The organism is Pseudomonas sp. efr-133-TYG-5 (genome assembly GCF_030209175.1).
In the GTDB taxonomy this organism is placed as follows: Bacteria; Pseudomonadota; Gammaproteobacteria; order Pseudomonadales; family Pseudomonadaceae; genus Aquipseudomonas.
The window spans coordinates 115,343-227,352 of sequence record NZ_JARVSM010000001.1 but is presented as its reverse complement, the minus strand read 5'-3'; the positions used below and the strand labels follow the sequence as shown (position 1 = coordinate 227,352).

General features: G+C 60.1%; 110 protein-coding genes and 6 pseudogenes (1 of these 116 cut by a window edge). 46 read left to right on the top strand and 70 right to left on the bottom strand.

What is annotated here, in order from left to right:
• The 4 genes from QRN70_RS01070 to QRN70_RS01055 form a co-directional block, all read right to left on the bottom strand.
• Nucleotides 1-760, bottom strand: the 5' portion of a protein-coding gene (locus QRN70_RS01070; protein WP_285415372.1) for a FecR domain-containing protein. Its footprint begins 221 nt before the window's first position; the window shows 760 of its 981 coding nt (coding positions 1-760); the start codon lies at nt 758-760; its stop codon lies beyond the left edge, outside the window.
• Nucleotides 747-1,262, bottom strand: a complete 516-nt coding sequence (locus QRN70_RS01065) for a sigma-70 family RNA polymerase sigma factor (RefSeq protein ID WP_285417981.1) — start codon at nt 1,260-1,262, stop codon at nt 747-749. Before QRN70_RS01065 ends, QRN70_RS01070 begins: the two co-directional genes overlap by 14 nt.
• Before the next feature lie 148 nt (nt 1,263-1,410).
• Complete coding sequence (locus tag QRN70_RS01060; RefSeq protein ID WP_285418089.1) at nt 1,411-1,785, bottom strand: hypothetical protein; 375 nt, start codon at nt 1,783-1,785, stop codon at nt 1,411-1,413.
• A 591-nt stretch (nt 1,786-2,376) separates the two neighbouring features.
• The gene (locus QRN70_RS01055; protein WP_046488807.1) at nt 2,377-2,799 is read right to left on the bottom strand and encodes a DUF6896 domain-containing protein; all 423 of its coding nucleotides are present in this window, start codon (nt 2,797-2,799) and stop codon (nt 2,377-2,379) included.
• 140 nt (nt 2,800-2,939) lie between these two features.
• Between QRN70_RS01055 and QRN70_RS01050 the strand changes: the two are divergent.
• Nucleotides 2,940-3,560 (top strand): annotated as a pseudogene (locus QRN70_RS01050) (tyrosine-type recombinase/integrase).
• A gap of 162 nt (nt 3,561-3,722) precedes the next feature.
• Here QRN70_RS01050 and QRN70_RS01045 read toward each other — a convergent pair.
• Genes QRN70_RS01045 through QRN70_RS01025 form a run of 5 tightly spaced genes read right to left on the bottom strand, consistent with a single transcriptional unit; the run spans nt 3,723 to nt 9,578 of the window.
• Nucleotides 3,723-4,907, bottom strand: coding sequence for an acetyl-CoA C-acyltransferase (locus QRN70_RS01045; RefSeq protein ID WP_285415371.1), 1,185 nt, complete (start codon nt 4,905-4,907; stop codon nt 3,723-3,725).
• Complete coding sequence (locus tag QRN70_RS01040; protein ID WP_285415370.1) at nt 4,904-5,368, bottom strand: acyl-CoA thioesterase; 465 nt, start codon at nt 5,366-5,368, stop codon at nt 4,904-4,906. Before QRN70_RS01040 ends, QRN70_RS01045 begins: the two co-directional genes overlap by 4 nt.
• On the bottom strand, nt 5,368-6,531 hold the full coding sequence (locus QRN70_RS01035; protein WP_285415369.1) for an iron-containing alcohol dehydrogenase: 1,164 nt from the start codon (nt 6,529-6,531) through the stop codon (nt 5,368-5,370). Before QRN70_RS01035 ends, QRN70_RS01040 begins: the two co-directional genes overlap by 1 nt.
• Nucleotides 6,532-6,567: 36 nt before the next feature.
• Entirely contained in the window at nt 6,568-8,343 is a 1,776-nt protein-coding gene (locus tag QRN70_RS01030; RefSeq protein WP_285415368.1) for an acyl-CoA dehydrogenase C-terminal domain-containing protein, read from the bottom strand.
• On the bottom strand, nt 8,340-9,578 hold the full coding sequence (locus QRN70_RS01025; RefSeq protein ID WP_285415367.1) for a 3-hydroxyacyl-CoA dehydrogenase: 1,239 nt from the start codon (nt 9,576-9,578) through the stop codon (nt 8,340-8,342). The genes QRN70_RS01030 and QRN70_RS01025 overlap by 4 nt, the downstream gene beginning before the upstream one ends.
• Before the next feature lie 80 nt (nt 9,579-9,658).
• Here QRN70_RS01025 and QRN70_RS01020 point away from each other — a divergent pair, with 80 nt between their 5' ends.
• Together QRN70_RS01020 and QRN70_RS01015 are read left to right on the top strand one after the other, a co-directional pair.
• Nucleotides 9,659-10,576, top strand: coding sequence for a LysR family transcriptional regulator (locus QRN70_RS01020; protein ID WP_123419631.1), 918 nt, complete (start codon nt 9,659-9,661; stop codon nt 10,574-10,576).
• 100 nt (nt 10,577-10,676) lie between these two features.
• Complete coding sequence (locus tag QRN70_RS01015; RefSeq protein WP_285417979.1) at nt 10,677-12,638, top strand: alkyl/aryl-sulfatase; 1,962 nt, start codon at nt 10,677-10,679, stop codon at nt 12,636-12,638.
• 13 nt (nt 12,639-12,651) lie between these two features.
• Here QRN70_RS01015 and QRN70_RS01010 read toward each other — a convergent pair whose 3' ends face one another.
• Genes QRN70_RS01010 through QRN70_RS01000 form a run of 3 tightly spaced genes read right to left on the bottom strand, consistent with a single transcriptional unit; the run spans nt 12,652 to nt 14,688 of the window.
• Nucleotides 12,652-12,945 carry a DUF202 domain-containing protein gene (locus QRN70_RS01010; protein WP_285415366.1) on the bottom strand — a complete coding sequence of 98 codons (294 nt, stop codon included), beginning with the start codon at nt 12,943-12,945 and terminating at the stop codon, nt 12,652-12,654.
• The gene (locus QRN70_RS01005; RefSeq protein WP_285415365.1) at nt 12,938-13,324 is read right to left on the bottom strand and encodes a YidH family protein; all 387 of its coding nucleotides are present in this window, start codon (nt 13,322-13,324) and stop codon (nt 12,938-12,940) included. Before QRN70_RS01005 ends, QRN70_RS01010 begins: the two co-directional genes overlap by 8 nt.
• On the bottom strand, nt 13,324-14,688 hold the full coding sequence (locus QRN70_RS01000) for a DUF1329 domain-containing protein (protein WP_285415364.1): 1,365 nt from the start codon (nt 14,686-14,688) through the stop codon (nt 13,324-13,326). The genes QRN70_RS01005 and QRN70_RS01000 overlap by 1 nt, the downstream gene beginning before the upstream one ends.
• A gap of 219 nt (nt 14,689-14,907) precedes the next feature.
• On the opposite strand from QRN70_RS01000, the gene QRN70_RS00995 reads away from it, so the two are divergent.
• A complete protein-coding gene (locus tag QRN70_RS00995; protein WP_285415363.1) occupies nt 14,908-15,861 on the top strand; it encodes a LysR family transcriptional regulator in 954 nt (317 codons plus the stop codon).
• 37 nt (nt 15,862-15,898) lie between these two features.
• Here QRN70_RS00995 and QRN70_RS00990 read toward each other — a convergent pair whose 3' ends face one another.
• The 3 genes from QRN70_RS00990 to QRN70_RS00980 all read right to left on the bottom strand — a co-directional run bounded on the left by QRN70_RS00990 (nt 15,899) and on the right by QRN70_RS00980 (nt 19,990).
• A complete protein-coding gene (locus QRN70_RS00990) occupies nt 15,899-17,155 on the bottom strand; it encodes an MFS transporter (RefSeq protein ID WP_285417978.1) in 1,257 nt (418 codons plus the stop codon).
• A gap of 110 nt (nt 17,156-17,265) precedes the next feature.
• Complete coding sequence (locus tag QRN70_RS00985) at nt 17,266-18,429, bottom strand: acyl-CoA dehydrogenase family protein (protein ID WP_285415362.1); 1,164 nt, start codon at nt 18,427-18,429, stop codon at nt 17,266-17,268.
• A gap of 13 nt (nt 18,430-18,442) precedes the next feature.
• The gene (locus QRN70_RS00980) at nt 18,443-19,990 is read right to left on the bottom strand and encodes an AMP-binding protein (RefSeq protein ID WP_285415361.1); all 1,548 of its coding nucleotides are present in this window, start codon (nt 19,988-19,990) and stop codon (nt 18,443-18,445) included.
• A 335-nt stretch (nt 19,991-20,325) separates the two neighbouring features.
• On the opposite strand from QRN70_RS00980, the gene QRN70_RS00975 reads away from it, so the two are divergent.
• Entirely contained in the window at nt 20,326-22,179 is a 1,854-nt protein-coding gene (locus tag QRN70_RS00975; RefSeq protein WP_502941492.1) for a DUF1302 domain-containing protein, read from the top strand.
• A gap of 18 nt (nt 22,180-22,197) precedes the next feature.
• Nucleotides 22,198-23,523: a serine hydrolase domain-containing protein gene (locus QRN70_RS00970; protein ID WP_285415360.1), complete on the top strand. Its 1,326-nt coding sequence runs from the start codon at nt 22,198-22,200 to the stop codon at nt 23,521-23,523.
• A gap of 220 nt (nt 23,524-23,743) precedes the next feature.
• Here QRN70_RS00970 and QRN70_RS00965 read toward each other — a convergent pair whose 3' ends face one another.
• Together QRN70_RS00965 and QRN70_RS00960 are read right to left on the bottom strand one after the other, a co-directional pair.
• Nucleotides 23,744-24,112: a hypothetical protein gene (locus tag QRN70_RS00965; protein ID WP_285415359.1), complete on the bottom strand. Its 369-nt coding sequence runs from the start codon at nt 24,110-24,112 to the stop codon at nt 23,744-23,746.
• A gap of 197 nt (nt 24,113-24,309) precedes the next feature.
• The gene (locus QRN70_RS00960) at nt 24,310-24,663 is read right to left on the bottom strand and encodes a hypothetical protein (protein WP_285415358.1); all 354 of its coding nucleotides are present in this window, start codon (nt 24,661-24,663) and stop codon (nt 24,310-24,312) included.
• A 330-nt stretch (nt 24,664-24,993) separates the two neighbouring features.
• On the opposite strand from QRN70_RS00960, the gene QRN70_RS00955 reads away from it, so the two are divergent.
• The gene (locus QRN70_RS00955) at nt 24,994-25,251 is read left to right on the top strand and encodes a hypothetical protein (RefSeq protein ID WP_285415357.1); all 258 of its coding nucleotides are present in this window, start codon (nt 24,994-24,996) and stop codon (nt 25,249-25,251) included.
• Nucleotides 25,252-25,398: 147 nt separating this feature from the next.
• Here the strand turns inward: QRN70_RS00955 and QRN70_RS00950 are convergent, their stop codons facing one another.
• Both QRN70_RS00950 and QRN70_RS00945 read right to left on the bottom strand, forming a co-directional pair.
• On the bottom strand, nt 25,399-25,785 hold the full coding sequence (locus QRN70_RS00950) for a hypothetical protein (protein WP_285415356.1): 387 nt from the start codon (nt 25,783-25,785) through the stop codon (nt 25,399-25,401).
• Nucleotides 25,786-25,860: 75 nt separating this feature from the next.
• On the bottom strand, nt 25,861-26,358 hold the full coding sequence (locus QRN70_RS00945; RefSeq protein ID WP_285415355.1) for a DUF7660 family protein: 498 nt from the start codon (nt 26,356-26,358) through the stop codon (nt 25,861-25,863).
• Between the two features lie 46 nt (nt 26,359-26,404).
• On the opposite strand from QRN70_RS00945, the gene QRN70_RS00940 reads away from it, so the two are divergent.
• Together QRN70_RS00940 and QRN70_RS00935 are read left to right on the top strand one after the other, a co-directional pair.
• Nucleotides 26,405-26,641: a hypothetical protein gene (locus QRN70_RS00940; protein ID WP_285415354.1), complete on the top strand. Its 237-nt coding sequence runs from the start codon at nt 26,405-26,407 to the stop codon at nt 26,639-26,641.
• A 102-nt stretch (nt 26,642-26,743) separates the two neighbouring features.
• Nucleotides 26,744-27,089 (top strand): annotated as a pseudogene (locus QRN70_RS00935) (transposase); the annotation flags it as partial.
• Between the two features lie 211 nt (nt 27,090-27,300).
• Here QRN70_RS00935 and QRN70_RS00930 read toward each other — a convergent pair.
• The 4 genes from QRN70_RS00930 to QRN70_RS00915 form a co-directional block, all read right to left on the bottom strand.
• Nucleotides 27,301-27,627 (bottom strand): hypothetical protein, encoded by a 327-nt coding sequence (locus tag QRN70_RS00930; protein ID WP_285415353.1) that lies wholly within the window; start codon nt 27,625-27,627, stop codon nt 27,301-27,303.
• A gap of 111 nt (nt 27,628-27,738) precedes the next feature.
• Nucleotides 27,739-28,362, bottom strand: a complete 624-nt coding sequence (locus tag QRN70_RS00925; protein ID WP_285415352.1) for a hypothetical protein — start codon at nt 28,360-28,362, stop codon at nt 27,739-27,741.
• 381 nt (nt 28,363-28,743) lie between these two features.
• Nucleotides 28,744-29,244, bottom strand: a complete 501-nt coding sequence (locus QRN70_RS00920; protein ID WP_285415351.1) for a CinA family protein — start codon at nt 29,242-29,244, stop codon at nt 28,744-28,746.
• A gap of 55 nt (nt 29,245-29,299) precedes the next feature.
• Nucleotides 29,300-29,551 (bottom strand): hypothetical protein, encoded by a 252-nt coding sequence (locus QRN70_RS00915; protein ID WP_285415350.1) that lies wholly within the window; start codon nt 29,549-29,551, stop codon nt 29,300-29,302.
• 205 nt (nt 29,552-29,756) lie between these two features.
• Between QRN70_RS00915 and QRN70_RS00910 the strand changes: the two genes are divergently transcribed.
• Together QRN70_RS00910 and QRN70_RS00905 are read left to right on the top strand one after the other, a co-directional pair.
• Nucleotides 29,757-30,011: a DUF6555 family protein gene (locus QRN70_RS00910; protein ID WP_285415349.1), complete on the top strand. Its 255-nt coding sequence runs from the start codon at nt 29,757-29,759 to the stop codon at nt 30,009-30,011.
• Nucleotides 30,008-30,256 (top strand): hypothetical protein, encoded by a 249-nt coding sequence (locus QRN70_RS00905; RefSeq protein ID WP_285415348.1) that lies wholly within the window; start codon nt 30,008-30,010, stop codon nt 30,254-30,256. Before QRN70_RS00910 ends, QRN70_RS00905 begins: the two co-directional genes overlap by 4 nt.
• 123 nt (nt 30,257-30,379) lie before the next feature.
• On the opposite strand, the gene QRN70_RS00900 is transcribed toward QRN70_RS00905, so the two are convergent.
• Nucleotides 30,380-31,309 carry a ZIP family metal transporter gene (locus QRN70_RS00900; protein ID WP_502941491.1) on the bottom strand — a complete coding sequence of 310 codons (930 nt, stop codon included), beginning with the start codon at nt 31,307-31,309 and terminating at the stop codon, nt 30,380-30,382.
• A 234-nt stretch (nt 31,310-31,543) separates the two neighbouring features.
• The gene (locus QRN70_RS00895) at nt 31,544-32,428 is read right to left on the bottom strand and encodes a manganese catalase family protein (RefSeq protein ID WP_285415347.1); all 885 of its coding nucleotides are present in this window, start codon (nt 32,426-32,428) and stop codon (nt 31,544-31,546) included.
• 647 nt (nt 32,429-33,075) lie between these two features.
• Here QRN70_RS00895 and QRN70_RS00890 point away from each other — a divergent pair.
• Nucleotides 33,076-34,059 carry an LLM class oxidoreductase gene (locus tag QRN70_RS00890; protein ID WP_285415346.1) on the top strand — a complete coding sequence of 328 codons (984 nt, stop codon included), beginning with the start codon at nt 33,076-33,078 and terminating at the stop codon, nt 34,057-34,059.
• Between the two features lie 54 nt (nt 34,060-34,113).
• On the opposite strand, the gene QRN70_RS00885 is transcribed toward QRN70_RS00890, so the two are convergent.
• Nucleotides 34,114-34,413, bottom strand: coding sequence for a putative quinol monooxygenase (locus QRN70_RS00885; protein WP_502941566.1), 300 nt, complete (start codon nt 34,411-34,413; stop codon nt 34,114-34,116).
• An 85-nt stretch (nt 34,414-34,498) separates the two neighbouring features.
• Nucleotides 34,499-35,506 carry a zinc-binding alcohol dehydrogenase family protein gene (locus tag QRN70_RS00880; protein ID WP_285415344.1) on the bottom strand — a complete coding sequence of 336 codons (1,008 nt, stop codon included), beginning with the start codon at nt 35,504-35,506 and terminating at the stop codon, nt 34,499-34,501.
• A gap of 109 nt (nt 35,507-35,615) precedes the next feature.
• On the opposite strand from QRN70_RS00880, the gene QRN70_RS00875 reads away from it, so the two are divergent.
• The gene (locus tag QRN70_RS00875; RefSeq protein WP_285415343.1) at nt 35,616-36,506 is read left to right on the top strand and encodes a LysR family transcriptional regulator; all 891 of its coding nucleotides are present in this window, start codon (nt 35,616-35,618) and stop codon (nt 36,504-36,506) included.
• A gap of 22 nt (nt 36,507-36,528) precedes the next feature.
• Here the strand turns inward: QRN70_RS00875 and QRN70_RS27745 are convergent.
• Nucleotides 36,529-36,827, bottom strand: a pseudogene (locus QRN70_RS27745) (hypothetical protein); the annotation flags it as partial.
• A gap of 511 nt (nt 36,828-37,338) precedes the next feature.
• Here QRN70_RS27745 and QRN70_RS00865 point away from each other — a divergent pair.
• Both QRN70_RS00865 and QRN70_RS00860 read left to right on the top strand, forming a co-directional pair.
• Nucleotides 37,339-38,067, top strand: a complete 729-nt coding sequence (locus tag QRN70_RS00865; RefSeq protein WP_285415342.1) for an SPOR domain-containing protein — start codon at nt 37,339-37,341, stop codon at nt 38,065-38,067.
• A 69-nt stretch (nt 38,068-38,136) separates the two neighbouring features.
• Nucleotides 38,137-38,427 carry a DUF6388 family protein gene (locus QRN70_RS00860; RefSeq protein WP_285415341.1) on the top strand — a complete coding sequence of 97 codons (291 nt, stop codon included), beginning with the start codon at nt 38,137-38,139 and terminating at the stop codon, nt 38,425-38,427.
• A 103-nt stretch (nt 38,428-38,530) separates the two neighbouring features.
• Here the strand turns inward: QRN70_RS00860 and QRN70_RS00855 are convergent, their stop codons facing one another.
• Together QRN70_RS00855 and QRN70_RS00850 are read right to left on the bottom strand one after the other, a co-directional pair.
• A complete protein-coding gene (locus tag QRN70_RS00855; RefSeq protein WP_285415340.1) occupies nt 38,531-39,385 on the bottom strand; it encodes a helix-turn-helix transcriptional regulator in 855 nt (284 codons plus the stop codon).
• 188 nt (nt 39,386-39,573) lie between these two features.
• Entirely contained in the window at nt 39,574-40,545 is a 972-nt protein-coding gene (locus tag QRN70_RS00850; RefSeq protein ID WP_285415339.1) for an XdhC family protein, read from the bottom strand.
• 90 nt (nt 40,546-40,635) lie between these two features.
• On the opposite strand from QRN70_RS00850, the gene QRN70_RS00845 reads away from it, so the two are divergent.
• Nucleotides 40,636-41,421 (top strand): alpha/beta fold hydrolase, encoded by a 786-nt coding sequence (locus QRN70_RS00845; RefSeq protein WP_285415338.1) that lies wholly within the window; start codon nt 40,636-40,638, stop codon nt 41,419-41,421.
• Here the strand turns inward: QRN70_RS00845 and QRN70_RS00840 are convergent.
• The 9 genes and pseudogenes from QRN70_RS00840 to QRN70_RS00800 all read right to left on the bottom strand — a co-directional run.
• Nucleotides 41,414-42,766 carry an MFS transporter gene (locus QRN70_RS00840; RefSeq protein WP_285415337.1) on the bottom strand — a complete coding sequence of 451 codons (1,353 nt, stop codon included), beginning with the start codon at nt 42,764-42,766 and terminating at the stop codon, nt 41,414-41,416. The two genes, QRN70_RS00845 and QRN70_RS00840, sit on opposite strands and share 8 nt — an antisense overlap.
• A 181-nt stretch (nt 42,767-42,947) precedes the next feature.
• Complete coding sequence (locus QRN70_RS00835) at nt 42,948-43,751, bottom strand: enoyl-CoA hydratase/isomerase family protein (RefSeq protein ID WP_116579521.1); 804 nt, start codon at nt 43,749-43,751, stop codon at nt 42,948-42,950.
• 19 nt (nt 43,752-43,770) lie between these two features.
• A complete protein-coding gene (locus QRN70_RS00830; RefSeq protein ID WP_285415336.1) occupies nt 43,771-45,309 on the bottom strand; it encodes an AMP-binding protein in 1,539 nt (512 codons plus the stop codon).
• 5 nt (nt 45,310-45,314) lie between these two features.
• Nucleotides 45,315-45,815, bottom strand: a complete 501-nt coding sequence (locus QRN70_RS00825) for a (2Fe-2S)-binding protein (RefSeq protein ID WP_064596717.1) — start codon at nt 45,813-45,815, stop codon at nt 45,315-45,317.
• Nucleotides 45,816-45,817: 2 nt separating this feature from the next.
• Nucleotides 45,818-46,624, bottom strand: a complete 807-nt coding sequence (locus tag QRN70_RS00820; protein WP_285415335.1) for an FAD binding domain-containing protein — start codon at nt 46,622-46,624, stop codon at nt 45,818-45,820.
• Nucleotides 46,621-49,620, bottom strand: coding sequence for a xanthine dehydrogenase family protein molybdopterin-binding subunit (locus tag QRN70_RS00815; protein WP_285415334.1), 3,000 nt, complete (start codon nt 49,618-49,620; stop codon nt 46,621-46,623). Before QRN70_RS00815 ends, QRN70_RS00820 begins: the two co-directional genes overlap by 4 nt.
• Nucleotides 49,621-49,753: 133 nt before the next feature.
• The gene (locus tag QRN70_RS00810) at nt 49,754-51,994 is read right to left on the bottom strand and encodes a putative bifunctional diguanylate cyclase/phosphodiesterase (RefSeq protein WP_285417973.1); all 2,241 of its coding nucleotides are present in this window, start codon (nt 51,992-51,994) and stop codon (nt 49,754-49,756) included.
• Between the two features lie 1,109 nt (nt 51,995-53,103).
• Entirely contained in the window at nt 53,104-53,508 is a 405-nt protein-coding gene (locus QRN70_RS00805) for a hypothetical protein (RefSeq protein WP_285415333.1), read from the bottom strand.
• A 200-nt stretch (nt 53,509-53,708) separates the two neighbouring features.
• Nucleotides 53,709-54,602 (bottom strand): annotated as a pseudogene (locus QRN70_RS00800) (acetyl-CoA C-acyltransferase); the annotation flags it as partial.
• Between the two features lie 295 nt (nt 54,603-54,897).
• Between QRN70_RS00800 and QRN70_RS00795 the strand changes: the two are divergent.
• Nucleotides 54,898-56,094, top strand: a complete 1,197-nt coding sequence (locus QRN70_RS00795; protein ID WP_285415332.1) for an MFS transporter — start codon at nt 54,898-54,900, stop codon at nt 56,092-56,094.
• A gap of 14 nt (nt 56,095-56,108) precedes the next feature.
• Here QRN70_RS00795 and QRN70_RS00790 read toward each other — a convergent pair whose 3' ends face one another.
• Both QRN70_RS00790 and QRN70_RS00785 read right to left on the bottom strand, forming a co-directional pair.
• Nucleotides 56,109-57,029, bottom strand: a complete 921-nt coding sequence (locus QRN70_RS00790) for a LysR family transcriptional regulator (protein WP_285415331.1) — start codon at nt 57,027-57,029, stop codon at nt 56,109-56,111.
• A gap of 94 nt (nt 57,030-57,123) precedes the next feature.
• Nucleotides 57,124-58,323, bottom strand: a complete 1,200-nt coding sequence (locus QRN70_RS00785; RefSeq protein ID WP_285415330.1) for an MFS transporter — start codon at nt 58,321-58,323, stop codon at nt 57,124-57,126.
• Between the two features lie 296 nt (nt 58,324-58,619).
• Between QRN70_RS00785 and QRN70_RS00780 the strand changes: the two genes are divergently transcribed.
• The 5 genes from QRN70_RS00780 (at nt 58,620) to QRN70_RS00760 (ending at nt 64,218) form a co-directional block, all read left to right on the top strand.
• Complete coding sequence (locus QRN70_RS00780; protein ID WP_285415329.1) at nt 58,620-59,900, top strand: cytochrome c; 1,281 nt, start codon at nt 58,620-58,622, stop codon at nt 59,898-59,900.
• Complete coding sequence (locus QRN70_RS00775) at nt 59,897-60,370, top strand: (2Fe-2S)-binding protein (RefSeq protein ID WP_285415328.1); 474 nt, start codon at nt 59,897-59,899, stop codon at nt 60,368-60,370. Before QRN70_RS00780 ends, QRN70_RS00775 begins: the two co-directional genes overlap by 4 nt.
• Nucleotides 60,367-62,601, top strand: coding sequence for a xanthine dehydrogenase family protein molybdopterin-binding subunit (locus QRN70_RS00770; RefSeq protein WP_285415326.1), 2,235 nt, complete (start codon nt 60,367-60,369; stop codon nt 62,599-62,601). Before QRN70_RS00775 ends, QRN70_RS00770 begins: the two co-directional genes overlap by 4 nt.
• A 172-nt stretch (nt 62,602-62,773) precedes the next feature.
• Complete coding sequence (locus tag QRN70_RS00765) at nt 62,774-63,886, top strand: alkene reductase (protein ID WP_285415324.1); 1,113 nt, start codon at nt 62,774-62,776, stop codon at nt 63,884-63,886.
• 170 nt (nt 63,887-64,056) lie between these two features.
• Entirely contained in the window at nt 64,057-64,218 is a 162-nt protein-coding gene (locus QRN70_RS00760; protein ID WP_285415322.1) for a hypothetical protein, read from the top strand.
• Nucleotides 64,219-64,358: 140 nt separating this feature from the next.
• Here QRN70_RS00760 and QRN70_RS00755 read toward each other — a convergent pair whose 3' ends face one another.
• The 6 genes from QRN70_RS00755 to QRN70_RS00730 form a co-directional block, all read right to left on the bottom strand.
• A complete protein-coding gene (locus QRN70_RS00755; RefSeq protein ID WP_285415320.1) occupies nt 64,359-64,820 on the bottom strand; it encodes an anti-virulence regulator CigR family protein in 462 nt (153 codons plus the stop codon).
• A gap of 40 nt (nt 64,821-64,860) precedes the next feature.
• The gene (locus tag QRN70_RS00750; RefSeq protein WP_285415317.1) at nt 64,861-65,706 is read right to left on the bottom strand and encodes an amidohydrolase family protein; all 846 of its coding nucleotides are present in this window, start codon (nt 65,704-65,706) and stop codon (nt 64,861-64,863) included.
• A gap of 27 nt (nt 65,707-65,733) precedes the next feature.
• The gene (locus QRN70_RS00745; RefSeq protein ID WP_285415315.1) at nt 65,734-67,023 is read right to left on the bottom strand and encodes an MFS transporter; all 1,290 of its coding nucleotides are present in this window, start codon (nt 67,021-67,023) and stop codon (nt 65,734-65,736) included.
• A gap of 131 nt (nt 67,024-67,154) precedes the next feature.
• Nucleotides 67,155-67,886 (bottom strand): GntR family transcriptional regulator, encoded by a 732-nt coding sequence (locus QRN70_RS00740; protein ID WP_285415313.1) that lies wholly within the window; start codon nt 67,884-67,886, stop codon nt 67,155-67,157.
• Nucleotides 67,887-68,044: 158 nt separating this feature from the next.
• On the bottom strand, nt 68,045-68,470 hold the full coding sequence (locus tag QRN70_RS00735) for a styrene oxide isomerase (RefSeq protein WP_285415311.1): 426 nt from the start codon (nt 68,468-68,470) through the stop codon (nt 68,045-68,047).
• 165 nt (nt 68,471-68,635) lie between these two features.
• Nucleotides 68,636-69,070: a VOC family protein gene (locus QRN70_RS00730; RefSeq protein ID WP_285415309.1), complete on the bottom strand. Its 435-nt coding sequence runs from the start codon at nt 69,068-69,070 to the stop codon at nt 68,636-68,638.
• Between the two features lie 317 nt (nt 69,071-69,387).
• On the opposite strand from QRN70_RS00730, the gene QRN70_RS00725 reads away from it, so the two are divergent.
• Nucleotides 69,388-69,660 (top strand): hypothetical protein, encoded by a 273-nt coding sequence (locus tag QRN70_RS00725; protein WP_285415307.1) that lies wholly within the window; start codon nt 69,388-69,390, stop codon nt 69,658-69,660.
• A 59-nt stretch (nt 69,661-69,719) separates the two neighbouring features.
• Here the strand turns inward: QRN70_RS00725 and QRN70_RS00720 are convergent, their stop codons facing one another.
• Together QRN70_RS00720 and QRN70_RS00715 are read right to left on the bottom strand one after the other, a co-directional pair.
• Entirely contained in the window at nt 69,720-70,139 is a 420-nt protein-coding gene (locus tag QRN70_RS00720) for a cupin domain-containing protein (protein WP_285415305.1), read from the bottom strand.
• 123 nt (nt 70,140-70,262) lie between these two features.
• The gene (locus QRN70_RS00715; RefSeq protein ID WP_285415303.1) at nt 70,263-71,156 is read right to left on the bottom strand and encodes a transcriptional regulator GcvA; all 894 of its coding nucleotides are present in this window, start codon (nt 71,154-71,156) and stop codon (nt 70,263-70,265) included.
• A 109-nt stretch (nt 71,157-71,265) separates the two neighbouring features.
• Between QRN70_RS00715 and gstA the strand changes: the two genes are divergently transcribed.
• Nucleotides 71,266-71,877, top strand: coding sequence for a glutathione transferase GstA (gene gstA, locus QRN70_RS00710; protein ID WP_285415301.1), 612 nt, complete (start codon nt 71,266-71,268; stop codon nt 71,875-71,877).
• Nucleotide 71,878: 1 nt separating this feature from the next.
• Here the strand turns inward: gstA and QRN70_RS00705 are convergent, their stop codons facing one another.
• A complete protein-coding gene (locus tag QRN70_RS00705) occupies nt 71,879-72,628 on the bottom strand; it encodes an SDR family NAD(P)-dependent oxidoreductase (protein ID WP_285415299.1) in 750 nt (249 codons plus the stop codon).
• Nucleotides 72,629-72,794: 166 nt separating this feature from the next.
• Between QRN70_RS00705 and QRN70_RS00700 the strand changes: the two genes are divergently transcribed.
• The 11 genes from QRN70_RS00700 to QRN70_RS00650 all read left to right on the top strand — a co-directional run bounded on the left by QRN70_RS00700 (nt 72,795) and on the right by QRN70_RS00650 (nt 82,765).
• Nucleotides 72,795-73,691, top strand: coding sequence for a LysR family transcriptional regulator (locus tag QRN70_RS00700; RefSeq protein WP_285415297.1), 897 nt, complete (start codon nt 72,795-72,797; stop codon nt 73,689-73,691).
• 131 nt (nt 73,692-73,822) lie between these two features.
• Entirely contained in the window at nt 73,823-74,683 is an 861-nt protein-coding gene (locus QRN70_RS00695; RefSeq protein ID WP_285415295.1) for a putative selenate ABC transporter substrate-binding protein, read from the top strand.
• The gene (locus tag QRN70_RS00690; protein ID WP_285415293.1) at nt 74,680-75,477 is read left to right on the top strand and encodes a phosphonate ABC transporter ATP-binding protein; all 798 of its coding nucleotides are present in this window, start codon (nt 74,680-74,682) and stop codon (nt 75,475-75,477) included. The genes QRN70_RS00695 and QRN70_RS00690 overlap by 4 nt, the downstream gene beginning before the upstream one ends.
• Nucleotides 75,471-76,298: a PhnE/PtxC family ABC transporter permease gene (locus tag QRN70_RS00685; RefSeq protein WP_285415291.1), complete on the top strand. Its 828-nt coding sequence runs from the start codon at nt 75,471-75,473 to the stop codon at nt 76,296-76,298. The genes QRN70_RS00690 and QRN70_RS00685 overlap by 7 nt, the downstream gene beginning before the upstream one ends.
• A complete protein-coding gene (phnE, locus tag QRN70_RS00680) occupies nt 76,295-77,062 on the top strand; it encodes a phosphonate ABC transporter, permease protein PhnE (protein WP_285415289.1) in 768 nt (255 codons plus the stop codon). The genes QRN70_RS00685 and phnE overlap by 4 nt, the downstream gene beginning before the upstream one ends.
• A gap of 278 nt (nt 77,063-77,340) precedes the next feature.
• Nucleotides 77,341-78,192, top strand: coding sequence for an STAS domain-containing protein (locus QRN70_RS00675; protein ID WP_285415287.1), 852 nt, complete (start codon nt 77,341-77,343; stop codon nt 78,190-78,192).
• A 4-nt stretch (nt 78,193-78,196) separates the two neighbouring features.
• Nucleotides 78,197-78,559, top strand: coding sequence for an STAS domain-containing protein (locus QRN70_RS00670; protein ID WP_285415285.1), 363 nt, complete (start codon nt 78,197-78,199; stop codon nt 78,557-78,559).
• Complete coding sequence (locus tag QRN70_RS00665; protein ID WP_003225570.1) at nt 78,556-78,960, top strand: anti-sigma regulatory factor; 405 nt, start codon at nt 78,556-78,558, stop codon at nt 78,958-78,960. The genes QRN70_RS00670 and QRN70_RS00665 overlap by 4 nt, the downstream gene beginning before the upstream one ends.
• Nucleotides 78,957-79,967, top strand: coding sequence for an ATP-binding protein (locus QRN70_RS00660; RefSeq protein ID WP_285415283.1), 1,011 nt, complete (start codon nt 78,957-78,959; stop codon nt 79,965-79,967). Before QRN70_RS00665 ends, QRN70_RS00660 begins: the two co-directional genes overlap by 4 nt.
• Complete coding sequence (locus tag QRN70_RS00655) at nt 79,960-80,835, top strand: sensor histidine kinase (protein WP_285415281.1); 876 nt, start codon at nt 79,960-79,962, stop codon at nt 80,833-80,835. The genes QRN70_RS00660 and QRN70_RS00655 overlap by 8 nt, the downstream gene beginning before the upstream one ends.
• On the top strand, nt 80,825-82,765 hold the full coding sequence (locus tag QRN70_RS00650) for a PAS domain-containing hybrid sensor histidine kinase/response regulator (protein WP_285415279.1): 1,941 nt from the start codon (nt 80,825-80,827) through the stop codon (nt 82,763-82,765). The genes QRN70_RS00655 and QRN70_RS00650 overlap by 11 nt, the downstream gene beginning before the upstream one ends.
• A 159-nt stretch (nt 82,766-82,924) precedes the next feature.
• Here QRN70_RS00650 and QRN70_RS00645 read toward each other — a convergent pair whose 3' ends face one another.
• The 4 genes from QRN70_RS00645 to QRN70_RS00630 all read right to left on the bottom strand — a co-directional run bounded on the left by QRN70_RS00645 (nt 82,925) and on the right by QRN70_RS00630 (nt 86,398).
• Nucleotides 82,925-84,784: an ABC transporter ATP-binding protein gene (locus QRN70_RS00645; protein ID WP_285415278.1), complete on the bottom strand. Its 1,860-nt coding sequence runs from the start codon at nt 84,782-84,784 to the stop codon at nt 82,925-82,927.
• Between the two features lie 145 nt (nt 84,785-84,929).
• Nucleotides 84,930-85,223: a hypothetical protein gene (locus QRN70_RS00640; RefSeq protein ID WP_285415276.1), complete on the bottom strand. Its 294-nt coding sequence runs from the start codon at nt 85,221-85,223 to the stop codon at nt 84,930-84,932.
• Between the two features lie 3 nt (nt 85,224-85,226).
• Entirely contained in the window at nt 85,227-85,364 is a 138-nt protein-coding gene (locus QRN70_RS00635; RefSeq protein WP_285415274.1) for a hypothetical protein, read from the bottom strand.
• Nucleotides 85,365-85,516: 152 nt separating this feature from the next.
• A complete protein-coding gene (locus QRN70_RS00630; protein ID WP_285415273.1) occupies nt 85,517-86,398 on the bottom strand; it encodes a LysR family transcriptional regulator in 882 nt (293 codons plus the stop codon).
• 104 nt (nt 86,399-86,502) lie between these two features.
• On the opposite strand from QRN70_RS00630, the gene QRN70_RS00625 reads away from it, so the two are divergent.
• A complete protein-coding gene (locus tag QRN70_RS00625; protein ID WP_285415271.1) occupies nt 86,503-86,958 on the top strand; it encodes a GFA family protein in 456 nt (151 codons plus the stop codon).
• Nucleotides 86,959-87,085: 127 nt separating this feature from the next.
• Here QRN70_RS00625 and QRN70_RS00620 read toward each other — a convergent pair whose 3' ends face one another.
• From QRN70_RS00620 to QRN70_RS00600, 5 genes are all read right to left on the bottom strand, one after another.
• Nucleotides 87,086-88,135 carry a hypothetical protein gene (locus tag QRN70_RS00620; protein WP_285415269.1) on the bottom strand — a complete coding sequence of 350 codons (1,050 nt, stop codon included), beginning with the start codon at nt 88,133-88,135 and terminating at the stop codon, nt 87,086-87,088.
• Nucleotides 88,136-88,295: 160 nt separating this feature from the next.
• Nucleotides 88,296-89,789 carry a DUF1254 domain-containing protein gene (locus QRN70_RS00615; RefSeq protein ID WP_285415266.1) on the bottom strand — a complete coding sequence of 498 codons (1,494 nt, stop codon included), beginning with the start codon at nt 89,787-89,789 and terminating at the stop codon, nt 88,296-88,298.
• 33 nt (nt 89,790-89,822) lie between these two features.
• Nucleotides 89,823-91,277, bottom strand: coding sequence for a DUF1254 domain-containing protein (locus QRN70_RS00610; protein ID WP_285415264.1), 1,455 nt, complete (start codon nt 91,275-91,277; stop codon nt 89,823-89,825).
• Between the two features lie 341 nt (nt 91,278-91,618).
• Complete coding sequence (locus QRN70_RS00605; protein WP_285415262.1) at nt 91,619-92,248, bottom strand: LysE family translocator; 630 nt, start codon at nt 92,246-92,248, stop codon at nt 91,619-91,621.
• Nucleotides 92,249-92,416: 168 nt separating this feature from the next.
• Nucleotides 92,417-93,334, bottom strand: a complete 918-nt coding sequence (locus QRN70_RS00600; protein WP_285415260.1) for a LysR family transcriptional regulator — start codon at nt 93,332-93,334, stop codon at nt 92,417-92,419.
• 153 nt (nt 93,335-93,487) lie between these two features.
• Here QRN70_RS00600 and QRN70_RS00595 point away from each other — a divergent pair, with 153 nt between their 5' ends.
• Entirely contained in the window at nt 93,488-94,498 is a 1,011-nt protein-coding gene (locus QRN70_RS00595; RefSeq protein WP_285415258.1) for a zinc-dependent alcohol dehydrogenase family protein, read from the top strand.
• A 145-nt stretch (nt 94,499-94,643) separates the two neighbouring features.
• Here QRN70_RS00595 and QRN70_RS00590 read toward each other — a convergent pair whose 3' ends face one another.
• Both QRN70_RS00590 and QRN70_RS00585 read right to left on the bottom strand, forming a co-directional pair.
• Nucleotides 94,644-95,876 carry an NADH:flavin oxidoreductase/NADH oxidase family protein gene (locus QRN70_RS00590; RefSeq protein ID WP_285415257.1) on the bottom strand — a complete coding sequence of 411 codons (1,233 nt, stop codon included), beginning with the start codon at nt 95,874-95,876 and terminating at the stop codon, nt 94,644-94,646.
• A 73-nt stretch (nt 95,877-95,949) separates the two neighbouring features.
• Nucleotides 95,950-97,029, bottom strand: a complete 1,080-nt coding sequence (locus QRN70_RS00585; protein ID WP_285415255.1) for a saccharopine dehydrogenase family protein — start codon at nt 97,027-97,029, stop codon at nt 95,950-95,952.
• Nucleotides 97,030-97,223: 194 nt separating this feature from the next.
• Between QRN70_RS00585 and QRN70_RS00580 the strand changes: the two genes are divergently transcribed.
• Nucleotides 97,224-98,027 (top strand): type 1 glutamine amidotransferase domain-containing protein, encoded by an 804-nt coding sequence (locus tag QRN70_RS00580; protein WP_285415253.1) that lies wholly within the window; start codon nt 97,224-97,226, stop codon nt 98,025-98,027.
• Nucleotides 98,028-98,063: 36 nt separating this feature from the next.
• Nucleotides 98,064-99,068, top strand: coding sequence for an acetoacetate decarboxylase (ADC) (locus QRN70_RS00575; RefSeq protein ID WP_285415251.1), 1,005 nt, complete (start codon nt 98,064-98,066; stop codon nt 99,066-99,068).
• A 15-nt stretch (nt 99,069-99,083) separates the two neighbouring features.
• Here QRN70_RS00575 and QRN70_RS00570 read toward each other — a convergent pair whose 3' ends face one another.
• Together QRN70_RS00570 and QRN70_RS00565 are read right to left on the bottom strand one after the other, a co-directional pair.
• Nucleotides 99,084-99,563, bottom strand: coding sequence for a MerR family transcriptional regulator (locus QRN70_RS00570; protein WP_285415249.1), 480 nt, complete (start codon nt 99,561-99,563; stop codon nt 99,084-99,086).
• A 148-nt stretch (nt 99,564-99,711) separates the two neighbouring features.
• Nucleotides 99,712-100,302, bottom strand: a complete 591-nt coding sequence (locus tag QRN70_RS00565; protein ID WP_285415247.1) for a TetR/AcrR family transcriptional regulator — start codon at nt 100,300-100,302, stop codon at nt 99,712-99,714.
• A 249-nt stretch (nt 100,303-100,551) separates the two neighbouring features.
• Here QRN70_RS00565 and QRN70_RS00560 point away from each other — a divergent pair, with 249 nt between their 5' ends.
• Nucleotides 100,552-101,340 (top strand): SDR family NAD(P)-dependent oxidoreductase, encoded by a 789-nt coding sequence (locus QRN70_RS00560; RefSeq protein WP_285415246.1) that lies wholly within the window; start codon nt 100,552-100,554, stop codon nt 101,338-101,340.
• Between the two features lie 112 nt (nt 101,341-101,452).
• Complete coding sequence (locus QRN70_RS00555; protein WP_285417971.1) at nt 101,453-102,451, top strand: NADP-dependent oxidoreductase; 999 nt, start codon at nt 101,453-101,455, stop codon at nt 102,449-102,451.
• Between the two features lie 17 nt (nt 102,452-102,468).
• Here the strand turns inward: QRN70_RS00555 and QRN70_RS00550 are convergent, their stop codons facing one another.
• The 4 genes from QRN70_RS00550 to QRN70_RS00535 all read right to left on the bottom strand — a co-directional run bounded on the left by QRN70_RS00550 (nt 102,469) and on the right by QRN70_RS00535 (nt 105,826).
• The gene (locus QRN70_RS00550) at nt 102,469-102,903 is read right to left on the bottom strand and encodes a GFA family protein (RefSeq protein WP_285417970.1); all 435 of its coding nucleotides are present in this window, start codon (nt 102,901-102,903) and stop codon (nt 102,469-102,471) included.
• A gap of 96 nt (nt 102,904-102,999) precedes the next feature.
• The gene (locus QRN70_RS00545; RefSeq protein ID WP_285415245.1) at nt 103,000-103,413 is read right to left on the bottom strand and encodes a hypothetical protein; all 414 of its coding nucleotides are present in this window, start codon (nt 103,411-103,413) and stop codon (nt 103,000-103,002) included.
• Between the two features lie 43 nt (nt 103,414-103,456).
• Entirely contained in the window at nt 103,457-104,962 is a 1,506-nt protein-coding gene (locus QRN70_RS00540) for a sensor domain-containing diguanylate cyclase (RefSeq protein ID WP_285415243.1), read from the bottom strand.
• A 207-nt stretch (nt 104,963-105,169) separates the two neighbouring features.
• The gene (locus QRN70_RS00535) at nt 105,170-105,826 is read right to left on the bottom strand and encodes an O-methyltransferase (protein ID WP_285415242.1); all 657 of its coding nucleotides are present in this window, start codon (nt 105,824-105,826) and stop codon (nt 105,170-105,172) included.
• A 112-nt stretch (nt 105,827-105,938) separates the two neighbouring features.
• Here QRN70_RS00535 and QRN70_RS00530 point away from each other — a divergent pair, with 112 nt between their 5' ends.
• Complete coding sequence (locus QRN70_RS00530) at nt 105,939-106,580, top strand: TetR/AcrR family transcriptional regulator (RefSeq protein ID WP_285415240.1); 642 nt, start codon at nt 105,939-105,941, stop codon at nt 106,578-106,580.
• A gap of 148 nt (nt 106,581-106,728) precedes the next feature.
• On the opposite strand, the pseudogene QRN70_RS00525 reads toward QRN70_RS00530, so the two are convergent.
• A pseudogene (locus QRN70_RS00525) lies at nt 106,729-106,884 on the bottom strand (DUF2790 domain-containing protein); the annotation flags it as partial.
• 18 nt (nt 106,885-106,902) lie between these two features.
• Nucleotides 106,903-107,697 carry an SDR family NAD(P)-dependent oxidoreductase gene (locus QRN70_RS00520; RefSeq protein WP_285415238.1) on the bottom strand — a complete coding sequence of 265 codons (795 nt, stop codon included), beginning with the start codon at nt 107,695-107,697 and terminating at the stop codon, nt 106,903-106,905.
• Nucleotides 107,698-107,802: 105 nt separating this feature from the next.
• Here QRN70_RS00520 and QRN70_RS00515 point away from each other — a divergent pair, with 105 nt between their 5' ends.
• From QRN70_RS00515 to QRN70_RS00495, 4 genes and pseudogenes are all read left to right on the top strand, one after another.
• Nucleotides 107,803-108,774 (top strand): GlxA family transcriptional regulator, encoded by a 972-nt coding sequence (locus QRN70_RS00515; RefSeq protein WP_285415236.1) that lies wholly within the window; start codon nt 107,803-107,805, stop codon nt 108,772-108,774.
• Nucleotides 108,775-108,887: 113 nt separating this feature from the next.
• Entirely contained in the window at nt 108,888-109,520 is a 633-nt protein-coding gene (gene yfcF / locus QRN70_RS00510) for a glutathione transferase (protein ID WP_285415234.1), read from the top strand.
• A 128-nt stretch (nt 109,521-109,648) separates the two neighbouring features.
• Nucleotides 109,649-109,780, top strand: a pseudogene (locus QRN70_RS00505) (VOC family protein); the annotation flags it as partial.
• Between the two features lie 713 nt (nt 109,781-110,493).
• Nucleotides 110,494-111,708: an aldose 1-epimerase family protein gene (locus QRN70_RS00495; RefSeq protein WP_285415232.1), complete on the top strand. Its 1,215-nt coding sequence runs from the start codon at nt 110,494-110,496 to the stop codon at nt 111,706-111,708.
• A gap of 112 nt (nt 111,709-111,820) precedes the next feature.
• Here QRN70_RS00495 and QRN70_RS00490 read toward each other — a convergent pair whose 3' ends face one another.
• A complete protein-coding gene (locus QRN70_RS00490) occupies nt 111,821-112,006 on the bottom strand; it encodes a hypothetical protein (RefSeq protein ID WP_285415230.1) in 186 nt (61 codons plus the stop codon).
• Nucleotides 112,007-112,010 lie beyond the last annotated feature (4 nt).

Genomic DNA, 112,010 nt, shown 5'->3' with positions numbered 1-112,010 from the left:
CTCCGTCACCCCAGCTCCACAGATCGAGGCCGTTGTCGCTGAACGCTCGGACGCTACTTGATGTAAACAGCACTTGATTGCCTGCCTGAACGCTGCGGCTCGCAGGACTTTGACTGGAGCCGGGGAACACCGTGACTGATCCTTCCTGAGCCGCGACCAGAGTGCCTTCGTCAAGCTCGCGTGCCAGAAAGCGGGAACTCTGGGCGCGCATGATCCCGTCACGTGATTGCACCCAGAACGGTCGCGCTTGCGGCGAGTGTTGATCCGCGCCGACATTGACGATGATTTCACCCCGTCGCAGGATGATCAGGCGTCGCTGAGCATCGAAATCGCTGTCGACGGCGCTATCGCTATTGAGCTGAATAAGGCTGCCATCATCGAGTTGGAAGCGTCGTTGCTCGCCGGTGCTGCTGCGCTGCTGCGCAAGCATGGCGGGTACGGGTGTGTAGTCCCGTCCGAGCCAGGCTGCCGTGCCAACGGTCGCCAATATGCCCAGTAGCTTCAGGCCGTCCCGCCGCCGCATTCCCTGATGGGTGCCATTAAGGGTTTGTCGCGCCAGTTGAGCGGGGATGTCGGCAAATTCATCCCCAAGCGTCTCTACACGCTGCCACGCCAACACATGCTCCGGGCGCTGCTGCAGCCAGTGCTCAAAAGAGTGCTGTGTTTGTTCGTCCGCTTGATTGAAGCGAAGGCGCACCAGCCATTGGATCGCCTGCTCTACAATGGCCGGATCCAGCGCCTGTGGCTCAGGCCTCGACATAACGCAAGCGATAGCAGTGTTGCAGGGCCGTGGCCAGGTCGCGCTCAATCGTCGCGCGGGAAACACCCAGTTTTTCGGCTATTTGCGCGCACGTCAGACCGTCGAGTCGGGCAAATAAAAACGCCTGACGAACTCTTGGTTTAAGCATATTGAGCATGCGGTCTATGCGCTCCAGCGCATCAAGAATCAGCAGCCGGCTTTCTTCCGAGGGAACCTCGTGCTGAGGCAACATCGTAACGCTTTCGAGGTAGGCACGTTCGAGTTCGCGACGACGATACTGATCAATCATCAGTCCGCGGGCGATACTGCTCAAATAGGCACGTGGTTCGCGTAAGGGGCTGGACTGACGGGATTTGAGCACACGTACGAAAGTGTCCTGCGCCAAATCTGCTGCGCTATCGCGACATCCTGTGCGTCGGATCAGCCAGCCTTGCAACCACGAATGGTGGGTGCAATAGAGCAGCCCTAGATCTGCAGTACCTAGCGTTTCATCGCTGCGCATCAGCATCCCGGAAAGTACATAATTGATAATGACTCGCATTCTACCCATACCACAGGCCTCAGGCAAATACGTGGTTCTCAGCGTCCCCTCTTCCGAAAGCTGCCAGAGGTGAACCTGACAGCCGCATGAATTCCTATGAGCGCATTCGTTAGCACCCGTCCAGTGCAAATCCAAAGTCGTCTCTGAATACTTGAGCCGCTTCGTTGAGGCGCTGACGTAGCGCAGCATTCAGTTGGCGCTCCACCTCCCGCGGATCCGACAGCGCGGCGACCTGCGGTGCCAACTGCGGCGACATACTCATCAGCGACTGGTTGAGCGACCGCGCCGTTTCATACGCGGCCTTCTGCACAAAGCTGATCTCCACGAGCTCTGCCTGCGCTTTGCGAAACTCCATCTCCGCCATCCGCGCCAGGATGTCGCCGAGAACGTCCGCGGCGCATTCTGGACGATCAACAAAAATGAGGAGTTCATCAAGATGACACTGGCGGTATTGAGGGGTGCCCGAGTGACCGCTATCGGCCAAGAGCGGACGTTTGCGCGCTCCGAAACAAGCCGTCGTTCACTACTGTGAGTAAGGCGCGTTAGCTGCCGACTGATGCCAAATAGATCCATGGGCTCGGCAGAGCTCAACGGAATATCTGTCGCACAACATTTCGATGGCGGCTTTATCAAGTGCCTGATCTGAAGAGGAGATTGACCCACCACAAGTCAGGTACAAGTACAACGCAGCCAGGGCCTCCAGCCTCGACGAGTTGGACTGCACGGTAAACCTTGAGACATCTACCTCGCTAGCATGGATTTCGATGTAAGGGTCATCGCTCTCTCTGTCCTTCACATACAGGTATGTCCAAGAGCGGCTGTTCACAGGGTATGAATCACCATCCGTGTCTACGTTTCGCCCAGGGCCATAGAGCAAATCCAGAAAACATCTGAAGTCGGGCCGTTCGCTAACGACGGTCACTGTGTACATAGGTTTTCCGTATTGTCCGCTTTGGGTCGATTTTTGCCTGTCGGAACGGGATTAATCGGCCAAACCTGGCGGTGGTAGGTGGCCGAAAATGGCAGATCCAGGCAGGCGCCCTGTAGTGAGAACTTAATGCACGGATAGAACGGACTATTTCGACAGAAATTGTGAGGTGTCGTCCGCTACGTAGTAGAGAATGTACCCGGAATACACTAGAGAACCGGCAGCAACTTCCGCTTTGAAGCACTCTGTGAGTGCATCCTCATCAGCAAAACCGTATTCCGACAACTTGTCACCTGCGAAACTAGCAAGTCGCCACGCGTCGAAGCCACCGATCTCACCATGAGCCCCAAAGTCAAAGTCTACTGTACCTGTGGGGAGACTAACCGCGCAGCCATAGCCGTGCTTGAAGTAACGAACTCCGCCTTCTAACTCTCCGCGCTGAGGAATGTCAGTGCCCACCCAATCCATATTGGTCAAGGGCCGCGGAATACCAGACCGATGCATCATGTCCACAGCGGTGCCAACACTTGCTTGGTAGTCGCTGATCAAAATGGCGAGTTGGTTATTCATAAAGTCTCACGTTATAAGCAGCACTGAGTCCAGAGACCGCAGAGAGTAGCAGTCGACGCAACTGATGGGCAGCTCTTGGCCGGTTAGCGACCCTTCCTCTGTTCAGCCATCCTTGTCCTTCGACACGAGGAGGACTAGTCATGAACATCTTCGCTACCTGCAGCCGCCAGCCTTGGAACAAAGGAAAGCTGGTCGGGCAGAAAGCTCCACTCAGACTGAGAGATATCTGGGCCATCCGGGTTAGGCTTGCAAATTGCAAAACGGACTCGTGATCTTGCGCTCTTCGATCTGGCCATCGACAGCAAGCTTCGGGCCTGCGACTTAACCAAACTTCGTGTGCGCGACGTCGCCCATGGCGAGCACGTATCACCACGCGCCATGGTGATGCAGCAGAAAACGCTGCGGCCAGTGCAGTTGGAAATCACCGAACAACACGGTTTGCTATTGCGGCCTGGATACACCAAGCCCAACTCCGGAGCGAGGACTGGCTTTTTCCGAGCCAGCTGCATGCCTCAGACCATATATCAACACGTCAATACGTACGGATCGTCAAAGGCTGGGTGGAAGCCGTTGGCCTTGATCCAGCCATGTATGGCACTCACACAATGAGGCGTACGAAGGCATCGCTGATCTATCGCAGGACGAAAAATCTGCGAGCGGTTCAACTGCTGCTCGGCCACACGAAGCTGGAGAGCACAGTTCGATATCTGGGAATTGAAGTCGATGACGCCCTAGAGATGGCGCAACAGACCGAGGTTTGAATATGCATAGCGACGGTCGAGCCCTGACCGTCGCTAACCGGCCAATTGCAAACGTTGGCCGCCTCCCCCTCTTGCTCGATCTCTACATAACGGATTGTGACGCCTGAGCCACTACATATCTCCTGATCAGGGCAATCCTAACAAATATGACGGCGCCTTTTTTTACAACACCTCGAACAACCCCGCCGCGCCCATTCCGCCCCCCACGCACATCGTCACTACGACGAACTTCACCCCGCGTCGTTTTCCTTCCAGCAACGCGTGTCCAACCATTCGAGCTCCGCTCATGCCATAGGGATGCCCGATCGAGATAGCGCCGCCATTGACGTTCAACTTCGCGGGATCGATCCCTAGTCGCGCCGCGCAGTACACAACTTGGCAGGCGAACGCTTCGTTGAGCTCCCACAAGCCGATATCGTCTACGTTCAGGCCGTGCTGACGGAGCAATTTGGGCACCGCCAATACCGGTCCTATACCCATTTCTTCCGGCGCAAGCCCGGCGACAGCAATGCCTCGATAGAGTCCCAACGGCGTGCCCCCCAAACGCGCCGCCAAGCCACCTTCTAGCAATACGCACGCACTGGCGCCGTCAGACAATTGGCTGGCATTGCCAGCGGTGACACTGCCGCCTTCGATCACTGGTTTGAGGCCTTGCAGATCCGCCAAGACGGTAGCGGGCCGATTGCCCTCATCCTGGGTGAGCGTGACTTGCACGTGGCTGACCGCACCGTCCTCCTGGTTTACGATCTTTTTGCGTGCTGTGACCGCAACGATTTCATCGGCAAACAGGCCGGCGGTCTGGGCCGCCGCCGTGCGCTGCTGAGACTGCAACGCATAGGCGTCTTGCGCCTCGCGACTGATACCGTACCGCGCAGCCACTCGCTCGGCGGTTTGCAACATCGGCATGTAGGCATGCTCGTTCATGCGCAGCACAGCGTCGTCGTATGCCTCGCTCGCCAGGCGATTGTGGGTCGATTGCACAAGGCTGATCTGCTCCTGACCGGCGCCGATGGTCACCTGCATGCCGTCCACGATGATTTGCTTGGCGGCGATGGCAATTGCCATGAGGCCTGATGCGCATTGGCGGTCGACGGTCTGCCCACTCACCGACACCGGCAGACCGGCCGCCAGCGCCGACAGACGCGCGGGGTTGATCGCTGCAGTGCCGCTTTGCATCGCCGTGCCCAGCACCAGGTCTTCTATCTGGTCCGGCTCGATGCCGGCACGTTCGACTGCTGCGCGAATGGCGATTGCCGTCATGCTGGGTGACTTGAAATCATTGAATGCGCCGCGCATGGCCTTGGCAATCGGCGTGCGAGCGGTGGAAACAATCACAGCATCTTTCATGGTTCAAGATCCTTGGTCGTGGAAGCGGGCAAGTTGCAGATCAGTTCCCCTAACGCCACGCGCAACCGTTCGGGAATCGGTACCGGGCAGCGTTCGATCCGATCGACAAAAACATGCACGAAACGCCCGGTGGCGCTGGCCAGTGCCTGCCTTTCGGGAAACACCGCAAGTTGATAATGCACGGAGCTGCGGCCCAGTTTGCTTACCGCGAGCGCGACCTCGATGCGCTCTGGAAAAGCGACCGGAGCGTGGTAATCGCAGCTGGAGCTGACCACCAGCCCGATCACCGGACCGTCATGGATATCCAGCCCGCCCTCTCCGATCAATACGTTGTTCACGGCACTGTCAAAAAAACTGTAATAGACGACGTTGTTCACGTGCCCATACACATCGTTGTCGTGCCAACGGGTCGTGAGCGAGGTGAAGTGTGAGTAGTTGGCGCGCTCTCGGATGTCGGTCATCAATAGGCCGCCTCATAGATCGCCAGCGCATCGGCTTCGCTGACGGCGCGCGGGTTGTTCACCAACAGCCGCTGTTGTTGCATCGCGTCTTGGGCCAGTTGGCCCAGGCTTTCTCTGGGCACGCCGGCATCGCGCAGCGTTTCCGGCAATCCGCAACGGCCGCCCAGTTGCGCCAACTCGCAGACAAATTGCTCGCTGCGGCTCTCGCGATCGCCCGCCTGCAGCCTTGCTCCCAGCAAGGGCGAAGCCAGTTCGGCGTAGTCGGTCAGCGCATCTGGAAGGTTGAAGCGCATTACATGCGGCAGCACCAGCGCATTCGCCAGGCCATGGGGAATGTGAAAATGTCCACCCAGCGGATACGCCAGCGCATGCACCGCCGCCACTGGCGCGTTGGCAAATGCCTGGCCGGCGAGGCACGCCCCTAGCAGCATTGCCTGCCGCGCGGGTAGATTGCCGCCGTTGTATACAGCCTGTTCAAGATTGTCAGCCAACAGCCGCAGCGCCTCTCGCGCCAACAGGCTCGACAGTGGATTACGCTTGAGTTTGCTGGTGTAGGCCTCGATCGCATGCACCATGGCATCGATGCCCGTGGCTGCCGTGACGGCCGGCGGCAGACCTAGCGTACAAACCGCGTCGAGGACGGCAAGATCCGGCAGCAGCAATGGCGAGACGATCCCCATTTTGGTGGTCTCACCGGTTGTCACAATCGCGATGGGCGTCACCTCCGAGCCGGTCCCTGCGGTGGTCGGCACCTGGATCAGCGGCAGGCGCGGCCCCTTCGCCTTGTCGATACCGTACAACTCGCTGATCGGCTGGCCGCATGCGGGATGTGCGAGCAGAGCGACCAGCTTGGCCACGTCCATCGAACTGCCACCGCCGAAGCCAACGATCATGTCGGCACCAATATGCCGTGCGCGGTCCACGGCGGCGAGCACACAGTTCTGGCTCGGATCCGCCGTCACGTCACTGAAGATCGCCACACCAACTTTCGCGAGGGTGAAAGCGGGCAAGACGTCATCAAGCATGCCAAGACGGGCGATGCCGGGGTCGGTGATGATCAGGATACGCCGCGCACCACGCTCGCGGCACAGGCTCGCGAGGCGTTGCGCCGCGCCGCTTTCGCAAAGAATCTGCGCAGTAGTGGCAAAGCTGAAAGGCTGCATGTCAGCGACTCCCTGTTCTTGGTAATACGTCTGCGGTCAGCAACTGAAGTCACTCGACGCCATCGCCATCAAGCAGCTCGCACCGCCCAGCAGCGCTTCACGGTGCGCACTTGCACGGGGCAATACGCGGCGCCAGTAAAAGTCAGCGGTATGCAGCTTGGCCTGATAAAAAGCCTCTTCGTCGGTACTTGCGGCCAGCGCTTCATGGGCGCGCACGGCTGCCTGCATCCATAAACCGGCCAGCAGGACGTAGGCCGAGTACGCGAGGAAATCCACGGAAACCGCGCCTATCTCCTGCGGATCGCGCTGGCAGGTCTCGATAACGCTAATGCTCAGCGCTCGCCATTCTTCGAGGCGCTGACTGATCGCTGCGGCCATTTCGTTCAATGATGGGTAAGCGCCGGCGGTGTCTACGTGCGGTACCAATTCGTTGATCAGTGCGTGCAATTCGGCGCCGCCATCGCTGATCAATTTACGCCGGATCAGGTCCAGTGCCTGGATGCCATTGGTGCCTTCATAGAGCTGGGTAATGCGACTGTCACGCATCAGTTGTTCCATGCCCCATTCGCGAATGTAGCCATGCCCGCCAAACAGCTGCACACCGAGGCTGGCGACTTCCTGGCCGACATCAGTGAAGAACCCTTTGACGATAGGGATCAGGAGCGCGGCGCGGCGCATGGCGGCTCGACGAACGTCCGGTTCTGCTGCTGCGTGTTCCAGATCGAGTTGTCGCGCGGTATACGCACCCAACATCCGGCAACCTTCAGTGAGGGCCTTTTGGGTCAGCAACATGCGCCGCACATCGGGATGAACGATGATCGGGTCGGCAGCCTTTTCCGGTGCCACTGCGCCGGCCAGCGAACGCGACTGCAAACGTTCGCGGGCGTAAGCCAGGCCCCCTTGAAAAGCCGCTTCCGCAATGCCCAGTCCCTGCAAACCGACCTGGAATCGCGCGTCGTTCATCATGGTGAACATGCACGCCAACCCTTGATTTGGCTCGCCGACCAACCAGCACTGAGCACCGTCGAAATTCATGACGCAAGTCGAAGCACCCTTGATGCCCATCTTGTGTTCCAGGGCGCCGCAGCTCAGCGTGTTGCGCTGGCCGTCGGGGAGGATTTTGGGCACCAGAAACAGGCTGATACCCTTCACACCCGCCGGCCCATCAGGCAGACGCGCGAGGACCAGATGAATGATGTTGTCGGTCAGATCGTGCTCACCGCCGCTGATGAAAATCTTGCTGCCGTCGATGCGATAGCCACCATCGGCCTGGGGCTGCGCGCGGGTGCGCAATAACGCCAGGTCGGTTCCGGCCTGTGGCTCGGTCAGGCACATGGTGCCGGTCCATTCGCCGCTGACCATTTTGCCCAGCCAGGCGTGTTTGAGTGCGTCACTGCCATGGCAATGCACGGCCAGCACCGCGCCTTCGGTCAGGCCGGAATAAATCCGGAACGACAGCGAGGCCGCCATCAGCATTTCATGCACGCAGGCCGAGACCATTTGCGGCAATCCCTGGCCACCGTACTCTGTCGGCCCGCTCATGCTTGCCCAACCGTTGTCGACGTACTGGCGATAGGCATCGCGGAACCCGTCGGGCGTGCGGACCTCAGTGCCGATCAGTTGACAGCCTTGCTCGTCACTGTTGCGGTTGAGTGGTGCAATGACTTGGCCGGTAAAACGTGCGGCCTCTTCAAGAATGCCGTCAAGCGTGTCGCGCTCGAGCTCCACGCCCAGCTGTTCGCAATGGCCCAATACGTCGAACAACTCGTGCAATACGAAACGCATATCGCGAATAGGGGCTTGATAATTCATACCGCGCCCTCCACGACATCGGCGAAACGTTTGCCGCCGTCCTTCAATCGCTGGAGCAGACCGGCTGGGCGCCAGTGCTCGCCGAACATGCCCTGCAAGTGTTCAAGCCCAGCGACCATCTGGCTTATGCTCTGCTCATCCGCCCAGCGCATTGGCCCTCCGGTGTGCGCAGGAAATCCATAGCCGTTGAGCCAGACCTGATCGATGTCATGGCTGCTGGCAGCAATCCCTTCTTCGAGAATTTTTGCCCCTTCATTGACCAGCGCGAGGAGGCAGCGCTGAAGAATTTCCTGCACGTCGATTTCACGGCGACGATAGCCCAGGCCCTGAGACACCTCGAGCACCAGGTTATCGACTAGCGGATCATGCTCGGCTACACGGCTACCTGCTGCATAGCGGTAATAACCCTGGCCGCTCTTCTGGCCGAGACGGCCGAGATCGCACAAGGCGTTGTCGATTTTGACCAAGGGATCATCCATGCCCTGCCCTGCCAATTGTCGGGCGCGCCATTCCAGATCAATGCCGACCACGTCATACATGCGGAACGGACCCATGGCAAAGCCGAATTGCTGCAACGCGTCGTCCACCTGCTGCGGCATCGCTCCTTCAAGGAGCAGTTTGCGCGCTTCGGCCACATAGCTGCGCAGCATCCGGTTGCCAATGAAACCGGGGCAGTTGCCCGCCACCACCGCCACCTTGCCGGCGCGCTGAGCAAGTAATAGCGCGGCGTCCAGCACTTCGCGGCTCGTGGCGTTGCCGCGGACGATTTCCAACAACTTCATGATGTGGGCCGGGCTGAAAAAATGCAGACCCAGCACCTGTTGTGCACGCTTAGTCACTATGGCGATGGCGTCGATGTCCAGTGCCGAGGTGTTGCTGGCCAGGATCGCCTGCGGTTTGAGATGCGAATCCAGCGCGCGGAAGATTTCCTGCTTCAGCTGCAGGCTTTCATACACCGCTTCGATGACCAGATCCGCCTCAGCGAGGTCAGCGTAACTTTGCACAGGACGTACCCGAGCCAGACGGGCGTCCGCCTCCTCCTGAGTGATGCGCTGTTTGCCAACCTGCTGTGCCCAGGTCTGTTCAATCATGGTCAAGCCAGCATCCAGTGTCGGGGCGTTGCTTTCCAGCCATAGCACTGGGTATCCGGCGCTGGCCAGGCTGATGACAATGCCTCGGCCCATAGTGCCCGCGCCGATCACGGCGACCTGCTGAATATCGAAAGGGGTGCTCACACGCGGCGCTCCTGCATCGGTAGGAAATAACAGCCGCCACCGTAAGCACGCTTCCAGTATTTTTGAAATTTCATTTTCATATGCCATATATTTGCGGCATGAATATTTCAAATTTTGATCTGAACCTGCTGCGTATCTTCGACATGCTGTTGCGTGAGCAGAATGTTTCGCGCGCGGCCGAGCGTCTGGCGCTGACTCAGCCCACCGTCAGCAATGCCCTGGCGCGTTTGCGCGATGCATTGAACGATCCGCTGCTGGTGCGCGTTGGCCGCCGCATGTGTCCGACGCCTAGAGCGTTGGCCCTGGAAGGACCGATTCGCGCGGCGTTGCAACAGATCGAACAAAGCCTGGCCACGGGGGATGCGTTCGACCCGGCACTCAGCCATCGACAGCTGCGGATCGCCCTCACCGACTATGTCGAACAGTTGTGCATGCCGTCATTGCTGGCCCGCTTGCAGACCCAGGCGCCACACTTGCGCATCGATGTCGTCCACTTGGCGGCGAGCCTGCCGGCGGAGGCGCTGGACCGTAGCGAACTGGACATGGTACTGGGCCGTTTTGATCACGTACCGGCACGTTTTACCCGGCTGCGCTGGCGCAGCGAAACGTTGCGGGTGGCGATGCGTCAGGGGCATCCGCAATCAGGCGCCGGCCTGGATCTGCGCAGTTTTCTGCAACTGCGCCACGTCTGGGTGAATGGAGGCCAGACGCGAGGCATGATTGATCAGTGGCTGGCCGAACAGAATCTAGTGCGGCAGATCGTCTATACCACGCCCAATTACTTGCAGGCCGCGCACCTCGTGGCCGCTACAGACCTGTGCACGGTATTGCCGACCCAACTGGCGCAACAGTTCGCCAGGCTACTGCCTTTGGACTTGCTGGAACTGCCATTCGCATTGCCGCTCTTCGAGCTTGATCTGGTCTACCTGACGCATCGCCAACACGATCCTGCATTAGCCTGGCTGGCTGAACAGATCCTAGCGATTGCACCGGACTGAGCCATAAAAAAACACGATGGCCACCATGCCGCTCTGGTATTGGCTGCGGCCAGGCCCTCTCCCTAAAGTGGATCGCCCAAACAATAACAAGGAATTCTCCATGCGTTTTCCACCGATGTTGCTTTCACTTGCCTTGTTGGCACCGCTGATGAGTTCTGCCGCCACACCGGCTAAAGATGCGACGGCGACCACGCTGCAGAGCAATCAACAATGGTTGCAGCGTTTGCCCTTCGCCGACCGCGGGGATTTCGAAGCGGCGCAGCGCGGTCTGATCGAGCGGTACGAGGGTGTGGTCAGCAATGCCAACGGTAAGACCGTCTGGGATCTGAATCAGTACGCATTCCTTAACCAGACCAACGCACCCGGCACCGTCAACCCGAGTCTGTGGCGCATCGCGCAGCTCAATACCATTGCCGGTCTGTTCAAAGTCACTGACGGTATTTATCAGATTCGTGGCCTGGACCTGGCCAACATGACCATCGTCGAAGGCGACAATGGCTTGATCGTGCTCGACCCGCTGCTGTCGGTGGAAACGGCTAAAGCCGGCCTTGAGCTGTACTTCAAGAATCGCCCGCGCAAGCCCGTGACCACGGTCATCTACACGCACCCGCACGTTGACCATTTCGGCGGTGTGCGGGGGATCATCGACGAAGCGGATGTCACCGCGGGCAAGGTCCAGGTGATTGCACCGCAAGGTTTTTTCGAGCACGCCATCGGGGAGAATGTGTTGGCCGGGCCGGCAATGAAACGTCGCGCTCAATACATGTACGGCGCACCGTTGCCGCGTAGCGAGCGCGGCCAGGTTGATGCCGGACTGGGCAAGGGTATTCCGGCCAACGCAACCATCAGCTTGATCGCGCCCACCAGGGAAATCAGCCAGCCGCTGGAGCGCCTGACCCTTGAGGGTATCGAGGTCGAATTCCAACTCACCCCCGGCACCGAGGCGCCGGCGGAAATGAACATTTATTTCCCGCGATTCAAGGCGCTGTGCATGGCCGAAAATGCCACTCACGTGCAGCACAATGTGCTCACCTTGCGCGGCGCGCTGGTGCGCGACCCGAAGATCTGGGCGCATTACCTGGATCAGTCGCTGCTGCGCTACGGCAATCAGGCCGAGGTGGTTTTTGCCCAGCATCACTGGCCTACCTGGGGCGGTGCGCAGATACGCGAATATCTGGCTGACCAGCGCGACATGTATGCATTCATCGACAGCCAGACCCTGCGACTGATCAATCAGGGGCTGACCCCCATGGAGATTGCCGACACCTTAAGTTCGCTGCCGCCACGCTTGGCGAACAAGTGGTACAGCCGTGATTATTACGGCTCGTTGAGCCATAACGTGCGTGCGGTGTATCAGCGCTACATGGGTTTCTACGACGGCAACCCGGCGAACCTCAATCCTTTGCCGCCACAAGCTGCGGGCAAGCGTTACGTAGCGGCGATGGGGGGTGCCGAGCAGCTCTTGAAGCAGGCGCGCAAAGCCTTCGACGAAGGCGATTATCGCTGGGTCGCGCAACTGACCAATCATTTGGTCTTCGCCGAGCCGGACAACGCCGATGCACGCAACCTGCAGGCCGATGCGCTGGAACAGCTGGGCTATCAGAGCGAGAACGCGACTTGGCGCAACGCCTACCTCAGCGGGGCGCAGGAATTGCGCGACGGCGTTGCGGCTGCAACCGGCAGCGGCGGAAATGCCGACGATATGGTGCGGGCGCTGACCCCTGCAATGTTCTTCGATTACCTGAGCGTTCGGGTTGACGCGCTAAAAGACGCCGACAATGACTTGACCATCAACTGGCGCTTCACCGATCTGAACGAGGATTACGCCTTGACCTTGCGCAACGGTGTCCTTACCCACCGCGACTTGACCCGGCATGACCAAGCCGACGTGAATATCAGCATGAACAAGTCGACGCTGGATCGCATCGCGCTGAAACAGACTGGCTTTTTGAAGGAGGCAACGGTGGGCGATATCACGATCACCGGTGAGCGAGTAAAATTTCTACGCTTCATGGGTGGACTTGAGGAAACGGACGGACGCTTCAATATCGTCACGCCCTGAACGTGCGCGGCGCTCAGGCGCCGCTTTGCAGCTCGATCATGGCGATCAACGCCAGCAAACAGACGCTCGCGCCCAACGCCAGTATCGCCACGGGTGCCGGCGATGCCTGCTCCATGCGCAGCATTGCCAATCCCTGGCGGTAGCGGCGCCCTTGCCTGGCGAGCAGCCCAAGGGCGGCGAAAGCGCCTATCCCCAGCGACAGCCACGCACCCACTCGCCCCGCCAGAACCAGCACTACCAGCAACGCGATCAAGGTTCGTCGCCATGCCAATTCAGTCCGCTCCGCCTGCAGCCCCGGATCACCCATGCCAGCGGGGCCACAGCGCACTGCCGATCAACATCACCGCGGTAACGCAAGCCATCGCCAGCAATGGCGCGAGGGCCGGCAATGGCAGCGGCCGACGCTGGCGCAACGCACGCTCCACCCTCAGCCAGCGCACGCAGGCACCGGCGCTGATCAACTGACTCAACATCAGCAGGGTAATGGCTACGGCCATGCGCAAACCGGGCTCGAAGACCTGTGTGGCGAAGGCCTCAATGGCAATGGCGCCGCCTATTAACGCCAGTGACGTGCGAATCCAGGCAAGAAAGGTTCGTTCATTGGCCAACGTGAATCGCGGATCGGGCGCCTCACCGCCGCCCAGCAGGATTTCAGTCCAGGTGCGGCGTTCAGGATGCATCCCCATTAGCGCACACCAAAGCTGCGCAATGCGCCGGGCGAAAAGTACGAGAGACTGGTCGGCACGTTGAAGACGTAGGGGTTGCGTTGCTCGTTTATCAGGCCGGAGACGTGATATCGGCCACTTTTCAGGTCATAGGTCACTTCCATCGCATTCACGGCCACCTCACCGCTGGCGTGGTAAAAACTGTGCGCTTCGGAGGTGCGCCATAACGCGCCTCGCTGGTCATAGACATCGGCCTCGAGAATGGCCCAGGTGTCTTCGTCGATGTAGTAGTGACGTTTGCCGTAGATGTGCTGGGCTCCCGGCTTCAACGTCGCAACCACTTCCCACACACGATGCAGTTCATAGCGGGTGGGGACAGGGTTGACGTGGCCAGGCTTGATCAATTCGCTGTAGCGCAATCGGGGCGAGGCCAGGCGATAGCTGTTATACGGCACGTGAAGCAATTTCTTGCCCACCAGTTGCCAGTCGTATCGATCCGGTGCGCCATTGAACATGTCACGACTGTCCGCCGTGCGCAGGCCTGCCGTCCCCGGCCCGGCGGTGTCATAAGCGATGCCCGGCGCACGCCGCACTCGACGCTGGCTGGAGCTGTAGACCCACGACAATCGCGGTTCGGCGACCTGGTCCAGTGTCTCGTGCACCACCATCGCATCCCCGGCGAGGCGCGATGGCGCGGTCATTCGGTGGGTAAAATAGTAGAGAACATTGTCGGCAGCAGCGCCCGGCAACCCGTCAGGTCGAGCGAATTCCTGGCGCGCGCTCATCAGGGTAAATCGACCGTTGCCCTGCGGCGTGGCGCTGTCGGAGACAACGCTGTAACTGGCATTGCGGTTGCGGGTCAGGTGGTTCCAGATCACTTCCAGACCATTTTTAGGCAGAGGAAAGGCAACCGCTCCGGCGAAATCTCGCAGACCGTTGCCTTGGTCGTCGAGCTGCGCGTGCGTGGCGTTGCGTGCGGCGAATGCGGCGAGGTGCGCGGGTATGGCGACGCTGCGATGGGTGGGGTAGACAGGCAGCTTCATCGTCTCTGGAAAACGCTTGAGCAAAGCGATCTGCCCGGCTGACAGCTGACCCTCGTACTGGCGGTAATTCTGTGCGGTTATCTCGTACAGCGGTCGTTCATCACCGTAAGGATCGACCGGCGTGCCGTTGCTTTCCAGTCGCTGTTGCGCGGTTGTGAGTCCGCCTTGCCATGCAGGGATTCGCCCGTCGGGAGTGGCGTCGCGCTCGGCGCCGATCGGCGTCAGGTTCTGCGGTAATTCACTGGCGGCGAGCGCTCCTGCCGCCCACGGTATTGCCAGCAAGACACAGCATGACAACGGAATCAACCACGACTGAATAAAACCTCTGGTATGTGCTGGCATCACTCTTAACCTCTTATTGTGTTTATCAGAGAGTGAACATGTGCAGTCGTCCCGCCAGACGACATGGCGGCTGGCAGGATGGTGGGCAAAAACAATTTTTAGCGCCGGTCAGATAGCCTCTGGATGAGTATCATTGGATACTAAGTAGCCCTCTGGGCCCCGACAAATAGCGTCTTCAGATACTTGCCATAGCACTTCGGCATAGCCAGAGATTTGCCCATGACTTTGAAACAGCTGCGTTACCTCGTCGCTATTGCAGAAGCTGGAAGCTTCTCCAATGCTGCACGCCGGGCGTTCATCGCTCAGCCTGCCCTGAGCCGTCAGATCGGTTTATTGGAAAGCGAACTGGAAATGCAGTTACTCGCCCGTCAGCACGATGGCATCGAACTGACCGATGCCGGGCGACAGTTATACGAAGTGGCGCGCTCGGTGATTCAGAAGCTCGATTCGGTGAAAGACGAGCTCAAATCCAGTCGGGGCAATCCGATGGGCCATGTCGCGATTTCCATTCCGGCAACCGCTTCGTCGTTGCTGTTACCGACGATCCTCACGCAGGCGCAGGCAAAGTTTCCGGGGATCAAACTGACGATATGGGATGGTCTCAGCCGCGAAGGCGGCCAGGCGATCGAGCTGGGCAAAGTGGATTTTGGCGTTGTGCCGAACGCTGAGGAACTGGAACACGTCATCGCCGAACCGGTCTTCACCGAAGACCTGTATTGGGTAGGCACACCGGTGCATGAGGCTGATCACTCGTCCATCACGCTGGCTGAAGCGGCCGCGACCCGGCTGGTGATGCCGCCGCGCGCCCTGCATCTGCGGCGTCGGATCGAGCAGGCGGCAATGGAAACCGGGGTGACCCTCGATTCAAGCTACGAGCAGCAGTCTGCGCCTGGCATCAGCAGCCTGGTGCGCGCCGGGTTGGCGGCGACCATCAGCAACTGGCCGCCGCTGACGGAATTGCTGGAGCCGATATCGGCCCGGCTGATCGTCGAGCCGCGAATCACCCGCACGATTTCGCTGGCCTATTCGCAGCACAAGCCACTGTCGTTTGCGGCAACCTGCATGCGCGATCTGGTCCGCGGCGTCCTGGTCGAGGCCGTCGTCGACGACCGCTGGAAAGGCAGTTTGATCGAGCGTGTGCCCGAAGAAACCTTGAGCGCGGTCGATCACTAAGGGCGCCGCAACGGTGGGCCGTGCAGCGCCGCACGGTTCAGTTGACCCGAGGCAATGCGATACCTTTCACCTCGTTCAGGCGCTGGCGGGTTTTCTGCGGATCCATCCAGAACAAACCGATCACCCCGGCAATGATCAGCACTGCGCCACAGACCAGAAACCCTTCACCGTAACCTGCCGGATGCTCGGCCCCCGCACCCTGCACGAGGATGCCGGTGACCACCGGCGCCGACAAACCAGCGAGCGAGGCAATGCCGTTGCCGATCGCCAGAATGCCCGCACGTTGGCTGCCGGGTGTGAACTCGGCGAGCATGGCCGGCCCTACCGAATACATCACCAGCGCCAAGCCACCGCTGAACGTTAGGCTGACGATTCGCTCTATGCTCGACAATCCCGGCAGAAACAGCGCCGCGCTGAGCAGGCCACTGGCAATCAGGCAAAACGAAACGAATGCTCCACGCGACCAGCGCGATGCAATCCCGCCGCGAAGCATGCGCTGTGACAGCCAAGCCATGAACAGACTCAGCGGAGTGGTTACCACCACGAACAGCACGAACACCCGGCCCGTCATGATGGGGTCGATGCCCAGCCCGTTTTCCAGATAGCTCGGCACCCAGGTAAGGGTCAGTGCCAACGACCAATTGGCGGCGAAATGGCAAAGGTAATTGCTCAGCACCGTGCTGTCCGTGAGCAAGCGACGATACGGTACGCGTTCCTCGTCCTGCTTCAGCTGGCCGGGACGGATGCGATCAAGCGTACCCTCACGACCCAGCAGCCACCACAACACACACCAGACTGCGCCGATGACGGCCAGAACAATGAAGTTCATTCGCCAGCCGTAATGCACGCTGATCCAGGGGATCATTGCGCCCGCAACCAACAACCCCAAGGCGCTGCCGGTATGCAACAGCGCGACCGGAAGGTTGCGACGGTCATTGGGAAACCATTTGTACAAGGCGTGGGTAGCGACTGGCGAGGCCGGCCCTTCGCCTATTCCCAGCAGCACTCGGCAAGCGATGATGGCCCAGAGAGAAGTGACGAAGAGCATCGGCAGTTGCACGACCGCCCAGAATGCGCCCATGCCCAGCAGCAACGTGCGTGTGGGACGGCGGTTAGCCACGAAGCCGCCGATGACCGCGGAAATCGCAAAGAACCAGTGCAACGCGCCCCCTACGAGGCCGAACTCGGTCGGGGTCAGGCCGAGCTCTTTGGACATCGGCACCGCCACCAGGCCGATGACCACTTTGTCGAGGAAGTTCACCAGCATCAGCAGCGCCAGCAATACAGCAATCATCCAGGCGGTGCCCAGACGTGCGGGTGTGTCATTGTGAGTCATGGTCGTCTCTCGTTATTGTTCTTGTCAGAGCGTCCGGCCCTGCACGACCGGACGTGCGGCACGCGCTGCTAGCTTGGCATCAGGACACCCTTGGCAATGGTGTTGCGCTGAATTTCGCTGGTTCCCGTCAAGATGCGCATCATTCGGGTCGCGCGGAAAATCCACTCCACCGGATGGCCCCGCAGCAACCCCGCGCCACCGTGAATTTGCACCGCGCGGTCAGCAATACGGAAAGCGGTTTCGGAGACGAACAGCTTGCACATCGGCGCCTGGGTGCGAATATCGCCGCCGGCGTCGCTGACCGCTGCGGTGGCGTAAACCATGCTGCGTGCGGCATGCAGCTCGGTGGCCATATCGGCAATCATGTGGCTGATCGACTGGAACATCGCGATGGGCTGGCCGAACTGCTTGCGTGTGCGCGCGTAGTCAATCGACAGGTTCAATGCCAAGCCTGCCATGCCTAACAACGTCGGGCAATGCAGCAAACGGTTGAGCATGATCCGCCCCATCGCCAGTTTGAATCCCTGGCCCTCTTCGCCAATGCGGTTGGCCGCAGGCACCCGAACGTCGTCGAGGAAGATATCGCCGTGCGCGCCACCACCGGACATGACCGCATAGTCGCTCTCGATCCGCACGCCGGGCGCCTTCAGATCGACGAAGAAGGCCGAAATGCCTTGGGCTCCGCCGCCGGTGCCGGTAACCGCAAGCAGCACGGCAATATCCGCATAAGGCGCGCCAGAGATGAAACGCTTGCTGCCGCTCAGCACATAATCATCGCCGTCGCGTCGGGCACTGGTGGTGATCGCCGTCGCATCGGAGCCTGCCTCGCTTTCTGTCAGCGCGAAGCACACGGCTTTTTCGGCACGGCACACCGGCTGCAAGAAAGTCTCGACTTGTTCCAGGCTCGCGACCTTGAATAGATGCCCGATACGCGGCGGTCCGGACAGTTCGCCGAGGATGTGCGGCGCCAGCATGGAACCGCTCAGTACCGTGGCTTCCTTTACCGCGCACAAGTCTGAAACGTTCAGCCCCGCGCCACCGATCGCCTCGGGCAGCATGACGTTGTAAAACCCTAGCTCGCAGGAGCGCTGCCACACTTGCTGAAGAACTTCGCGGGGGTGCGGCTCCGCCCAACTCAGGCCGGCGCTTTGTTCCAGCGGGCGGATCTCATCGCGGATAAAACCGCCGATGGCCTCGATGATTTGGCTGGCCTTTTCACTTGGCTGATACATGGTGATCTCCTCGTCAGATGCGGCGGTCGCTGTTTTGCCAGTAGGCATCGCGAATAAGACGGCGAACGACTTTGCCGTTGGGGTTCTTCGGTAGTTCGCTGACGAAATCCACAGCGCGGGGTTTCTTGAACCCGGCCAGGGTGCGTGCGCAGTGATCGATGACCTCGGCCTCACTCAGTGCAGTGTCCGGCTTGAGTACAACGACGGCTCGCACCGCCTCGCCCCACTGCTCATCCGGCACACCAATGACGGCCGCCTCAAAAACCTCAGGCAAGGTGTAAAGCACCTGCTCGACTTCCGTGGGATAGATGTTGAAGCCGCCGGAGATGATCATTTCCTTTTTGCGATCGACGATGAACACGTAGCCCTGTTCATCGACTGTCGCCAAATCGCCGCTGAGGTAATACCCCTCGCGCATCACCTCGGCAGTAAGCTCCGGCGCGCGCCAATAGCCCTGCATGATGTCCGGGCCCTTGACCACGATTTCGCCGATTTCGCCAGGCTTAACATCCTCGAAGTCTTCGTTGACCACTCGCAGGTCAGTCTCGAAATAGCAGCGTCCGCAGGAAGCCAGGCGCCGATAGTCGCCCTCTTCGCAAAGATGGTCTTGCTCGGTGAGTACCGTGACCAGCGAGCAGGTTTCGCCGGCACCGTAGCCTTGGGCAAGGATCGGCCCGAACACTTCGATGGCGCGTTTGACCAGCGAGGGCGCCATCGGCGCTGCGCCGTACATGACCAAACGCAGGCTGCTCAGGTCATAGCGATCAACGCCGGGGAAATTGACCAGTCGGTTGATCATCGCCGGCACCAGAAACAAGCGCGTTACACGTTCACGCTGAATGCTTTCGAGCAGCAATTGATCGTCGTAGCGTTCCAACAGCAGGTTGCACGCACCCACCGCCAGCAAGGGCATCAACTGCATGCCGCTGGCATGGGTGATCGGCCCGACGTGGGCCATCACATCGTCCGGCGCGGCTCGCCGGGTGGGGCTGGCGATGCTTTTGCGGATCAGCGCCTTGCGATTGCCGACGCTGAGCATGGCGGCTTTCAGCACACCGGAGCTGCCCGAGGTGTAGTGCAAGACCGCCAGTGCATCGTCCGGCAGGTCACAATTGACCGGTGCCTCATTGCCTCGATCCAGCAGTGCCGAATAGGCGATATCACCGCCCTTCTCTCCCAGTGTCACCACCAGCCGCAACCCTGGGACTTCAGCCCGGCGTGCGATCAACGCCTCGGCAAACATGGGTGTGGCGATCAGTCCGACGCTGCAAGAGTCGTTGATGATCTGAATGACTTCTTCGAGCGACAGCCGCGCATTGACCGGCACTTTCACCAGACCGGCCTTGTAGAAGGCCACTTCCGCCTCCACGAGTTCTACGCGGTTTTCCGCAAGGATGGCGACGTGTTCGCCCGTGCTGATGCCTTGGCCCAGTAATGCTGAAGCGAGCTGATTTGTCCGCTGCTCCAGCTGTGCAAAGTTCAGCCTGGTGTGACGATCGATGACGGCCATCCGCTCTGGCCAGTATCTGGCACTTCGACTGATTATTTTTCCGAGGTTCACGTTGTTGTTCTCGTCGACAGTTAAGACCGGGACGATGCTAAACAGCGTGGGCTAAAGGGGCGTAATACCAGTTGTCGATGCCGGCCATAGCGGTTTTAGCTGGCTGAAAAGCTCCCTTCCTTGTGCTGCGCCGCAGCGGTTTTTGCGGCGTCATGCCCATGCCGAAGTGTTATGGCAACGATTCAAAGACGCTATTTGTGAGCCCCGCCGGGGCCTCCCTATTATCGATACCGACCGACAAAAGCCAAACCGCCGCCGGCCAGGCGCTGGGGTGTTCCTGCTGTTGTCGGTGCGCCATCCCCTCACTCTCGAATAAACACAATAAGAGGTTAAGAGTGAATAGACATGTTTGCGACCGGCTACGGTCATCGCTGGTCTTACTGTCGTGCAGTCTGCTCGCCGCCCCGGTGGGGGCAGTCGAATTTGCATTGGGCGACATTGATGGGCAGCTCGATTCGGCGCTGGCACTCGGTGTAGGGGTCAGCACTGCCAATCCGGCCAAGCTGCAACTGGGGGCCGCGAACGGCAATGACGGCCGCCGCAATTATCGATCCGGAGACGTGTTCTCGACGATTTTCAAAGGCACCCATGACCTGGAGCTCAAGCGCGACAACATCGGCATGTTCCTGCGCGGGACCTACTGGTACGACACCGCGCAACGTGATCACAGCCAACGCTTCAAGGACATCGACGACAACGATCGCCAGGCGTCGGCAAAAACCGCAGGCTTCCAGCTGCTCGATGCCTTCGTCTATTACTTCTACGACATCAACGGCGAGCCGGGCTCGGCGCGTGTCGGCAAGCAAGTGGTGAACTGGGGGGAAAGCATTTTCATCCAGGGCGGTTTGAACGTTGTAAATCCTTTCAACCAAGCGGCACTGCGCCGGCCGGGTTCGGAGGTGAAGGACGCACTGGTGCCGGTGAACTTGCTCTATATGACGCAGAACATCAATGAAGCAGTGTCCTTTGACGCCTTCTACCAGTTGGACTGGGAGCAGACCCAGTTGGACAACTGCGGCACCTTTTTTTCGGGAAACGACTTCACACCTGAGGGCTGCACCGGCCTCGATGTCGGCGGACGCCTGGTCAACGCCGCCGCTGCCAATCGAGGGTTGGGCCCGTTCGGCGTGGTCATGGGTGAGGAAGGCGTGCGCATCCCTCGCAGCGGTGATCAGGACGCACGCAACAGCGGCCAATGGGGCCTGTCGTTACGTTGGTACGTCACACAATTGGATGCTGAATTCGGGGTCTATGCCGCCAATTACCACAGCCGTTCGCCGTATCTGGGAACCGTCAGCAGTCGGTATTACAGCAACACCGGTTTTGCTCCGCAATTGTGCAGCAATCTTGGTGTGCCGTCGGCAGGTTGCGGTGCTTTTCTGGCCTCCAGCACCGGCCAGACACTCGCCGGCGCGCTGCGCATGGGAACGTCTCAGTACCTTTCCCAATACCCCGAAGACATCCGTTTATATGGCATGACGTTCTCGACCACCCTACGCAGCGGTACAGCGGTGCAGGGCGAACTCAGCTACCGCCCGAATATGCCCGTGCAACTCAATGGCACGGATGTGCTGCAGTCGCTGCTCAATGCCCACGGGCGCAGTCCACTGTCCGAACCCGGCCTGAGGCCGACCACCGACTCAACTTTTTTCAACGGCTACCGGCGCAAGGAGGTCACTCAGGCGCAGGTCTCTGCAATGCATTCTTTAAGCCAGGTCTTGGGGGCGAATCAGTTGCTACTGGTCGGTGAAGCCGGCGCCACTTACGTCGGTGGCCTGGAGGGCAAAAACGGGCCTCGCTATGGCCGATCCGGCGCTTATGGCAACGGCGAGCTGGCTGACAACAGCATCTGTCGAGCCATTTCAGGCAGCCCGCAATACTGCACCGACGAAGGCTTCGTCACACCGTTCTCCTGGGGTTACCGGATGCGCGCGACCTTGAGCTACTCGGGGGTGATGCCAGGGCTGGACCTGCGTCCCAACCTTTCCTGGGCGCATGACGTCAAAGGTTATTCGCCGGGCGATGGCTCGGCGTTCAATGAAGGTTCGCGCTCCGTCAGCCTGGGTCTGGACGCGACGTTCATGAGCAAGTATTCGCTGAGCCTGTCTTACACCGATTACATCGATGGCACTTACGGCACGCGCGGTGACCGCGACTTTGCCTCCATCGCTATTGGTGCCACCTTCTAACGTAAAAGGAAAACAAACATGCGCAAGTGCCTTGCCCGTTTCGCCTCTGACAAACCCAACACCCCATTTGTATTGGGTGCCGCGTTGCTGCTTTCCAGCGCCATCTGCCCGGCCTTCGCCGCGAGTGGCTCAGCCGATACTGGCGTCATGCGTGGTTTTCCACCCGCACCGGAGTTTCGTGTGAACAAAACCAACGCCTTTCAACCGCCTTTCCTGCGCTGGTCAATCCGGCACGCCCGGGAAGTGTCCGCAACGCGCAACATTGCTCGTGCTGCACAGCCGCTGGCAATCATCGAGGCTGCGCCGCACGATCTCGACTCGGTGACCTTCAAGGTCGGCGAAGAGGACCTGACCCTCGCCCGCTACCTGCAAGATACCGCGACCGATGGCTTCATCGTCCTGCGACGCGGCCACGTGGTGTTTGAACGCTATATGGAAGGATTTGAACCCGACCAACCGCACATCTGGGCTTCGATGACCAAATCCGTCACCGGCTTGCTGGCAGCGCAATTCATTGCAGAAGGCAAACTCGACCCGCAAGCGAAACTTGCCAGTTATGTCCCTGAACTGAGCGGCACACCGTTTGGCGAGGCCACGGTGCAGGCCAATCTGGATATGCAGGTGGCTGTGGCCTACCCCGAAGCAGTTCCGCCGGACCTCGGTTTGTTCGCCGCGACCGGGCTCATCCCGCGGAGCGCAAATATGCCCGGCGATATCTACGCTTTTTTGAAGGTCGCGCAAATCGCTCCCGGGGAAGGCAAGTTTTTTTATCAGAATGGCTCACCCGAGGCGATGGCCTGGGCGCTGCGGCGTATCTCCGGAACGAATTGGGCGCAATTGGTTCAGCAACGGATCTGGTCGCGCTTCGCTAAGGAAGATGGCTATGTCCAAATCGATGAATTGGGCACAGAGATGGCCAGCGGCGGGATCAGCACGAATCTGCGCGACACCGCGCGCTTCGCCGAACTAGTCCGTCGTGAGCTGGCTCGTGAATCAAGCACGGACAGTTTCAATCAAGCCGTGCGCAATACCTTCCAGCCGGGCGATCCGGCGATTTTCGCGCAAGGCAATCTGGCACCTGGCCGGCCTGGTTATGCCTATCGCAATTACTGGTTTCAGCGCAATGACGGCGAAGGATCGGTGGAGGCCAGTGGTCGCTTCGGACAAAAAATCTACATCAACCCGAAGCGTGAGGTGGTGATCGTTAAACTGTCCTCCACTGCCGACCAAGCGAGGCGCGCCACCAGCGCGGCAGGTGGAGCAAAGGTGGCTGCAAGGATGATCGACTCACCCGGCACGTTTAACAACATGATCAATGCGATATTGCGAGATTTAAGAGACTGAACGTCATCGCAGTTTTTTCGACAACAAGCGGCCAAAAACAAACGTACGCGGATGGCTGCTTACGGCCAAGAGCGGACATCGGCAAGCTACCGCTGTCGGCCAGAAGCGGCCACTCGTGACCGGAGCCTTTCGGCGAAAAGCAGTCGTTCACGGGAGGCAGCTATCGACCCACGGCAGTAATCCGAACCGCATTGATCTAAAGCAATGCCTCCTGCCCATCCTAAAATCGTGATGGCAGTTCATTTCCGGCCTGGGCATCCGAAAAGACCTCATCTGGATCTGCCTGACACCAATATCTGAAAAGTAGGCGAGGCTCGATATTTCTGAAATATTGATCCACGATGCTCTCGGGGCGCACGACGAATTTAGGTTCTGGCCATTGCTGGGCTAAAACACCTAATGGTTTGCCAGATGAATAAACAACCCAAGTGGCCTTGCCTCCACTGATACGAGGTAGGTAGTCCATATCTTGTATCACTTCGATCAAGGTGCGCAGTGTTGCTGATTGATCGAGTGTGATCGATATTGCATGACTTTCCAGATCATCTCCCGCATGAACGCTATCTCGATCAATGGCAACTACCAACATGACTGCTCCTTTTAGTGGTGTGCTTTCACCAGATCGATCAGCGTAGAGACATCAGCGGCTAACTGTCGAGTGCGCTTCTAGCCGAAACCTGCCGTACCAGGCTACCGCTTCCGGCCAAAAGCAGCCCATCAGATGTGTCCAGGAAATCATGGAAGATTCATGCGCGCGATGCCATGAATGAACAGCGATAATGCCGCTTATTCGACGCAAACAACAGACGCTTCTGCGCTAGGGAATTTATGCTGTGTTACATACAGCTGTCCGTTTAGAGCCGCGTAATTTGTTTTCTCTTTTAAAAAAGGGCGAACTTCCGTTTCTGCTTTAAGTGGACTGCATAACTCGCCTGCCCGCTTCTTGACAAAACCAACAACTTGTTCCTGTTTGTTGTAACCGTTACCTTCAAAAGTAACTGTATAGGTGTTGACACCTGTTTTTACGTCGCTGTATCCCCCTTCGTACATTGTCGAGCCTTTAGGCGCATATGGAATACCGGAGCAAGCCGAAATAATTAAGCAAGAAGCGACTAATAAGAATTTAGATTTTTTTATCATGTATAAACCTGAAAATTGGCTATGAAACGGTTTTAGTCTTGCTACAAAGGAGCGCGATATGGATAGCGACAGGCTTCGCATCCCCATAAAATTCAGAGCAGCATTCAGAATGCTACTATTTAGCCATCATCGTGTCCAATTCGATTCTGCGCTGAAAACAGACCTTGCCGAACGGCTGCTTCGGGTCGGTTTCAGCCCCTGGTGGCAGGCGCAAAACGGCCAGACGCGGACATCGTCTGAAGGCAGCCTTCAAACCAAAAGAAAGAACCTTGTCTTAAAAAAACGATAGGCTCACGTACTTGTTATCAGTAAAAACCTAGGCGAAGGGACATGGCACTGTCTAAAGGCGATCTCATAAGGCTAATCAGCGTTGATCAAGGAAAAGTAGTTTTAACTGATTGGATTAGCTCTCGTGAAGCGGCACCAGGAGATATCGCTTTGGTGGAAGAAGTCTCTATCGGAGAGGATGGGCAGATCGTTCGCCTTCTGTGCGAATACCGTCCGGGATTTCTAGAGTGGCGAATGTCGTTTTATGAGGCGGAATTGACTTATGAGCTTCTTCAGGACTCCACTGACGTCAGCACTTAAATCTTTGCCTCAGAAAATTATTTCTCCCCACCAAGGGCTGCTTATGGCCGATGGACACTCGTCACGAACGACTGGTTCCGGCCAGAAGCAGCCGTTCGATCAACGCTTTCTCCCAGGCAAAAACGGAAAATTTTTCAATACGGAAAGCTAGTCTGCAAGAGCAGCCATTATTTCCTGGACCGCCGGCTTCGTGTACTTCTCACTGGGGTCAGTCTCCGGTGGATCGTTACTGCGGATCCATTCACCCTGGTCGAACGCCTGGTATAGCGAGAATGCGGGCTGAGGCATTTCATCAGTCATGCCCACGTCAACCACGGCATTTATGATCCCGTTCATAACACCGTCGCAAAAACAATAGATCAAGGAACCTTGTAGATAGCCCTCCGCAACGGTGATAGACAATTCGTTCAGTACATCTCGCGGTGCAACATCGAACTTTTCGCAAGTGGCTGCAAGATCACTCAGCGTTAAACCGTATGAATCGGCTTTCACCGAAAGCTCCATGAGTACGTTATGCGGTAAAACCTTGATCATGAGTTTGTTCCGACCGGGTGCAAAGGCAGTGCATCAGGGGTGTGCATCGATGTTCTCAAAAGGAAGCCCTGACGTTCACTCATAAAATTTGCCAGCCAGCAAAATGGATGCGCACCGCTGCCATACATTTGTAGTCGGAGCAGGCGACGACCTGGCACTAGCGGTCGCCCATGCAGCCGCCGCTTCAAGAAATCCGTCAACAGACTGATTTTCCCACTCCAAGGCGCCGGTCCAATTGGGAGGCGATGGTGTTGCCTGCTCCAATACGCGCTCACTGGCAAAGTCAGAACCAAGGGCCTTGATAAACCCAATGAACGATTGCTCATCGTTTACGCGTTCCAACAATTCATCAAGATCTATAGGCATGGGGAAATATTCGATCGGGAAGTCATGCGCAAATGATGACCCAAATGCTGCTATGTTGAGAGATGGACAGTCAACCTCCATTACGAACGGCCACTCTGGGTCGTAAGCAGACGACGCCGAATGACTGCTTTTTAGCCGACTCTGTTGAAAAAGTCGGTGTTCGGATTCGGTCTCTTCTACGGAGCCGATCCATAACAGCCGTTCCATCAGAGTTTCGGGCACCATAACGATTTTAAAAAACAGAACGTTGAATATGAATCATGAACTTTGGCAGGAACCTGATGGCTGTCAGACCTTTCGTCTGGCCGGTGCTGAGGGTGATGGTGCGCGTGCGCTTATGCATTCGGACGCGAAGCTTGTTTGGGAGGTTGAGGCTGAAAGTCATTTCGAAGCGATGACGAAATATTATGCGCACATGCAGTGGGGCGAGTACCAGACGGAGTTTCTCGAACAAGACAAGACTTCCTACAGGAAACTGGGCTGGGAATGACCAGCCAAGAGTAGGATAAAACTGCGGAACCCTCTCTATCTGATAACCACTTGCCATAGTCTGCTTTGGTTCGGCTTTGCTAAGAATGCGCCCTGTGTCATCTACGGCAAAGCACTCCATCGGCCAGCGAGAGAGTGTGCGAAGGCCCATTTGAACCTGGCGTATCGCTGGTTCTGCCGGTTGAGCCTTGAAGATGAACTTCCCAACCACTCGACCTTTTCCAAAAATCGACACGGCCGTTTTCGCGACAGTGATCTGTTTCACTGGTTGTTCAATGAAGTGCTGCGTCGCTGCATGGACGCCGGCCTGGTCAAAGGCGCTGATCGATATCGAGCACAACGTGATCATGGATGTGGAACTCACACTGGCTCATCGAAGCTCAGGAGTCGAGAGCACCAAGTCGATGATCGATCGGGTCGAAGCGCAGTTCGACATCAAGCCAGAGCGCCCGCCTTCACCGCGATGATCATCGAATCAGCCCGGACAATCTGCGCCAGCAGCCGGTCCGCCTCTCGCTGATCTTCTCGCTCAGCAACACACCTTCCACGTCAGCCACCTATTGTTTTAGCCGATAACTCTCGTGTTCCTCTCAAAAGGTCAGAGGGTTGCACACTTCGCCAACAACGCGACCGCCAACGATCCTATAAAAATCTGCGTATTTACTCCTTGTGGTCGCGCACGGTGAAGGTGAAAAAAAAGAACGAGATTTTTTCGTTCTCAATATCCCTCAGCTCGTAGCGGATTCTATCCAGACCGTCGTCGATGCGAGTCACGATGAGGTCCATGAATTGGGTTAGTCCGCCACCGAAGCCGCTTAGGTTCAGTGCGCTGACGTCGCAAAAAACGGCCGTCACGCCCTCTGTTTCTGGATCTTCGGTGGACGACATAGTCAGCGTGAGGTTGTATTTGAAGTCAACCATCTCAAGCTTCATCGAAGCCACACAATTGTGCTCGAAAAGCAGTTCGTTTAAACGAGAGAGATCCATTACGCCCCCGAGAAGAAATCAGGTGTAACTCTCAGCGCTGCCAACGCTCCTACGATCAATTTCATGCAGGTCATTCCTGTGGGAAAGGGAGAACGATTTCACTCACACCCGTTACTTCGAATACCAGTGTGTAACCCAGCTCTTCAGGGACTTATCCGGCTGGACGCATGCGCCCAGCTGCATTGGAGGAACCTGGTGGGGTGGCAGCGGGCTGACTTTTTGAGCGACTACCCGGCAACCTTTGAATTTGCCCTCTTCCACTATCGCGAGGAAATACGCCTCGTAGTCCACGCCGGCTTCAGGAATGAATGTAAGCGCGGGCGGCATGCACAGCGCGCCACCAATGTTCTTAATGTCTACTACGAAGGGCTTGCCTGCGAGCGCTACCATTTCCGAATATTTTTCATTCGGGGCGGCTCCGTCCACAAGTCGCTCGGAACTGGGCATCCCAATGCTGAGGTTGTAGTAGTACTGCACGCGCTGTAAACGTGCCTTCGGGCCAGGCCGATTTAGCGGTTTTACTGGCAATTCGTTGCTCAATTCTTCGCAAGAATACCCAGTGCTATAACTCGCTTCTAATGATGGAAATCCCGTGTAGATGCGCACTCTCGACATAGTTGCGGGATCGTAATCAACCTCTGCAAATTGGACTTTTGAAGGTGCTGAAACTGGTGTGGGCATATGGGAGCTGCACGCTTGGAGAAACAGCGAGGCACACAAGATCGCTTTCTTCACCTTTCGTCCTTGAATGTACTTAAAGTGTGAATGATATCGCCTGGCCAGCATACTGAACAAGGAAACCACTTGCCCTGTAACCAAAGTTGCTCGCCGCCCCACGCCACGGCGTAGTCCAGCGCGTCCTGCAATCGGGTGGTGCCCAGATCCTCGACCGCATCCATGTAGACCACACTGATTAGGGGGTTTCGTGGATCGACGTGTCGGTACGCGCGGCGCTGTCCGAACGCGTCGCCCGATAACCTGTAACGGGCCGTCCGCCCTTTCGTAATCGAAATGCACGATCACCTTGCGATCGGGACGGCGTACCTCACGAGTGCTGATTGGTCCGCGCGAAAACACACCGAACAACGCCTGCAGGTTCATCCATGAGTGGTTGCCCTATGCTTGCTCGCCGGCGATAAATCGCTGATGGAAATGGGGCAACGCTTGGAGCGCGTGCTCGGCGGCCTGGCGCTGCACGTCGCAACGAGAGCCGAAGAAACGCAGCCGCCGGGTGAATACACTCTGCACTTGACCGCGTTGAAAGGCCCAGGCGAAACAGATGGTGCCCGCAGGAATCCCATCAACGTCCTCCGGACCAAGGATTCCGGTGGTTGCCAATGCAACATTGGCGGGGCTGTCGCGCAACGCGCCCAACGCCATTTCGCGAGCCACCTCACAGCTGGTCAGATTGAACGTCTCGATGGTATCGGGACTGACATTCAACAAACGCTGTTTGGCTTCGGGCGAGTACACCACGTAACCGCTTTCGATAAGCTCGCCACTGCCTTTTACCTCGGACAGTAACGTGATGATCTTGCCTGCCGTACAAGACTCGGCAGTCGTCAATCGCAATGCATGGTCGCGCAGGTAAGCTACAGCGCAGTCTGCGGTGGACATACACCTACCTCCACAAGCGTTGAGATGATCCTGGCGTCTTTCATCCATACGCGACTCACCCGTGATAGTCCGCACCTGCCACAGCGCGCAAGTAGGCCTGATCCGCCTCGATTCGCAGTTCACGCCACTCATGCCATGTCACGACGCCCAGCCGATCCATATCATCGGCCTGGCAAAGAAGCTCGTCATGGTAGGCATCGGGGTTGTCCATTCGCAGTGAGTAATCATCCAACACTCGGTGCCAGCGATCATAGGCGCGAAGCTTGACTTCTAGATCCGGAGGTAAAGGACTTTCATGCGTATTCATAGCGATGAACTCTTTGCGATGTTTGAGAGTTGAGCCCGCGAATTTAGCGACAGTTCAAGTCAGACGACCAGAGGAAAGCGACGGTGCGGCACAGGGAAACGCCCCGTGTCGAAGGCGACGAAAACGAGCCAGACAAGCACCGTAATTTTTTGGAATTTTTTCAGCGTCAGATCGCTCCTTTGCATATGAGCAAAAGGAGGGCCTCATGAATCGCACTGATCTATACGTCATTGAATACCGGCTTCATGGGAAGCCGAAGTCGTTCGTCATTCGTTTGCCAAAAATGCGAAACGCTGATGCCTGGCATTGGGCGTGCTGCGATGCAGATCTTGCCCCTATCCCGAAACCGGGCAAGGCGCCGCTCAAGATGTTCAGCAAACCGATGGCCGAAAGGTTCGGCGTGACCGATGTCAGATGGCGGGAGACCACCAAGATAGAGTGGACCGAGGCAGTTCCATGAATCAGGACACAACGCAGTTTGCGGCCTCATCGGCCGACGACGAGCTGGCTCGCAACGCAGCTCTTTTCTTCGAAGCGGACAGGCTGGAAGCGTGTGCCTACAGTTTGCTCGAGGGCGACGCCAGTAGCGCGGCGTCTTGGCAACGCTTCACTGAAGCCAAAGCGGTGGCCGATGCCAAACGTAGCGAAGCGCAGCAGGACCTGCTGCGCATTCGCGGCCAATTGATAAATTCTCCGGTACCGTGAACAGGACATCGCGCCTGTAGGGGCGGCGGGAAGAGCTTGCTTCGCTCATGGTTGGGGTTGCCCACACAGGACGCGGACGGCGTTCCAGGATTTTTTCGTTTCGCGGATGAAGTGTTCATCCGGCTAACCCAATGCGGTATCGAGAAACATCATCACCCCGAATCCCAACATCAGACCGAGGGTCGCAGGTGTCTCGTGGCCGTTACGGTGGGTTTCAGGAATGACCTCGTGCGACACCACAAAGATCATCGCGCCGGCCGCCAGCCCCAGCGCCACTGGATAGCCCAAGGCGAAACCGCTCGATACCCCCAGGCCCACGATTGAGCCCAAAGGCTCCATCAACCCGGACGCTATGGCGATCAGGGCCGCCCGCCATGCCGATATACCGGTCACGCGCAGCGCCAATGCGACGGCGAGGCCTTCAGGAATGTCTTGAATGGCGATGGCCGTCGTCAGCGGCAGGCCCACTTTCATGTCGCCGTTGGCAAAGCTGACGCCTATCGCCATGCCCTCCGGCAGGTTGTGCAGGGTAATGGCCAGGACGAACAGCCATACGCGATTGATGCGTTGAGAGTCGGGTCCGCGCCTGCCGCTTTCCTGATGCTCATGCGGCACGAACCGGTCTAGACCGATCATCAATGCCACCCCCAGAGCCAGTCCGAATACGACGACACAGGCGGCCAATAGCGGGCTGCCACACAACGCTTGCGCGGCTTCAATACCCGGAAGAATCAACGAGAACGAGCTGGCTGCCAGCATCATGCCGGCGGCGAACCCCAGCATGATGTCCTGGGTGCGCGACGCGATATCGCGAAGGATGATCGCCACCAAAGCGCCCAGGGCGGTCGCCGCGAATCCGGACAATCCTCCCAATGCCGCCAGGCGCAGATTGTCCTTTTCAGCCCCTACCAGCGCAGAGTAACCGCTGATCAACAGCAGGCCGGTAACCAGCAGGAGCGTCGCCCAGAACAGCAACCCAGGCCAGCCGCCACTCGACGCCATACCCCACCAGTTGCGCAGTGGGTTCCTCGCGGACGATGAGGAGAGTGACATGTCGCCTCCTACCGTCCGGTTGATGGTTTTCCAGTGACGCTGACCTTGGATTGGCGCAACGTTCTGGAAATCTGCAGAGCGGTTCTGTCAAAGGATGCAGCGGTTGCGTTGAACCGATCGGACAAGGACTGCGCCAGGTCATCGCTGTAAACACCGGTATGCGTATTCATGTCACGTACCTCGGACTGCATGGATAAAAAAACCGCACGCCGTGGCGACGTGCGGTACTGCTTATCACGCTTCTGATTGACCCTGAACACCCGCACCCAGATCGGCGCCTGTGATGGGGTTACTGTCCGGGTCGGACATGGTTCGTGCCTTCATGTCCATCAGCAGCGCCTCTTCTTCGCCGCTTAGCTGGACACTGGCGGTACCGTCGCCGCCATCCACGGCGGGCTCAGGGTTTTCAACGAACTCCCAGTCGTCACCCTGATTCCATGGGCCGCGGGTACTGCCCTCTCCGTGCGACATGTTGAAGTACACGTTGGTGAACTCCGGCATACCGGGGACCTTGCCCTGCGGGAAGTTCGGTTGGATCGCGTGCAGTGCTTTTTCGAAGGACAGCTGGTGAGCGATTTCACGGGTCATGAGGAAGCCCAATGCTTCCTTGACGCCTGGATCGTCCGTCACATTCATCAGCCGCTCATAGACGATTTTCGCGCGGGCCTCGGCTGCAATATTGGAGCGGAAGTCGGCCGTGGGCTCACCGATCGTATCGACATAGGCCGCCGACCATGGCACTCCCGCCGAGTTGGTCAGCGGCGCACCGGCGCCATACAGCAGGCTGGTGATGTGCGAATCGTTGCCCGCACCATTGATGGCCCGGTACAACTCGCCTTCCTCCTCGACGCCTTCGGCCATTCGGCCTTTGGCCCCCTTGTTCAACATGACGATGATCGAGCCGACGATTTCCAGGTGGCTCAGCTCTTCGGTCGCAATGTCCATCAACAGGTCTTTGCGGCCCGGATCATCCTCGGCCAGCGCTTGGGTGAAGTACCGCGATGCCGCCGCGAGTTCGCCCTGGGCGCCGCCAAATTGCTCCAGTAATAAATTGGCCAGGCCTGGATTGGGCTCGGCGACACGCACGGTGTATTGAAGTCGCTTGTTATGTAGAAACATGACAAATCTCCTCAGGTCAAGCGAGGCTCGATGCTCATTCGAGAAAGCTCGAATGCGAGCCCACAGACATCTGAAGCGAATCCCGGCTAAGGAATTGCAATTTGTTTTCAGTCACGGCGACAAGCGGCACGGAATGATTTTTTCCGAGGCTTTTATCGCCAGTCGTCGGCCTTCACCGAGGCGTTCGTAAACTTTTGCATGATGGGTCAGCTCAACTGCTATCAGCGCTTGCAGCGTTTTCGATCGAAGAAATGGGAGAAGAGAAATACGCTACGTATGTCAAAAAATTCAGAGCGCGAAGATGGTCGAAATGCCATCTTTCGCCACCCAACACCAATCGTCGTGATGAGCGATATAGCGCTTCACTGAAAAACGCCTACGCTCCTTATATGAACCTCCAGGCCGTTGCTGAGGCGGTAGCTCCGGCTGGAGCGATTCGACTTCCTTTGGCCTCCCGGTCAGCCCTACTCCAGCCCTGCCCGCGCGTATCAGCAGCAACAGGCCCATCGATCCTCTCGACTCGACACAGCGTGTACTGGCGCAACCGAGCAAAGGATAGACATATACCTGGCGTTCTCTGGCGAGCGATGCCTCAGTGCTTCCGAAAACAGGCGCACTGTTCATGTTCTCCCGTCGAGGAAGATTGTATGTATCGGCCCAGCACGATTCCTTATCAGCAGCATCGGGGGTTCAGCCGAACCTTCACCCAGGGTCATTTGAGCCTCGGATTGCTCTTTCCCTTGGAGGCCTTCGATGGCGATACGCCGAGCATGCTCAACCAGGTCGAATTGGCCAAACGAGCAGAGGCTCTGGGCTTTTGCGCACTCTGGTTTCGCGATGTGCCTCTGCGGGATCCTGATTTTGGCGACGTCGGCCAAGTCTTCGACCCGTGGGTGTACCTGGGCTATATGGCCGCTCATACGTCAGAGATAGCACTGGGTACCGCTTCCATTGCCATCCCTCTACACCATCCCCTGCACACGGCCAAGGCTTCGGCCAGCGTCGACCAATTAAGTGCAGGTCGCTTGATTCTGGGAGTAGCTTCGGGCGATCGCCCGGTAGAATATTCGGCTTTTGACGTCGATCCCGAAAGACGCGGAGAGATCTTTCGAGAGCACTACGAGGTGATTCGCAGCGCTCACAGCACCAGCTTTGAGCCCATCCAATGGAGCGGTGGTGAAATGCGGGGCGCAGACCTCGTTCCGAAACCCACCACCCAATTCATTCCAATGCTCGTGACCGGGAACAGTCGCCAGTCACTGGATTGGATTGCGCGCGAAAGTACCGGATGGATCAACTATCCACGCATACCGAATATGCAGCGACTGATCGTCGAAGATTGGCGGGAAGAGGTCAGGAAGCAATGTGGCACCGTTTATAAACCCTTTACTCAGTCGCTTTACATCGACCTCGATGAGAACCCGTCGACGCCGCCCACGCGGATTCATTTGGGATTCAGACTCGGACGTTACCATCTCCGCTTTTTGCTGGAATCGCTTGAGGAGATCGGAGTAGACCACGTCATCCTGAACCTCAAATACGGGAATCGCCCTGCTGCGCAAGTCATCGAGGAACTGGGGACTCACCTGGTTCCGGAGTTCGGTGTACAGCCCCATCCTCGAGCGAACTGATACGTCGGCCGCCTCCACGCAGACAGAGACGGCGCGGTTCCACAGGATGAGTCGTCAGGCCGATACCTGTTCAAGGAATATCAGCTGCAACGGCTCTTGAAGCAGGTCATCTGCCGTGACGGCAAAACGCTGAAAGTAAGGCATTGAAAAATGCGCATCCAGCGCCGCCTGGTCCCTGAAAGCCTCGCGCATGTAAAACGTGCCCTGTTCGTCACGCTGCTGGAACAATACATAATCGAGATTGCCCTGCTCTGCCCGGGTTGGCTCTACCAGCGCCAGCAATTCCTGTTTCAATGCCAGCTCTTTGCCTGGCTTGGCCTTGAGCACGGCAATCGAGACCAACGCGCTACTCAACGTATTCACCGTCAATGCTCCAACACTAAAAAATGAAAAGTGATGCGGCGGCGGGCCCTTGAGCGAGCCCGCCAGGGGCGTGAAATCAGAAACCTTCGAGGACCACTTTGCCCCGGGCCTTGCCGATCTCGACGAGAGCGTGGGCCCGGCGCAGGTTTGCCGCATTGATCGCACCGAAGTGCGCGCCTACGGTGGTTTGCAGAACCCCCTGATCAATCAGATTACTGACCCGATTGAGCAAGTGATGCTGGTTGATCATGTCTGCGGTTTCGTACAGCGAGCGGGTGAACATCAGCTCCCAATGCAATGACAGCGACTTGTGCTTTAGCGGCATCACGTCAAGGCTTTCGGGATCGTCAATCACCCCCAGACGTCCCTGCGGTTTGAGCACGCTGATCAATTGTGCAAAGTGCTGTTCGGTGTGAGTCAAACTGGCGACGTAGTCGACCTCCGGCAGGTCCTGTGCCTGCAACTGCGGCAGCAGTGGCTGGCTGTGATCGATGACGTGATGCGCGCCCAAGTGCCGCACCCAATCGGCAGTTTCGGGGCGTGAGGCGGTGCCGATGACAGTCAGGCGGGTCAACTGTCGGGCCAGTTGCACCAGCATCGAACCGACACCTCCCGCCGCTCCAGTGATCAACAGGCACTTGCCTTCGCCTGAACCCTCGGCGACACCAAGCCGGTCAAACAACAGCTCCCAGGCAGTGATCGAGGTCAACGGTAACGCGGCCGAATCGGCTGCACTCAATGAACGAGGCTTGTGCCCGACGATCCGCTCATCGACCAGATGGAATTCGCTGTAGCTGCCCGTGCGGGCAATCGAACCGGCATAGAACACTTCGTCGCCCGGTTGGAACAGCGTCACTTCAGAGCCGATCTCGCGAACAACGCCGGCGGCATCCCAGCCGAGAATTTTCGGTTCCTTTGTGAAAGTTCCGGCGCGTACCTTGGTATCGACTGGATTGACCGACACCGCGCGAACTTCGACCAGCAGATCCCGTGGACCAGGCGTGGGCATCGGAAGACTGATGTCAATCAATGCTTCTGGATCGTCGATGGGCAAAGCGTGTTGGATAAAGGTAATAGCTTTCATGGACACTCGCTGTCTGAAGATGGACGCACTCACTTGCCGCTATCTTCGACTTCCCATGTGAAAAGAAAAACAAGCAGAATGCGCCAACACTTTCACTGCAGGAGTGAAAATGATTCGAATCGATGACCTGGGTTTATTTATCCGCAGCGCCGCGCTAGGCAGTTTCACCGCAGCGGCGCTGGAGGCGGATCTACTGCCTGGGCAGGTTGCCGCCGCCATCAAACGTCTGGAGCGCGAGCTGGATGTACGCCTGTTCGCCCGAACCACTCGCAGCCTGCGTTTGACTGCCGAGGGCGAGCAATATCTGCCCACCGCCCACGCAGTGCTGGAAACCCTGAAGCAAGGCAAGGAAGACCTGCGTGGTGAGAACGCCACGCTGCGAGGCGTGCTGCAAGTGACCGCGCCGTCCGATCTGGGGCGCAACATACTGCTGCCATGGCTGACGCTGTTCCGCCGTCAGCATCCTGAATTGACGCTGCGTTTTTTCCTCTCGGATCAGATGGCCAATCTGTTTCGCGACCCGGTCGACGTGGCGATTCGATACGGCACCCACGAAGACGCCAACTATGTGGCACTGCCGCTCGCCCCATGGAATCGGCGGGTGCTGGTTGCCTCGCCGGAATATGTGCAACGCTGCGGTTCTCCCCAGACGCCAGATGACTTGAGCAGGCATGCTTGCCTGCTCTATCTGCAAAATGGTCGGGTCTACGACAAATGGAACCTGGGAGGACAAACCGTGCAGGTTTCAGGGCCCATGTTCAGCGACGACGCCGATGTCGTGCGCCGCTGGTCATTGGAGGGTGAAGGTATCGCCAACAAATCCTGGTTGGATGTCAGTGCCGATATCGCCGCAAAGCGGCTATTGGTGCTGCTGCCTGACTATCCTGGTGAAGTGTCACCATTGAACCTGGTCTGCCCACATCGCAAACAGATCAGTCCGGCGGTTTCGCAGCTTTATGCCTGGTTGAGAGGCCAGTTTTCTGCGCTGCAGCACAGTTGAACCGAGTGACCGCAATGCATGCTCATTGAGCCTCCTGCCCCCCACGGTTCGGCGGATCTATGCGCTCGATATCTCCCAGTACCAGCGCTCGCCCGGCAAACAGGCCGCCGGATGTTTCCAGGGCGAAACGTTCGGCATCGCGTTTGCGCACTTCGTCGATCACCGCATCGGCTTCGCGCTCCGACGTTCCCAGAGTCACCACGGCCGGCAGATCCAGTGACATGCCGACGCCGAGCAAAATCAGTCCCAACAGCAGGCCGCGGAACGGCTCTGTGTCAGCTCCAACTGGTGACGAAAGGTGGATTCCGATAGCAGCACACCAGTAGCGCAGCGGCAGTCATGATTTCGCGCGCTTGGTATGGGCCAATACCCGAAACAAGGGATCGAGCAGCCACAATCCGAGGTCACCAATGCCGTTTGAAGGAGTGACACGAAGTCCACTGGCATCTTCATCTTCGGATCGTCAATGACCAACTGATTATCCTTTCATTCATGCAGAGCGCTCGGATATGGCTGGAATTTTTGACCCGGCACTTCAATCATGACATTCACCTTGAAAAAAGTGTTTTAAAGAAGTGTTCTCACATTCATCTGACACGGTGTTTTTTTGAACACCTGAGCCTTTTTCCTCAACCCACAGTCTATAAAGTGCAAGCCCGATGTTCTATTAAAACAATAAAAAGCAGCCAACTTCTTTTGGCTCTTGGGCACACTGACGCGCTCAAGAATTCAGACCATCTCAGGATCAGCAATAGAACCCCGCGCTAGCAGAAAGAGACGGGACAACCACCTATTCACTTGATTTGGAGATGCCGCTTTGCGAAAGCTTGGCTTGGGCTTGCTGATAACTGGCGTTTTCGGACAACTGTCCGCACTGCTATGGACTTACACGTTCACAGGATCAATTTGTGAAAACAACGGCGACAACTCCTACATTCAGCAAAAGGCAACAAAGTTCGAACGAGTGCTTGAGGAAGCCGCTAATAAATTTGCGACAGAGCTCAGCGCAATACGTTCTGTCGGGCTCGCACCCCTTATAGAAAAACAGTCTCGCGTACCCGACTCAGCGGAGGCTGCTGCCGTACAGGATTTGCTGGAACAGCCCAACCAAATACCCGCACTTGAGCTGGCTTTCTCGTCCCCCCAGTTAAACAGATGGACCATTATTCTAAGCGGTCTGGTCGCCTTTGGCGGTCTGCTCCTGACAGTCTTCGCCCGCAAACAAACCACTCATCCGCAATGGCATGTCTTCCGCACCTTGCGAGGGTCGCTGATCACGCTGGAACGCCCATGCTTGACATGCGGCGGCTGTGTTTTTCACGGTAAAAAAGTCGGCTCAAGCAAGCCATCGGCCTGCCTGTGGGTAGTCGAAATTGCATTGAACACACCTAGCCGCCACCGCGCAACAAAAGCCATTGAACAATTGAAGTTGCCAGTAGCGCGTAGAGAAAACAACTTTGCAGTCATCGGCCCATATAAACAGAAACGGGATGCGGCTCGAGTTGTAAAAGAGTTGAGTGAAGGTCATGGCGTCAGAGGATGGCTGATGGCGGGGAATTGAGATATTTCTGTCGACAGCGTCGCATAGCACAACACATGACTACTTATTTTATAAAATTTGTGAGCACTCATGATCGCAAAAGAATTTAGAACCGCATTTGCCTTAAAGAAATTCCTCAGCGCCAATCTATGCATCCAACTTGAACTCGCAAAACTCAACTATAACCTTGCTGAAAACTGCGGACTCTCGCCAGACAAATATCGTCTTATCGTTCTGAAAGAAGCATTCGAAGCAGCAGCAGAAGCTCACGGCTGCGACTGCTGGGATTTCATTCTGCAATGGGTAGCGGAAACAAGCGAACAACTTGAGATGATGCGTGAAGAACGCATGCAAGAAATTTATGACTTCCTGGACGAATAGTTCAACCTGCAACTTTCGCAGCCTTTAAAGCCGCCAGTTGAAAGATGACAGTCTGATTATTCATCAGCGGGAGTATTACTCGATACCCCGCCCTCCTCTCGATTCAAACCGCCGCGTAACTATCCACTACACGCCGATACTGGCTGGGCGAAGCTCCGATGTGCTGACGGAAAAACCGTGTGAAATGACCTTGCTCGGAGAACCCGAGGTTCTCCGACAAAAGACCCAGCGTTCCACTGCGCTCACGCTCAAGCCAGGCAAAAGCGCGGCGCATGCGCGCGTCGTTCAGCAAAAGGGTCGGCGTCATGCCGGTGTCTTTCTTGAACAGCGCAAAGAAGTGTGCCCGAGACAGACCACAAGCCCGCGCGGCGTTGTCGATCGGGTTCGGATCATCGAGGTGCTCAAGCAACCAGGCGGTGCCACGGCGCACGCGCGCGTCCCGAAACTCATTTGAGTTCGGCGCACCCAGCAGCGACAAATGCCGCCAGCTGGAAAAGTCCTCGATCAGTTCGATCAGGAAGTCGAACAGCATGAACTCCAAGCGCTCTTTCGGCACGATCCCACAACCATGCGCTTCGGCGACCAGGATGTCAGCCAGGGTGCGATTTCGACTCGACAGCTCGATGCATGATTGGGCAAAAAAGTCCGGCCGACCGCTGAGCGCCAGCGACTGCTGGGCAGTGGCCAGCCAGGCGGGCTCGATGTAGAGCGCCAGGATGACGGTGGCACCCGCACCCGGCTGCGGGTCGTAGAAATGCGGCTCCCAGGCGTTGACCAGCACCGCCGTGCGATCACTGAGCGGAACCCGCCGACCGTTAACGCTGAAGTAAGTGTCCTCGCCGGACACTTTGACCAGCACATGGCATTCGGAATGGGTATGGGTGACCAGCGAATGATCCATATTCAGCAAGGCGACCCGGCCAAACCTGCCGTGGAAAACCCGTTGGGCAATCGACATCAGATTCCTCCGCTCGCTTGAAGCGATATCGTTATCGGCCTCAATGCATATCATCGGGGCGCTTATCTATTTCACAAGCGCGTCGATCGGTCCATGGTTCAGCAACACTTGGCTGGCCACTATCGCGCGCGAATGACCGAGCGTCTACCTCGACTTTCGCAGCCCCCACGTTCGTCGGAAAAACCGCCTTACAAGGCATGGCGTTCTTTGCCGTGATAAACGCGCAGGATATCGGCCACCACCGCCAGAGCGATTTCCGCCGGGGCCTTGCTGCCCAGATCGAGGCCGATGGGCATGTGTAAACGGGCGATCTGTTCATCCGTCAGACCACCGATGCGTTTCAGCCGCTCAGCGCGCTTGGCCGACGTTGCCTGAGATCCCATGGCGCCGATGTAAAACGCCGGCGTGTGCACCGCTTCCATCAGCGCCAGGTCATCGATTCGCGGATCGTGAGTCAGCGCCACCACCGCGGTCGCCGCGTGGCAACCTCCGGCGGCAATGAACATCGAGGGCAGCACGCGTTGCGTCTCCACACCTTCTAGTTGTACTTGCAGCATCTCTTCCCGGGGATCGCAGGCGATGACTTCGCAGCCGATGGCGCGGGCAAAACTGGCGCAGAATTCGGCGACCGGCGAGAGCCCCGCCAGAATCAGTCGTAACGCCGGGCCGACGCTGATGCGCACGCTTTCGTCGACGACTTGCACCCGCTCGCAGCCGTGTCCGGTGTCCGGGTCCAGGCGCAAGGCACCACTGCTCAGCTCGACGTGACGCAGCAGACGACGCTGACCCAGCAACGCTGCTTGCAGACTCTCCAGGTGGGCGATCCATTCGAGACTGGCAGCGCGGTGCTCGACCAGCACGATCAGCACGCCGCCACAGGGCAATCGCAGGCGGTGGCGTTGCTCGACGCTGTCGCCGTAACTGACGATCTGCGCCGGTTCGCGTAACTCACCGCGCGTCAGGCTTTCGAGAAACTCCTCTTCGACGCAGCCACCCGACAGCGAGCCGACGTGTTCGCCTGTGCCATTGGTCACCAGCATCGCACCCGGCGCACGCGGTGCCGAGCCATAGGTGGAGAGCACCGTACATAGCCACTGGGCCTGACCGGTGCGAGCCCATTGCAGTGCCTGGTCGATCACCTGAACATCGAGATGACGCATATTTTCTGTACCTCAAGCAAAGCGTGGTGCTGCATGCAGGGTTACGTTTACGGTAACCTGCGAGCAATCCTGTTCAATCGTTGATTCAACATGTCGCCACAACAGTATTTGCAACTCGGGGCGCTGCGCCTGGAACATCGCCAACTGCCTCCGGCTGACCCATCGCGACCGACACTGGTGCTGTTGCACGAAGGCCTCGGCAGCGCCGACCAATGGAAAGACTTCCCCCTGCGCCTGGCCCAGGCCAGCGGTTACGGTGTGGTCACTTACAGCCGTCAGGGTTATGGGCAATCGAGCCCGGTAACCCTGCCGCGTCCGCTGAACTACCTGAGCAGCGACGGCCCTCGGGAACTGCGGCAATTGCTCGATGCCTTGCAACTGCCGCAGGTGGTCTTGCTCGGTCACAGTGACGGCGCATCCATCGTCCTTGCCTATGCCGCCACCAACGATCCACGCGTGTTGGGCAGCATCGCACTGGCGCCTCACGTGATTGTCGAGGCCGAGAGCCTCGATGGCATTCGCCACACCACCGAGGCCTGGCATCAGGGCGAGTTGCGCGAGCGCCTGGCACGCCACCATGGGACAAATGTCGATGGCGCTTTTCACGGTTGGAGCGACAGTTGGTTGCACCCTGACTTTTCCTTGGATGATCTCGAAGCGCAGTTGGCTTATATCGAAAAGCCGTTGCTGGTCATTCAGGGTCGCGAAGACCACTACGCCACGCCCGAGCAACTGGTGGTCATCCAGCGACAGGTCGCTGGACCGTGCCGCTGTGTGTTGCTGGATAACTGTCGGCACTTTCCCCAGACCGAAGCGACCGAGCAGACCTTGCAGCTGATCTGCGAATTCCTGAAGCGCCTCCCCGCCTTTACTTGAAATTGCCTTGGGTTTCTGGAATCACCACGCTGCCGATCAGGTAGATCACCGACAGACCGACGGCGAACATCGCCAACACCATGGGGATCTGCGCCGGGCTGCCGCTGACCAGGGACACAAAGGTCGGCATGGTTCCGCCGAGGGCGAAACCGTTGTTCCAGGACAATCCGGTGCCGCTGGCTCGCAGCTCGGTGGCAAAGCGTTCGTTGAGGAAGATCAGAATCGGCGCGATGATCGCCCCACCTATGAAGCCTATACCCACGCAATACAGCGCAGTACGGGTCAGCGAACCCGATTCGGCGACACCCAGAAACATCATCGGCAGGCTCACCAGGTTGATCACACCCAGCAGCATGAAGGTCTTCTTGCGACCGATCAGGTCGCTCAGGTAACCGAAGGCCAGTGCTCCGACAATGGTTGCCACCGACCCGTACATGAGCATCTGCGAAGTCTGCGCATGAGGCACTTTGGCGACCACGTTGAGCAACGTCGGCAGATAACCGCAGGCCAGGTAATACGTGGCACCGCCTCCGAACGTAATCAGCAGGTTGACCAGCATCACGCCGCGGTACTCGCGACCGAACAGACGCTTGAGCGGCGACACGACAACTACCGCCGGCCCCTTGGTTTTGCGCGCTTGTTGCAGTTGCTGCCAGACCGGGGTCTCTTCCAGGTAACGGAACATCACCAGACCGAAAAACGTGCTTAGCAGGCCGCAGAAGAACATGAAGCGCCAGCCCCAGACGTCAAATTCTTCCCCGGGAAAGATCTCCGACAACACCAGATAAGTGAATGACGCCAACAGCGCGCCCATACCGGCGCCGGCACCACCGATCAACCCGGACATCAAGCCGCGATAGCGCGGCGAGATGGATTCGGTGCCGATGGTGTGAGTGGAGGCAACGATGCCGCCCACGAAAATGCCCTGTATCACCCGCAAGACCAAAAACAGTATCGGGGCCAATATGCCGACCTGATGAATGGTCGGCAACGCGCCAAACAGTGCCGTGAAAATACCGACGCCGACCATCGACACCATCAACGCACGCTTGCGGCCGTGTTTATCGGCATACGCGCCGAAGATCGCCGAGCCCAGCGGACGCACCAGCAAGGCCACGGCGAACGAGGCATATACCGCGGCCAGCGACAGGGTCGGGGTGTCCGAGGGGAAGAACAGGCGGCCGATGATGGGCGCCACGTAGAGCAGAATGAACAGGTCGAACAAATCCAGCGCCCAGCCGAATGTCGAGGCAAATGCCGCGAGCAAGGCCTTGCCCGGTGGAATCTGTGGTGTATCGCAAGCGGCGCTGGAGGGTGATGCAGTTATTGTTGTTGTCGTAGTCATGGTTGCCTCACACAAACGGTGATCGAACGTTCTGCATCCCGGTGCACGGGTTGCGAGTAATCAGCAGGTCAGCGGTGAAACCTTGATGTGCCCTTTCAGTTGCATTGAAGGGGCGGCAGGCCCTGCTCCGTAAGGCGTACGCCGTTACCAACATACTCCCGGGCCTGTTCGCCGGTACGATTTACTCGCCGATAAACACGGCTTCACGCTTGCTGTGAAACGCTTCGACGCCTTCCTTGAAGTCCTTGGAGCTACGCAGACGGCTATAGCAGTGACCTTCCATTTCGATCGCGACGGTCAGCGGCGCATCTTCGTTGTCGTTGATCAGTTTTTTCGCCGTGCGCTGAGCCAACGGCGAGAAGCGCCGCAGTTCATCGACCAACGCGTCGACGGTGCTTTCCAGTTCGGTATCCGGCACGACCTCGGTCGCGATACCCCAGGCGTAGGCCTGGTCGCCGGTAATGCGTTTGGCGCGCATCACCATGTGCTTGGTGCGGGTGATGCCGATGATTTTCTGCAGGCGTGCGGAGCCACCCGAGCCCGGTATCTGCCCCAGGTTCTGCTCAGGCAAGGCGTAGCGAGTGGTTTGTGAAGCAATGCGGAAATCGCAGGCCAGGGACAGTTCGAAACCGACGCCGAAGGTGTAGCCACGGTTGGCAACGATCACCGGTTTTTCGCAACGTGCCGGTGCCGCGACATTCCAGGCCAGCTTCGAAACGTGCTCCGGCGATGCTTCGAGAAAGCCCTTGATGTCGCCGCCGCTGGAGAAGTGTTCACCCACCGAGCGCAGCACGATGACGCGCACGTCTTTGTGTGCATCGAGGGCTTCGAAGACCAGGCGCAATTGATCGCGCTGCCCCATGGAAATGACGTTCAACGGTGCCCTGTTGAGGATGATGTCGGCGCGCTCGCGGGACACATCGACTTCAACCTGGAAGCCATCGAACTGAGTGTCGAGAAATTGCTGGATCGCTTGTTGTTGCATGAGAGTGTCCTCTGGATGATTAGCTGATGGCCTTCAAGGCCTGTTCCTGGAATTGGGCCAGCAGCACACGCCGCAGAACCTTGCCGACTGGAGATTTTGGAATCTGATCGATGAACTGGTAACGCCGTGGCCGCTTGAATTTGGCCAGGCCCGAAGCGATGCAATGGGCATCGAGGTCGTCTTCCGAGACCTCGGCGCGCAGCTTGATAAACGCGGCAATGATCTTGCCCCACTGCTCGTCAGGCAGACCGACCACCACCACTTCTTCCACTGCCGGGTGCAGAGAGAGCATGTTTTCGATTTCCGCCGGGCTGACGTTTTCGCCGCCGGTGATGATCAAGTCATCGACACGCCCCGTGACGAACAGATCACCCTCCAGATCGAAGTAGCCGATGTCACCGGTGAAATACCATCCATCACGCAAGGCCTTGGCGGTCGCTTCGGGGCGGTTCAGGTAGCCTTCGAACGCCTCGTCACTCGCCAGGTCGGCGATGATCTGGCCCTCCTCCATTGGGTTGACCTGCACGTCCGGCGTTTCAGCATCGATCGGCACCACGCGCACGCGCTGGTTCATTGCACTGCGCCCTGACGAACCGGGTTTGCGGCTGGCTTGCTGGTCGATGGTGAAGGTGTAGATCTCCGAGCTGCCGTAATGATTGACGAATAACTGCGGCTGGAACGCCTGCTCGACGCGACGCATCAAGCCGTCGCTCATCGGCGCACCCGCAAAGCCGATTTTCTCCACACTGGCGACTCGCTCGCGGGCAAAGGCCGGGTGCTCGATAAGCATGTGGTAGAGCGTCGGCACCAGGTACAGGTTGCTGACCTTTTCCCGTTCGATGGCCTGCAGCGTGGCTTCCACGTCGAACTTCGGCACACAGACGAAATGTCCGTCGATCAGCGCCATGGAGAGCAGCGAACGCACGCCCATGGTGTGGTAAAGCGGCATGACACCCAGCGTACATTCGCTCTGGCGGTAGAGGTTTTGCGCGACGTGGGCCACCGCCGCGGCACGTTCGCAACGGTGCCGACGGGGCACGCCCTTGGGCTTGCTGGTGGTTCCGGAGGTGTACAGCAGCAGTGAAAAATCTTCGGCGTCGGCCTGCAAAATGATGCCGGAGGGGGTCTGCGAACACAGTTCCTCGAAACTCAGGTCGGTGTTGGCAGCACGCAGACCGGTGGCGATCCGTGGCAGCCTTGTGGCGGCACTGCAACCGGCCACGGCGGTCACGGTAGCATCGTCGTAAGCCACTGCACGGATTTGCGCATCTTCGATGCAGTAGTCCAGTTCATCGGCGGTCGAACGCCAGTTCAACGGGGTCATGACGATGCCCGTAAACTGACAGGCCCAATGCAGGGTTGCCATCTGCCAGCGGTTTTGCATCGCTACCAGCAGTCGATCACCGCGTTGCAGCCCAAGGCATTGCAAGCCCCAAGCGGCACTCTGGATATCGACGAACCAGTCTTCATAGGTTTTCTTCAACGCACCGTCACTGACCGCCACGGCGTGCGGCCGGCGTTCAACGGCAGCGAGGAAACTGCGTCCGAGATCGAACATTGTTGTTATACCCCTTCGTTCGTTTGGCGCTGGGCAGCGACTTCGAGCACGGCTTGGACGATGCCGGTGTAGCCCGTGCAGCGACATAGATGCCCCGAAAGCATGTCGCGTACCTGGGTCTCGTCCGGGTTGGGTACCCGTTCCAGGAAATCCACGCAGGACATGAGAATGCCCGCAGTGCAAAAGCCGCACTGCAAGGCGTGATGACGGCGAAAGGCTTGTTGCAGGTCGCTCAGTGTGTCGTCGTCGGCCAAGGACTCGACGGTCTCGATACGCCGCTCGTGCCCCTGTACCGCGAGCATCAGGCAGGAACGCATCGCGACTCCGTCCACCAGCACCGTGCAGGCACCGCAGACACCGTGTTCGCATCCGACATGGACACCGGTGGCACCGAGGTCGTGGCGCAGGAAGTCGCAGAGTTGGGTTCGCGGTTCAGCCAGGGCTTCGCGGGAGCGGCCATTGAGTTCCAGGCGAATCGGAAAGGTTTGGTCGGCAGTTACACGCATGTTCAGACTCCTTCGATCAGCTGATGACCCAGCTCGCGAATTAGTTGGCGGCGATAGGCAGCGCTGGCCTGCACGTCGTCTTGTGCATCGAGCGACCAGGCGGTTTGATTGAGCGCGTCCGGCAGCGCCGCACCACGAGGCAGACTGCGACGTTGCGGACGGTCAGCGACCCCGCCGATGCCGAGTTCGACCTGGTCCGCGCCGATGGCCGCGGCCAGGGAGACAATTGCAAAGTCGCCGTGGCGCATGGCGATTTCGCGGAAGCGATAGGTGATGCCCTCGCGCTTGAGTGGAAAACGCACCTCGACGACCAGTTCATCTGGACGCTTGTCGGTGGTGAGAATGCCTTGGAAGAAGTCGGCAGCCTTGACGATGCGCTTGCCTTTTTTCGACTCCAGAACGATGTCGCCACCCAGCGTCACCAGGCACAGCGGCAACTCGGCGCTGGGGTCGGCGTGAGCCACCGAACCGCAGACTGTGCCGCGATTACGCGTCTGGAAGTGACCGATCCAGGGCATCGCCAGTGCCAATAAAGGCACCTCGTCCATCAGGGTCGAACGCGCCAGCAACTGCGCCTGTCGTACCCCGGCACCTACCGCCAGGCAATCCTTGCGCAGTTCGATATAGGCCAGTTCAGCCACATGATTGATGTCGATCAGCAACTTGGGTTGAGCCAGGCGCATGTTCAGCACCGCCATCAGCGATTGGCCACCGGCGATGATGCGAGCGTCCTGGCCGTACTCGGCGAGCAACTCAACCACCTGACGACGGGTGTCAGCCCGAACGTAATCGAAAGCAGCCGGTTTCATTGCGCACCTCCCTTGCCAAACAGCGCGCCAAGCGAGGCCCGCAGTCGCGCCCACCAGCCGGTGGAGATGGCTTGGCCGCTGACCCGTTGCGACAGGCGAGTAAAGATTTGTCCGATGATCACTTTCGAGGCCCCTTGCAACATTCGGCCGCCGACCGCAGCGACTTTGCCGCTGACCGCCACCTGGTATTGGTATTCCAGACGTGTGTGGCCATTTTCCAGTTGGACGAAACGCACCTTGGCCTGACCCTGGGCCGAACCCATCGAGCTGCTGCCGGAACCGGATAGACGCAATGAATGCGGCGGGTCCAGATCACTCAGGGCAACCTTGGCCTCGAAGCGCGCACGGATCATGCCGACGCCGACGGTGACGTCTGCGCGGTAACGGTTTTCGCCTTCAAGCACGAGGTCGTGGCAACCGGGAATGATTGCCGCCAGCGTCTGCGGGTCGAGCAAGGTCTCGAAGACCTGTTGCGGCGCAGCAGGAATCACCACCGAGTCGTTGGCCCGCAGTGCCGGTCCACCGGCAGCGGCCGTGTCCAGGTTTTCATCGGGCTCCATACCGGCGGGCCGTGGCGGCTCGTCGATCCCGATGAGCGTGCGTACTCTCGATGGCGTCAGTGGCAGACGGATGTCCGAGCGGCCAAGGGCGTCGGCCACCGCGTTGGCGATGCACACCGGCGTGCTCATATTGTTGCCCTCGCCCACACCCTTGGCGCCCAGTGGGGTGAATGGCGATGGCGTTTCCATGTGCAAAATCACAGGTTCGATCACTTCCGGTGCGGTCGGCACCAGATAATCGGCGAAGGTCCCGGAGAGGAAGCTGCCGTCCTCGCCATAGGCGAACTCTTCCATCAGCGCCGCGCCCAGGCCCTGGGTGAAGCCACCACGAATCTGGCCATCGACCAGCGCCGGGTTGAGCAGGCGGCCGGCGTCATGGCAGGTGATGTAGCGATCGATGTGGATCTCGCCGGTCATGCGGTCGATTTCCAGACCACAGATGTCGAAGACAAAGCCGTAGCACAGCGAGCTGTTGACCTGATCCTGGTCGTCCGGGGCCACCAATTGCGGCGGGCTCCAGAAGGCGGTTTCGCGCAGTCCGCCACTTTCACCTTCCGGCAGCAGGCCCGGCGACCAGTGGGTCGCACCAGCAATCCGATGGAATGGCGCCACCGCCCCGCCATTGACCACAAAAATCTTGCCACCGGCGAAACCAATATCTTCGGGACTGGCCTGCAATTGCTCGGCGGCAATCGCGGCGAGGCGATCGCGGATCTTCAGCGCCGCCTTGTAGACGGCACCGGCCACAGCGCCGGCGAAGCGGCTGGAATAGTTGCCCGAGGCAATCGACCAGGCGTCCTTCTGGGTGTCCAGCTCGACGTTGACCACGATGGATTCCAGCGCAACCCCAAGCACTTCCGCGACGACCTGAGCGACGGTGGTTTGATGGCCCTGCCCTTGCGGTGCCGAGGACACGTGCACACTGACGTCACCCAACGGGCCGACGTTGATGGTGGCGGTTGCGACAGCGCCGTTTTTCGGACCGGCCTTGCGCCGCTCTTCGGGTGTCATCGCGGTGGTGATGTATCCCATGTTGGAAATCGAAGGCTCGATGACGGCGGCATAACCGATGCCGTAGATCCGGCCTTCGGCACGCGCCTGATCACGACGTTTTAGCAACTCGTCGAGTCCACCGTCAGCCGCCGCCAAGGCAATGCCTGCCTGGTAATTGCCGGAATCGAGCAACGCACCGGCGGCCGCGCGATAAGGGAAGGCATCGGCCGGCACCAGGTTGCGGCGGATCACGTCCAACGGATCAAGCTTCAACTGCACGGCGATGTGTTGCAGCAGACGCTCCAGGGCGAAATACACCTGTGGGCCACCAAAACCACGGTTCAGGCCGGAAGGGGTTTTGTTGGTCAGCACCACTCGGTTGCGCACTTGCAAATTGCGGATCGCGTAGGCGCCCGTCAGGTTGCCGTGCATGCGGTAGAACGTCGCCGGTTCAGGCGCTCTCAGGTAGGCACCACAATCGTCGATCTGGTCATAACGCAAAGCGGTGATGCGGCCATCCGCTTCCACCGCCGCTTCAATTTCGGTCACCCGATTGGTCGCCGAGGAAGCCCCCTGCAAATGTTCCAGACGGTCCTCGACCCACTTCACCGGTGCGCCGACCTTGCGTGACGCCAGACCCATCATCACCACGTAAGGGAAAACCCCTTGCTTGATGCCAAAGCTGCCGCCGGAATCTTTCGGTGTGCGCAAACGCAAGCGGTTGCCGGGCACATTCAGTGCCCGGGCCATGACCGTGTGCAACGCATAGGGGCCCTGAAAATTGGCTAGCACGTCATAAATGCCGGTGGCGCGCTCGTACTGAGCGAGCACTACATAGCATTCGATGGGTGTGCAGGAACTGCGCGGAAACTTCACTTTGAGCGAGACTTTGTGCGGCGCCTGCTCGAACGCCTGCTCCGGCTCGCCATAACGAAAGCGCCGTTCGTTGACCACGTTGCTGCCGACGGCTTCGTGCAGGATCGGCGCCTGCTCGGCAGTGGCCAGTTCAGGATCGATGACCGGGGGCAGCGGCTCGTACTCAACGCGCACCCCCTCGATGGCGTCCTCCGCCAGATAGCGGTTGTCAGCGATCACCACGGCCACCGGCTCTCCGACATAGCGCACCTTGTCCACGGCGACGCACCAGTGCTCCATCGGCTGACGCACACCCACCGGAAACGGCAGCGCCCAGCGTTTGACGTCTTCGCCGACCAGTACGCCGTGCACGCCTTTCATCAGCAGCGCTTTGGAAAAGTCCACCGAGGTGATCCGCGCATGAGCGTGGGGTGAACGGATGATCGCCGCGTGCAGCGTTCCCGGAGGGATCGCAGCGTCATCGGCATAGCAGCCGAGACCGCGCAACAATGCGGCGTCCTCGACACGGGCCTGACGGGCGCCGATGTGGCCGGTCTGATTTTCGGTAGCAGGTTGGAAACTAGTCATTTTTTCGCGGCTCTTGTTGTTATGCAGCGCGATAGCGTTAGAGCCGAGTGTGTGAGAAAGGCGCAGGAAGCGCCTTGCCTGGGGAGAGGGAGTTCTGCGTTGGAGTCTGAAAATTTACCTTAACGTCTGATTTTCAGCAGTGGATCCCGACAGTCTTGCCGGTCAGCGATGCAGAAGCCTGATGGCTCAAGAAAGCTTCGAGCTCGGCAAAGGGCATCGGTTTGGCAAAGTAATACCCCTGAAAAATATCGCAGCCAATGCCCTTGAGAAAATCCACTTGCGAGGTGGTTTCCACACCTTCGGCGACCACCGTCAGGCCAAGGTGATGGGCCATCGAAATAATGCCTTGGGTGATTGCTGCATCGTGACGGTCGGTGGCAATTTCCTGGATGAAGGAGCGGTCGATCTTGATCTTGTCGATGGGCAAACGCTTGAGGTAACTGAGGCTGGAAAAACCGGTGCCGAAATCATCCAGCGCAATGCACACTCCGAGTGCCTTGAGCCGGTGTAACGTGTCGATCGCCTGTTCAACGTTATGCAGCAAAAGCGACTCGGTAATCTCCAGTTCCAACTGGCCGGCGCTTAGGCCGTGCTTGCTCAGCACTGTCTGGATAGACTCGACGAACCGTCCACGCTGAAAATGCATCGGCGAAATATTCACCGCCATCGAAATACCCCTCATACCCTGCTCGCCCAGCAGGCGCAATTGAGCGCAGGCCGTATCGAGCACCCAAAGGCTCAGCGGGATGATCTGCCCACTGTCCTCTGCCACCGGCACAAACACTGCGGGCGAGATAAATCCTTTTTCAGGATGCTCCCAGCGCAGCAGCGCTTCGATCCCGACCACCCGCCCCGTGCGCGCGTCCATCTGCGGTTGATAATGCAGCTGGAACGCCTGGGTTTCGATCGCCTTTTGCAGGTCGTTACGCAGGCTCGCGTGCTCGCAGACACGCTGATTGAGGTCGCGGGTGTACCACTGAAAGTTGTTGCGCCCTTGTTGCTTGGCTTTGTACATGGCCATGTCAGCTTGCTGGATCAGTTGCATCGGCTGCTCGATATGACCATCGCTCAGTGTGATGCCGATACTTGCACTCACATGCAGGTCAATGCCCTGGATGCAGTAGGGTCTGGCAATGCTGGCCATCAGGCGCTCGGCCACCGGTACAACGTCCTCATCACGCAGCAGGTCCGGCAGCAACACGATGAATTCGTCACCGCCCATGCGCACAATGGTGTCCCCGGGGCGCACCTGCTGGGTCATACGTTGCGCCACTTCGATCAGCACCTGATCGCCGAAGTAATGCCCGATCGAATCGTTGATGGATTTGAATCCATCCAGATCAATGCACATTACCGCCAGACGACGCTTGCGCCGACGACTGATGTGGCAATCCAGAATCAGCCGCTCTTCAAGCGAAACACGGTTAAGCAACCCGGTCAGCCGGTCATGACTGGCATTGAAGCTCAACTGGCGCTCGAAATGTTTCTGCTCGCTGATGTCCCGGGCAATGCCAAATACACCGACGATCTCTCCGTTGACCATGATGGGCAGGTTGGAAATATCCATGGTCAACAGTTGCCCACTTTCGTCGCGCAGCTGTGCCTCGAAACGCTGAGGCGCTCCGGCGCGGGCTGCGCAAAAATGCTGACTGACCCGTTGCAGGTCTTCAGCGAGCACCAGATGGGAAAAGTGATGACCAATGAAATTGGTCGCCGTGTGCGGCTTGAGCTTCAGGCCTGCAGGATTCACGCTCTGGATGTTGCCGGCCAGATCGAGGGCGAACACCGGGTTGGGATTATAGGTGAACAATGAGCGGAAACGTTGTTCGCTTTCCTCCAGTCGCCGGCCGTCACGTTCATGGCGGATCGCAATGACCGCCAGTTGGGCGGCAATGGCCAGTTGGTGGATCTGCGTCTCGTCCGGCACGTGGGCGCGATTCTTATACAGGGCAAATGTACCCAACACGGTTCCTTGATGGGAGAGCAAAGGCACTGACCAACAGGAACGCAGGTTATGTCCCAGCGCCAGGCTGCGGAAATGCTCCCAATTCGGGTCCTGGGCGATGTCTTCGGTGACCACAAGCTCACGTCGGAACGCTGCGGTGCCGCAGGTTCCTGCTTGCGGGCCAATGGCCATGCCATCGATCGCGTCGCTGTATTCGAGCGGCAGGCCAGGTGCTGCGCCATTGAGCAAGTGTTTACCCTCGGCATCCGTGAGCAGGATAGAGCAGAGGGTTTCGGGGGATTGTGTGTCGAGCATCCGGCAGATGGCACAGAGTACGTCGCCCAGATGCTGGTCGGTCGCGATCATGCCGAGAATGTCACGTTGCGACTCGGGGACAGTCTTGCTGGCAAAGCTCGGACGGGTATTCATGGTGATTCCTGAAGACTCTCGAGTCGTCCGGTCTTCAGAGAGCCAGAAATAATGGCGGTCGATCACTGTCCACTAGTGCCTCGGACAAGCACTCTATAGAGCGTTGAGTCGGTAAAAACAGCCTCAGATCCAATAAAAAAAACAGGATCACATTGCGGCCATCTGGCTGACTTTCACCTTCTCGCAATTTTTCGACCACCGGCTCTGCGGTGCGTATCGAGCCAATCGCCCAAGTAGAAAAAATGAATTAGCGACCTGCCTCCTCGGTCAAGAATGATGAACGCAGTAAATCTGACGAGGTGACAGCAATGACTATCCAGGCAGAGACACTCGTACAACTGACCGAAGCGCTCCAGGAGCGAGGCATGAATCTGGTGGCAGATGTGCATTTCACTCGCGCGCCCTACAGGCACAACCACCGCTGGATCTGCATCGTAGAATGACCACGCTCATTGCCGGCGGCTCGGAATAACATTCCACCGCCGGCCCCTGATGCCTGCATTCCAACTAGACGGGGCATGCGCTTACCGGGCCCGGCGTGTATCTCCCTGCGGAGCCTGTCCTAGACCTCACGAGTCGGCTGAACATAAACGGCCACCGACAAATCCAATGGCGCAATTGATCGGGACATCCCTAGTCCGACCCCGTAACAGGGTCAGATTGAGCCCAAAAGATTTTTCTCTCATGGCTCACTGGTTACTCCACCTTATCTGGAGCAAACCATGAAGCGGATCATCGTTCTCACATTATTGATTGCAGCGCTCGGCTATCTTGTCGGGCCTGAGTGTTACGACGGCAGAGGCGTGATTGCCTGTTGGCTTGGGAACCCTGAGAGTAGTACTGGGCTACACGGCCAATTCCCGCCGTCGCCGTCAATGCGTCCATGGGCGATGAGTAAAGTGCATGGGTTGAGTGGAACGGTTCTTATCGATCCAGATAATGGGTATCGAGTTCTCCCCACTACAGGAAATCGATAATGAACCGCCCACTTCACGCAATCATCTTCATCACGCTGCTACTGTTGCCAAACTCGACTCAGCATGATGCTCAGCGAAAGCTGACCAGTGAAGTCACGCCACGCTTTGGCGAGTCCAGGACATGTGGTGTGGTTACGCTTTGCGAAAGTACCTCGCAAGCACACCGCCTGTAGTCGATCCGACAATTACTGCGGCTATTGAGGCCATATGTACCCAACCGATAGCGGCGCCAAGAATGATGGAGCTCGGTACCGCCCAGAGCAAAATGATGATGCCGCCCAGGTAGGCCGATGCTCGCAAGCATCGGCCACCAGCGAGAAGACCAGCGACCAACCCGCCGCAGAGCGAAGACACGAACCAACCCGCTACTGTAAGCAGCTTGACCGTGGAAATTGCGATCAGTTGGTCATGCTGTTCTCGCCATCCCGGCTCGCCAACAGCCATAGCTCCAGCTGGGGTGTGGCTGCCTATCACAATCGCGAACAGCGCCAAAATCACGAAAAACGCAAGCAGTCCGAAAAAAACCGGCTTCACCATTGGGCATGTATCTCCTTGAATGCAGAAAGAGCGTCTGTCTGTCCTGGCTGCCAAGGCTACCCTGGCTGGGCAATTCCATCAGCCGTCCCCAGCGCTTTCGCCATCTCATGTACGAAAAAGCCCTGATCACTCAGGGCTTTGTCTTATCTGGCGGTCGGAAAGCGGCGCAATCAATTGAAGATTTTTCCGTCAGCGGCATTCTATTGAATGACTTCGAACAACCCCGCGGCGCCCATCCCTCCTCCCACACACATTGAGACCACGACGTATTTGACCCCGCGCCTTCTGCCTTCCAGCAAGGCGTGGCCGACCATGCGCGCCCCGCTCATCCCGTAAGGATGGCCGATGGCAATTGCACCGCCGTTGACGTTCAACCGTGCGGGGTCGATTCCCAATCGTTCGGCGCAATACAAGACCTGGCAGGCAAACGCCTCGTTTATCTCCCACAAGCCGATGTCATCGACACTCAAACCCTGCTGACGCAACAGCTTTGGAACCGCCAAAAGCGGTCCCAGGCCCATTTCCTCGGGTGCCACGCCGGCAACTACGATGCCGCGATAGAGTCCCAGCGGCGCACTTGCCAAACGCGCCGCCAGGCTGTCCTCGACCAATACGCACGCACTGGCGCCGTCCGATAGCTGGCTGGCATTGCCGGCGGTGACACTACCGCCGTCGATGACGGGCTGGAGCCGTTGCAGGTCCGCGATTACCGTCGCGGGTCGATTGCCTTCATCCTGAGTCAGCGTGACCTCCTCATAGCTGACCGCCCCGCTCGCCTTGTCGACCACCCGCTTGCGCGTGGTCACCGGCACGACTTTATCGGCGAACAGGCCAGCCGCCTGAGCGGCCGCTGTGCGCTGCTGAGACTGCAGCGCGTACGCATCCTGCGCGCACCGACTGATCTCATAACGCCGCGCTACCCATTCCGCGGTTTGCAGCATCGGCATGTAGGCATGCTCGCTCATCCGCGTGACGGCGCTGTCGTAGGCCTGACTCGCCAGATGATTGTGAGCGTTTTGCACCAGACTGTTCTATTCCTGCCCCGCGCCAGTCGTCACGAGCATGCCGTCGACCATGATCTGTTTGGCGGCAACGCGACAATAACAAGCAGTGGCTGCAACGCCTGCCTTTTGCCGACCGCAGTGATCGGCGGCAGGCGCGCCTGCTGCTCGCGTTGTGCAGGCGTTGACTGCTGATAGCCGTGCATCCTCGGAGGATCAGGCAATCATTCAGGAGGATTGAACTAGGGCAAAAGCCGATCGTTCGCGAGAATAGATCGACTGCTTTGCCAGCGCCGGAGGCAAAACCTTCGGCGCCGTCTGCCCCGCGACAAACGCTTCACCCCCTGCGCACCACACCCACTCGCTATTCGCCTCACAGGTAGTTGCCATGACTGTTCTTTCTGCAGAAAAACGCGGCTGGAGCGCCGTGCTGGCCATGTCGTTGGCCGCATTCGCCCTGGTTGCATCGGAGTTCATGCCCGTCAGCCTGCTCACCCCCATCGCGGCCGAGCTGCATATCAGCGAAGGCCAGGCAGGTCAGGGCATTTCGGTCTCCGGGGCATTTGCCTTGATCACTAGCCTGCTGATTGCGGCGCTCGCTGCGCGCATCGAACGCAAGAAACTGCTGCTGTCGCTGACGCTGCTGATGGTGGTCTCCGGCACCCTCGTCGCGTTCGCGCCTGGCTACCCTTCATTCATGTTCGGACGCGCGCTGATCGGCATCGCCATCGGCGGTTTCTGGTCATTGTCGGCGGCGACCGCCATGCGCCTGGTCGCACCGCAGCAAGTCTCCCGGGCACTGGCCATCGTCAATGGCGGCAACGCACTGGCGACGGTGATCGCGGCGCCGGCAGGCAGCTTTCTCGGCGCGCTGATCGGCTGGCGCGGGGCCTTTTTCTGTGTTGTGCCGGTGGCCGCGCTTGCCGCCCTGTGGCTGTTGATCAGTCTGCCGTCCTTCAAGGCCGAACCCAAGCCGAAGAGCGGCAACGTGCTGCGCTTGATGAAGCAGTTGCCCGTCGCGCTGGGCATGATCGCCGTCAGCGTGTTTTTCATGGGGCAGTTCATGCTGTTCACCTATTTGCGGCCCTTTCTGGAGGGCGTGACGGGTGTCAGCGTTTCAACACTGTCGTTGATGCTGCTGGGGCTGGGAGTGGCAGGTTTTATCGGGACCTTTCTGATTGAGCGGTTCATCGGCAGCGGCCTCTACCGCACTCTGACGGTGATCCCCCTGCTGATGGCGGCTATCGCGTTGGCGCTGGTGAACTTCGGCGCTTCGCCCCTGCTCACCGCGGTACTGCTCGGCCTCTGGGGGCTGGTCGCGACGGCAGCTCCGGTCGGCTGGTGGACATGGCTGGCACAAACACTGCCGGAGGATGCCGAAGCCGGCGGCGGCCTGCTGGTGGCCATCGTCCAGCTCGCCATCGCTGGCGGCGCAATCGTCGGCGGCCTGATGTTTGACCTGAGCGGTTACCAGGCCACCTTCGAACTCAGCGCCGTGGTACTGGTGGCCGCGTCTGTGCTGGCGTGGCTGGCGGGACGCAGTGCCCGTGAAGTTCATCTGCCGGCGGCCAATGTCACGGCCTGACCCGACGACGCGGCTTACGCCGCAGGCGTGGCCGCGGCAGGATTGAGGATTTCCACGAGGAAATCGATAAACACATTGATCCGGCTGGAACCGCGGTGATTGGGCAAGTACAGCGCATTGATGCAACTGCTGGCACTGCCGGGATTGACCTGGTAATGCTCGAGCAAGCGCGTCAACCGGCCGCTGGCCACATCGTCGCGCACCAGCCAGTCGGCCAGCAGCGTTACCCCGCCGCCGCCGATGGCCGCTTCGCGCAGGATGTCGGCGTTATTGCTTTGCAGGCGCCCCTGGACGTTGAGCTGAATGGGCTCGGCGTCACTCTGGAAGGTCCAGTGCTGGTGCGTGCCGCCATAGTCGAATCGCAGGCATTGGTGCTCGAGCAAATCCCGTGGATGGTCCAGCGCCGCGCTGCGGGCCAGATAATCCGGACTGGCTACCACCCAGCGCTGGAACTCGCCGACCCGCTTGCTGACGATATCCTCGCTGACCACCGTCGAGCCGAGACGGACCGACACATCGATCTGCTCGCTGAGCAGGTCACTGACCTGATCACTCAGCGAAAGACTGATCTCCAGCCCCGGGTGGCGCGCGAGCAAACGGCTCAGGTGCGGTGCAATCAGTCGGCGACCGAACTCCACCGGCACGCTGATGCGCAGCCGCCCTTGCGCGTCACTGCCACGGTCGGCGACCACGGCATCGGCTTCGTCGATGGCGTCGAGAATCGCCACGGCCTTCTCGAAATAGGTCTGGCCGGCGACGGTCACGCTGGTATTGCGCGTTGTACGATTGAGCAGGCTCGCGCCCAGCTCGTGTTCCAGACCCGCCACTTGCCGTGTCACCGAAGACGTCGAAATCCCGAGCTTGCGTGCCGCCGAGGAGTAGCCCCCGCAGCGCACGGTTTCAACAAACATTTTCAGTGCCAGCAACTTATCCATAAGTGGGGTCCGGTCGAAGGGAAACGCTGACGATTGTGCATCACTGTTTCCCCGCCGTCTTGTACTGACGTGCTTGCCGGTGCTGGAGCCGTGCTCATTCATCGGCCTTGCGACTCAGAAACAGGGCCAGGGCGAGCGCCGGCAGCAACGCCACCGCGACAGCCGACAGGTTCCAGCCAAACTGCTCGTACAGCGGGCTGGCCAGCAGCGAACCGGCGGCACCGCCGACGAAGATGCTGGTCATGTACACCGCATTCAGGCGTGCGCGACTGTGTGGATCGAGGGCGTACACCTCACGCTGGCCCAGCACCATGTTCAGTTGCACGGCGAAATCCAGCAGCACCGCACACACCACCAGCCAGACGTAACCACTGCCCGGCAACGCGGCGATCAACAGCGACAGCGGCGCCAACAGCAACGCGACCAGAGTGCCACGCCGGCCATGCCCGGCATCCGCGAGGCGCCCGGCAATCGGCGCCGCGATGGCACCCACCGCCCCCACCAGCGCGAAGATCGCCACCTGCGCCTGGGTGAACCCGTGATGACGCATCAGCTCGATCGGCGCGAGGGTCCAGAACAGGCTGAAACTGGCGAACAACAAGCCTTGGTACAGCGAGCGCTGCCGCAGTACCGGATAGCGCCGGGCCAGGGCGAACACGGAAGCGATCAACGCGACATACGTGGCGTTATGCGTCGGCACCCGACGCGGCAGCGCCATCGCGGTGACCAGGGCGATGACCGCCATCAATGCCGCCGCGCTGAAAAACACCCCGCGCCAGCCAAACACGTCCACCAGCAGGCTCGACAATGGACGCGACAGCAGAATCCCCAGCAGCAGGCCGCTCATGATGTTGCCGACAACACGGCCACGGCTGGCTTCCGGCGCCAGGTGCGCCGCCAGCGGCACGAGGATCTGCACCGCCACCGACGTCAGGCCGATCAGCAGGGACAACACCAGGAACAGCGACGGTGAGTGCGTCAGGCCGGCGCCCAGCAGCGTGACACTCGCCGCCAGCGTGAAGCCCACCACCAGCCGCCGGTTTTCCATCAGGTCAGCCAGCGGCACCAGCAATAACAGGCCCAGGGCGTAACCGAACTGCGTCAGCGACACGATCAGGCTGGCGTTGCTGCTCGACAGGCCGACCTGTGGCGCAATCAATTCGACGATGGGCTGCGCGTAGTAGAGATTGGCCACAACCGCGCCACAGCAAAACGCCAGGAACGCGACCATCAGGGCGGAAAGTGATGCAGGCTGCTCGGCCTTGGCCGTCGTTGCAGGATTGCCCGTGAGCATGATGACACCTCGTTGAGTTGGAAAAACCTGGGCCAAGGCTAAGGGCGCCGCTCCCCGCAGAGAATCCGTGCCACGGGCAACGCAGTGATGCGTGCCGCGCAACGTCGCGGCTGTTGCTTGCGACGCAACGCGCTGTTGCGTGGGCCGGTGATTCTCCGCAGCGGGCGTCTTCTCTACGCTGGGGACACCTGGCGCTGCAGTCCGAATGGGCGCTTGTCCCCGAGTGTCTCAAGGAGCTTTCTCATGCCTCGCATCCCATCAATCACGCCATCGTCTGCCGCGCGTTGCCCACACTCATGAACGGCCACTGGCTGAAATCCTCAACGTTATGGCGCAGCGTGGCGCTGCTTGGCGTTATCGGCCTGATCGGCGCCGTGCTGCTGATGTGGCGAGCGCCGATTGCCCCGATCGAGCGCCCGAGCGGCTTCACGACCGCCCAGCTGCAACGCGGCGCGCGAGTGGTCGAGGCCGGCGATTGCGCGGTCTGTCACACGCGCCCCGGCGGCCACTACCTGGCCGGCGGACTGCCGCTGGTAACGCCCTTCGGCACCCTGTTCAGTACCAACATCACGCCGGACGCCCAGACCGGTATCGGCCAATGGTCTTTGCCGGCGTTCGAACGGGCGATGCGTCAGGGCATCGCCCGCGATGGACACTTCCTCTACCCGGCGTTCCCCTACGTGCACTATCGGCGCATGAGTGATGCAGACATCGCCGACGCCTACGCCTACCTGATGAGCGGCCCTGCCGTGCAGGCGCCGCCCGAGCAGAACCGGATGAATTTCCCGATGAACATTCGCCCGTTGGTAGCGTTCTGGAATCTGCTGTTTCTGCACGGTGAGCCAATGCAACCCGACACGCAGCGCAGCGAGGCATGGAATCGCGGGCGCTATCTGGTCGATGGGCCGGGGCACTGCGCAGGCTGTCATTCGCCGCTGAACCTGATTGGCGCGGAAAAGTCCGCGCACTACCTGCAGGGCGGCAGCGTCGATGGTTGGCAGGCCCCTTCGCTGGTCGGCATGGGACAGCGCGCCAACCCATGGAGCCGCGAGCAATTGCTGGGCTACCTGCGTGCCGAGGTGGTCGATGGCCATGGCACGCCGGCGGGCCCGATGCGCCCGGTCAGCCTGAGTCTGGCGCGATTGCCGGTCAGCGACGCCGCGGCCATCAGCGAATACCTGCTGAGCCTCGAAGGCCCGCAGGCGGTGACCGAGACGATGCCGAACACGGCAACGCTCGATGCCGCGACGCAAACCAGTGGCGCCCTGCTCTTCGCCAGCGCCTGCGCCGGCTGTCATGGTCCCGCTGCGCCGATGCGGCAGATCGACGGGCGGCCACCGCTGGAGCGGACCTCGGCGCTGCACGCCGCCAGCTCGCGCAATTTCCTCAAGACCGTGCTTGAAGGTCTGCCGGCAACACCCGGTTCACCCGGCCCGGTCATGCCGGCGTTTGCCGCCAGTCTCGACCACGCGCAACTCGCCGCGCTCGCCGCCTATCTGCGCCATCAGGCCCGGCCCGACCAGCCATGGACCGACCTTTCCTCCACGCTTGAAGCACTACGCCAGGACAGCCAATGAGCCAGATCACCCTCAACGTCAACGGATCAGCGCAACCGCTGGACCTGGAACCGGACATGCCGCTGCTGTATGCCCTGCGCAATCATCTGGGCCTGAACGGTGCGAAGTACGGCTGTGGCCTGGGCCAATGCGGCGCCTGCACGGTCATTGTCGATGACCAACCGGTATTCGCCTGCCTGACGCCCTGCGCCGGACTCGAAGGCAAACGCATTCGCACGGTCGAAGGCCTGGGCAGCGCGGCAAACCCCGGCCCGCTGCAAACGGCCTTCATCGACAAACAGGCGGCGCAATGCGGCTACTGCATCGCCGGCATGCTGATGCGCGCGCAATCGCTGCTCGAACGCAACCCGCACCCGGATGAGCAAACCATTCGCGAGTACATGGCCGGCAATCTGTGCCGCTGTGGCACGCACCTGCGCATCATCGAAGCGATCAAGCAGGTCGCCGACCGCAAAGGGAGCCTGACATGAGCAACGATCTTGACTTCAATCCCGGCCGCCGGGCGTTCCTGCGTGGTGGCGCGTTACTGATGGCGTTCACCTTGTTGCCGGTGGCGCGCCAGGCGCTGGCCGACAGCGAGGTCGACACGCTCGGCACCCTGGTGCTGGCTCCCGACCTTCCCGGCAGCCTGCGCACCAATCCCTATCTGGATGCCTGGATTCGCATCGACGCGCAGGGGATCACCGTGTACACCGGCAAGGTCGAACTGGGCACCGGGGTGAAAACCGCGCTGCTGCAGATTGCCGCCGAGCGCCTGCAAGTGCCGGCGACGGCGATCAACCTGCTCAGCGCCGACACGGCGCTGACTCCCAACGAAGGCTACACCGCCGGCAGCCACAGCATCTTCGACAGCGGTACCGCGCTGTTCAACGCCGCCGCACAAGTGCGCGAGATGTTGATCGACGGCGCAGCGCGCAGCTGGCAGGTCGCTCCGGCGCTGCTGAGCACGCGTGACGGTGTGATCGAAGGCCCGGCCGGGCAACGCATGAGCTACGCCGACGCGGTGCAGAGCGTCGATGTGCATCAATACGCCAAGGCCCGCTCGCCCGTGATGGCCGCCAACGACTTCAAACTCATCGGGCATTCGCTGCCGCGCCTGGACATTCCGGCGAAAGTCAGCGGCGGCGCGGCGTTCGTCCAGGACATGCGCCTGCCGGGCATGTTGCATGCGCGGGTGATCCGCCCGCCACGTCCGGGCTGCACGCTGGAGGCATTCGATGGCGCGACCATTGAGGCGCTTGCCGGTGTGGTCAAGGTGATCCGCGACGGCAACTACCTGGCCGTGGTCGCCCGCGATGAGTGGCAAGCGATCAAGGCCATGCGCAGCGCCAGCGACAGCGCAAAATGGAGCGGCGGCGCGGCGATCCCGGAAGCCGCCGACATCCACGCCTTGCTCAAGCGCCTGCCCTCGCGAACGTACCCGATCAGCAACAACGGCAACCCGGGCAATGGCGCAGACACGCGTTTTCGCGGGCGGGCGACCAAGCAGTATCTGATGCATGGCTCCATTGGCCCGTCGTGTGCGGTGGCGTGGTTCCAGGACGGCGTACTTACCGTGTGGACCCACACGCAGGGCGTCTACCCACTGCGCGCCGGTATCGCCGAAATGCTCCACCTGCCACCGGAGCGCGTGCGCTGTATTCACACCGAAGGTTCAGGTTGTTACGGGCACAACGGCGCCGATGATGCTGCCGCCGATGCGGCATTGATTGCGATGCGCCTGCCCGGCACGCCGATTCGCCTGCAGTGGATGCGCGAACAGGAAAATCTGTGGGAGCCCTACAGTTCGGCCATGGTCAGTGAAGTGGACGCGGGCCTCACGCAGGGCCGCTTGCAGGATTGGACCTACGAGTTATGGACGACCCCGCACAACGAGCGAATCGTCAACGCCGGTCGCCTGCTGCCGGCGCGTCTGCTGGCACGGCCCTTCGCCTCGGCACCCTCGGTGCCCATCGCCCAGCCCGAAGGCGACGGCGATCGCAATGCAGTGCCGCTGTATGACCTGGCCTCGACGCGGATCAACATGAATTTCGTCACCCAGATGCCCTTCCGCACATCGGCCATGCGTTCGCTCGGCGCGCACATCAACATCTTCGCCATCGAAGCGAGTATCGATGAGTTGGCGATCAGGGCCGGCATCGACCCGGTGGCGTTGCGCCTGCAGCATCTGCGCGATCCGCGTGCGCGGGCGGTCATCGAGCGCGTGCGTGATGCCAGCGGCTGGCCGCAGAAAAGCAGCGAGCCCGGCGCGGGCCTCGGTTTCGCCTTCGCCCGCTATAAAAACATCATGGGTTACTGCGCCATCGCGGTCAGGCTGCAGGTGCATCCGCAAACCGGCGAGATACGCATCGATCATGTGGTGACGGCGGTGGACGTCGGCCAGATCGTCAGTCCCGATGGGCTGCGCAACCAGGTCGAAGGCGGCATCGTGCAGTCCGCGAGCTGGACGCTGTTCGAAAAAGTCGCCTACGACGCCGGGGGCATTCGCAGCTACGACTGGAGCGGCTACCCGATCCTGCGCTTCACGCAATTGCCTGGAAAAGTCGATGTGCATTTGCTCGACCAACCCGGCCAGCCCTTCCTCGGCGCGGCCGAAATCGTCCAGGGCCCGATGGCCGCCGCCCTCGGCAACGCGGTCGCCAATGCCACCGGCCAGCGCTGGATGAACCTGCCGTTGACTCGCTCCCTGCAACCCGCCTGAGCCACGCCGGTGTTCATCGCAGATGGGCACCGGCGCCCATTGCGTGGCGCGCAAAACAGCGTAGCGCCCGTCACGGATTATCACCCCGACCGAGCCCGGTTAAGTTACCTCCACGACGTGCGGCGCACTGCTGCCGCACTTGAACCTGATGATTCGACCTCTGGAGTTACCTATGACCCGTCGCCTGTTCCAACCCATTGCACTGGGCCCTTACACACTGGCACATCGCGTGGCGATGGCGCCGTTGACCCGTTCGCGCGCCGGCCAGCCGGGCGATGTCCCGACCGCCATGAATGCCGAGTATTACCGTCAACGCGCCAGCGCCGCGCTGATCATCAGCGAAGCCACGCAGATTTCCCGCCAGGGCCAGGGTTACGCATGGACACCAGGCATCTACAGCGAGCAGCAAGTGCAGGCCTGGCGCGAGGTCAGCACGGCGGTGCACGACGCTGGCGGCCTGATCTTCCTGCAGCTGTGGCATGTCGGTCGGGTGTCGCACCCAAGCTTTCAACCCGACGCGGGTCTGCCGGTCGCCCCCAGCGCCCTGCCGGTGCCCGGCAAGACTTTTATCGTCGATGAAAACGGCAACGGCGTGTGGGGCGATGTGCCCGTACCGCGCGCCCTCGAAACGGCGGAAATCGCCGCCATTGTCGAGGATTACCGCAAGGCTGCGCGCAATGCGCTGAAGGCCGGCATGGACGGTGTGGAGATTCATGCCGGCAACGGTTACCTGCTTGATCAGTTTCTCAACAGCAACAGCAACCAGCGCGACGACCGCTACGGCGGCAGCGTCGAGAATCGCGCGCGCTTTCTGCTGGAAGTGGTGGCGGCGGTCGCTGACGAAGTCGGCGCCGAGCGCGTCGGCGTGCGCCTGACGCCGATGGGACGCTTCATGGGCATGGGCGATGACACACCGCAAGCCACGTTCGGCTACCTGGTGGCCGCGCTCAATCAGTGGAACCTGGCGTACCTGCACCTGGTCGAGCCGGCGATGGTCGGCACGGTCAAGGACGAGGACTTCGACCCGCGCTGGGACGCGATCATCGCCCAGTTGCGCGACACCTGGAACGGCGTGCTGATCCTCGCTGGCGGCTATGACGCCGAGTCCGCCGAACAGGCACTGAACGCGGGTCGCGCAGACATCATTGCCTTTGGCCGGCCGTTCCTGGCCAACCCTGACCTGCCACGCAGGCTGCACGATGGCCTGGCGCTCAACACCCCGGATCCGACCAGCTTTTTCGGCGGTGATCAGCGCGGTTACGTCGACTACCCGTTTCACACCTGAGCGGGACACCCCCGTGGGATTTGCTGAAATCGTCCGGGCGCGACGCCATGCCGGCGCGCTCGGCATTAGCACATTTCAGCCATTGCCTGATGAACATACGTTCATCGAAAACCTGATTCCAAGCGTCTAGGCTGCGGGTTCCGACATAGTGACTACAGGAGTACCCCACCATGTTCTCGCACGAAAGCTTCCCGCTGATTACCCTCTTCATCATCCTGCTGCTGGGCGGGCTGGTCGCCTTCCTGCATCCCGTGCATGCACTGATCAGTTGGTTGCGGCGGCGCAAGGAAAGGTCGTCGGCACACCCGGCGAAAGAGATGAACTCGCGCTGAAACGCTCCCTGTACGTCAGGCCGGTGCCCGGCTTTTCATTGCTGCATCACCTAGAGCGAAGACAATAAAGATCGAGCCCGGCACACTGCCGGGCTCAGTCTTTTTCACACACAAGGAAGGCCAGCCCCGACTGCAACCTGTCAATCAAAGGCACCGTCGAGAATCTCGTAGATCAAGCCTGTAGCGATGGCGACCAGTATCAAGTCGGTACCCGCTTGCTGCCATTCGTAACCGTCATAGTGCGGGAGCCTGCCGACCAGGCGACCATCCAGCTTCTTGGCGATGCCGGGCGGCAACGGTTTTCCCCGGGCCAGGTTTTTCTGAATGCCGGGAGGAAGCGCAGGCGCAGGACTCCAGTAGTTTCTATAACCGTCGAGAACGCCCAGGACGCCGCCTCGGTCAATCACCGGAGCGCGATCCGAGTTGTCCGAACCGGAGCCGTGGCCCTTGCCGTTCTGGTTCCCGTGCACGTGATTGTTCGACGGGCCACCCTTGCCGTTGCCCTGCCCTTTGCCGTTGCCCGGATCGGCCAGTGCGGCAGTTGAACCCACAGCCAACGTCAGGCAGGTAAACGATGCCAGGAGAAAGCGAATATTGAACATGACGTCCTCTCGCAAATGGATGCTTCTGGCACTGTAGACGCTATTGCGCGCTTGGGTTGATTCCGAACAGCGCTTGCGGCGACTCGATCAGCAACGAGCGCATCAGCTGAGGCGAACACTCCAGCGCTTGCAACTGCTCCATCACCGTCGCGAAGCCCACGCGATCTTCGTGCTGGGTGTGCGGCCAGTCGCTGCCCCAGACCAGACGCTGTGCGCCCAGGCTGCGCTCCAGCAGGGGCAATGCCGTGCGAGCGAATTGCAGGTTCTGTTGCGCAGTCCCCGCCAGGCGGTAGATACCGGACACCTTCATCCAGACCTGGCCGCTCGCCGCCAGCTCGAGCATCGGTAAGAACCCTGGCTGGTCGACGCCAAGGCGCGCATCCGCACGGCCGAAATGGTCGATGACGATTCTGATCCCGAATGGCAGCAACTGGCGCAGCAGACCCGGCAAATCCTCGACCTGGCGATGCAGTTCCACATGCCAGTCCAGCTCGGCGATGTGCCTGAAAAACGCTTGCCAGGTGCCATCGCCAAAGTCAGGCAAGGCTTTGCCCATGAGATTCAGACGAACACCCACGACCCCCAACCGGGCCATGTCGTTGAGCTGCAGGCGGCTGATGTCGCGGTCCACCACCACTACGCCGCGCAACCGCGCCGGCGCCTGCCGCAAAGCAGCCAGCAGGTAGCCGTTGTCGGTGCCGAGAAAACTCGGCTGCACCAACACTCCGTGGCTTAAACCGTGGACTTGCAACTGGTCCAGATACTGCGCAAGTGTGGCGTCATAGCCAGGGGTATAACGCCGCGCAGCGGCCAGGTTCAGCTCACGGCTGAACACGTGCGCATGGCAATCGATGCCGGTAATCGGCGTTGAACAGGTATCAGGCATGGCTTTCATCTTTCGAAGGTAAGGTCATCAGGCCCGCGCGCGCTCGTTCCCGCCCACCGCGGCGGGCGTCGAAGCCGGTGTGGCTTCGAGAACACGCCCACGGGTTTCCGGCAGACACAGTGCAGCGACCACGGCAACGCCATAGGCGATCCCGGCGTCGATGCCGATGGCCGAACCCAGTGACATGGAGTCGCTCATATGGCCGACCAGGAAAGGGAACACCGCCGAGAGCACGCGGCCGAAGTTGTAGCAGAAACCGACACCGGCGCCGCGCACGTCCGCCGGGTACAGCTCGTTGAACAGTGCGCCGAGACTCGCCGGAATACCCGCCGCGAAGAAACCCAGCGGGAAGCCGAGGAACAGCATCTGCGTATTGCTCAGCGGCAGGAACACATAGCACTGCACGGTGACGACGCAGCACAGGGCAAACAGTACGATGTTTTTGCGCCGGCCGATGCGGTCGATCAACAGGCCGCTGACGACACAACCACACCAGAAGGCGAAGATGATCACCGCCAGATAGCCGCCCGAGTTCAGCACCGACAGGTTGCGCTCGGTTTTCAGGAACGTCGGCAGCCAGGTCATCACGGCGTGGTAACCACCGTGCGCGCCCAGCCCCAGCAAGCCGCCGAACAGCGTCACGCGGATCAGCTCGGGGCGGAAGATGCCGGCCAGGGATTTGAAGAAGCTTTTCGGGATAACGTGGTCTTTCTGCAGGCGCTGGAAGCTGTCCGGCTCTTCAACATTGCGTCGCACCCAGATGATCAGGAAGGACGGCAGCAGACCAACGATGAACATCACGCGCCAGGCCATGTCTTGCGGAACGAAGGAATAAATCAGCGCAAACACGCCAACCGCCAGGCCCCAACCCACAGCCCAGGCGCTCTGCACCGTGCCCATCACCTTGCCACGGTATTTCGGATTGATGGTCTCAGCCATCAACACCGCGCCGGCTGCCCACTCCCCGCCAATGCCGAAGCCCTGCAGTGCCTTGACGATCAGCAGTTGATGAAACCCGCTGACAAACGCAGACAAAAAGGTGAAGAAGGAAAACCACACGATCATCCATTGCAGCGTGCGGACCCGGCCATAGCGGTCGGACAACGTCCCGCCGACCCAGCCGCCAATGGCCGAAGTGACCAGTGTGACACCGCTGATCAACCCGGCATCACCCTTGGTCAAGGCGAACGCGGCGATCAATGCCGGAATCGCCAGGCCAAACATCTGTACTTCCAGTGCGTCGAGGGACCAGCCACCAAAGCAGGCCCAAAACGTTTTGCGCTCGCGAGGAGTGACTTGGCGATACCAGCTGAACATGATTCTTATCCTTATAAGTCGAACGTAAGGCAGCCGAGAGCGAACCGCACCGCTACAGGGCCAGTTTTGGCAAGCCATCAGAAAACCGGCGGCGATCGGATCGCCACCAAACCGTGGTTAAGGCGGCTGGGTCAGCGAATTTCCACGCTGTAGCGGAAATGCTCCGCATGCCCGCGCGAGCGCCGCCATTCCAAAGGCGTACCGGCGTAGTCGCGCGCCAGTCGCTCGATCACCACCACCGGGCTATTGACCGGCACCTGCAGCAATCGCGCATGCACGTCATTCACCGATTCGGCCGTGAGCGTTTCTTGCGCATAGGCAACCACCTGGCCACAGACTTCTTCGTAGATCGGATACAGCAGCGGCCCCTTTTCCGCGAGATCGATATCCAGCAGCGCCTGGAAACGCTCGCGCGGCAGCCAGATTTCTTCGGCGAGCACCGGCGCGACGTCGAGCAGTCGCACGCGGACCATGCGGATGACCGGCGCTTCGGCAGGCAAGCCCAGCGCATGGGCGACTGCCGAGGGGGCATTCACAGGCTCGATCGAGAGGATGCGACTCTCCGGCACCTGGCGCTCGCCGGCAGCGGTTTGAAAGCGAAAGAAGCGAAACAGCGATGACTGGAATTGTGGCCGGCGGATGAACGTGCCACGGCCTTGTTGACGTTCGAGAATGCCCTCGCTGACCAGCGCATCCACCGCCTTGCGCACGGTGCCGGTGGACAATTGGTATTCGGCGCAAAGCGCAGCCTCGGTGGGAATGGCCTCGCCGGGACGCCAGCGATTGTTGGCGATCTGCTCGACGAGGTGATCGCGCAGACGTTGGTAGAGCGGCAGACGTTCGTCACTGGAGAGCGTATTCATCGACTTTATTCACATTGTTATCTAGTCATATATATGAATATGGTCGGCAGTATTTCCCCGCACGATGGAGCTGTCAAGGAGGGTTGCCCGAACGGGCTGACGAATGGCCACTGACAGCCAGGAAGGATCAGCCGTCGTTGACGCAGGCAGACTGACGTTCAAATATCAGGGTTTTCGCGCAACCCCCAGAGCATCAGCAGCGCGGCAACCAGGATGGCAACCCCGACGCTGACGAAGCCCAGCGTCACCAGACGCTCCTGCCAAGGCGCAGCAGCATGACCCGCGCCGGTCACCGGTGACATCGCCGAGGTCGCGAACAGCGCCGCCAGAAGGGTCACCGCCCAGTTCGCATAAGCACCGTACAGAGTGGCCCAGTAGGCAATTGCCTTGGTGCGCAAGGACAGTGGCACGTCCGCCCATATCGCGCCGATCACCAGCAGCAGGATGCCATTCATCACGCCTTCGAGATGCGCCGCGAGCCCCATCCGCGGGTTGCTGAATTGTTGCTCGAGCAGTCCCGTGCAGAGGCCGAGGAAGAACAGCAGCATGCCGTGCCAAAGCAAGTTGCGCCGGGTCTGGGACATCGCCACGAACCTCTCTGAATTCGCTGCAGGACAATCCTGCGACCTTCCCTTCAACTGTAGAGGGTTGTGCAAGGAGTGCTGCAGCCTGAGCCTTTGCCCCGGGCATCTGCCGATTGCCGGCGATATTCTGCGCGCAGTTTTGCCCGCGCCCACTGCTGCTTACGGCTAGCCGAGCTGCTCGGCCAGGCCGACGATGATGCCCTCGGGCCCGCGGATGTAGGCGAGTCGGTAGGCTTCCTGGTATTGCATGCGGCCGATCAGTTGTGCGCCGTACGCCTGCATCCGCGCCACCAGCGCATCGAGATCATCGACGGAAAACATGACGCGGCGCAGGCCGAGGGCGTTTACAGGCGTGTCTACAGGGCCGTACCTGACGGCATCGGGGCGTTGGAACTTGTCCAGTTCAACACCCTGCCCGTCTGGCGTGCGCAACATGGCCAGGGTGGCCTTGACGTCGCCCAGTCCAATCAGACTTCCGATGGCGGAGCCTTCCACCGTGGTCTGCCCCTCGAGTTCGAGGCCCAACTCAATGAAGAACGCCTTCACCGCTTCGAGATCGTCGACAACGATCAGCACGTTGTCCATTCGTTTTACGCTCATGTCCTGCTGCTCCGACCTTCAGAAAACTTGAGGAAAATCCGCCCTGGCCATCCGCTCCCGACCGCGGACATCGCGGCCGGCGAAGGCGTCGATGCCGACCAGGTCGTCGATATCGCTGGGAACAGCCTGCCTCGTTTACCGAGTCATGAACGCCCTGTGGGCCGGTTCGTAGATCAGACAGTGTAGAAGCTCAAGCGCAACCGTCGTGCCGGCAAATATCTCGCAACACTCTGAAATGGCCACTCGTCTCCCGCCAGGCACCTTTACCGCCAGCGTTCTTCCAACGCTGTACATCCCTCGCACGGAAGACTCAAACAATGAACAAGACATTTGCCTCCCTTACCCTCGCGAGCCTTCTGGCGGTCTGTTCGCTGTCGACCCTGGCCGCTGACAAATCATCCGCCGTCCCGCCTACCGCCATTCCGGGTGTCAATCAGGCCGGCACGGAAACCAAAGAGGAAAAAGCCGACAAGAAAGGTGAAGAAGCCTCCGGTGGCAACGCCGGCGCCGACGCCAGCGCGACGGAGAAGGATGACGCGACGTCCAGCGGCTCGGACAGCGACAAGAAAAAGCACCCGATCAACAATTAGATCGGCACAAAAAAAGGCCTGCCGCAGTGGCAGGCCTATGGCTATTTTGCACAGGGCAATTACGGCTTGAGGATCAACACAGGTTCACCCTTCTTGACGATGTACGTCGCCAGCTCCGAGCCCTTCTCCTGACCGACATTCTTGGCGATATGCGCCACGCCTTCAGGGATGAACAGCGAATCCCCGACCTTCAACGTGACCGGCGCGCGACCTTCGAGTTGATATTCGAACGTGCCACTGATGACGTAGGCCACTTCCACGCCGGGATGCGCGTGCCGTGGCGAGGTCACGCCCGGCTCGAAGTCGACGCGGGCCTGGATCACCTCGCGCTCCGCTGCACCGAGGTCCTGGCGCACCAGGTCGGTACGGCTGAGGCCTTGTTGCCAGTTTTTCGCGGCCGGTTGCGGTTCAGCCGCGTGAACGAGGCTGGTCATCGAAACGAGAACCGCCGCAGCGGTGAGGATCAGTTGGCGTCGCATGTGTTTGCCCTCTCGAAGTAGTGGTGTCTGAGGGCCTACTCTGAACCCGGCGTGTACAGCGGATGTGTCGGGCTGGCGCAGTTACTGAGCGGTTTTGTATCTGCCAGCGGCCTGGATACACGCTCATACAAACACTTGATCGGACAGCCAGTTCCTGAACGCGACGATTTTCTTCGAGTCAGCGCTTTCATGGGGCGTGACCAGATAAAACCCTGCATCGGCTTTCAGCCGCAGAGCAAACGGCGCCACCAGCCGGCCCGCACGGATATCGTCATCGACGTAGGTCGAGCGGCCGATGCACACGCCCTGCCCGTCGATGGCCGCTTGCACCGCCATCATCGCCAGATCGAAGGTCAGGCGCGGTGCCTTGGCCGACGGTTGCGACTGGCCTGCTGCGTCCAGCCAGATGCGCCAGTCATTGGCGGTCAGACCACTGACGTGCAACAGGGTGTGATTGCGCAGATCGGCAGGCGACTGCAAGGCGTGCGGTCCGCTGAGCAATCGCGGACTGCATACCGGAAAGATCTCGTCGGACATCAACCAGTCGGCGCGCAGCCCCGGCCAGTCGCCGTTGCCGTAGCGAATCGCGGCGTCGATGCCGCCCTGGCGAAAGTCCACCAGCTCGGTGCTGGCGCTGATGCGCACGTCGATATCCGCAAAGGCCTGACGGAACGACGGCAGGCGCGGCAACAGCCATTTCGACGCGAGCGAAACCAGCGTGCTGACGGTCAGGACGCTGTTGTTGCTCGATGCCTGCAGGCTTTCGGTGGCATTGCGCAACTCGAGGAACGCCAGGCGCACGCCGGGCCAGTACGCCTGCCCTTCCGCGCTCAACGCCAAGCCATCTTTCAGACGCAGGAACAGACGCACACCCAGTTCCTCCTCCAGTCGGCGGATCTGGTGACTGACGGCGGTCTGGGTGACGTTCAGCTCTTCGGCTGCCTTGGTGAAACTCATGTGCCTGGCGGCACTTTCAAAGGCACGCAAGCCATTGAGCGAGGGTAAGCGGGTCAGCATGCGGCCTCTTTTGCACATGAGATTTTGTCATACGCTAGCACTGCAGATGTCCTTTGCGAAGGACCACGGCGGCGATGGATCCTGACAGCCCCTCGTGAAAGGAAATCCCATGAAACTGTATTTCGCACCGATGACCTGCTCGCTGTCACCGCACATCGTGCTGCGTGAACTGGCGCTGCCGTTCGAACTGATCCGGGTCGACAACCAGAGCAAACGCACCGCCGACGGCAAGGACTTTCGCCAGATCAACCCCAAGGGTTATGTCGCCGCGTTGCAACTGGACAATGGCCAGGTACTGACGGAAGGGCCGGCGATTGTGCAGTACCTAGCCGATCAGGTGCCCGGCCACACGCTGGCGCCGGCCAACGGCAGCTGGCAGCGCACGCGCCTGCAAGAGCAGTTGAACTTCATCAGTTCGGAGATTCATGGCGGCAGCGCGCCGCTGTTCAATCGCGACATCGATCCGGCGACCCGGGCGCTGTTCCAGCACAAGCTGAGCCAGCGCCTGGACTACCTGAATCGCCTCCTCGCCACCCAGCCGTATCTGCTGGAGCACTTCAGCGTGGCGGATGCCTACCTGTTCACGGTGTTGCAGTGGCTGCCGCAGTTCGACATCGAGATCAGCGACTGGCCGGCCCTGGCCGCCTATACAGCCAGGATCGCCGAGCGGCCGAGCGTGCAGGCGGCACTGGCTGCGGAGCAAGCCGCGCCGCCAGTCTGACTCAGATCTGCGCCGTACCACCGTCGACGAACAGCTCGATGCCGTTGACGAAGCTGCTGTCGTCGGAGGCCAGGAACAGTGCGGCCTTGGCAATCTCACTCGGCTCGCCCAGACGCCCCATCGGCACCACGGAGGCAAGGTGATCGAGCAGGCCCTGGGCGTGTTCGGCAGGCACCAGTTCGACCAGGCCCGGCGTGCGCACCGGCCCAGGGCTGATGGCGTTGACGCGGATGCGCCGTGGCTTGAGGTCGAGCAGCCATGAGCGGGCGAAGTTGCGCACGGCGGCCTTGCTGGCGCTGTAGACACTGAAGTTTTCCGTACCCTGCACCGAGGTGGTCGAGGACGTCAGCAGGATCGAACCGCCGTCACGCAACAGGGGCAAGGCCTTCTGCACGGTGAACAACAAGCCCTTCACGTTGGCGCCGAAGATGCGGTCGAACTGTTCTTCGGTGATCGCCCCCAGCGGCAGCATGTCGCCACCGCCGGCGTTGGCGAACACGATGTCCAGATGCCCGGCCTTCGCGGCGATCTCGGCATAGATGCGGTCGAGATCGTCGAGGCTGGCCACGTCGCCCTGAATACCGATGGCACGTGGGCCGATGGCGGCGACGGCTTTATCCAGTTCGGCCTGACGGCGGCCAGTGATGAACACCGTGGCGCCCTGGGCCACGAACTCCTGCGCCGACGCCAGGCCGATACCGGTGGTGCCGCCAGTGATCAGGGCGATTTTGCCTTCAAGTCTGTTGCTCATGATGAATCTCCAGTAACCGTGTTGAGGAAGGTGACGGCGGGTTGGGTGAGCCGTTGGAAGCGACTCTATGCCTGAAGATTGATCTGAAAAATCCGCAAAATAGGTTTTGTTTGTGCATACACATGCACAATACTCAACCTCTGATTACCGCCGTGAGTACAGCCTCATGAATCAATTACTGGCGATTCGCGTGTTTGCCCGTGTCGTGGAGAGCGGCTCGTTCACCAAGGCAGCCGACTCGTTGAACCTGCCGAAGACCACCGTCAGCAAACTGATCGGGCAACTGGAGGGCCACCTCGGTGTGCGTTTGCTGCAGCGCACCACTCGGCGTCTGACGGTGACCGCGGACGGCGCCTCTTACTATCAGTTGACCCATCAACTGCTCAATCAACTGGACGACATCGATCAGGGTTTCAGTCAGGCTCAGGGCCTGCCTCGGGGCAAGATCAAAGTCGACATCGGCGGTTCCACCGCGACGTTGCTGGTGATTCCGCACCTGCCGCAGTTCTTTGCGCGCTATCCGGATATCAAGATTGACCTGGGCGTCAGCGACCGCCCGGTGGACTTGATCAGTGAACGCGTCGACTGCGTGATCCGTGGCGGCCCGCTGACCGAGCAAAGCCTGGCTGTACGGCGCCTGGGTGAAGTGTCGTGGACCACCTGCGCCGCGCCGCAATACCTCGCGCGATTCGGCACCCCCACGCACCCGGAGGAGTTGAGCCAGCATCAACTGGTCACCTACCACTCTGCCTCCACCGGGCGCATCATGCCCGCGCATTTCCAGCGTGGTGGCGAACGCCATCAGATTGAAGGCAAGGGTTTGATCAGCGTCAATGAGAGCAACGCCCATCTCGCCGCCGGACTGGCCGGCCTGGGGATCATCCATACCTTCAGTTACACCGTCAGGGCAGCCATCGCACGCGGTGAATTGGTGCCGATCCTCACCGACTGGCGTCCGCCCGCGTACCCGTTCCATGTGCTCTATCCGCCCAACCGCCATCTGAGCAATCGCGTACGCGTGTTCATTGACTGGCTGGTCGAGCGTTTTGCCCAGATTGACTGACCCGCATGGCGCTCTGGCCTTTGCCGCCGTGAGTACGTATAACTGCGCCGATTCGTCTACCCTGACGTTGCGCCCCGCCCCGATTCGACCCGCGGCGCATCGATCCTGACGCTCATGAAACGGAGAATTCTATGCTCAAGCGTACCCTGGCACTGACCGCAGGCCTGGCCCTGTCCTGTAGCGCGCTGTTCGCGCAAGCGGCGGACGTATTGAAGGTCAGCGCGATTCCCGACGAGGCTCCCACCGAGTTGCTGCGCAAGTTCGAACCGCTGGGCGCCTACCTCGAGCAGCAATTGGGCATGAAGGTGCAGTTCGTGCCGGTGGCCGACTACCCGGCGGTGGTCGAGGCGCTGGCCACCGATCGGCTCGACATGGCCTGGCTCGGCGGTTTCACCTTCGTTCAGGCGCAGCTGAAAACCAGGGACAAGACCCCGGTGATCCCGCTGGTGCAGCGTGAACAGGACGCGCAGTTCACCAGCAAATTCATCACTGCCGACCCGAATGTGAAAAGCCTCGCCGACCTCAAGGGCAAGACCTTCGCCTTCGGTTCCGTATCGTCCACTTCGGGCAGCCTGATGCCGCGCTATTTCATGCAGAAGGACGGCATCAAGCCGGAAACCTATTTCAGCCGCGTCGGTTACTCCGGCGCCCACGACGCCACCGTCGCCTGGGTCCAGGCCGGCAAGGTCGATGCGGGCGTGCTCAACGCCAGCGTCTGGCAGAAACTGGTGGACGCCGGCAAGGTCGACACCAACAAGGTCAAGGTCTTCGCCACGACGCCGGCGTACTTCGATTACAACTGGACCGTGCGCGGCACCCTCGACCCGGCGCTGGCGGCGAAAATCAAAAAAGCCTTCCTCGCCCTCGACCCGGCCAACCCGGAGCAGAAGAAGATTCTTGATCTGCAGGCAGCCAGCCGCTTCATCGAAACCAACCCGGACAACTACAAGGGCATCGAGGAAGCCGCCCGCGCTGCCGAATTGCTGAAATGACGCTACGCCTCAAGCACGCCAGCCTGCGCCACGCCAACGGGGTCGAAGCCCTGCGCGCGGTGGATCTGCAGATCGCTGTCGGCGAGCACGTGGCGATCATCGGCCCATCGGGGGCCGGCAAGTCGAGTCTGCTCAATCTGCTGGCCACCGCCATTCGGCCGAGCAGCGGTGAAGTCGAGGTGCTGGGCGAGCGCGCCTGGCACTTGTCCGCCCGCCAGAGACAACGCTTGCGCGCGCGAATCGGCCTGGTGCATCAGGCACCGCCACTGCCGCCGCGCCAGCGCGTAGTGACGGCCGTGCTGGCCGGCAAACTCGGCCAATGGGGCCTGGGCAAAAGCCTGCTCAATCTGCTGCACCCGCTCGACGTGCCGGGTGCGCGTGCAGCCTTGGCGCGGCTGGACCTGGGCGACAAACTGTTCGCCCAGTGTCAGCAACTGTCCGGCGGCCAATTGCAGCGGGTCGGCATTGCCCGAGTGTTGTACCAGGCGCCGCAAGTGTTGCTGGCCGATGAGCCGGTCTCGGCAATGGACCCGGTCCTGGCCGGGCATACCTTGTCGGTGCTGGCGCGCCACGCCCGCGAACATCAGGTCACCCTGGTGGCCAGCCTGCACGCGGTGGACCTGGCGCTGTCGCACTTCCCGCGCATCATTGGCCTGCGTGACGGCCAGATCCTGTTTGACTGCCCTGCCGAACAGGTCAGCCAGGACATGCTCGACGCCCTCTATGCCAACGAACAATTGCAATCCCCGGCGCCGACCGTGGCGCCCCTGATCGTGCAGATTCCTCGATGCTGAACGCCGCGTCACGCGATCCCGCCGCCGGGCCGCGCCTGTTGTTGAGCCTGTTGGCGATTGCCTTGCTGTGGCCGGGCCTGCATCTCAGCGAGCTGGACATTGGTGTGCTGTTGCGCGCCGACAACCAGAGCGAGATGGGCCGTTTCGTGTCCACTTTCTGGCCGCCGGCGCACGACGAGGCGTTTGTGCAACTGCTGCTCAAGGCCACCCTGCAGACTTTGGCCATCGCTACCGCCGGCATGGCGTTGGCGCTGCTGCTGGCAGTGCCGGCCGGGCTGCTCGCCAGTCGTGCACTGTCGCTGTCCGCCGCCTCACGCGGGGGCCGTCCGGGACCTTGGGGCATGCTGCTGCGCTGGCCGGTACGCGGGCTGCTGATCTTCTTGCGCAGCGTGCCGGAAATCGTCTGGGCACTGTTGTTCGTGCGCGCAGTTGGCCTGGGCCCGGCCGCCGGTGTGCTGGCCATCGCGATCACCTACAGCGGCATGCTCGGCAAGGTCTACGCGGAGATTTTCGAATCCACCGACCAACGTCCGGCGCATGCCCTGTTGCAGGCCGGTAGCGGGCGCCTGGCGAGTTTTGTCTACGGCATCCTGCCCAACGTCGCCTCGGAACTGGTCTCGTACACGGTGTACCGCTGGGAATGCGCGATCCGTGCGTCGGTGGTGATGGGTTTTGTCGGTGCGGGCGGGCTCGGGCAGCAGATCGACCTGTCGATCCGCATGTTTGCCGGTGGCGAAGTCGCCAGCATGTTGCTGACCTTCCTGCTGCTGGTGCTCGGCGCCGATCAACTCAGCCGCCTGCTGCGCTGGAGGCTGACATGAAGCGCCTGATCAACCTGCTGCTGGTTGCCGGCATCGTCCTGGCGGTGCTCGCCTCGTTCGCCTACCTCGGGCTCGATCTTGCAGAGCTGGGCAGCGCCACCAGCCTGCAACAGATGGGCGCCTACGTGCAGCGCTTTCTCAGCCCGGACCTGAGCGCCGGTTACTTGCAGGCAGTGTGGCGCGGCTCGCTGGAAACCCTGGCGATGTCTGCTGTCGGCACGTTACTGGCGGCGCTGCTGGGTATCGTCCTCGCGCTGCCTGCCGCCGGGCGCTTCGGCTGGCCGCTGCAAAGTGCCGCGCGCCTGCTGCTCAACGCCTTGCGAGCGATTCCGGAACTGGTCTGGGCGGCGCTGATGGTCCTCGCCGCCGGTCTCGGCCCGAACGCCGGGACCCTTGCCCTCGCCCTGCACACCACCGGGGTGCTTGGCCGCCTGTTCGCCGAAGCCCTGGAAAACACCCCGCCGCAACCCGCCGAAGCCATTCGCCTGCAAGGCGGCAATCCGGTTACCGCATTCTGCTACGGCACCCTGCCCAACCTCGCCCCGCAACTACTCGCCTATTGCCTGTACCGCTGGGAAAACAACATCCGCATGGCCAGCGTGCTCGGCTTCGTCGGCGCTGGTGGATTGGGGCAGATGCTTTACGTGAGTCTGAGCCTGTTCCAGGAAGCGCAGGCGAGTACGGTGATTGTGGCGATGCTGGTGCTGGTGCTGGGCGTCGATTCGTTGAGTGCATGGAGTCGGCAGCGCTGGATCAAGGCCTAGGTTCTGGCCGCCGGGGCTGGTGCCTGAGTCTGCGGTTGCTCGGGCATCAAATACGCGTTTTGCCAAGCCGCTGTCGGCCAAAAGCGATCCGTGATTCAGCGCGCAATTTACGGCTACAGGTCGTGCACAGGCGGCGTCCAGAGAAATCACAAGCATTGATGGCTCAGGCGCTGTAAATTCAGCGAATCTCAGCAAACTATTTCCGATGGCCAGGGTCATTCTATTCGCGCCGGTCGCAGTCGTTTACCGGCTCCCCATACGTATGGAGCAACAAGCACATGGCAGCACTGCAAAACACCACCCTCGATGCGATCAAGAACAGCCAGGCACAACTACAAGGCGAATGGATCAAAGGACTGGAAGCCACCGGCGCCACCCGCAACCTCAAAGATCATGACCTGCAACAGCAGGCCAGCGAATTCCTGCAACTGGTGATCAGCGGCCTGCAGGACGACAACGGCACCAACATCAACGCACCTGGCTGGGAATCGACTCGCCAGTTCCTCGAGAAACTCTCCCACAGCCGCGCCCAGCTCGGTCAGGACTCGCATCAGACTGCCAGTTTCATCTTCGCGCTCAAGGGCCCGCTGTTCGCCCTTCTGCAAAATCACTACCGCGAACAGCCAGCGCTGCTTGCCGAACAACTCTGGGAAATCTCCGAGCTGTTCGACGCCTTCGGCATGCACACCATCCGGGTCTTCCAGAAGTCCCGCGAAGCGGTGATCAAGCGTCAGCAGGAAGAACTGCTGGAACTGTCCACTCCGGTGGTCAAGCTGTGGGATGGCGTGCTGGCGCTGCCGATGATCGGCACCCTCGATTCGCAACGCACCCAGGTAGTCATGGAATCGTTGCTGCAACGCATCGTCGATACCGGCTCGGAAATCGCCATCATCGACATCACTGGCGTGCCGACCGTCGACACCCTCGTCGCTCAGCACCTGCTGAAAACCGTGACCGCGATTCGCCTGATGGGCGCCGACTGCATCATCAGCGGCGTGCGTCCGCAGATCGCCCAGACCATCGTCCACCTGGGTCTCGACCTGCAGGGTGTGGTAACCAAGGCCAACCTGGCCGATGCGCTGAAACTCGCCCTCACCCGCCTGGGCATCAGCCTCGGCCAAGCGGTCTGAGCCGATGGAACGTATCCCGATTCTCCAAATGGGCAAGTTCCTGCTGGTCACCATTCAGGTCGACATGCATGACCAGCTCGCCCTCACGTTGCAGGACGACTTGTCCGAGCGCATCAGCAAGACCTCGGCGCGTGGCGTGCTGATCGACATCTCGGCGCTGGACATGGTCGACTCGTTCATTGGCCGGATGATCAGCACGATTTCCGCCCTGTCGAAAATCATGGACGCCGAAACCATGCTGGTCGGCATGCAGCCGGCAGTGGCGATCACTCTGGTCGAACTCGGCCTGACGCTGCCGGGTGTCAGCACCGCACTGAACGTCGAGCGCGGGATGAAACTGCTGCAGGAACGAGTAAACCGGCAATGACCGTACGCAGCAGCGGTACTCAACCCATCCATATCGAGCAGGATGTCGTGCTCGCACGCCAGACCGCCCGCAAACTGGCCACCGAATGCGGGATGCGCCTTATCGACCTGACCAAAATGGTCACGGCGGTCAGCGAACTGGCCCGCAACACCATGGTGTACGGTGGTGGCGGCGACATGGACTGGCAAATTCTAGATGAAGATCACAAGGTCGGTCTGCGCTTGACGTTCCGCGACGAAGGCCCCGGTATTGCCGATATCAAACTGGCGATGACCGACGGCTGGACCTCCGGCAGCGGTATGGGCCTGGGCCTGACCGGGGCAAAACGCCTGGTCGAGGAGTTCGAACTGGACACCGAGCCGGGCAAGGGCACGCGAATAACGATCACCCGATGGACATGAATATCACTGGGTCGCTGACCCAGGTGCTGTTGCTCGAAGACAGCAGCCAGATCGGCCATGCGCGGCGCACGGCGCAACGGCTCGCCGAGCAACATGGTTTTGATGAGACCGATGCCGGGCGAGTAGCGCTGGTCGCCACCGAACTGGCCAGCAACGTACTCAAGCACGCCAGTCGCGGCGAGTTTCACCTGCGCCTGTTGCCGCGCCCCGGCGGCTTCGGCATCGAGATGCTCGCGGTGGATCGCGCCCAGGGCTTTGATCTGCACGCTTGCCTGACCGATGGATTCTCCACCGGCGGCACCCAGGGCATCGGCCTCGGCGCAGTGGAGCGACAGACCGACGTATTCGATGTATACGCCGACTCGCGTGGCTCGGTGTTGTTGGCGCGCCTGTATCCGCGCGGCGACCGGCAACCGGACCGCCGCTATGGCGTCAGCCAGCACTCGTTGCACAACGATCCGGCGTGCGGCGACAGCTGGCACTTGGCGTACAACGACGCCAACGTCAGCGCACTGGTGATCGACGGCCTCGGCCACGGTGAGGACGCCGAACGCGCGGCCAAGGCCGGCGAGCGGGTGTTCGCGCAGGCCCCGTTCGCCAGTCCGGTGCTGCTGATGGAGGATATGCACCGCGAAATGATCGGCAGCCGTGGCGGCGCCGCAGCGTTCGCCCAGTTCAATGCTGCCCGCGACGGCCTGACGTTTACCGGTGTCGGCAATATTGGTGCCTGCCTGATCGGCGCCGACAAGTCGCGCGGCCTGGCCTCGCACCCGGGCATCGTCGGTGGCCAATACCGGAAAGCCCAGCCCTTTGACTATGCTCACGTGAACGGACATCTATTGATCATGTACAGCGACGGTTTGCAGTCCCGTTGGAATCTTCAAGACTACCCCGGCCTGGTGCACCGCCACCCCGCCGTGATAGCCAGCGTCCTGCACCGTGACTTCTGTCGCGGCCGTGACGATGTAACGGTGCTGGTCGTTGCCCTGGAGGCCACCCATGGCTGAGTCGCCCCCTCTGAACGCTGCCGAGCAGGCTGCGCTGATCGCCCGATTGCAGAGCGAGAGCGCTGCCCTGCGCGAGGAACTCGACGAAACCAATCAGGGCGTGTTGGCGCTGTACGCCGAACTCGACACCCAGGCCGAACAACTGCGCCAGGCGTCGGACCTGAAAAGCCGCTTTCTTTCGTACATGAGCCATGAGTTTCGCACCCCGCTGGGGTCGATCCTGAGTATCAACAGCCTGCTCGCCGACGAACTCGATGGCCCGCTCAGCCCCGAACAGCACAAGCAAGTGGCGTTCGTCAGCAGTGCCGCCCGCGAACTCAGCGACATGGTCGATGATTTGCTCGACCTGGCGAAGATCGAGGCCGGGCGGATCAGTATTTCCCCGGCGTGGTTCGACATGTTCGACCTGTTCTCGGCCCTGCGCGGGATGTTCCGGCCGATCGTCGATGCGTCGGCGGTGGACCTGATCTTCGAAGAACCGGTCGGCCTGCCACGCCTGTACACCGACGACAAGAAACTCGCGCAGATCCTGCGCAACTTCATTTCCAATTCGCTGAAGTTCACCACCCGCGGTGAAGTCCGGGTCTCGGCACGCCTCGAAGGCGTGGACCAGGTGCGTTTCGCCGTCAGCGATACCGGGATCGGTATCGCGCCGGAGCTGCATGGGGCCTTGTTCGAGGACTTCTCCCAGATCGACTCGCCGCTGCAGAAACGCCTGCGCGGTACCGGCCTTGGCTTGTCACTGTGCAAGCGCTTCGCCGCCCTGCTTGGCGGTGAAGTCGGAATGGACAGCACACCCGGCGTCGGCTCGACCTTTTTCGTGATCATTCCACTGGCGCTCGCCCAGGAGAACGTCGATGAAACGTGACATGCGTCTGTTGATCGTCGACGACAATGTCGCCACGCGCTACGCCTTGCGCCGGCGCCTGGAGCGCCACAGCTATGAAATCCTCGAGGCGGGCACCGGCACCGAGGGCCTGGCGCTGATCGAGGGCGAGCCAATCGATGCACTGATACTCGACGTCAACCTGCCGGACATGAGCGGCTTCGACGTCGTGCGCACCCTGCGCGCCGATCCGCGCACCGCATTGCTGCCGGTGATCCACGTGTCTGCTGCCTCGATCCAGAGCGGCGACATCATCACCGGCCTCGATGCCGGGGCCGACGCCTACCTGATTCACCCGGTGGACCCAGATGTGCTGCTGGCGACCCTGCGTACCCTGCTGCGGGTGCGCGACACGGAAAACGCGCTGCGGGAAAGCGAGGCACGGTTTCGCGAGATTTTCATCAACGTCTCGGCGCCGCTTGCAGTGCTCGATGCCAACCTGAAAGTGCATGAGTGCAACCATGCCTTCACGCAGATGATCCAGGACAACCGCGACCTGGAAAGCCTCAGTGAGTGTTTCGCCGAAGACCAGGGCGCGATCCTGGATGAGCTGCGCCTGCGACTGGTCGATGGCGAGCGCTGGAAAGGCACGCTGAACATGCGGGTGAACGGCGAGATCCGCGAAACCCAATGGCAGATCTCGCCGTACCGCACGCCGCAGTTGAGCCTGGTGTTTGTCGAGGATGTGACCGAACATCGCCACCGCGAGCGCTCGCACCTGGCGCAGCTGGACGACACCACCACGCAACTGGCACGGGAAGTCGCCGAACGGGCACGCGCCGAATCCCAGCTGCTGCAAGTGCAGAAGATGGACGCACTGGGCAAGCTCACCGGCGGCATCGCCCATGACTTCAACAACCTGCTGACCGGCATCATCACCAGCCTCGAACTGATCCAGAAACGCACGGCCGATGCCCGTCCGGACAAGGTACAGCTTTACGCGGACGCGGCGCTGAACTCGGCGCGCAGTGCCGCGGCGCTCACCCATCGCCTGCTCGCCTTCGCCCGCCAGCAGCCGCTCGACACGCGGCCGGTGGATATCAACGAGCATGTGCGCTCGCTCGAAGAGCTGTTGATGCGCACCATCGGCGAGCGCATCACCCTGCGACTGGAACTGACCAGCAAACCGGCGATTGCGCTGGTCGATCCGGTGCAGCTGGAAAGCGCCGTGCTCAATCTGGTGATCAATGCCCGCGATGCGCTGCCCCAGGGCGGCAATATCTGGGTCAACACCTACGCGGCCTATTCTCACGGCGATCCGAATCTGGTCGATGGCGCCTATGTCGCACTGTCGGTGCGCGACGATGGCACCGGGATCGAGCACAGTGTCATCAACAAGGTCTTCGATCCGTTCTTCACCACCAAGCCACTGGGCCAGGGCACCGGGCTGGGGCTGTCGACGATCTATGGTTTTGCCCGTCAGTCTGGAGGGGATGCGCACATACGCAGCGTGGCAAGGAGCGGCACCGAGGTGACGATCATGCTGCCGGCGACCAGCGACTCGGCGCGGGTCGAGACTGCGCCTCCCGTCGTCGATCCGCAGGGTGCCGGCGAGCACGTGCTGATTGTCGAGGACATGCCGTCAGTGCGCATGTTCGTCACCGAAGTACTGGAAGACGCCGGTTATCGCTGCACCCAGGCGGCGGATATCGAAACAGCGCTGGATCACTTGCAGAATGACCTGTCGATCAATCTCCTGCTGACCGACGTCGGTCTGCCCCGCATGAGCGGCCGCGAGCTGGCGGATGTGGCGCGCGGCTGGCGTGACGCACTGCCGATCCTGTTCATGACCGGCTACGCCGAAACCGCACTCAACCGGCAGGTCTTTCTCGGCACCGGCATGGACATGCTGGTCAAGCCGTTCCAGATCAGCGAACTGCTGGAGAAGGTCCGCCACACCCTGGACTTGTAGCCAAAGGCTCGTAAGCGTTGCTGCTGAGACACTTCGAGCAAAATGTGACGTGAATAAGCACTTCCGGCCCTCGGCAGTCGCCCACGGTCGACGCCCAAGGGCCAGAAGCCGCCACGGCCACAGACTGAAGACAGGCTGCCCTGCCCTCGCCCCGTCCCGTCACTCTTGATCCAGTACCTCCATCACACCCTTGTCCTCTCCCAGAAACCCGCCGCTCTGATGCTGCCACAGCCGTGCATAGACGCCGTTCTTGGCCAGCAGCTCGGTGTGCGTGCCCTGTTCGATGATGCGTCCGTCGTCCATGACGATGAGGCGGTCCATCGCGGCAATCGTCGACAGCCGGTGGGCGATGGCGATCACGGTCTTGCCTTGCATCATTTCATCGAGGCTCTCCTGAATCGCCACTTCGACTTCCGAGTCGAGCGCACTGGTGGCCTCGTCGAGCAGCAGGATCGGCGCGTTCTTGAGCATGACCCGGGCAATCGCCACGCGTTGGCGCTGGCCGCCCGACAGTTTGATCCCGCGCTCCCCGACCAGGGTGTCGTAACCGGTGTGGCCCTGGCGGTCACTCAACTGGCTGATGAACTCGTCGGCCTGCGCATTGACCGCGGCGCGGCGGACTTGTGCATCGGTCGCATCGGGACGGCCGTAGGCAATGTTGTCGCGAATCGAGCGATGCAGCAGCGAGGTGTCCTGGGTGACCATGCCGATGGCGGCACGCAAGCTGTCTTGCGTCACGTGGGCGATGTTCTGGCCGTCGATGCGAATCTCGCCGCTGTCGACGTCATAAAAGCGCAGCAACAGGTTGATCAGCGTTGACTTGCCCGCCCCGGAGCGGCCGACCAGGCCGATTTTTTCCCCGGCGCGGATGTTCAGGCTGAGGCCATCGAGCACCTGGCGCTCGCCGTTGTAGTTGAAACGCACCTTGTCGAACGTGACCGCGCCGCCGCGGGGCACCAGCACGCCAGCATCCGGCGCGTCCTGCACCTTGGCGCCCTGGGTCAGCGTCGCCATGCCATCCTGCACGGTGCCGATGCTTTCGAACAACGACGTCATTTGCCACATGATCCAGTTCGACATGCCGTTGATCCGCAACGCCATGGCCGTGATCGCCGCCACGGCACCGGCACCGACATCCCCCTGGTGCCATAGCCACAACGCATAGCCACCGGCCGACATGATCAACGCCACCACCAGGGCCTGGTTGACGATCTCGAACTGACTGACCAGACGCATCTGGCGAAAACCGGTCTGCTTGAAATCCTCCATCGCCGCGCGGGCAAAGTGCGCTTCCCGATTGGAGTGGGAGAACAGCTTCACCGTGGTGATGTTGGTGTAGGCGTCGGAGATCCGCCCGGTCATCATCGAACGGGCATTGGCCTGCTCCTGCCCGACTTTGCCCAGACGCGGCACGAAGTACCACATGGCCAGGCCGAACAGCACGACCCAGGCCAGGAACGGCAGCATGAGTTTCAGGGCAAAACCGCCGGCCAGGGCGATGATCGCAATGAAGTACACGCCGATCCCGGGGACGATCTCGATCAGGGTGAACAGCACGTCGCGCACGGCCAGCGCCGTCTGCATCACCTTGGTGGTGACCCGGCCGGAAAACTCATCGGAGAAAAACGAAAGGCTCTGGCGCAGCATCAACCGATGAAAATCCCAGCGCAGCCGCAACGGCAGATTGATCGCCAGGATCTGGTGCTGGACCATGGTGCGCAGCGCCACCAGGCCGACACTGCACACCATGACAATGCCCATGCCCCACAGCACGCGGCTCTCCTGCGCGGCCGCTTCGCCGCCGGCCTGCCAGGTCGAAAGCAGATCAACCACCTGACCAAGGAAAGAAAACAGCCAGGCTTCATAAATCGACACCCCGGCCCCCAAGAGCGCCAGCGCCAGAATGTAACCGCGAGCGCCACGGGTGCAGGCCCACAAGAAACGCGCCAGGCCGTTGGGGGGTGGTGGGACCTCGTCGGGAGGAAAAGGGTCGAGTCTTCGTTCAAACGCACGAAGCATGGTGTTCTCCAAAACGATCAGTAGCGCAGATTCTGCCATCGAACGGCGGCCAGAAGGTCTTTGTGAAAAAGTGTGTGCACATCGGGGTGGCTACTGGTCGCAGGCAGAACCGCATGTGTGCGTCGAGCGGCGCAAGCCGTTGCGCTCAGGATTGAGCTGTCTGCGCGCTGCGCCCGGCTCTTTTGCGCAGCAGATTGATCACCAGCAAGACGCCAGCGGCAATGCCTTGCGTACCGCACATCAGCCAGATGAGCCAAAGGTGAAACATGATCCAGGCGCTGAGGCCCCACACCACCGTCAAGATCACCCCGAGCCACAGCAAAAGCAGGTGCCGCACAAGCGGAATATCCTCGAGCGCGTCGGCAAAAATGCTCCAGCAGGCCCATTGCGAAAACAGCAACAGCACCAGCCACAGCCCAAACCAATGCCAGTGCGCCAAGGACTACGAGGTCAGCAGGCCGATCGGCAGCGCCAAGACACACCAGACAGCAAAAGCGAACGTCATACTTGCCGGCACCGCATAGGCTGGCAACGCGATGGCTATCTGCAGCAACTTGAGGGTTTGCAATCGAGTGAGCAAGACACGCACTCCTGGCGGGTCGACATTGGCCAACTCCGATGGCCGGTGCAGTGACTATAGATCAGGGCAATCGGCCTGGGGATCGCCGCGATACATGGCCTATGCTGCGCTCGCAGCGCAGTGCAACCACCTCGCCGCCGTCGAATGCGGCGTTAGTCCAGATACAAGGTCAACGCCTCGGCCAAAGCTTCGAACGCTTTGGCGATTCGCCTGACTTTGCGCAGGTCGTTGTGCATGGCAATCCATACATCAACATCGAAGCCAAAGCTGTCAGCCAGGACCGGGATCAGTCCGTAGGTCGCCGCGACGGTGGCCGGGCATAAACCAAACCCAAGGCCGTGCCTCAGCGCAGCCAGTTGAGCAAGATGATCGTCGGTGGCGATAGAGAATGTCTGGTCGGGCTCGCACAGCCCCACTTCGACCAGACGCCGCAGATCGGCGCTGCGTCGATCCGGCCCGATCATCGGCGCGCGTCGCAAGGCCTCCAGACTTGCAGGTTCGCCATAACGCTCAAGGCATTGAGCACTGGCGTACAGGCCCACTCGCAACGCGCCAGTACGGCGCACGAGCACTTCGGCCTCTCTTGGACGAACGAGGCGGACAGCGATGTCCGATTCCTGTCGAGCGATGTCTTCCAGCGAATCGGTGATGCTGATTTGCAACTTCAATGCCGGGTGCTGGTAATGGAAATCGCGCATCAACCCTGGCAATACCTCAACACCCAGGAAGGCGCTGCTGGTGAGTCTGACCGTGCCGCGCGACACGTCCGTTTCTGCGCTTGCCATACGATTGAACGCATCGGCAGCCAAGGCCATGGACTCGACGTGCTGAACTAGCCCACGTGCTGTTTCAGTCGGCACGAGACCGGTAGAAGTCCGGGTGAACAGCTTCAAACCTAGGCCTGCTTCAAGGCTGTCGAGACGTCGGCGAGCCGTGGCCTGCGCAATTCCCAGCAATTTCGCTGCGCCCGATAGGCTGCCGCTGCGCAATACGGCCAGAAATACCCGCTGGCTTTCCCATTCGAGGCCGCTCATCTGTTTCGTACCACCGGTTGCTCCGTTTATTGTCTTCAGGTGGACGAGAAGAGCATGGATGATGCGCCTCTCATTCGTAGTGCAGCAGTATAAGGAGCAACACCATGGGATTCACCGGACAATGCCGTTGCGGACAGGTCCATCTTCAATTGCAGTGCGATGCGCCTGGGCCGTTGTACGCCTGCCATTGCCTGAACTGTCAGCGCTGGAGCGGCAGTGCCTTCGCCTTGCACATGCTCTGCCCCGCCGAGGCCATCACGGTGTCGGGGAGCATGCTCACGTATAGCCACGCAACGGACGGGCGTACGTCGACCCAGTACGCCTGCGGTACATGCTTCACCCGATTGTTCAACGAGACCGACGCGGCGCCAGGCATGCGAGTGTTGCGCGCCAGCGTACTCCACGGCGCAGATCGTTTACCGCCCCTGGCGCACATCTGGGTCAAGCGTAAACAGCCCTGGATTACGCTGCCCGAGACTGTCCCGCAGTGGCCGGAAAGCCCCACGCCCGAAGACTTCGCCATCGCCATCAGCCAACAGCTGCGCACGACGTCACTTTAAGCTCGGTGGTCAGTCGTCACATTCTGAATAGTGATCCATCTAAGTGCCGACAGCCGTCCATCCCCTGTCCACAATGGATCAGTGTGAGGGAAGCTGTCGGCAGTGGATTGCAGCTCGGGGGTAATACTCAAAACATAAAGGTAGGTATGACTGGAATGAACGACAGCCGGAAATTCCAGCGGCTGCTGATCAGGTCATCGGGATGAATCGCCGAATACTGAATTTCCCCGGAAATCCGCACCGGCAACTTGCCGAAATTGAAGATTCGCCCAGCGCCGATACCGATGGGAAATGTGACTTTGTTGCCGCCCTCGGCCTTCCAGTTGACAGTGATATTGGGGGTCATGCCGATGCGCCATTGTTCTGGCCCCGGGATGGCGCGCTGAATGAAGTACTGCACATTGGTCAGGCTGACATCCTTGCGCTTGCTGTCACCGCCAACTGACCACCAGTGCTGCGGGAACACGCCGAGGGTCCAGTCCGGGCCGAGATACGCGGCGACGAACGCCGGGCCCAGCGAATATTTTCCAGTGCCAAGCACGTCTTCTTCGGCAGTGGGAAACATCGCGGTCGGGCCGAAACCCCAGACCATTTTGCCACCCCCGGCAAAGCGAATCGGTTCCTTAGGCGAGAACACACCGACGTAGGCCAGGTCGCCAAGACCGCTGGTGCGATCGAACGGATCCTGCACAACCGAGGCGAAGTCGCCGCGATCATGTAGCAACTCGTTGGGGCCCATACCGATCAGGTTACCGGCCCTGTGGTTAACCGGGGCACTGACATAGCTGATGGGCAAGCGGTTGATCAGGTTCCAGTCCTCGCCAAGAGAGATCGGAAAGGTCGGCATGAAACTGTATTTGCCGAGCATCCGTGTACCGTTGCTGTGCGGACCTTTGAGGGCGGTGTAGTCGTACTGGTTGAACAGCAGGACCAGGTTGCCCACCGGGTTGTCCATCAGTTTGGATATCTGTTCGGTGGACGGCTCGCAGCCGGCCTTGACCACCTCTTTCAGGTCAATGTCGAAGTCCTGTTGCAGCTGATGGCATTTTTCCGGATCAACCTCAGCCGTTCCTGCGGAATGGCTGCTCAATTGCGGCAGAGGGCTGGCGGCACTGGCCAGACCGCTGAGTACCGCACCGCAGAGTGTCAAGCTTGACCGAATCCTTGTTGATTGCATCGATTTGCACTCCACTTCACCCGGCGGACTGAGACGTAGGACCCAGGCTCTCCCGTTCGGAGAGCTGGTGTGCCACGCTAGAAAACTAATCGAAGGGTCACGGTTCAGATCACCCCGCTGCTCGCGTTAAAACGCCTGACTGGCGGGGCAACGAATTCGCCTACTGCTTGATCAGGTCACTCGGCTTCCAGCTCTGGTCAAAGAAGGCCTGCTTCGGCCCATACAGCCGCACGATCACTAGGAAACCCTTCTCCGGTACGGTCTTGATCCAGTTCTTGCCCTCGCCCGGCGAGGTCGGGCTGAAGTAGATGTCGGTGGAGCCGTCGCTGTTCTGCGCCGGTTTATCCATCTGGTTGAGGGACGGAAACGGCTGGCCGTTGTCCAGACCGGACGCGGTCAGGTTGTCGTAGGCGGTGACCGACCAGAACAAAGCTGCCGGGACGTTGGCCGGGAGGTTGAGCTTGTAGGTCTGGGCGCCGTCGAGGAACTTACCCTCGGCGTCACGGGTGGTGGCGGGATACTTGGCGCCGGCACCGACCATGTTCATGACCATACCCGGGCTGTCCGAGTAGGCCGAGGTGAAGAACGCCACGCGTTGTTCAAGATTGGTGAAGCTGCCGCTGGACTGGAACTCGGTGTTCTCCCCGGCGAAGGTGTTCACGTACTGGCGATCCGTGTAGTAGAGACCGCCCGGCTCTTTGTACAGCAGGTGACTGGTCACCACCTTGCTCATCTTGAACGCGGTGCGTGCCGCTTCATCCAGCAGCTTGCGTCGTTCGGCATCCGGGGCAAAGGGCTTGCCCTTCTCGATGCCCAGAGTGTGCAGGAACCCGCGCATGTCCATGTCCGCCGGGTCGACGGCTTCGGCGTCGATGAAGCGCGTGAGCATGTCGAAGTAACGACCGTCCTCGGGAAACAGCATGTTGATCGGTGCGCCGCTGGCGTCGGGGAATTGCATCGGCAGGGCCGAATCCTTCTTGCCCAGTGGATAGATCTTCGTGCGCTCGACCTCTGCCACCGGCACACTGAGGTCTTTTGGGTCCTTGAAGAAGGTGCGCCAGAACAGGAACACGTTGTTGGTGCGCGAACGGTAGACGAATCCCTCTGTCGGTTCCGGCCCCTTGTAATCAGGCGGGAGCAGCACATAGGTGCCGCCCTTGCCTTTGTCGGGGCCGGCCAGGCCCACGTCGCCACGCCAGGTCCTGCCGTCGATGGTCGGCCCGACAACCGGTCGCTGGAAGAAGTCATCGAACATGCCCTGCACGCCAGGCGGAGCTTCGACCACCAGTGGGCCGTACTTCTGCAAATCCAGATAACTCATGGCGTAGACCAGATCGGAGTTCGGCGTCGTCACCAGGGTCTTGGCATTGATGCGTTTCTTCCAGGTCGGCAGGATGTTGTAACCGGCACCGAACTGCTTCTCTGAGGCTTCCTTCATTGACCAGATGTTGATCGCCGGCAAGGCCCACAGATACGACTGCACCGCGCGCTGAAACACCAGTTCATCAATCAGACTGCGCGCCGTTGCTTCGGTCGGGAAGCCCTTTTCAAAGGGCAGATCGGCCAGCTCTTCATAGCGTGACGCGGCATCCGCCAGGCCGCTTAGAGCGATGCTTGCGGCCAGGGCCGTCAGTGTGGTGCGCAAACGGTCCATGGACTGTCCTTATCAACGCAGTTGGAAATCGGTTCAGTTGACCTTGACGACTGCCGGTGGCGTCCACTGGCCATTCAACGCGGCCGCTTCCGGCCAGTAGGCACGAACGTAGAGCGAGAAGTCAGCGCCCTTGGGCGCCGGTAGCCAGTTGCTTTCCTTGTCCGTCCCTGGTGAGTCACTCTGCACGTAGAGCGTCAGCGAGCCATCGGCATTGGTCTTGAGCGACTTGTTCTTGGTGCCCAGCGAATAGCGGCCCAACGAGTTTTCGGCGAAGAAATGCTGCTGGTTGTACAGCGTCAGCGACCAGAAGCCCTTGACCGGTGGCAGCGCGCCTTTGGGGAAGGTCACGCTGTAGCGCTGGGCGCCGTTGAGCCGGGTGCCGGACTCATCCAGGTCCTGGTAGAAGTACTTGGTCTCGATCTGTTTGTTGACGAAGATGTTTGATCGGGCGACCGCCGTGCGCAGGAAGTAATCGGTGCCAAACGCTGCACCGTTGTCGATGGTGCTCCAGTGATTGGGCAATTGCTTGCCGTAGTTGCGGAACTGCAACAGTGGCTTGACCACTTCTGCATCAGACTTCTGCGCCTCGTCGATCATGGCTTTTTTCAGCTCAGGATCGCGCTGGGCAATTTGTGCCAACACAGACAGTTGTGCATAGCGCGCCTCCTCGCCCGGCAACGGTTTGGCGTCCTTGAGAATCGCCGGCAGCTCCTCGAAAAACTTTTCCGGAAGCACCCAACGGGTTTCTTCGGCCCCTGCCGCTTCTGCCGGGAATTTCGGCGATTGGCTCCAGTCGCGCTGTTTGAGTTTGCCGTCGTATTTGGACAGCGGGTACATGTCGATGCCCGCTAGATCGTGCTGGATGGCCTTGCGATCTTCGGCGGTATCATCCTGGAATACCCGCGGAATCACGAAACCGGTATTGGTTTTTGCGCGAAATACCTGGGTGATGCCTTCAGGTACCTTGCCGTTCCAGTCCGGCCCGACCAGCAGGTAGAAACCGGGTTTAGTGGCGTACATCTTTCCCAGCTCGGCGAAGCTGTCGGAGCGCAGATCCACCACCTGATAAACCCAGAACCGCTCGCCAAAGTCCGGAACCTGCAAGACCACCGGTTCCAGATCCAGCGCAATACTGCCAGCGCCGTAGACCACATCCTGGTTCGGGCAGGCTACCAGGCGTTCTCCCGGCGAGATGTAGTCGGTAAGCATCGACAGATGATTGATCGGTGCCACAGGCACGATGCCACCCATCAAGCCGGCCTGCGGCAGGTCCTTGAACTTCAGTCGGCGGTTGTAAATGTTGGCCATCGGCCAACCCCAGAAATACGCCTCCCGCGCCATCATTCTTACGTAGGTTTCAGTGACCTTCACGTCGGTTTCAGGACCAGGTACCTGCGCTACCGGCAAGGTCTGCGCTTCCGCGGCCACTGTGCCGAGCAATACTGCAGCAGCGAGCAGACCGCTGACGAATACAGGCGTTTTGTTCATACGGTAGTTTCCCTGCTGGGCGGTTTCTCGGGGTGCAAAATCTTCTTTAGAAAACCTAGCAGAGGAAACGTGATCAGCCAGAAAAGGCATGAAAAAATACGATCATATTTCCATTTCTGATAACCCATTCTCAGCCTGCGATGCCAATTGCCAAATGAAGCCAGTAATCCTTGGAAGTCTGGCTGGTGATCTTCAGGCTGAATAGGTAGAAGAGAACGTCTTTTACAGAGCTGGAAGCTGCGTGATTTGATCAAGCAGTAATGATCAAGGACGTTGCACCGTTATCAGACGGTGCAACGTACAAGCGACTGCGAGGCAGGCGAAGCCATTCTGGTGGATCTTTAACTCGGTCGGCCGAGCAGTAACAACCGCGCTGCCAGTGAAGCCATCACCGCAGCGAAGCAGTAGGCCCCGAGGCGTCTATCGATCAGGCCTTCACGGAGTCGACCATGCAGTCGTCCGGCGCACAGTCCGAGCAGGGAATGGAAGATCAAGGCGATTAATGCGAGCAGCAATCCTAAGAACATCAATTGCGTGGTTACGTGACTGCCGCCTGTGGTTACGAACTGCGGCAGAAAGACCATGAAGAACAGCAGCGCCTTGGGATTCAACAGGCTATTGAATGTCGCCTGGACAAATATCTTCCCTTCTGACGCCTGGGTGGCGTGAGAACCCGTGTCTGTCGGGCGCGACTTCAAGGCCTGCCACGCCAACCACATCAGATAACAAGCCCCTGCCCAGCGCACCAAGTCAAACGCGGGAGCCCAACTCATTACCAACGCACCGAGCCCTGTGCTCACGGTAACCGTCATCAGTACATCGGCCAGGGTTATGCCCAAGGCAGCGGCGAGACCGGCGCGCCAGCCGTGTGCAACTGCATGGCTGGTAACGATGGCCATATTAGGGCCAGGCACTATCAGTAACAGCAATACTGCACCGATGAACAGGTACAGGTTTGTGACGTCCGGCATAGGGCAATCCTTCCTCGAAGGAGACGGATCATGCTAACCGGCGCTGGATCGGCAGAAGCAGATACAGTGAGCATTGATTTCGCCCCTACAGTCAGGGCGTAGAAACAAACCAACCTTTTGCCCTCGCGAGGATGAGAGGTGTCCAGGTAGAGCGCGAAATTACCGCGCTCAACGGCCTTCCAGCCAGTGCCCATAAATGCTCGGAAACTGTTCGCGCAGCCAGTCGACAAACACGTCGACCTGCGGTGCCAGGTGCGAACGGCTCGGGTAGATCACCGATACGGGCCGCGGATGCGGTCGATAAGGGCGTAGCACCTCGACCAGCGATCCGCTGGCCAGGAAACGATCCAGGGTGATGCCCGGGGCCTGCAGAATGCCGAAGCCTGCGACGCCGCACTCGACATAGGCGTTGGACTCGTTGACGGTGATACCGTGGCGGCAGATGTGCGACTGCTCGCGACCACCATCGATAAACTGCCAGGCGAGCGGACGCTGATTCTGTCCGGAGAGAAAGGTAACGCCGCGGTGTGCGCTCAGTTCCGCCAGCGTTTTTGGCTCGCCATGTTCCTCCAGATAGCGCGGCGCCGCGCAGGTAATCATGGTCGCCATGCCAATGCGCCGAGCGACCAGGCTGGAATTGGGCAGCTCGCCGATACGCAGCGCACAGTCCACGCCCTCCGCCACCAGATCGACCGTTCTGTCAGTGACCCCCAGCACCAGTTCAATGGCCGGATAACGACTGTTGAACGCGCGCAGGCTTTCGATCAGCCCGGGCTGTGCGAACGCAGTCGGGATGTCGACGCGCAAGCGGCCACGCAGTGTTGACCCTGGGGACGCAAACATGGTCGTCGCCTCGGCAACCTCGCCGAGGATGGCTTTCACGCGCTCGTAGAATTGTTCGCCTTCCGAGGTCAACCGTACCGTGCGGGTGGTCCGCTGAAACAGCCGAACGCCGAGGGACGCTTCCAGCTCCTGAATGGCGCGGGTCACCTGCGGGCGACTGATCTGGATGGCGTCCGCTGCGCGAGTGAAACTGCCCAGCTCGGCCAATCGGGCAAATACCTGCATCGACTGCAGCAACTCCATGACGTCCTCTCACTCTCGTTTGTTGCGGCTAACACACCTGCGATCAGTCTGATTGTTGTTTTATGAAATAACAATGCTGTGCCGTTACCGGCATTTATTGCCCCGCCTCGCTTCGCAACAATGGCGTCACTCACATCCACTGGAGATAGGCACATGAAAGCGTGGCTTCTGAACGACTTCGGGCTCGATAATCTGGCCCTCAGCAACACCCCTACCCCTGAACCCAAGGCCGGCGAGTTGCTGGTCAAGATCGGCGCGGTGTCGCTCAACTTCCGCGACAAGGCGATCGTCGATGGTTTCTATGAACCGCACCTGGTGCCCAAGCCACTGATTCCGGTCAGCGATGCCGCCGGTACGGTGGTCGCCGCGGGTACGGGCGTCAGCCGCTTCAAAGTGGGCGACCGCGTCAACTCGCACCTTTACTCACGCTGGATCGATGGCGAGCCAGGACCGGATGAGCCGGCCTACTGCTTCGGCATGCCGCTGCCAGGTGGCCTGGCCGAGTACATGATCATTCATGAAGAAAGCGCGGTTCGTGCGCCGGACAACATGTCCGATGAGGAAGCCTCGACCCTGCCCATTGCAGCGCTCACGGCGTGGTATTCGCTGGTCGACTACGGCCAGATTCAGCCGGGCCAGACGGTGCTGGTTCAAGGCACCGGCGGCGTATCGATTTTCGCCGTGCAACTGGCCACCGCGCTTGGTGCCAAGGTGATCGTGACCTCCAGCAGCGACGCCAATCTCGACGCGGTGAAAAAACTGGGTGCCGTGGCCGGGGTGAACTACCGAACCTTCCCGCGCTGGGAAGAGGAAGTCTTGAAGCTCACCGATGGCAAAGGCGTCGACCTGCTTCTGGATGTCGCCGGTGGCGAGGGTCTGAACCAATCCATCCTGGCCACCAAGGCCGCCGGGAAGATTGCACAGATTGGTTTTCTCACCGGGCAAACCACCACGTTGAGCCTGATGCCACTGATCTTCCGCCAGACCACTGTGCGTGGCATTGCGGTGGCGCCGCGCTCGTCATTTGATCGCATGAACGAATTCCTTAACGAGCATGCGATTCGCCCGGTGATCGATCAGACCTATGCATTCGACGACGCCCACAAGGCATTCGAGCACCTGGCTCGCGGCGCCTTTGGCAAAGTGGTGATCAAGGTTGCTTGATTAACCCAGAGGACATGCCGGCCAAGCGGCATGTCCTCTGCGAGGCCGTTACTTCGGCGTTGCGGTAGCAATCGGCGCTCTAGAAGCAGGCCAGAACCTGAACCCAATGCAATGCCCGCGTCATGCTGGTGCCAACGCGCTGATCTCACATCGAACGCCCGGCCACCCAGCGCCGATATTGCCGGGTACGCAATGCCATCGCGAGTTGCTGCATCACCAACGCACGCAACGGCGACACGTTCGGATCGGGCTGTTTGGCTCGACTGAGTTTGCGCAGCTGAAACTTCACCACCGCCATGTTGGCCAAGGCAGCCATGGCTTTGTTCTTCCAGGTGATCGCTGGCAATTGTGGGGCGGTGTCTTTGCCCAGCCGCCATTCGCGCGGCAAGTGTGGATCGATGGCCAGCGCCGTGCCGATGCCGACCATGTCGACACCGCTCTGCACGACGCTCTCGGCAACCGGCAGGCGCCGTATGCCGCCAGTGACCATCACCGGCATATGGGCAACAGTGCGAATGTCGCGGGCAAATTCGACGAAGTACGCCTCCCGCGCCAGGGTCCGACCATCGCGGGCCTCACCTTGCATGGCGGGGACTTCGTAACTGCCTCCCGAGAGTTCGACCAGGTCTACGCCATGGTTATTGAGTAATTCGACGACTCTCTTCGCGTCAGCGGCAGTGAAGCCGCCGCGCTGAAAATCAGCCGAATTGAGTTTGACCGCGACGGCGAAATCCACGGAAACCACAGCCTTCACTGCCTTGACGATTTCCAGCAGCAGGCGTGCGCGATTTTCCAGTGAACCGCCCCACTCGTCCGTTCGCTGGTTGGTCAGCGGCGAGAGGAACTGACTGAGCAGATAGCCATGGGCGGCGTGGATTTCCACACCGGTGAAACCCGCCTGTTCACCCAGGCGGGCAGTCGTTGCGAAGCGCTGAATGACGTCGGCAATCACGCTTGCCGTCATGGCGTGCGGCATGGCGAAACGCTTGGACATGTTGCCCAGCTCCAGCGGCACGGCTGACGGCGCCCAGGTTTTCTGCGCAAGGTTGGCCTGCATCTGCCGGCCCGGGTGATTGATCTGCAGCCAGAATTGCGCGCCGCCGGAGCGACCGATGCGCGCCCAACGCTTGAATTTTTCCAGTTGCTGATCATCCTGCAACACCACTCCACCCGGGCCGGTCATGGCCCGGCCATCGACCATCACATTGCCGGTGATGATCAGCCCGGCGCCACCCTCAGCCCAGGCATGATAAAGCCGCATCAGCGCTTCGGAAGGTGCCTGGTCGGCATCGGCCATGTTCTCTTCCATGGCGGCTTTGGCGATGCGGTTGTTGATGATCGAACCGTTGGGCAGCGTCAGCGGTGCAAATACATTCATGGGGCAGTCCTCATCTGGTGATGAAGCGAGCTTAAGTTTGAAGTCAACTTTAAGGTCAACGCTTTTCTCCAGATCATTCAACAGTGATTGCACCTGACCCTGGCAAGCGGCTGACCATCTCGGCGCCCAGCAACCGCGCAGGCGTGTAGGCACCGCCGGGCGGACGTGTCTGCAACAGATGATCGACCACCGCCAACGCAGCATCGATCGTCAGGCTGTAGACGTTCGCGGTGTGCACGCGCGCGACTTTGCATTCGCCCCGGGCGTTACGGGCCTCGCCCCACACAAAGGTGCCTTGATCGGCACGTTTTGCCTGATCCGGGCCGACCACTGTCTTGCCGATACGCGCCTTGAGCCAGCGCTGCACGAATGACACCGCCAGCACCGGGCGAACCCAGTTGGCAAGCCGCGCGCTGCGAATCATCCCGACAGAGCCCGGTATGAACACCTCGATATTGCCGATGCCGGTGGTGTGCCAGGCCGTCGACACGTCGCCCCAGGGAATCGTCATGGCGAGCTTCTCGCCGGCGCCGAAATCGATGCGCCGGACCCGATAGGCCAGCGGTACAGAAACGATTTTACCGTTGCGACGAACCTTGCCGCCCTGCGCCATGCCCTCGACCGACGTCTTGGCAGTGCCGGGCGAAAAGCTCGAACGCGAATCGAAGCCCAATGCCAGGTGCGTGGCATCCGGCAGCGCGTCTTTCAGGGCGGCGGCGACACAGTCGGTGGGCACCACATCGAAGCCGACGCCGGGGCAAATGACTACACCCGCCGCGCGCGCCCGCTCGTGCAGAGTCTGGGCGTGCTCGAACACGGCAATCTCGCCGGTGATGTCCAGATAGTGCGCACCGGCCTGCAGACACGCCTCGATCATCGGCGCGGCGGTCGCCGAGAACGGTCCTGCACAGTGCAGCACCAGGTCATGCCCCTTGATCTGCGCCAACAACCGCAGGTCATCCTCCAGGCCGAAAACCCGCGCTTCGAGCCCCAGTTCGCGAGCGAGCGCTTCGACCTTATCGCGATTGCGCCCCGCCAGTACCGGCCTGAGTCCGCGCTGTCTGGCAGCACGGGCGATCAACTCGCCGGTATAGCCATTGGCGCCATAAATCATCCATTTGCTCGGCGGATCCAGATTGTCTTGCTGACTCATGCAGTGCTCCTGAGCGAGTGGCAAAAGTGCGTGATTGCCTTGCCTGATCGGTGCGCCACGCTAGCGTTAAAGTCAGGTTGAGGGTCAAGCGCAAAGGTACGACGACCGGCGCAAATTATTTGCACTAGCAGGGATTGACCTTAAAGCAAGGTTTAAGGTGAGCATGCGCCGACCTGCTCGATTGACGGAACCGGATGATGCTCAAGAGTCTTTGTTCTTATGCCCTGGTATTGATAGGTGGTGCGCTCATGACGTTCGCAAATGCTCAGACGATCCCTTCCACGGCCGCAGCCAAGGATCGCCAGATTCTGGTGATCATGACCAATCACGCCAGCTACCCCTCCCGAAGCGATACCACCGGTCTGTGGCTGACGGAGCTGACCCATTTCACCGATGTGGTGGAAGCGGCCGGCTACACCACTGTGTTTGCCAGCCCCAAGGGGGGCGCCGTGCCGCTGGATGAGCGCAGCCTCGGCTGGCTGTATATGGACAAGGCGGCCCGCGAGCATTTGCAGTCCCCTGCATTCCGCGTGCGGCTGGCCAACACACTGCCGATCGCCGAGGTCGATCCGTCCCGCTTCAGCGTCATCTATTTCACCGGTGGCCACGGGGTCATGTGGGACTTTCCCGGCAACCCCGATCTGCGCCGCGTCGCCGAAACGATCTACAACCGCGGCGGCATCGTCTCGGCCGTCTGCCATGGCGTGGCGGGTCTGCTGGATCTCAAGGACGAACACGGCCAGTTGATCATCAAGGACCGCCACATCACCGGTTTCTCTGATCGCGAAGAGCTGTTTTCAGGCATGAAGAGCCAGGTGCCGTTTTTCCTGGAAGACCGGCTGGTGAGCCAGGGAGCGCGCTACCGCAAGGCGTGGCTGCCGTTCACCTCCTTTGCCATCACCGATGGCCGACTGGTCACCGGGCAAAACCCGCAATCGCCCAGGGCCGTGGCTGAGGCCGTACTGGTCGTGCTCCAGGCCGGCGAAGTCACGCGCTGAATCCCCTCGTAGATCCACCACCCGGAGAAACACCGATTGAAACTCGCAAGCGTCGTTTTAACAGGACTGCTGTTCAACTCATTGGCCAACGCTGCGTTGGCGGAGACACCTGACATGCCCGCCCCGACCGACACCACCACCATCGACATCGCCGGCCAGCAAGTGCCCGTGGTCAAGGGCGGCCTGTATGACCGTTTTCGCTCCAACCCGCCGCTGTCGGTCATTGCCGCCGAAGTACCGGGAGTCGATCTGAGCTGGTTCAAGGGCCTGGCGAAGAACAGGGTCGACATTGGCTTCGAGTCGTTTTCGCCGAATTTCTACTACCAGAACAGCCGCGTCACCGCGATTTATACGGCCGACCTGGAGCGCCTGCGGGCGTTGATGCCGGCCGAGGTGCTGGCCACCGTGCAGCCGCTGCAAATCTGGCCCGGGCGAGGCCTGATCGCGTTCACCGCCTACACCTACGAGCATTGCGACAACGACGCCTATAACGAGGTAGCCGTATCGATCATCACCAACAAACCCGGCAAAGCCAACCTAGGCCCGTTTACCCTGATTGGCCAGTCGATGTCGGCAGACTTCTGGGGATATGTGCTCAAGTTGCCGGTCAATACAGAGTTGGCACGAGTACGCGGTGTCGTCGGTTACAACCTGCCGAAGTGGCTGACGGGCATTGATCGCCAGGAAGATGCGCAGTCGGTGGTCTACGCCATCACCGACAGCCAGACCGGCAAGCTGGACGTTTCGTTCAAAGGGAAAAAGCTTGCCGATCTGTCGCGTGACGTCGATCTCGTCACCAGCAGCTTCACCAATCTCGATCACCAGGGTCACCTGGCTTATGGCTACGCCGTCTCTCGCCAGCTCAGTCACGGTTCAAGCCGGGACGCCGATGCGGCCACACTCACGCTGGGCGACGGCAGCCTGTCGGATTACCTGCGCTCGCTGAAGCTGGGGAAAATGCTCAAGTACGAATACGTACCCGAGTTCCAGAGCGCGCTCTATGCGCCCAAGCCGCTCGCCACACTGGTGGGCGAACGCTGAAAGCAAAAACGCCCGTCAGGTTCGGCTGGCCTGACGGGCGTTCTTTGTCCGCGCAGCCCCTGCCGCACGCTTGCCTGACGCAGGAACCACAGCGTCTTCCCGCAGGCGATTGATCAGCATTTGCGCATTGTCCGCGCACGCCATGCCTTCGGGCTTACCCTCGATGCCCTCGATCACCAGCAGCAGTTGCGCCTTGTTCTGCGCCAGGCGCTGTTGCAACACTTCGATTTCCTCGACCTTTTGCTTGAGGCCACCGAGCAACTCATCGTGCTGCCAGCCATTGGCGTTCATCGGCATCAACTGACGAATCTCTTCCAACGAAAAACCCGCCGCCTGGGCCCCGGTGATGATCTCCAGCACCCACTCGGTGTCAGGGGCATAGTCGCGGTATCCGTTCGCCTTGCGCGCGACGGATTTGATCAGGCCGCTCGCTTCATAAAAACGGATGCGTGACGGCGCCAATCCGCTGATTTTCGCCAATTCGCCAATTCTCATGTTGCACTCCGCTAGCCCTGGACCTTGAAGTCGACTTTAACCCTAAAGCTGTTGACTGGCCAATTGTCGGGCGGGGAAAAATTCCGTTCCCGCCCGACAAGCGCGAGACGCCGAAGATAAGCTCCAGCGGCGAAAACCCGCGTCGGCGTTACGCCTGCGGCGCGTCTTCACCGCCCGGCAACGAAGCGAACATCTGCGCGCGGCACACTTCGAGGATCTCGTCCGCCAGCGCGGAATCATCCGGACAGGCTCGCGACAGCACCAGCGCGCCGACCGCGCGCGACAGCAGGTCGAGCATTTTCCTTCTGCCCTCGCCCGGCGCGGCGTCCGGCCCGGTCGGATATTTGTCGCCGAGGGTTTGCAGGGTGTGTTCGATGCCTGCGGCGAACGTCGCTTTCACATCGTCCGACTGTCGCGCCGCGTCGCCGCATAACGCGGCCATGGTGCAACCGCTGCCTCGGCCGTCGCGATGGTCTCTGTTCACATACACGTCGATGAAGCCCGGCACATCGAGCGCCTCGGCGGCGGCCAGTGACTTGGCCAGGCTGCAGGCAGAGGCCTCGGCCATCAGGTCGGCCTTGGAGCCGAAATGCTTGTAGAAACCGCCATGGGTGAAGCCGGCAGCGGCCATCAGATCCGACACGCCGACGCCGTCAAAGCCACGCTCGCGAAACAGCTCGGATGCCGTCTCGACGATGTGTTCTCGGTTGGCCTGCGCCTGGGCCTTGGTCACTCGCACGTGCAATACCTCGTGTTCAGTGGGAAATCATGGGCTGATGATACATAGATGTTGCTCATAATCAAAACCGTTGACAGTTTAGATTTCGATCATCATCCTAATTGCAGACACCGGCGATTTCCTTCAACGGAAGACAGCACATGAACAACCAGACCCTGTTCACTCCTGACCCACTCGGCAGCCGCACGCTGTCGAAGCGCGCCGTGATCGCACTGTCTGTTTCTCCCACCCTGAACGAGAGATAAACCCATGAGCACCCGCCCCACTGTTCTGATCACCGGCGCCTCCACCGGCATTGGTGCCGTCTATGCCGAGCGCTTTGCGCAACGCGGCCACGGCCTGGTCCTGGTCGCTCGCGATCAGGCACGCCTGGATGCGTTGGCCGCGCGCCTGCGCAGCGAACACGCGGTCGCCGTCGAGGTCATTGCCGCCGACCTCACGCAACTCAGCGATCTGACGACCGTTGAAGCGCGTCTGCGCGACGACGCCCGAATCGGCATCCTGGTCAATAACGCCGGCGCCGCGCTGTCCGGCCGCTTCATCGACCAGAGCACCGACAAGGTCGCGCAACTGGTCGCGCTGAACACCACGGCGCTGGTGCGTCTGGCCAGCGCCATCGCGCCCCGCCTGGCCAAGGCAGGCGACGGCGCGATCATCAATATCGGTTCGGTGGTAGGCCTGGCGCCGGAATTCGGCATGTCGGTCTACGGTGCGACCAAGGCCTTTGTGCTGTTCCTGTCCCAGGGCCTGAGCCTGGAACTCTCGCCTCTGGGCGTGTACGTGCAAGCCGTGCTGCCGGCCGCGACGCGCACGGAGATCTGGGATCGCTCCGGCGTCGACATCAATACCCTGAACGAAATCATGGAGGTCGGCGATCTGGTGGATGCCGCGCTGGTCGGTTTCGATCGTCGCGAACCGGTGACTATCCCGCCGCTGCACGAAGCGCAACGCTGGGATGAGCTGCAGAGCGCACGTCAGGGCCTGCTCGGAGAAATTCGCCAGTCCGCGGTTGCCCAGCGCTACCAGGCTCAGCCGTGATCACGGGCTAGCGCACGCTCGTCGGATGCGCGGCAGTTGCCCCTGGCTCTGCAGCGCATCCGCCCGGCTGTTCGCAGCGTCCCTTTCTCCAACCGACAAGAGCAGCAACCCGATGAAGGCATTTCTGATTGATCGCTATGGCCACAATAGTGGGCGCCTGGGCGACATTCCCGCCCCTGCCGTGGGCGCTCACGACGTTTTGATCGACGTCCATGCCAGCAGCGTCAACCTGCTGGATTCGAAGATCCGCAAAGGCGAATTCAAACTGATCCTGCCCTATGCATTGCCCTTGGTGCTGGGCAATGACCTGGCGGGAGTCGTGGTCGAGGTGGGTTCACAAGTCACACGATTCGCCCCGGGCGATGAGGTGTATGCGCGCCCGCCCGAAACGCGGATTGGCACGTTCGCCGAACTGATCGCCGTGGACGAACAAGCGCTGGCACGCAAACCCGGCAATATCGGCATGGCCCAGGCCGCGTCCCTGCCCTTGGTTGCGTTGACCGCCTGGCAAGTGCTGGTCGATACCGCCCAACTGAAAAAGGGTGAGAAAGTGCTGATTCACGCCGGTTCCGGCGGCGTCGGCAGCGTTGCCATTCAGCTCGCCAAACACCTCGGTGCCTTTGTCGCGACCACCACCAGCACGGCGAATGTCGAATGGGTGAAGGCGCTGGGCGCCGATGTGGTGATCGACTACACACAACAGCACTTCGAACGTGAGTTGCGCGACTACGACGTGGTGGTGAACAGTCTCGGCGCCGACGTGCTGGCGAAGTCGGTCGAGGTGCTCAAGCCCGGTGGCCGGCTCATTTCCATCTCGGGGCCACCGACGGTGCAGTTTGCGCGAGAGCAAGGGCTTTCCTGGCCATTGCAGCAAGTCATGCGCATGCTGAGCCTGCGCATCCGGCGCAAGGCACGCCAGCATGGCGTCAGTTATGCGTTTGTGTTCATGCGCGCCAATGGCGCGCAACTGCAACAGATCAGTGCGCTGGTGGAAGCTGGGACGATCAAACCCGTGATTGACCGTTCTTTCACTTTTGATTCGACGGCAGAGGCACTGCACTACGTCGAACAGGGACGCGCCAAGGGCAAGGTCGTTATCACGCTCAAATGACGGTGGCGTAGAACGGGTCAGCTCGCGTTGACCCGCAGTTCACGCACCAGAAACGCCAGCGACTCCGGCGATGCGTGGTGACTGTTGGCCGAGCGCTGGGTATCCCACGCCATCGCGTCGTCAACGCAGAAATCGCCAGCGCACTCGATAGGCAGATTGGCATCGAGCAGACCGAGCGGAACCCAGACGTAAGGCGATTCACGCAGTGGATTGGGCACGGTCGAGCCGCACTGTGAGCAGAAATCGTTGCGGTAACCGCTGGGTTTGAGCCAACAGGTGATCGCGTCCTGCCCTGCTTGCCAACGAAAATCGCCCGCGTTGACCAGCGTGGCGAGGTTGTGGCCGACACCGGTCTGTTTACGGCAAAGGCTGCAATGGCAGCGGTAAAAAAACCGCGGTTGTACGGCGAGGGAAAAGCGTACTGCGCTGCAAAGACACTGCCCTTCTGTCATGAATATCTCCTTGGAAAATCTGGTTATCCGATTCATTCGCCACAGCGAGTTCGGTTGTTTCACCAGCGGCGCCGAGGCCTCAATGGCCCCCACTTGCTATCCAACCCCGTCCTGATTGGGTTCGGCAGGCCCATCCGGACATTCATCGGTCCAACGCGTGACGGTCATGTCATCGAGTTGCTCGCCGAGGGTATCGACGCGCAGGCAAGCGCCGTGCCTGGCGTAAAACAAGATGCACCGCGCGCTATCGAACGAGCAGACATCGACCTCGAAGAACTCGCGCGCCGCCAGTTGTCGCTCCACGCCACTGTATTCGTAGCCATCCGTCGCATGCATGCGCGTCGGCTGCCAGCCTTGCTCGATGAGCCTGGATCTGGCCACAAGCAGATGCTCACCCACGGCGATGCCTGCTGGTCCGCGCTCTGCGTTTGCCGGCGGCGCACCTCCGGCGAATACTGCGCTGATCCCCGCAAAATACAGGACCAGGTGAGCGAGGATCGAAGCCTTCATTTGAGTATTCCTCGACCGCTGCCTTTCACAGGCGCCGACACGATCAGCAAGCGCTCAGCACAAACTGATTTCGCCCACCTGCCTTGGCGTTATACAGCGCCTGATCCGCCGCCTCGATGACCCTGTGCAGGTCATCCAGTTGCGCGCCCGAGGCCGTGGCAATGCCGATGCTGACACTGACCCGCCCGAACGGGCTGGCCTTGTGCGCAATGTTGGCGTGTTGCAGGCGGTCGAGGATCAGTTGCGCCACGACGGCGGCACCCTCGCCGTTCGTATCAGGCATGATCACGCCCATCTCTTCCCCGCCGTACCTGGCCACCAGGTCGGACGGACGCCGCACGCACGCTTCGAAAATTCTGCCGACCGTCTGCAGACAGGCGTCGCCAGCCACATGCCCGAGCGAGTCGTTGAACAGTTTGAAGTGGTCGATATCAATCATCAGCAATGCCAACGTCGTACCATCGCGTTTGGCTCGCCGGGCTTCCATGGCCAGGCTCTCGTCGAAGCAGCGGCGATTGGCCAGACCGGTCAGGGCATCCTTCATCGCCAGCAACTCGAGTTGGCGATTGGAGGAAAGCAATTGCTGCTGGGTGCCGCGCAGTTGGCCTTCGACCTCGGTCCTGCGGCGAATATCGAGGATCAGAAACCAGCCGATCAGACCGGTCAGGCCCAGCAGCCCGGTGACCACCACAGCCGACAGCAAGGCCTCCATGCGCCATGCCGCCAGCGCCTCGCGCTTGCCCAGGGCCACCGTGGTAATCAATGGCAGCCGGTCACTCTTGCGGAAGGCGTAGAGGCGCTCCACGCCATCGAGGCTGGAGGTAAACGACGCGGTGCCGACGGAGCGATCGACCAGGTACTTGGCGTAGATCGGCGACTTGGAAAAGTTGCGCCCCATGTCCTGCTCGCGGAACGGGTAGCGCACCAGCAACGTGCCGTCGGTATAGGACAAGCCGATCGCGCCCTCCTGCCCGACGTCGATCTTGCCGAACAGGCGCAGGAAGTTTTCGATGCCCAAAGTGACGGCCACCACGCCGGCGAATTCGCCCTGCGCATCATTGAAACGGCGACTGACGGTGATCACCCACTCCTGATTGGAGCGGCTCTGGATCGGCGGACCAATGAAGGTCTCGCGGGAGGGATCGTCGCGATGATGAATGAAATAGGCGCGGTCACTGCTGTTCGCCCCGACCGGAATCGGCCGGTTGGACGACATCAGCCAGTGTCCCTGGTTATCGTAGATGGTGATGCCGCTGAGCTGCGGCATCAGCGGCTCCTGGCGATCGACCAGCGCCCTGAGTCGCTCGATCTGCGCGGGGCCACTGCCTTCCGTTTCCAGACGCTCGACGAGCCCGAGCAACAACAGCGAGCTCTGCCGCACGATGCCTTCTGAATAGGTAGCCAGTGCCTGGGTCAGGTTCAACCCATGCACATTGACTTCTTCCAGTGCCCGATCTCGAGAGGCCAATACTTTCCAGACCGTCAGCGACGCCAGGGAACAACCGATGACCGACAGCAAAAGCACAACCAGGCGAATATCACGCTTCACGTTACTACCTTATGGAAAGTCCGGTTTTCCGTTCCAGCGACGGTTGGGCCCAGGCAATAGCAGCTGCCTTTTGTCCTTGTCGGACAAGAATACAAGTAGTGGCAGATCGCTGCAGCAACAGAAATGGCTGACTTTTCAAATGCTCCCGGTGACTCGCCCGCATTACTTGGAGCCACCGCCACCGGCGGCCCCAAAATCCGGCGAGCCTCAACCCAGGCGCATTGACAGCTCAATGTCATCGGCAAACGGCACGGACAGATAGCCGTTCTGCGGTGCGCGCACATAAGCCAGGTATTCAGGGCAGTAATCGGTGTTGTCGGCAATCACCAGCGCACCCGGTCTCAGATGGGCTTCCACGAGGTTCAACACGTCGCGATACAAGGCCTTGGCACCGTCGAGCAGGAGCAGGTCGACGGCGTGCGGAAGATCCGCTGCCAAGCTCTGCAGCGCATCGCCTTCGCGAATCTGCACCAGATCGCTGACGCCACCTTCGACGAAATGCCGGCGTGCCAGGGCGACCTTCGACGGTTCGAACTCGCTGCCAATCAGCACCCCGCCACCGTTGTCGCGCAGGGCCGCTGCCAAGTGCAAAGTGGACAGGCCGAACGAAGTGCCGAACTCGACAATGGCTTTGGCGTTGCAATTGCGCGCCAGCATGTACAGGAGCTTGCCGGTGTCACGCGAGACAGGCAGCCACAGGTCCTTGAGCAAGCCGTAGAGCTCCAGGTATTCCGTGCGGCTGTGCATCAGGCGTTCGCGTTCTTCGGCGGACACCGCATCGAGTGCCGGGCTGGTGGCTGCGCTGGCCTGGGTGTACAGGCGTTCGATCAGGCTGGCCAAGGGTTCAGTCGTCAGAGTGGTCATGATTGCTTTCCATCAGTAGAGGGCTAAGATGCGAGTGATTCGTCGCATTTAAATGATGCGAGCGATTCGCCCTCTTCGCTATTCGCGTTCCCGGCCAACACCCGAGCTACCCATGACCGATCGCCAGACCGCCCGTATTTCCTCGCGCAAACAGCCGCAGCAGGCGCGCTCCACCGAGCTGGTGGCGGCCATTCTGCAAGCGGCTGTTCAGGTTTTGGCCAAGGAAGGTGCGGCGCGTTTCACCACTGCGCGGGTCGCGGAAAAGGCTGGCGTGAGCATCGGCTCGCTGTACCAGTACTTTCCCAACAAGGCGGCGATCCTGTTCCGCTTGCAGAGCGATGAGTGGCTGCAAACCACGCAGATGCTGCGCACGATTCTGGAAAATCTTCAGCAACCGCCACTCGAACGCCTGCACACCCTGGTGCATGCGTTCATCCGCTCGGAATGCGCAGAAGCTCAGATGCGCGGTGCCCTGCACGACGCCGCGCCGCTCTATCGCGATGCACCGCAAGCGCATGAGGTGCGCGCGACCGGCCGGCAGATCTTTGCCACGTTCATGCTCGAGCTGTTGCCCGAAGTCAGCGCGCCGACTCGTACTGCGGCGTGTGAGCTGATCCTCAGCACGCTCAGTTCAGTGGGCAAAGACTTCTCCGGCAGCCCGCGTACGGATGCAGAAATCACTGTTTGTGCGGATGGAATGGCGGCGATGTTTACGGCTTATGTGGTTGCACTCAATCAGCCGAGCCGCCTCTAACCCCGGACAGGCGTTGCAGCTGTCGATGCGCCGTCACCAAAAAACGCGGAACGCCGAGTTCCCCCGCGGCTCTGGCGGATCCCGAGTGGCGGCGCATCGTCGACACGGTGATGCATGAAGTGTCGACCCTGCAGCGCTTGCACCGGACTCAACTGGAGCAGCCGGTTCCCATCACTTGATACTGCAGGACATGGCGCCCGCCGTAGACGTCCTCATAAGTCATCTGAACCGCCCCCGGTGCACATTCGTTGGCGGGTTCGCTGATGGAGATGACGTGTTCGATATCGAGTTTGGCGGCGTAGCTGCAGGCCTGACTAGCGCATCACTTGCGATAGCGTGCAGCGGGTGCACTCAACGACAAATTGGGCATTAGCTTCTGGCGTGCCGCCTCGTAAGCATTCAAGTCGGCGATCTCCGGCAATGCCGGGATCGTGACGAATTCGCCTTGATCGAGCCCGGACAATGCTGCGTCCACCATATCGCTCGCGCTCATCACAATGCTGTCCGGCAGATGCTCCAGTGGGGTTCCGGCCACGCTCCAGAACTCAGTGGCCGTCGCGCCAGGCAGCACCACCTGGACGCTGACACCTTTGTCCGCCAGTTCATGACGCAAGGATTGGCTGAACGCCAGGACGAACGCCTTGGAGCCCCCGTAAACGCCGTTCAATACTTCGGGGGCAATGGCAACGATCGAGGCGATGTTGATCAGCGTGCCGCCACCGCGGGCGACGAAGCCTGGAACCACCGCGTAAGCCAGTCGCATCAGCACGTTAACGTTGAGCGTGAGCAATTCTTCGAGTTTGTCGACGTTCGACTCCAGCAGAGGCTGAGTCGCTCCAACCCCGGCATTGTTCAGCAGCAGTGAAATGTTCGCGTCTGTTCGGAGCCGCTCTTCGACCCGTGCCAGGTCTGCCTTGTTGGACAGGTCGGCCACCAGGACCTCGATGTGACGCTCGGTTTCTTCACTCAGCTGTGTGGCCAAGGCTTCGAGACGGTCACGATTTCGCGCCACCAGGATCAGATCATAGCCACGGCGCGCCAGGCGCTCGGCATAAATGGCACCGATTCCGGAAGAAGCACCAGTGATCAGGGCGGTACCTGGACGGGATTGAGTCATGTCGAATCTCCAGCGTTATGGGAAGAACTGGAGAGCAGAATGCGCCGGCTTGGCGCTATCTCAAATGACGTATAAGGTAGTGATTCAGGACATCAGGAAAAATCCATGCACCGTATCGGCTACTTGCTCACCGACGGCTTCCAGGTACTGTCTCTGGCGACCCAAACCGTTTTCGAATTCGCCAACCAAGTTGCCGAAGAACCCTTCTACAGCGTCGAGAATTTCTCACCGGACGGCGGCATGGTGCGCTCCTCGTTGGGACTGGCACTGGAAACCCGGCCGTTGCAGGCGCCCCGGCTGGCCGATACGTGGATCGTTGTCGGCGTCAACGACCCCGTAAAGGAAGACACGAGCGGCACAGTGCTCGACTTCGTACGACACGCCGGCAGACAGGCACGCCGCACTGTTGGCATCTGTACCGGGGGGTTCATCCTCGCTGAGGCTGGCCTGTTGGCCGGGCGGCGTGCCACGACCCATTGGGCCTACGCGCAGATTCTGCAGAAGCGACATCCCGATATCACCGTGGAGGTCGACCGCATCTATATCGTCGATGGCCCCATCTGGACCTCCGCGGGCATGACCGCAGGACTGGATCTGGCTGTCGGCATGGTGGAAAAGGATCTGGGTGCCGATATTGCGCGCTCAGTGGCGCACAAACTGGTGATGCACCAGCACCGTTCCGGCGGCCAGTCGCAGCATTCGGAGATGCTCGGCATCGCGCCCAAGTCCGACCGTATCCAGAGCGCGCTGAACTATGCGCGGCAGAACCTGAACCGACCGCTCAGCGTCGAGGAGCTGGCCGAAGTGGCGCACCTGAGTTCCCGCCAGTTCACCCGTGTATTCACCGCGGAAACCGGGCACTCCCCGGCCAAGGCCGTTGAGGGGCTGCGCCTGGAAGCCGCCCGCTTGATGATTGAACAGAGCCGACACTCCCTGGATGTCATCGCCAGCGAATCCGGCTTTCGTGACCGCCGCCACATGCGCGAGGCCTTCATCCGAGGTTTCGGCGTCCCTCCGCAGGCGGTACGCCGCGACGCGCGCCGGGTTTTCGCCGACTGGACCGGGCATCGTGGCTAAAGGTGCTGTCTCCAACCGGGTATTCCGGGTCGGAATACGCCCATGAAAATCATGAATTTTATTTATCGTTTTCGATCTCGTAGCGTGTCTTCTTCTGCCTAAGGAGATAACCCGTGAATAGTTCCCGCCTGCGCTTGTATGTTGACGCTGAATTTTGCAGCCCCTATGCCATGTCGGCTTACGTGGTACTCCGCGAAAAGGGCATCGAATTTGAAATGAGCCCGCTGGATCTGGCAGCGTCTGAAAACCAGTCAGAGGGCTATGCCAGCCTCTCTCAAACCCAGCGGGTACCGACGCTTGTGCACGGGGACTTCGCCTTGTCTGAATCGTCGGCGATCACTGAGTACCTGGAAGATGTTTTCCCCCAGGCGCCGGTGTACCCAAAAGATCTTTGGCAGCGTGCAAAGGCACGACAAGTGCAAGCATGGGTACGCAGTGATCTGTTGCCCATCCGGCAGGAACGATCCACATTGGTTGTGTTTTATGGACGCAAATCCAAGCCCTTGTCGCCAGATGCCGAGTCGGCAGCACGCAAGCTGTTCGGCGCCGCACAATCATTGCTGGCCGACCATCGCGAATACCTGTTCGGACAATGGTCGATCGCCGATGTGGATCTGGCCTTGATGCTCAACCGGTTGATACTCAATGGTGACTCCGTACCACCCGAACTGGTGGAGTACGCTCAGCGCCAATGGCAACGGCCATCCGTACAGGAGTGGGTCAAATTGCAACGTCCTGCGATTTAGTTGGCACGCGTATTGTTGTGTGGCGAGTGGCTTGTTTCAGACAGGGTGTCAGGCTCGTTTCAGAAATCAGCCAGGGACCCTTTCTCGATGGCCGGATAGGGTAGATCGTACGCGACGCCCATGCTTTGGCGTCGGTACTGGATGGAACATGCGAAGGCGCTCCTCGCCTACGACCCGAATACCATGCAGATTTCTATGGGGCGTATGTTCGAGACCCTGAAGGAAACAAGCTTTGCGTCTGTTGTCACGATCGCGAGTAACTTACGAGTAAAGTCTATTTTTGGCTGAGCTCACTGGTCAGAAACCTTCGGATCAAAACCATACTATTGCGATCACCTTCATCATGAAATCGTTACTTATTATATTAGCCATTACAATTACCCTGAATCTTTACATTGGCTTTTATGAAAAGATGGAAGACGCCTATCCGGAAAACATATTCTTCATAAAGAAAAGTCCGACATTTCAGATCAAATTTGAAAATATCTTCACCTACGAGTCAGATGATAAAAGCTTGAGTGAATTAAGCGAGACGGAGCGACGACGGGTTATCCAGTACTGCAAATATCGGCTAGGTATTACGACAAGCTTGAAAAGCCAGAAAGAGCTTGATGAATGCAAAAGGAGGTAATGACTACCTCCTCAGCAGCCGTTGAGAAGCTGGTTAAGGATAGGTCTCGATACTCAGATGACTGACTACGCTCATGACTGCGTTTGGGCAGAAGTGGACACTTGTTAATTCCAAACACCATCGATAGTGCGCTATCGGCTCACAGCATGCGAAGGAGCCGCTGGCAGCCAATGCCAGAGAGCTGGAAAAGCTTGCGGCGGATCTGCCATATCGCCTCGCCTGGACTTTCGGCGTGTACAAAATCTTCCTTGGCATAAACCAGTGCTGTATCGCCTTTTAAGCTTGCTGAAACGTTTCATCACGTTTATAAAAAGCGCACAACTCCAAGAAAGGTATGCCGCCATGACCCCGCTCAAACTCTTTGTTGCCCTCGGCGCATTGTCCGCTGCCTCCCACGCCATGGCCTGGGATTACGTGCTGCTCGACACCGATAAAGCTGCCCAGAACTGGCAGATCACCAGCCAGCAACTCGGCGTAAAAACCGACAAACCCTTCAGCGTTACCCTGCGCACCTTGCATGGCGGTCGTCAGGAAGGCGTCAGCATCGTTGATATCGATAACGGCACGATGAAACTCTCGGTCGTGCCGACACGGGGCATGAACGTCTTGCAGGCCTCGGTCGGCAATGTGCGCATGGGCTGGGATTCGCCGGTCAAGGAGGTGGTCAATCCGTCCTTCATCGAGCTCACTGGCCGCGGTGGCCTGGGCTGGCTGGAGGGTTTCAATGAGCTGGTCACCCGCTGCGGCTATGAATGGGTCGGCCACCCTGGCATCGACAATGGCGAATTGCTGACCTTGCACGGTCGCGCCGCCAACATCCCAGCCAACAGAGTCACGCTGCACATCGACGAAAAACCGCCATATGCCATCAGCCTGCGCGGCGAACTGAAAGAGCAGGCGTTCAAGAAGGTCGACTTCTCCGTCGCGACCGAATTGGTGACCGAACCCGGCAGCGTGGTGTTCGCCCTCAACGACACCCTGACCAACAACGGCGACTATCCGAAGGAATACCAGGCGCTGTACCACAGTAACTTCAGCACCCCGTTCCTCGAACAGGGGGCTCGTTTCGCCGCGCCGGTGAAGCAGGTGTCGCCGTTCAACGACAAGGCCAAGGGCGATCTGCCGGACTGGCAAACCTACCGCGCACCGACCAAGGACTACGACGAGACGGTTTACAACGTGGTGCCGTATGCCGACGCCAAGGGCGATACCTTGACCGTGTTGCATAACAAGGCCGGTAGCCTGGGCGTTTCGGTCGGCTTCAATACCCAGACGCTGCCGGTGTTTTCCCTGTGGAAAAACACCGATACCCAAGGCCAGGGTTATGTCACCGGGTTGGAGCCGGGGACCAGTTTTTCCTATAACCGCCGATATCAGCGGTCACTGAACCTGGTACCGACAATCGGGCCGAAGGAACATAAGCAGTTCCGCATCAGCTACAGCTTGTTGGCCGACAAGGCTGCCGTGGATAAAGCCTTGAAGCAGGTCAGCGAGATTCAGGCTGGGCGAGAGACTGAGGTACGGCAGACGCCATTGGTTGACCTGAACAAGGGGTAACACCGACTAGAGCATTGTCGGGGGATGCGCTACTCGCAACGGCAGAGACTCTCCGCTCCTGGCCGATTGTTGCCGTCACAAGCGGCTGCAATCGGCTAGAGCAGACATCATTTCACGAGCCACTGATATAGATGAGCAAGGCTATGAAAGCTGCGAATGGAGAGAGCAGAATCAGCCCCCCGACGACAACTGCCCAGCCCCAGGCAAAACCACTCGCGCCCTTGAAACGGCCGCCACTCAGCAAGCCCAGTAGACAAACGCCGATGCGATGGGCGAGCACATCGATTATGAAGTCCATTGCC

Excerpts from the sequence above, each read along its gene's own strand:
- QRN70_RS01065 (WP_285417981.1), bottom strand. The coding sequence starts at position 1,262 with ATGCGCAGCGATGAAACGCTAGGTACTGCAGATCTAGGGCTGCTCTAT.
- QRN70_RS01055 (WP_046488807.1), bottom strand. The coding sequence starts at position 2,799 with ATGAATAACCAACTCGCCATTTTGATCAGCGACTACCAAGCAAGTGTT.
- QRN70_RS01045 (WP_285415371.1), bottom strand. The coding sequence starts at position 4,907 with ATGAAAGATGCTGTGATTGTTTCCACCGCTCGCACGCCGATTGCCAAG.
- QRN70_RS01040 (WP_285415370.1), bottom strand. The coding sequence starts at position 5,368 with ATGACCGACATCCGAGAGCGCGCCAACTACTCACACTTCACCTCGCTC.
- QRN70_RS01035 (WP_285415369.1), bottom strand. The coding sequence starts at position 6,531 with ATGCAGCCTTTCAGCTTTGCCACTACTGCGCAGATTCTTTGCGAAAGC.
- QRN70_RS01030 (WP_285415368.1), bottom strand. The coding sequence starts at position 8,343 with ATGAATTATCAAGCCCCTATTCGCGATATGCGTTTCGTATTGCACGAG.
- QRN70_RS01020 (WP_123419631.1), top strand. The coding sequence starts at position 9,659 with ATGCCATATATTTGCGGCATGAATATTTCAAATTTTGATCTGAACCTG.
- QRN70_RS01015 (WP_285417979.1), top strand. The coding sequence starts at position 10,677 with ATGCGTTTTCCACCGATGTTGCTTTCACTTGCCTTGTTGGCACCGCTG.
- QRN70_RS01010 (WP_285415366.1), bottom strand. The coding sequence starts at position 12,945 with ATGGGTGATCCGGGGCTGCAGGCGGAGCGGACTGAATTGGCATGGCGA.
- QRN70_RS01005 (WP_285415365.1), bottom strand. The coding sequence starts at position 13,324 with ATGGGGATGCATCCTGAACGCCGCACCTGGACTGAAATCCTGCTGGGC.
- QRN70_RS01000 (WP_285415364.1), bottom strand. The coding sequence starts at position 14,688 with ATGCCAGCACATACCAGAGGTTTTATTCAGTCGTGGTTGATTCCGTTG.
- QRN70_RS00995 (WP_285415363.1), top strand. The coding sequence starts at position 14,908 with ATGACTTTGAAACAGCTGCGTTACCTCGTCGCTATTGCAGAAGCTGGA.
- QRN70_RS00990 (WP_285417978.1), bottom strand. The coding sequence starts at position 17,155 with ATGATTGCTGTATTGCTGGCGCTGCTGATGCTGGTGAACTTCCTCGAC.
- QRN70_RS00985 (WP_285415362.1), bottom strand. The coding sequence starts at position 18,429 with ATGTATCAGCCAAGTGAAAAGGCCAGCCAAATCATCGAGGCCATCGGC.
- QRN70_RS00970 (WP_285415360.1), top strand. The coding sequence starts at position 22,198 with ATGCGCAAGTGCCTTGCCCGTTTCGCCTCTGACAAACCCAACACCCCA.
- QRN70_RS00965 (WP_285415359.1), bottom strand. The coding sequence starts at position 24,112 with ATGTTGGTAGTTGCCATTGATCGAGATAGCGTTCATGCGGGAGATGAT.
- QRN70_RS00960 (WP_285415358.1), bottom strand. The coding sequence starts at position 24,663 with ATGATAAAAAAATCTAAATTCTTATTAGTCGCTTCTTGCTTAATTATT.
- QRN70_RS00955 (WP_285415357.1), top strand. The coding sequence starts at position 24,994 with ATGGCACTGTCTAAAGGCGATCTCATAAGGCTAATCAGCGTTGATCAA.
- QRN70_RS00950 (WP_285415356.1), bottom strand. The coding sequence starts at position 25,785 with ATGATCAAGGTTTTACCGCATAACGTACTCATGGAGCTTTCGGTGAAA.
- QRN70_RS00945 (WP_285415355.1), bottom strand. The coding sequence starts at position 26,358 with ATGGAACGGCTGTTATGGATCGGCTCCGTAGAAGAGACCGAATCCGAA.
- QRN70_RS00940 (WP_285415354.1), top strand. The coding sequence starts at position 26,405 with ATGAATCATGAACTTTGGCAGGAACCTGATGGCTGTCAGACCTTTCGT.
- QRN70_RS00930 (WP_285415353.1), bottom strand. The coding sequence starts at position 27,627 with ATGGATCTCTCTCGTTTAAACGAACTGCTTTTCGAGCACAATTGTGTG.
- QRN70_RS00920 (WP_285415351.1), bottom strand. The coding sequence starts at position 29,244 with ATGTCCACCGCAGACTGCGCTGTAGCTTACCTGCGCGACCATGCATTG.
- QRN70_RS00915 (WP_285415350.1), bottom strand. The coding sequence starts at position 29,551 with ATGAATACGCATGAAAGTCCTTTACCTCCGGATCTAGAAGTCAAGCTT.
- QRN70_RS00910 (WP_285415349.1), top strand. The coding sequence starts at position 29,757 with ATGAATCGCACTGATCTATACGTCATTGAATACCGGCTTCATGGGAAG.
- QRN70_RS00905 (WP_285415348.1), top strand. The coding sequence starts at position 30,008 with ATGAATCAGGACACAACGCAGTTTGCGGCCTCATCGGCCGACGACGAG.
- QRN70_RS00900 (WP_502941491.1), bottom strand. The coding sequence starts at position 31,309 with ATGTCACTCTCCTCATCGTCCGCGAGGAACCCACTGCGCAACTGGTGG.
- QRN70_RS00895 (WP_285415347.1), bottom strand. The coding sequence starts at position 32,428 with ATGTTTCTACATAACAAGCGACTTCAATACACCGTGCGTGTCGCCGAG.
- QRN70_RS00890 (WP_285415346.1), top strand. The coding sequence starts at position 33,076 with ATGTATCGGCCCAGCACGATTCCTTATCAGCAGCATCGGGGGTTCAGC.
- QRN70_RS00880 (WP_285415344.1), bottom strand. The coding sequence starts at position 35,506 with ATGAAAGCTATTACCTTTATCCAACACGCTTTGCCCATCGACGATCCA.
- QRN70_RS00875 (WP_285415343.1), top strand. The coding sequence starts at position 35,616 with ATGATTCGAATCGATGACCTGGGTTTATTTATCCGCAGCGCCGCGCTA.
- QRN70_RS00860 (WP_285415341.1), top strand. The coding sequence starts at position 38,137 with ATGATCGCAAAAGAATTTAGAACCGCATTTGCCTTAAAGAAATTCCTC.
- QRN70_RS00855 (WP_285415340.1), bottom strand. The coding sequence starts at position 39,385 with ATGTCGATTGCCCAACGGGTTTTCCACGGCAGGTTTGGCCGGGTCGCC.
- QRN70_RS00850 (WP_285415339.1), bottom strand. The coding sequence starts at position 40,545 with ATGCGTCATCTCGATGTTCAGGTGATCGACCAGGCACTGCAATGGGCT.
- QRN70_RS00845 (WP_285415338.1), top strand. The coding sequence starts at position 40,636 with ATGTCGCCACAACAGTATTTGCAACTCGGGGCGCTGCGCCTGGAACAT.
- QRN70_RS00840 (WP_285415337.1), bottom strand. The coding sequence starts at position 42,766 with ATGACTACGACAACAACAATAACTGCATCACCCTCCAGCGCCGCTTGC.
- QRN70_RS00835 (WP_116579521.1), bottom strand. The coding sequence starts at position 43,751 with ATGCAACAACAAGCGATCCAGCAATTTCTCGACACTCAGTTCGATGGC.
- QRN70_RS00830 (WP_285415336.1), bottom strand. The coding sequence starts at position 45,309 with ATGTTCGATCTCGGACGCAGTTTCCTCGCTGCCGTTGAACGCCGGCCG.
- QRN70_RS00825 (WP_064596717.1), bottom strand. The coding sequence starts at position 45,815 with ATGCGTGTAACTGCCGACCAAACCTTTCCGATTCGCCTGGAACTCAAT.
- QRN70_RS00820 (WP_285415335.1), bottom strand. The coding sequence starts at position 46,624 with ATGAAACCGGCTGCTTTCGATTACGTTCGGGCTGACACCCGTCGTCAG.
- QRN70_RS00815 (WP_285415334.1), bottom strand. The coding sequence starts at position 49,620 with ATGACTAGTTTCCAACCTGCTACCGAAAATCAGACCGGCCACATCGGC.
- QRN70_RS00810 (WP_285417973.1), bottom strand. The coding sequence starts at position 51,994 with ATGAATACCCGTCCGAGCTTTGCCAGCAAGACTGTCCCCGAGTCGCAA.
- QRN70_RS00805 (WP_285415333.1), bottom strand. The coding sequence starts at position 53,508 with ATGGTGAAGCCGGTTTTTTTCGGACTGCTTGCGTTTTTCGTGATTTTG.
- QRN70_RS00795 (WP_285415332.1), top strand. The coding sequence starts at position 54,898 with ATGACTGTTCTTTCTGCAGAAAAACGCGGCTGGAGCGCCGTGCTGGCC.
- QRN70_RS00790 (WP_285415331.1), bottom strand. The coding sequence starts at position 57,029 with ATGGATAAGTTGCTGGCACTGAAAATGTTTGTTGAAACCGTGCGCTGC.
- QRN70_RS00785 (WP_285415330.1), bottom strand. The coding sequence starts at position 58,323 with ATGCTCACGGGCAATCCTGCAACGACGGCCAAGGCCGAGCAGCCTGCA.
- QRN70_RS00780 (WP_285415329.1), top strand. The coding sequence starts at position 58,620 with ATGAACGGCCACTGGCTGAAATCCTCAACGTTATGGCGCAGCGTGGCG.
- QRN70_RS00775 (WP_285415328.1), top strand. The coding sequence starts at position 59,897 with ATGAGCCAGATCACCCTCAACGTCAACGGATCAGCGCAACCGCTGGAC.
- QRN70_RS00770 (WP_285415326.1), top strand. The coding sequence starts at position 60,367 with ATGAGCAACGATCTTGACTTCAATCCCGGCCGCCGGGCGTTCCTGCGT.
- QRN70_RS00765 (WP_285415324.1), top strand. The coding sequence starts at position 62,774 with ATGACCCGTCGCCTGTTCCAACCCATTGCACTGGGCCCTTACACACTG.
- QRN70_RS00760 (WP_285415322.1), top strand. The coding sequence starts at position 64,057 with ATGTTCTCGCACGAAAGCTTCCCGCTGATTACCCTCTTCATCATCCTG.
- QRN70_RS00755 (WP_285415320.1), bottom strand. The coding sequence starts at position 64,820 with ATGTTCAATATTCGCTTTCTCCTGGCATCGTTTACCTGCCTGACGTTG.
- QRN70_RS00750 (WP_285415317.1), bottom strand. The coding sequence starts at position 65,706 with ATGCCTGATACCTGTTCAACGCCGATTACCGGCATCGATTGCCATGCG.
- QRN70_RS00745 (WP_285415315.1), bottom strand. The coding sequence starts at position 67,023 with ATGTTCAGCTGGTATCGCCAAGTCACTCCTCGCGAGCGCAAAACGTTT.
- QRN70_RS00740 (WP_285415313.1), bottom strand. The coding sequence starts at position 67,886 with ATGAATACGCTCTCCAGTGACGAACGTCTGCCGCTCTACCAACGTCTG.
- QRN70_RS00735 (WP_285415311.1), bottom strand. The coding sequence starts at position 68,470 with ATGTCCCAGACCCGGCGCAACTTGCTTTGGCACGGCATGCTGCTGTTC.
- QRN70_RS00730 (WP_285415309.1), bottom strand. The coding sequence starts at position 69,070 with ATGAGCGTAAAACGAATGGACAACGTGCTGATCGTTGTCGACGATCTC.
- QRN70_RS00725 (WP_285415307.1), top strand. The coding sequence starts at position 69,388 with ATGAACAAGACATTTGCCTCCCTTACCCTCGCGAGCCTTCTGGCGGTC.
- QRN70_RS00720 (WP_285415305.1), bottom strand. The coding sequence starts at position 70,139 with ATGCGACGCCAACTGATCCTCACCGCTGCGGCGGTTCTCGTTTCGATG.
- QRN70_RS00715 (WP_285415303.1), bottom strand. The coding sequence starts at position 71,156 with ATGCTGACCCGCTTACCCTCGCTCAATGGCTTGCGTGCCTTTGAAAGT.
- gstA (WP_285415301.1), top strand. The coding sequence starts at position 71,266 with ATGAAACTGTATTTCGCACCGATGACCTGCTCGCTGTCACCGCACATC.
- QRN70_RS00705 (WP_285415299.1), bottom strand. The coding sequence starts at position 72,628 with ATGAGCAACAGACTTGAAGGCAAAATCGCCCTGATCACTGGCGGCACC.
- QRN70_RS00700 (WP_285415297.1), top strand. The coding sequence starts at position 72,795 with ATGAATCAATTACTGGCGATTCGCGTGTTTGCCCGTGTCGTGGAGAGC.
- QRN70_RS00695 (WP_285415295.1), top strand. The coding sequence starts at position 73,823 with ATGCTCAAGCGTACCCTGGCACTGACCGCAGGCCTGGCCCTGTCCTGT.
- QRN70_RS00690 (WP_285415293.1), top strand. The coding sequence starts at position 74,680 with ATGACGCTACGCCTCAAGCACGCCAGCCTGCGCCACGCCAACGGGGTC.
- QRN70_RS00685 (WP_285415291.1), top strand. The coding sequence starts at position 75,471 with ATGCTGAACGCCGCGTCACGCGATCCCGCCGCCGGGCCGCGCCTGTTG.
- phnE (WP_285415289.1), top strand. The coding sequence starts at position 76,295 with ATGAAGCGCCTGATCAACCTGCTGCTGGTTGCCGGCATCGTCCTGGCG.
- QRN70_RS00675 (WP_285415287.1), top strand. The coding sequence starts at position 77,341 with ATGGCAGCACTGCAAAACACCACCCTCGATGCGATCAAGAACAGCCAG.
- QRN70_RS00670 (WP_285415285.1), top strand. The coding sequence starts at position 78,197 with ATGGAACGTATCCCGATTCTCCAAATGGGCAAGTTCCTGCTGGTCACC.
- QRN70_RS00665 (WP_003225570.1), top strand. The coding sequence starts at position 78,556 with ATGACCGTACGCAGCAGCGGTACTCAACCCATCCATATCGAGCAGGAT.
- QRN70_RS00660 (WP_285415283.1), top strand. The coding sequence starts at position 78,957 with ATGAATATCACTGGGTCGCTGACCCAGGTGCTGTTGCTCGAAGACAGC.
- QRN70_RS00655 (WP_285415281.1), top strand. The coding sequence starts at position 79,960 with ATGGCTGAGTCGCCCCCTCTGAACGCTGCCGAGCAGGCTGCGCTGATC.
- QRN70_RS00650 (WP_285415279.1), top strand. The coding sequence starts at position 80,825 with ATGAAACGTGACATGCGTCTGTTGATCGTCGACGACAATGTCGCCACG.
- QRN70_RS00645 (WP_285415278.1), bottom strand. The coding sequence starts at position 84,784 with ATGCTTCGTGCGTTTGAACGAAGACTCGACCCTTTTCCTCCCGACGAG.
- QRN70_RS00630 (WP_285415273.1), bottom strand. The coding sequence starts at position 86,398 with ATGAGCGGCCTCGAATGGGAAAGCCAGCGGGTATTTCTGGCCGTATTG.
- QRN70_RS00625 (WP_285415271.1), top strand. The coding sequence starts at position 86,503 with ATGGGATTCACCGGACAATGCCGTTGCGGACAGGTCCATCTTCAATTG.
- QRN70_RS00620 (WP_285415269.1), bottom strand. The coding sequence starts at position 88,135 with ATGCAATCAACAAGGATTCGGTCAAGCTTGACACTCTGCGGTGCGGTA.
- QRN70_RS00615 (WP_285415266.1), bottom strand. The coding sequence starts at position 89,789 with ATGGACCGTTTGCGCACCACACTGACGGCCCTGGCCGCAAGCATCGCT.
- QRN70_RS00610 (WP_285415264.1), bottom strand. The coding sequence starts at position 91,277 with ATGAACAAAACGCCTGTATTCGTCAGCGGTCTGCTCGCTGCTGCAGTA.
- QRN70_RS00605 (WP_285415262.1), bottom strand. The coding sequence starts at position 92,248 with ATGCCGGACGTCACAAACCTGTACCTGTTCATCGGTGCAGTATTGCTG.
- QRN70_RS00600 (WP_285415260.1), bottom strand. The coding sequence starts at position 93,334 with ATGGAGTTGCTGCAGTCGATGCAGGTATTTGCCCGATTGGCCGAGCTG.
- QRN70_RS00595 (WP_285415258.1), top strand. The coding sequence starts at position 93,488 with ATGAAAGCGTGGCTTCTGAACGACTTCGGGCTCGATAATCTGGCCCTC.
- QRN70_RS00590 (WP_285415257.1), bottom strand. The coding sequence starts at position 95,876 with ATGAATGTATTTGCACCGCTGACGCTGCCCAACGGTTCGATCATCAAC.
- QRN70_RS00585 (WP_285415255.1), bottom strand. The coding sequence starts at position 97,029 with ATGAGTCAGCAAGACAATCTGGATCCGCCGAGCAAATGGATGATTTAT.
- QRN70_RS00580 (WP_285415253.1), top strand. The coding sequence starts at position 97,224 with ATGATGCTCAAGAGTCTTTGTTCTTATGCCCTGGTATTGATAGGTGGT.
- QRN70_RS00570 (WP_285415249.1), bottom strand. The coding sequence starts at position 99,563 with ATGAGAATTGGCGAATTGGCGAAAATCAGCGGATTGGCGCCGTCACGC.
- QRN70_RS00560 (WP_285415246.1), top strand. The coding sequence starts at position 100,552 with ATGAGCACCCGCCCCACTGTTCTGATCACCGGCGCCTCCACCGGCATT.
- QRN70_RS00555 (WP_285417971.1), top strand. The coding sequence starts at position 101,453 with ATGAAGGCATTTCTGATTGATCGCTATGGCCACAATAGTGGGCGCCTG.
- QRN70_RS00550 (WP_285417970.1), bottom strand. The coding sequence starts at position 102,903 with ATGACAGAAGGGCAGTGTCTTTGCAGCGCAGTACGCTTTTCCCTCGCC.
- QRN70_RS00545 (WP_285415245.1), bottom strand. The coding sequence starts at position 103,413 with ATGAAGGCTTCGATCCTCGCTCACCTGGTCCTGTATTTTGCGGGGATC.
- QRN70_RS00535 (WP_285415242.1), bottom strand. The coding sequence starts at position 105,826 with ATGACCACTCTGACGACTGAACCCTTGGCCAGCCTGATCGAACGCCTG.
- QRN70_RS00530 (WP_285415240.1), top strand. The coding sequence starts at position 105,939 with ATGACCGATCGCCAGACCGCCCGTATTTCCTCGCGCAAACAGCCGCAG.
- QRN70_RS00520 (WP_285415238.1), bottom strand. The coding sequence starts at position 107,697 with ATGACTCAATCCCGTCCAGGTACCGCCCTGATCACTGGTGCTTCTTCC.
- QRN70_RS00515 (WP_285415236.1), top strand. The coding sequence starts at position 107,803 with ATGCACCGTATCGGCTACTTGCTCACCGACGGCTTCCAGGTACTGTCT.
- QRN70_RS00495 (WP_285415232.1), top strand. The coding sequence starts at position 110,494 with ATGACCCCGCTCAAACTCTTTGTTGCCCTCGGCGCATTGTCCGCTGCC.
- QRN70_RS00490 (WP_285415230.1), bottom strand. The coding sequence starts at position 112,006 with ATGGACTTCATAATCGATGTGCTCGCCCATCGCATCGGCGTTTGTCTA.